This is a genomic window from Herbaspirillum sp., from assembly GCF_017744395.1.
Classification (GTDB): domain Bacteria; phylum Pseudomonadota; class Gammaproteobacteria; order Burkholderiales; family Burkholderiaceae_D; genus Herbaspirillum.
The window spans coordinates 173,015-264,520 of the sequence record NZ_JAGIBI010000004.1; the positions used below are offsets into that span (position 1 = coordinate 173,015).

79 protein-coding genes and 1 tRNA gene (1 of these 80 running past the window's edge) are annotated in these 91,506 nt (G+C 63.3%); 41 read left to right on the plus strand and 39 right to left on the minus strand.

The window, feature by feature from the left end; genetic code table 11:
• The 3 genes from tldD to J7548_RS13305 all read right to left on the minus strand — a co-directional run.
• Positions 1-1,190: the 5' portion of a metalloprotease TldD gene (tldD, locus tag J7548_RS13295; protein WP_290975086.1), read on the minus strand. 271 nt of this gene lie to the left of the window's left edge; the window shows 1,190 of its 1,461 coding nt (coding positions 1-1,190); it begins with the start codon at positions 1,188-1,190; its stop codon lies off the left edge, out of view.
• Between the two features lie 29 nt (positions 1,191-1,219).
• Entirely contained in the window at positions 1,220-2,026 is an 807-nt protein-coding gene (locus tag J7548_RS13300) for a carbon-nitrogen hydrolase family protein (RefSeq protein WP_290975168.1), read from the minus strand.
• 78 nt (positions 2,027-2,104) lie between these two features.
• On the minus strand, positions 2,105-6,352 hold the full coding sequence (locus tag J7548_RS13305; protein WP_290975087.1) for a YhdP family protein: 4,248 nt from the start codon (positions 6,350-6,352) through the stop codon (positions 2,105-2,107).
• 261 nt (positions 6,353-6,613) lie between these two features.
• Here J7548_RS13305 and glnE point away from each other — a divergent pair, with 261 nt between their 5' ends.
• Complete coding sequence (gene glnE / locus J7548_RS13310) at positions 6,614-9,328, plus strand: bifunctional [glutamate--ammonia ligase]-adenylyl-L-tyrosine phosphorylase/[glutamate--ammonia-ligase] adenylyltransferase (protein ID WP_290975088.1); 2,715 nt, start codon at positions 6,614-6,616, stop codon at positions 9,326-9,328.
• 86 nt (positions 9,329-9,414) lie between these two features.
• Here glnE and J7548_RS13315 read toward each other — a convergent pair whose 3' ends face one another.
• From J7548_RS13315 to tkt, 5 genes are all read right to left on the minus strand, one after another.
• The gene (locus J7548_RS13315) at positions 9,415-10,143 is read right to left on the minus strand and encodes a class I SAM-dependent methyltransferase (protein WP_290975089.1); all 729 of its coding nucleotides are present in this window, start codon (positions 10,141-10,143) and stop codon (positions 9,415-9,417) included.
• A gap of 141 nt (positions 10,144-10,284) precedes the next feature.
• Entirely contained in the window at positions 10,285-10,824 is a 540-nt protein-coding gene (locus J7548_RS13320; protein WP_290975090.1) for a hypothetical protein, read from the minus strand.
• Between the two features lie 225 nt (positions 10,825-11,049).
• Complete coding sequence (gene gap / locus J7548_RS13325) at positions 11,050-12,063, minus strand: type I glyceraldehyde-3-phosphate dehydrogenase (RefSeq protein ID WP_290975091.1); 1,014 nt, start codon at positions 12,061-12,063, stop codon at positions 11,050-11,052.
• A gap of 70 nt (positions 12,064-12,133) precedes the next feature.
• Complete coding sequence (locus tag J7548_RS13330; protein WP_290975092.1) at positions 12,134-12,682, minus strand: GNAT family N-acetyltransferase; 549 nt, start codon at positions 12,680-12,682, stop codon at positions 12,134-12,136.
• 21 nt (positions 12,683-12,703) lie between these two features.
• Positions 12,704-14,935 carry a transketolase gene (tkt, locus tag J7548_RS13335; protein ID WP_290975093.1) on the minus strand — a complete coding sequence of 744 codons (2,232 nt, stop codon included), beginning with the start codon at positions 14,933-14,935 and terminating at the stop codon, positions 12,704-12,706.
• Positions 14,936-14,937: 2 nt separating this feature from the next.
• Here tkt and J7548_RS13340 point away from each other — a divergent pair, with 2 nt between their 5' ends.
• The 17 genes from J7548_RS13340 (at position 14,938) to J7548_RS13420 (ending at position 32,327) form a co-directional block, all read left to right on the plus strand.
• Positions 14,938-15,663: a 16S rRNA (uracil(1498)-N(3))-methyltransferase gene (locus J7548_RS13340; RefSeq protein WP_290975094.1), complete on the plus strand. Its 726-nt coding sequence runs from the start codon at positions 14,938-14,940 to the stop codon at positions 15,661-15,663.
• A 133-nt stretch (positions 15,664-15,796) separates the two neighbouring features.
• Positions 15,797-16,774, plus strand: a complete 978-nt coding sequence (locus tag J7548_RS13345) for a bifunctional riboflavin kinase/FAD synthetase (RefSeq protein WP_290975095.1) — start codon at positions 15,797-15,799, stop codon at positions 16,772-16,774.
• Between the two features lie 122 nt (positions 16,775-16,896).
• Entirely contained in the window at positions 16,897-19,791 is a 2,895-nt protein-coding gene (gene ileS / locus J7548_RS13350) for an isoleucine--tRNA ligase (protein ID WP_290975096.1), read from the plus strand.
• 70 nt (positions 19,792-19,861) lie between these two features.
• Complete coding sequence (lspA, locus tag J7548_RS13355; protein WP_290975097.1) at positions 19,862-20,377, plus strand: signal peptidase II; 516 nt, start codon at positions 19,862-19,864, stop codon at positions 20,375-20,377.
• 55 nt (positions 20,378-20,432) lie between these two features.
• A complete protein-coding gene (coaBC, locus tag J7548_RS13360; protein ID WP_290975098.1) occupies positions 20,433-21,629 on the plus strand; it encodes a bifunctional phosphopantothenoylcysteine decarboxylase/phosphopantothenate--cysteine ligase CoaBC in 1,197 nt (398 codons plus the stop codon).
• Between the two features lie 428 nt (positions 21,630-22,057).
• Positions 22,058-22,642, plus strand: coding sequence for a prepilin peptidase (locus J7548_RS13365; protein ID WP_290975099.1), 585 nt, complete (start codon positions 22,058-22,060; stop codon positions 22,640-22,642).
• Positions 22,643-22,677: 35 nt separating this feature from the next.
• A complete protein-coding gene (gene cpaB, locus J7548_RS13370; RefSeq protein ID WP_290975100.1) occupies positions 22,678-23,538 on the plus strand; it encodes a Flp pilus assembly protein CpaB in 861 nt (286 codons plus the stop codon).
• A 162-nt stretch (positions 23,539-23,700) separates the two neighbouring features.
• Entirely contained in the window at positions 23,701-25,146 is a 1,446-nt protein-coding gene (locus J7548_RS13375) for a type II and III secretion system protein family protein (RefSeq protein WP_366005445.1), read from the plus strand.
• Positions 25,147-25,158: 12 nt separating this feature from the next.
• Positions 25,159-25,449: a hypothetical protein gene (locus J7548_RS13380; protein ID WP_290975101.1), complete on the plus strand. Its 291-nt coding sequence runs from the start codon at positions 25,159-25,161 to the stop codon at positions 25,447-25,449.
• A gap of 160 nt (positions 25,450-25,609) precedes the next feature.
• On the plus strand, positions 25,610-25,810 hold the full coding sequence (locus J7548_RS13385; protein WP_290975102.1) for a Flp family type IVb pilin: 201 nt from the start codon (positions 25,610-25,612) through the stop codon (positions 25,808-25,810).
• 76 nt (positions 25,811-25,886) lie between these two features.
• On the plus strand, positions 25,887-26,066 hold the full coding sequence (locus J7548_RS13390) for a Flp family type IVb pilin (protein WP_290975103.1): 180 nt from the start codon (positions 25,887-25,889) through the stop codon (positions 26,064-26,066).
• Between the two features lie 118 nt (positions 26,067-26,184).
• Positions 26,185-26,643 carry a TadE/TadG family type IV pilus assembly protein gene (locus J7548_RS13395; RefSeq protein WP_290975104.1) on the plus strand — a complete coding sequence of 153 codons (459 nt, stop codon included), beginning with the start codon at positions 26,185-26,187 and terminating at the stop codon, positions 26,641-26,643.
• 12 nt (positions 26,644-26,655) lie between these two features.
• A complete protein-coding gene (locus J7548_RS13400) occupies positions 26,656-27,792 on the plus strand; it encodes a pilus assembly protein TadG-related protein (protein WP_290975105.1) in 1,137 nt (378 codons plus the stop codon).
• A gap of 19 nt (positions 27,793-27,811) precedes the next feature.
• Positions 27,812-28,960, plus strand: a complete 1,149-nt coding sequence (locus J7548_RS13405) for an AAA family ATPase (RefSeq protein ID WP_290975106.1) — start codon at positions 27,812-27,814, stop codon at positions 28,958-28,960.
• Positions 28,961-29,014: 54 nt separating this feature from the next.
• Positions 29,015-30,361, plus strand: coding sequence for a CpaF family protein (locus J7548_RS13410; RefSeq protein WP_290975107.1), 1,347 nt, complete (start codon positions 29,015-29,017; stop codon positions 30,359-30,361).
• 19 nt (positions 30,362-30,380) lie between these two features.
• Positions 30,381-31,373 carry a type II secretion system F family protein gene (locus J7548_RS13415; protein ID WP_290975108.1) on the plus strand — a complete coding sequence of 331 codons (993 nt, stop codon included), beginning with the start codon at positions 30,381-30,383 and terminating at the stop codon, positions 31,371-31,373.
• Positions 31,374-31,415: 42 nt separating this feature from the next.
• On the plus strand, positions 31,416-32,327 hold the full coding sequence (locus tag J7548_RS13420; RefSeq protein ID WP_290975109.1) for a type II secretion system F family protein: 912 nt from the start codon (positions 31,416-31,418) through the stop codon (positions 32,325-32,327).
• A gap of 50 nt (positions 32,328-32,377) precedes the next feature.
• Here the strand turns inward: J7548_RS13420 and J7548_RS13425 are convergent, their stop codons facing one another.
• Positions 32,378-33,085, minus strand: a complete 708-nt coding sequence (locus J7548_RS13425) for a response regulator transcription factor (RefSeq protein WP_290975110.1) — start codon at positions 33,083-33,085, stop codon at positions 32,378-32,380.
• A gap of 35 nt (positions 33,086-33,120) precedes the next feature.
• Positions 33,121-34,776: a histidine kinase gene (locus J7548_RS13430; RefSeq protein ID WP_290975111.1), complete on the minus strand. Its 1,656-nt coding sequence runs from the start codon at positions 34,774-34,776 to the stop codon at positions 33,121-33,123.
• Positions 34,777-35,445: 669 nt separating this feature from the next.
• Between J7548_RS13430 and dut the strand changes: the two genes are divergently transcribed.
• The gene (gene dut, locus J7548_RS13435) at positions 35,446-35,907 is read left to right on the plus strand and encodes a dUTP diphosphatase (protein WP_290975112.1); all 462 of its coding nucleotides are present in this window, start codon (positions 35,446-35,448) and stop codon (positions 35,905-35,907) included.
• Between the two features lie 11 nt (positions 35,908-35,918).
• Positions 35,919-37,010 carry a M48 family metallopeptidase gene (locus tag J7548_RS13440; RefSeq protein ID WP_290975113.1) on the plus strand — a complete coding sequence of 364 codons (1,092 nt, stop codon included), beginning with the start codon at positions 35,919-35,921 and terminating at the stop codon, positions 37,008-37,010.
• 155 nt (positions 37,011-37,165) lie between these two features.
• On the opposite strand, the gene clpA is transcribed toward J7548_RS13440, so the two are convergent.
• Complete coding sequence (gene clpA, locus J7548_RS13445; RefSeq protein WP_290975114.1) at positions 37,166-39,469, minus strand: ATP-dependent Clp protease ATP-binding subunit ClpA; 2,304 nt, start codon at positions 39,467-39,469, stop codon at positions 37,166-37,168.
• Positions 39,466-39,780, minus strand: coding sequence for an ATP-dependent Clp protease adapter ClpS (clpS, locus tag J7548_RS13450; protein WP_013233417.1), 315 nt, complete (start codon positions 39,778-39,780; stop codon positions 39,466-39,468). Before clpS ends, clpA begins: the two co-directional genes overlap by 4 nt.
• A 342-nt stretch (positions 39,781-40,122) precedes the next feature.
• On the opposite strand from clpS, the gene J7548_RS13455 reads away from it, so the two are divergent.
• Positions 40,123-40,329 (plus strand): cold-shock protein, encoded by a 207-nt coding sequence (locus J7548_RS13455; RefSeq protein WP_290975115.1) that lies wholly within the window; start codon positions 40,123-40,125, stop codon positions 40,327-40,329.
• 138 nt (positions 40,330-40,467) lie between these two features.
• Here J7548_RS13455 and icd read toward each other — a convergent pair whose 3' ends face one another.
• The gene (gene icd, locus J7548_RS13460) at positions 40,468-41,724 is read right to left on the minus strand and encodes an NADP-dependent isocitrate dehydrogenase (RefSeq protein WP_290975116.1); all 1,257 of its coding nucleotides are present in this window, start codon (positions 41,722-41,724) and stop codon (positions 40,468-40,470) included.
• Positions 41,725-41,886: 162 nt separating this feature from the next.
• Between icd and J7548_RS13465 the strand changes: the two genes are divergently transcribed.
• From J7548_RS13465 to J7548_RS13475, 3 genes are all read left to right on the plus strand, one after another.
• Positions 41,887-42,447 (plus strand): pseudouridine synthase, encoded by a 561-nt coding sequence (locus J7548_RS13465; RefSeq protein WP_290975117.1) that lies wholly within the window; start codon positions 41,887-41,889, stop codon positions 42,445-42,447.
• Between the two features lie 179 nt (positions 42,448-42,626).
• On the plus strand, positions 42,627-42,806 hold the full coding sequence (locus J7548_RS13470) for a hypothetical protein (RefSeq protein WP_290975118.1): 180 nt from the start codon (positions 42,627-42,629) through the stop codon (positions 42,804-42,806).
• Between the two features lie 167 nt (positions 42,807-42,973).
• Positions 42,974-43,438 (plus strand): DUF192 domain-containing protein, encoded by a 465-nt coding sequence (locus tag J7548_RS13475; protein ID WP_290975119.1) that lies wholly within the window; start codon positions 42,974-42,976, stop codon positions 43,436-43,438.
• Between the two features lie 151 nt (positions 43,439-43,589).
• On the opposite strand, the gene rpsT is transcribed toward J7548_RS13475, so the two are convergent.
• Entirely contained in the window at positions 43,590-43,856 is a 267-nt protein-coding gene (rpsT, locus tag J7548_RS13480) for a 30S ribosomal protein S20 (RefSeq protein ID WP_050468109.1), read from the minus strand.
• 297 nt (positions 43,857-44,153) lie between these two features.
• Here rpsT and murJ point away from each other — a divergent pair, with 297 nt between their 5' ends.
• Positions 44,154-45,707, plus strand: coding sequence for a murein biosynthesis integral membrane protein MurJ (murJ, locus tag J7548_RS13485; RefSeq protein WP_290975120.1), 1,554 nt, complete (start codon positions 44,154-44,156; stop codon positions 45,705-45,707).
• A 123-nt stretch (positions 45,708-45,830) separates the two neighbouring features.
• A complete protein-coding gene (locus J7548_RS13490) occupies positions 45,831-46,679 on the plus strand; it encodes a tetratricopeptide repeat protein (protein WP_290975121.1) in 849 nt (282 codons plus the stop codon).
• An 80-nt stretch (positions 46,680-46,759) separates the two neighbouring features.
• Here the strand turns inward: J7548_RS13490 and J7548_RS13495 are convergent, their stop codons facing one another.
• Positions 46,760-48,682: an ATP-binding cassette domain-containing protein gene (locus J7548_RS13495; protein WP_290975122.1), complete on the minus strand. Its 1,923-nt coding sequence runs from the start codon at positions 48,680-48,682 to the stop codon at positions 46,760-46,762.
• Between the two features lie 240 nt (positions 48,683-48,922).
• Between J7548_RS13495 and J7548_RS13500 the strand changes: the two genes are divergently transcribed.
• On the plus strand, positions 48,923-51,349 hold the full coding sequence (locus J7548_RS13500) for a penicillin-binding protein 1A (RefSeq protein WP_290975123.1): 2,427 nt from the start codon (positions 48,923-48,925) through the stop codon (positions 51,347-51,349).
• A 54-nt stretch (positions 51,350-51,403) separates the two neighbouring features.
• Here J7548_RS13500 and J7548_RS13505 read toward each other — a convergent pair.
• Positions 51,404-51,479 (minus strand) — tRNA-Arg (locus J7548_RS13505).
• Positions 51,480-51,775: 296 nt separating this feature from the next.
• Between J7548_RS13505 and J7548_RS13510 the strand changes: the two genes are divergently transcribed.
• Together J7548_RS13510 and J7548_RS13515 are read left to right on the plus strand one after the other, a co-directional pair.
• Complete coding sequence (locus J7548_RS13510) at positions 51,776-52,414, plus strand: c-type cytochrome (protein WP_290975170.1); 639 nt, start codon at positions 51,776-51,778, stop codon at positions 52,412-52,414.
• Positions 52,411-53,706 carry a cytochrome c gene (locus tag J7548_RS13515; protein WP_290975124.1) on the plus strand — a complete coding sequence of 432 codons (1,296 nt, stop codon included), beginning with the start codon at positions 52,411-52,413 and terminating at the stop codon, positions 53,704-53,706. The genes J7548_RS13510 and J7548_RS13515 overlap by 4 nt, the downstream gene beginning before the upstream one ends.
• 69 nt (positions 53,707-53,775) lie before the next feature.
• Here the strand turns inward: J7548_RS13515 and J7548_RS13520 are convergent, their stop codons facing one another.
• From J7548_RS13520 to J7548_RS13540, 5 genes are all read right to left on the minus strand, one after another.
• On the minus strand, positions 53,776-54,474 hold the full coding sequence (locus J7548_RS13520) for a winged helix-turn-helix domain-containing protein (RefSeq protein WP_290975125.1): 699 nt from the start codon (positions 54,472-54,474) through the stop codon (positions 53,776-53,778).
• A 4-nt stretch (positions 54,475-54,478) separates the two neighbouring features.
• Positions 54,479-55,813: a phosphoglucosamine mutase gene (gene glmM / locus J7548_RS13525; protein WP_290975126.1), complete on the minus strand. Its 1,335-nt coding sequence runs from the start codon at positions 55,811-55,813 to the stop codon at positions 54,479-54,481.
• Positions 55,814-55,913: 100 nt separating this feature from the next.
• Positions 55,914-56,762 carry a dihydropteroate synthase gene (gene folP, locus J7548_RS13530; RefSeq protein WP_290975127.1) on the minus strand — a complete coding sequence of 283 codons (849 nt, stop codon included), beginning with the start codon at positions 56,760-56,762 and terminating at the stop codon, positions 55,914-55,916.
• A gap of 165 nt (positions 56,763-56,927) precedes the next feature.
• A complete protein-coding gene (gene ftsH / locus J7548_RS13535; protein ID WP_290975128.1) occupies positions 56,928-58,817 on the minus strand; it encodes an ATP-dependent zinc metalloprotease FtsH in 1,890 nt (629 codons plus the stop codon).
• Positions 58,818-59,165: 348 nt separating this feature from the next.
• Positions 59,166-59,810 (minus strand): RlmE family RNA methyltransferase, encoded by a 645-nt coding sequence (locus J7548_RS13540; RefSeq protein WP_290975129.1) that lies wholly within the window; start codon positions 59,808-59,810, stop codon positions 59,166-59,168.
• Between the two features lie 75 nt (positions 59,811-59,885).
• Between J7548_RS13540 and yhbY the strand changes: the two genes are divergently transcribed.
• Positions 59,886-60,344, plus strand: coding sequence for a ribosome assembly RNA-binding protein YhbY (yhbY, locus tag J7548_RS13545; protein WP_290975130.1), 459 nt, complete (start codon positions 59,886-59,888; stop codon positions 60,342-60,344).
• Positions 60,345-60,476: 132 nt separating this feature from the next.
• Here the strand turns inward: yhbY and greA are convergent, their stop codons facing one another.
• The 4 genes from greA to J7548_RS13565 form a co-directional block, all read right to left on the minus strand.
• A complete protein-coding gene (greA, locus tag J7548_RS13550) occupies positions 60,477-60,953 on the minus strand; it encodes a transcription elongation factor GreA (RefSeq protein ID WP_290975131.1) in 477 nt (158 codons plus the stop codon).
• A 398-nt stretch (positions 60,954-61,351) separates the two neighbouring features.
• Positions 61,352-64,585 (minus strand): carbamoyl-phosphate synthase large subunit, encoded by a 3,234-nt coding sequence (carB, locus tag J7548_RS13555; RefSeq protein WP_290975132.1) that lies wholly within the window; start codon positions 64,583-64,585, stop codon positions 61,352-61,354.
• A complete protein-coding gene (gene carA / locus J7548_RS13560; RefSeq protein ID WP_290975133.1) occupies positions 64,578-65,741 on the minus strand; it encodes a glutamine-hydrolyzing carbamoyl-phosphate synthase small subunit in 1,164 nt (387 codons plus the stop codon). Before carA ends, carB begins: the two co-directional genes overlap by 8 nt.
• Positions 65,742-66,039: 298 nt before the next feature.
• On the minus strand, positions 66,040-66,447 hold the full coding sequence (locus J7548_RS13565) for a heme-binding protein (RefSeq protein WP_290975134.1): 408 nt from the start codon (positions 66,445-66,447) through the stop codon (positions 66,040-66,042).
• 98 nt (positions 66,448-66,545) lie between these two features.
• Between J7548_RS13565 and J7548_RS13570 the strand changes: the two genes are divergently transcribed.
• Positions 66,546-66,674: a hypothetical protein gene (locus J7548_RS13570; RefSeq protein WP_290975135.1), complete on the plus strand. Its 129-nt coding sequence runs from the start codon at positions 66,546-66,548 to the stop codon at positions 66,672-66,674.
• A gap of 54 nt (positions 66,675-66,728) precedes the next feature.
• Positions 66,729-67,331: a C40 family peptidase gene (locus J7548_RS13575; protein WP_290975136.1), complete on the plus strand. Its 603-nt coding sequence runs from the start codon at positions 66,729-66,731 to the stop codon at positions 67,329-67,331.
• A gap of 83 nt (positions 67,332-67,414) precedes the next feature.
• On the opposite strand, the gene J7548_RS13580 is transcribed toward J7548_RS13575, so the two are convergent.
• Entirely contained in the window at positions 67,415-68,362 is a 948-nt protein-coding gene (locus J7548_RS13580) for a patatin-like phospholipase family protein (RefSeq protein ID WP_290975137.1), read from the minus strand.
• A 225-nt stretch (positions 68,363-68,587) separates the two neighbouring features.
• On the opposite strand from J7548_RS13580, the gene J7548_RS13585 reads away from it, so the two are divergent.
• A complete protein-coding gene (locus tag J7548_RS13585; protein WP_290975138.1) occupies positions 68,588-69,478 on the plus strand; it encodes a hypothetical protein in 891 nt (296 codons plus the stop codon).
• 17 nt (positions 69,479-69,495) lie between these two features.
• Positions 69,496-70,086, plus strand: a complete 591-nt coding sequence (locus J7548_RS13590; RefSeq protein WP_290975139.1) for a YigZ family protein — start codon at positions 69,496-69,498, stop codon at positions 70,084-70,086.
• Here J7548_RS13590 and J7548_RS13595 read toward each other — a convergent pair.
• Entirely contained in the window at positions 70,026-70,196 is a 171-nt protein-coding gene (locus J7548_RS13595) for a hypothetical protein (protein WP_290975140.1), read from the minus strand. The genes J7548_RS13590 and J7548_RS13595 overlap by 61 nt on opposite strands.
• A gap of 20 nt (positions 70,197-70,216) precedes the next feature.
• Positions 70,217-71,653, minus strand: a complete 1,437-nt coding sequence (locus J7548_RS13600; protein ID WP_290975141.1) for an MFS transporter — start codon at positions 71,651-71,653, stop codon at positions 70,217-70,219.
• 112 nt (positions 71,654-71,765) lie between these two features.
• Here J7548_RS13600 and J7548_RS13605 point away from each other — a divergent pair, with 112 nt between their 5' ends.
• Positions 71,766-72,449, plus strand: coding sequence for a metalloregulator ArsR/SmtB family transcription factor (locus J7548_RS13605; RefSeq protein ID WP_290975142.1), 684 nt, complete (start codon positions 71,766-71,768; stop codon positions 72,447-72,449).
• A 141-nt stretch (positions 72,450-72,590) separates the two neighbouring features.
• Here J7548_RS13605 and J7548_RS13610 read toward each other — a convergent pair whose 3' ends face one another.
• The 9 genes from J7548_RS13610 to J7548_RS13650 all read right to left on the minus strand — a co-directional run bounded on the left by J7548_RS13610 (position 72,591) and on the right by J7548_RS13650 (position 83,542).
• The gene (locus J7548_RS13610; RefSeq protein WP_290975143.1) at positions 72,591-73,220 is read right to left on the minus strand and encodes a YitT family protein; all 630 of its coding nucleotides are present in this window, start codon (positions 73,218-73,220) and stop codon (positions 72,591-72,593) included.
• Positions 73,213-74,403: an amino acid aminotransferase gene (locus J7548_RS13615; RefSeq protein ID WP_290975144.1), complete on the minus strand. Its 1,191-nt coding sequence runs from the start codon at positions 74,401-74,403 to the stop codon at positions 73,213-73,215. Before J7548_RS13615 ends, J7548_RS13610 begins: the two co-directional genes overlap by 8 nt.
• 79 nt (positions 74,404-74,482) lie before the next feature.
• Entirely contained in the window at positions 74,483-75,727 is a 1,245-nt protein-coding gene (locus J7548_RS13620) for an MFS transporter (RefSeq protein ID WP_290975145.1), read from the minus strand.
• Between the two features lie 147 nt (positions 75,728-75,874).
• Complete coding sequence (locus J7548_RS13625; RefSeq protein ID WP_290975146.1) at positions 75,875-76,582, minus strand: transcriptional regulator NanR; 708 nt, start codon at positions 76,580-76,582, stop codon at positions 75,875-75,877.
• Between the two features lie 100 nt (positions 76,583-76,682).
• A complete protein-coding gene (oiaK, locus tag J7548_RS13630; protein ID WP_290975147.1) occupies positions 76,683-78,068 on the minus strand; it encodes a 3-oxo-isoapionate kinase OiaK in 1,386 nt (461 codons plus the stop codon).
• The gene (locus J7548_RS13635; RefSeq protein WP_290975148.1) at positions 78,065-79,309 is read right to left on the minus strand and encodes a ribulose-bisphosphate carboxylase large subunit family protein; all 1,245 of its coding nucleotides are present in this window, start codon (positions 79,307-79,309) and stop codon (positions 78,065-78,067) included. The genes oiaK and J7548_RS13635 overlap by 4 nt, the downstream gene beginning before the upstream one ends.
• An 8-nt stretch (positions 79,310-79,317) precedes the next feature.
• Positions 79,318-80,148: a phosphogluconate dehydrogenase C-terminal domain-containing protein gene (locus J7548_RS13640; RefSeq protein WP_290975149.1), complete on the minus strand. Its 831-nt coding sequence runs from the start codon at positions 80,146-80,148 to the stop codon at positions 79,318-79,320.
• Between the two features lie 214 nt (positions 80,149-80,362).
• Positions 80,363-81,700, minus strand: a complete 1,338-nt coding sequence (locus tag J7548_RS13645; protein ID WP_290975150.1) for an MFS transporter — start codon at positions 81,698-81,700, stop codon at positions 80,363-80,365.
• An 810-nt stretch (positions 81,701-82,510) separates the two neighbouring features.
• Entirely contained in the window at positions 82,511-83,542 is a 1,032-nt protein-coding gene (locus tag J7548_RS13650) for a protein-glutamine glutaminase family protein (RefSeq protein ID WP_290975151.1), read from the minus strand.
• A 416-nt stretch (positions 83,543-83,958) separates the two neighbouring features.
• Here J7548_RS13650 and J7548_RS13655 point away from each other — a divergent pair, with 416 nt between their 5' ends.
• The 4 genes from J7548_RS13655 (at position 83,959) to J7548_RS13670 (ending at position 87,914) form a co-directional block, all read left to right on the plus strand.
• Positions 83,959-85,071, plus strand: a complete 1,113-nt coding sequence (locus J7548_RS13655; RefSeq protein ID WP_290975152.1) for a hypothetical protein — start codon at positions 83,959-83,961, stop codon at positions 85,069-85,071.
• Between the two features lie 99 nt (positions 85,072-85,170).
• Positions 85,171-86,211 carry an amidohydrolase family protein gene (locus tag J7548_RS13660; protein ID WP_290975153.1) on the plus strand — a complete coding sequence of 347 codons (1,041 nt, stop codon included), beginning with the start codon at positions 85,171-85,173 and terminating at the stop codon, positions 86,209-86,211.
• Between the two features lie 107 nt (positions 86,212-86,318).
• Entirely contained in the window at positions 86,319-86,786 is a 468-nt protein-coding gene (locus J7548_RS13665; protein WP_290975154.1) for a hypothetical protein, read from the plus strand.
• A gap of 75 nt (positions 86,787-86,861) precedes the next feature.
• Positions 86,862-87,914: a DUF3298 domain-containing protein gene (locus tag J7548_RS13670; RefSeq protein ID WP_290975155.1), complete on the plus strand. Its 1,053-nt coding sequence runs from the start codon at positions 86,862-86,864 to the stop codon at positions 87,912-87,914.
• Between the two features lie 115 nt (positions 87,915-88,029).
• Here the strand turns inward: J7548_RS13670 and J7548_RS13675 are convergent, their stop codons facing one another.
• Positions 88,030-88,995, minus strand: a complete 966-nt coding sequence (locus J7548_RS13675; protein WP_290975156.1) for a LysR family transcriptional regulator — start codon at positions 88,993-88,995, stop codon at positions 88,030-88,032.
• Positions 88,996-89,130: 135 nt separating this feature from the next.
• Here J7548_RS13675 and J7548_RS13680 point away from each other — a divergent pair, with 135 nt between their 5' ends.
• Positions 89,131-90,051 (plus strand): dihydrodipicolinate synthase family protein, encoded by a 921-nt coding sequence (locus tag J7548_RS13680; RefSeq protein ID WP_290975157.1) that lies wholly within the window; start codon positions 89,131-89,133, stop codon positions 90,049-90,051.
• A 125-nt stretch (positions 90,052-90,176) separates the two neighbouring features.
• Positions 90,177-90,764 (plus strand): flavin reductase family protein, encoded by a 588-nt coding sequence (locus J7548_RS13685; RefSeq protein ID WP_290975158.1) that lies wholly within the window; start codon positions 90,177-90,179, stop codon positions 90,762-90,764.
• 65 nt (positions 90,765-90,829) lie between these two features.
• On the opposite strand, the gene J7548_RS13690 is transcribed toward J7548_RS13685, so the two are convergent.
• Positions 90,830-91,506: aromatic amino acid lyase (locus J7548_RS13690; protein ID WP_290975159.1), on the minus strand; the 677-nt coding region annotated here is incomplete at its 5' end.

The window sequence follows — 91,506 nt, forward strand, 5'->3', positions numbered from 1 at the left end:
CCGAAATTGACCGCGTACAAGCCATTCTTGACCGACGCCAGGATCTCGGCCGGATCCTTGTCGCCGGCCAGCATGTAGGTATTGGTCATGCGCGGCATCGGCAGGTGCGCGAACGATTCGCGGCGCGCGTTGCCGGTCACCGGCATCTTCATCAGGCGCGCATTCATGGTGTCCTGGATGTAGCCCTTGAGGATGCCGTCCTCGATCAGCGTGGTGCACTGGGTCGGGTTGCCTTCATCGTCAATGTTGAGCGAACCGCGGCGGTCGGCCAGGGTGCCGTCGTCGACCACGGTCACGCCTTTGGCGGCCACGCGCTCGCCGATACGGCCGGAGAAGGCGCTCGATCCCTTGCGGTTGAAGTCGCCTTCCAGGCCGTGGCCGATCGCCTCGTGCAACAGCACGCCGGGCCAGCCGGGGCCGAGCACCACCGTCATCGGGCCGGCCGGGGCCGGACGCGACTCCAGGTTCACCAGGGCGGTGGCCACCGCCTCGGAAGCGTATTGTTCCAGCAGCGCATCGGTGAAATAGCCGTAGCTGTAACGGCCGCCGCCGCCGCTGCTACCCATCTCGCGGCGCCCGTTCTGCTCGGCGATGACAGTCACCGAGACCCGCACCAGCGGCCGGATGTCGGCCGCCAGCACGCCGTCGGCGCGCGCCACCAGCACCACGTCGTATTCGCCCGACAGGCTGGCCATGACCTGCACTACGCGCGGGTCCTTGGCGCGCGCGATGCGTTCGACGCGCTCCAGCAACTGCACCTTGGCGGTAGCGTCCAGCGACACCAGCGGATCGTGCGGCAGGTACAGCGCGCGGCCACCGCCGGGAACCATGTTGCCGGCCACCTTGACCTTGCCCGCCCCCTGGCGCGCGATGGTGCGCGTGGCGGCGGCGGCGTCCATCAGGGCGCGCTCGGAAATCTCGTCGGAATAGGAAAACGCGGTCTTGTCGCCGGACACGGCGCGCACGCCCACACCCTGGTCGATGGAAAAGCTGCCGGTCTTGACGATGCCCTCTTCCAGGCTCCAGCCTTCGCTCTTGGTGAACTGGAAATACAGGTCGGCGTAGTCCACCTTGTGCGTGAACATGCTGCCCAGAGCCTTCAACAGCTTGGACTCGTCCAGGCCGAAAGGCGTCAGGAGCACATCACGCGCCACTTGCAGGGCGCCCATATTCGGTTCAAATAATTTCATAATATTTTCTGGAAAGCGTAGAACTCATCTCAAAGCTTGCGGTGGCGCAACGCCGGCAGGCTTTCTCGCACATATTGTAGACGATGGGGGTCGATGTCGCCGATCACAAGGCCCTCGCCCTCGGGCAGGACGGAAATGATTTCCCCCCACGGATCGACCAGCATGCTGTGGCCCCAGGTGCGCCGTCCGTTGACATGGCGGCCGCCCTGCGCCGAAGCCAGCACGTAGCACTGGTTCTCGATGGCGCGGGCGCGCAGCAGGGTTTCCCAATGGGCGTTGCCGGTGGTGTAGGTGAAGGCGGCCGGCATCACGATCAGGGCGCACTCGCCCATCGCCCGGTACAGCTCGGGGAAGCGCAGGTCGTAGCACACCGACAAACCCACGCGGCCGAACGGCGCCTCGAAGGTCTTGACCTCGGTGCCGTACTCGATGGTGCGCGCCTCGTCGTAGTTCTCTTCGCCGCGCGAGAAATTGAAGAGGTGGATCTTGTCGTAGCGCGCCACGCGTTGCCCCTGCGGATCGTAGACCAGCGAGGTGTTGAGCACCTTGTCATCGGTCGCGGCCGCCATCGGCAGCGTGCCGCCGACCAGCCAGATGCCGTGCCGGCGCGCCAGCGCGGCCATGAATTCCTGGATGCGGCCGGCCTGGTCGGTTTCGGCATGGCCGAGCTTGTCGCGCTCGTGCATGCCCATGACCGGCCAGTATTCCGGCAGCAAGACCAGTTGCGCGCCCTGCTGCGCCGCCTGGCCGGCCAGGCGCGCGGCGCTCTCGAAGTTCTGCTCCACCTCCGGCGTGGACACCATCTGTATCGCCGCCACCTTGAATGCTTGCGCCATGTCGTTATGCCTCATGAAAAATGCCTGCATGGCATCCAGTATCGCGCAGAACCGGCTGTCGTGCCGGCCGCGGCCGGATCAGTGGCCCATATTGACCGCGGGCCCGCGCTCCTGCCCATCGCGGCGCGCAGGTTCCGGCGTGGAAGCCGGCGCGCCGTGGTCCTGCGGCTCCTTCACGCGCCCCGCGCCAGCCGGCGACACCTGTCCCTGCTTGACCACGATGGGATCGCTCCACGGGCCGGTGACCTTGTACTCGTAAGTCAGCGACTTCATCACCGGATTGCGCAGGAATAGCTGGGCCAGCAAGGTGCCTACGCCGACCACCGGATTGACCGCCAGCGCCACCACCGAGGCTGTGCCGAGGTTGATTTCGGGGATCACCACGACATGCAGGTCCTGCGTTTCGCTGGCGATGTCGGCCGAGCCGTTCATCAGCACCGAGGCGGTGACGCCGGTCATCTTCAGGTTGTCGGTGGTGGCGATGCCGCGGTTGACGGAGGCGGTGCCGACCACGTTGTCGAACGCGAAGCCTTCTGAGAACACGTCGCGGAAATCCAGCGTCAGGCGACGCGGCAGCGCCTGCAGGTTAAGCACGCCCAGCAGCTTGGCCGCGCCCGGGTCGACCTTGAGGAATTGCCCGGAATGCACATCCATGTGCAGTTGCCCGCCCAGGCTGGCGATATCGAGGGCGTAAGGCAAGCCCTTCCAGCTCAGGTCGCCGTCCAGCTTCCCCTTGCCGCCCCGGATCGTGCCCGGATAGCCGAAGCGCTCCAGCAGCTTGCCGGCATCGTTGATGTCCAGCGCGTAGGTGATGTTGGTGGTGTTGCTGGCGCCGAACGACATCCAGTTGCCGGCCGCGCGGAACTGCGCATCCTCATTGGCCAGCACCAGGCGGTTGATGCGCCATTCGCGGCCCACTTCGGTCACCATGTTGTTGGCGTCCAGCTCCAGGCTGCCCAGCTTCTTGCCCGCCAGTTCGAATTGCTCGGCGCGGATGTCCAGCGCCGGCATCTGCGCCGAGTCCGCGCCGCCGGATGCGCCGGCATCCGCCTGGGCGGCATCGGCGCCCTTGCCCCTGGGCACCACCAGCGAGGACAGGCGCGCGGTCACCTTGCCCGGCCCGCGGCTGCCGCCAGGCTCATCCCAGGTGATGTTTCCGGAAACCTGCTGCGACTCCAGCTTCATCTGCCAGGCATTCTTCTGGTGCGTGGCGTTGAGCGCCAGCTTGTTCAACTTCTTGCCCAGCAGCGTGAACTCGCCCACGCGCGCCGAAACCGCATCCGGTTCCAGGTACTGGGTCATCTCGGCGCTGCCCAGCTTGCTCTGCCCTGCCGCCCCCTTGCCTACCACCTCATCCTTGAAGGCCTGCCACGCATCCATGTCGAAACTGTCGGCGGCCAGCGCCAGCTTCACGCCCGACGCCGGCGATGGCAGCGGCTGGTTATAGGCGATGCCGCCGCTGACCACACGCCAGTCGTCGGAACGGGCCGCCACCTTTTCGCGCAGATAACGCGCAGCGATATTCTGGCCCAGCGCCACCCTGAGCTCCTCGCGCACGATCAGCGGATCGCTGGACGGCGCCGGCTGCAGTTCGAAGCGCAGCGGCAGGCTTTCCGGCGCGGACTTCCGCAACGGCGCCGGCAAGGCCGAACCCAATCCCGCCAGACTGGACTCGACGACCACCTCCGGCTGGTGCTGGCGCACCAGCACCGATGCGGTATAACGGGCGCCGCCGGACAAACGCGCCAGCAGGCGCTGCATCGACGCTTCCGGGTAGAGCTTGCGCAAGGCGTCGATATTGACCGCGCCATCCAGGCGCACCTGGGTGCTGCCGTCGCGCTGCGTGCCGCCGGTAATGGCCACGCTGTCGCCCATGAACTGGCCGCGCACGCCATTGAGGTTGAACCCGCGTTCATTGAACTCGACCTTGCCGACGGTGCGGTAGATCATCGGCAGCGTCGGCAGCAGGTCGACATCGTTGTTGGCGAAACTGAACACGCCCTGCGCCTTGGTATCGATCGCATGGTGCAGCGGCATCTGGAATTTCAGGTCCAGCCGGGCCTCGCCGGTGGCGCTGGCCTGCGCCATGAAGTCGCCGGTCCAGCGCGCCACCGGGCTTTCCTTGACATACTGCAGGAAAACCGGCATCGGGCCGCTGGCCATGCCGTCGATCTCCAGCACCGCATCGTGCGACTCCAGGTCGGCGACGCGCGCCGTCACCTGGCTCAGCTTCGCCCCCAGCGTCCTGGCGCTGTCGGCGTTGACCTCCAGTTGCGTGCGGTCGATGCTGAATTTGCCGCGCCCCTCTTCCAGCAAGGGCCACTCCGGCTCCTTGCCTTCCTTGTTCAGATGGCCGGGCGTGTAGTTGATCTTGAGGCCGTCGAAGTCGCCGCTGACCAGGAACTGCCCCTTGGGCCTGTCGCCCGGCTTGGCGGGACGGAACGGGAAATCGGCCAGCGCGCCCTTGAACGTCAGTTGCACATCGCGCGCGGTGCCGTCCATCAGCCCTTCGGTCAGCCAGTGCCGCAACGGCTCGCTGATGTGCTGCGGCAAGTAGCGCCGTATCGCCTTGATATCGAAACTGGCCAGTTCGCCGCGCAGGTCCACGCTGCCCAGGGAAGCGCCCTGCAGCGGCATCAGGTGCGTGCCGCGCAGGCGGCCGGCCACGCCGGGCTGGGCGAACTGCATATCGTCCAGCTCGAACAGCAGGGCCTGGTCTTTCTGGTATTGCCAGTGCGCCTTCAGGTCGAGGCTGTCGAACGGCATGCGCGGCTCGGCGAACATCTGTTCCGGCAAATGCAGCGCCACCTGCTTCGATGCCAGGCGCACCGTGCCGCCTTTTTCGGTCGCATCGATTTCCCCGGTCAGGTTCTCGACGCCGGGGATGCCGGCCCACTGTGCCGGCGCGGCTTGCGGCAGCACGCTCTTGCGCACTTCGACGTGGCGCGCCTGCGCCTTCAGCCACAGGCCGGTGAAACCGCCCTGGATGCGGTAAGAGGTCAGTTCGGGGTAGCTTCCCTGCCACTGCACGGTGAAATCGTTGAACTCGCCGCGCGGCGCCAGGTCGTCCAGCAGCTTGCGCTGCGACGGCGCCAGCGGCAGGCGCGCCGCCAGTTGCGACAGCGCCTCCAGGTTCAACCGGGTGGCCTTGACGCTGGTCTGCTCGGCTTTGAGCAGCGAGGCCGGCTCATAGCTTTCGGAAATCGATGTCGGGGGCAGCGTGAAGCCGTCCTGCATCTCGATGGAAAAATCGGACAGCGCCACCTTGTGGCCGTTGGCGCCGAAGGTAGGCACGCCGTCGTCGGCCGTACCGCCCAGGGTCTCGCTGGCAGCGATGCGGCCATTGACGCGCTTGAGGCTGAGCGGCTCCAGCTTCTTCGACAGGCGCGCGGTGAAATCGGACAAGGCCAGGTCGGCCGTGAAATTGGCCACCTTGGCGTGGTCCAGCGCCAGCCAGGCGCGTATCGAACCCCTGCCCTGGTCGATCTCGATCGGATAATCGAACCAGGCATGCCATATCGCCAGGTCGGTCTGGCGCAGGTCGGCATAGAGCGTACCTTTCCAGCGCGTGACATCGGAAATGCGGCGGGCGAAGGCAGGATGGCTGAAATCGGCGCGCACATCCAGCGGCGCCGCGTACGCAGCCGGCGGCGTGGCGCGCAAGGCCATGCGGTGGCGCAGCCAGCGGTTGTGCAGCACCAGGTTGACATCGTCCAGCGCCAGTTCCGGCGCGCCGCGCATGTCATCGTTCCAGCGCAGCTTGCTGGCGCGGATCACGATCTCGCGCTGCGACAGCAGCCAGTCCAGCGTGCTGCCGTTGCCGCCGGTCGGCGCCGCGATACCGGCCACGAACAGCTTGCCGGAGGCGTCGCGCCGGATCGACAGCTCGGCCCGCTCGATGGTCAGGCTCTCCAATTGCAGGCCGGCCGCCAGCACGCTGCTCCACGACAGGGTGGCCGATACCTGCGGCAAGGTCAGCGCGGGATGGCCGGCCTCGTCATACACGGTGACGTTGCCCAGCGCGAGTTGCGGGCGCAAGCCGTTCCACGATGCGTCGATGGCGTCGATCGACACCGCGCGGCCGACGGCCTTGGACGCCAGGCGCTCGATCTGCGGCTTGTAGTTGCCGATTTCGGGCAGCACGACATAGCGCAGCGACAGGAACAACGCGCAAAAGATGAAATACGCCGCCACAAGCAGCTTGAAGGTGAAGCCAAGGACGTGATGGGTCGCCTGGTTCAGGCGGGAATAGGTGCCCTGCACGATTCGCCAGCACAGCGCCCAACGGGCGGACTTCGATGCGGCGTTATGTTGTTCTTCGGACATCAGGCTAGGGCGACTCGATATGGAATAATTCGTGCGGATGACATGATCGCATGGAAAACACGGTGTTGCCATCCGGGCGGAACACCTAAGAGCGGCAAAAACGGCGATAAGTTTTAAAAACGGGCGATAAAATCGGTCTTTGGAAACAAAATCGTCAGTCCAGCGTCAGGCTTGCCTTATTTTCGGCGGATGCCGCCCGTCCTGGCACCGGTTTTACGTCCTGTTTTCCTTCTTTTACACCTGCCCAACCTTCGCGCCACTATGCCAGATCAGACTTCCCCGCTCGCCACTGCCCAGGATTCGCGTTACTTCACCCGCTGGACACAGGCCGATCCCGCACGCCCGGCCCTGGTTGCCGCAGCCGCCGCCCGGGCCATGGACCACGGCTTCTTCGTACGCAGCCTGCAAGCCGACCTGGACGCCGGCCTGGCGCTCAACGCCGCCATGCGCCGCCTGCGCAACCTGGTCGTGTGCACGCTGATCGAACGCGACCTTTCCGGCCGCGCCGACCTGGCCGAAGTGGTCGCCACCATGACCGCTTTCGCCGATTTCGCGGTGCAAACGCACCTGGAAGCCCTGATGCGCGAGCAGACCGCGCTGTACGGCGAACCCATCGGCGAGGAGTCGGGGCGCCTCCAGCAGATGATCGTGCTGGGCATGGGCAAGCTGGGCGGCGGCGAACTCAACGTCTCCTCCGACATCGACCTGATCTTCGTCTATCCGGAAGACGGCGACACCCGCGTGGAAGACGGCCAGAAACAACTGTCCAACCATGAATTCTTCGTACGCCTGGGCAAGAAGCTGATCGGCGCCCTGGCTGAAATCACCGGCGACGGCTTCACCTTCCGCGTCGACATGGCGCTGCGTCCCAACGGCAATTCCGGTCCGCTGGTGGCCAGCTTCAACATGGTCGAGGAATACCTGGTGCGCCAGGGCCGCGAATGGGAGCGCTACGCCTGGACCAAGGCGCGCGCGCTGACCGGCGATCCGCAGGATATCGCCGTGCTGGAAGCCATCAGCCGTCCCTTCATCTTCCGCCGCTACCTGGACTACGGCTCGATCGACGCGCTGCGCTCGATGCACGCGCAGATCCGCGCCGAGGTCAAGCGCCAGGAAGCGCTGCACCCGGACCGCAGCAACAATGTCAAGCTGGGACGCGGCGGCATCCGCGAGATCGAATTCGCCAGCCAGGTATTCCAACTGATCCGCGGCGGCCGCGATCCGGAACTGCGCGACCGTTCCACCCGCGCCACCCTGCGCACGCTGGCCGCCAAGAACCTGCTGGCGCCGCAAGTGGTGGAGCAGCTGCTGGCGGCCTACACCTTCCTGCGCAACCTGGAACACCGCCTGCAATACCTGGAAGACGCGCAAACCCATACCCTCCCGGTCAACGCCGACGACCTGCTGCTGGTGGCGCGCATGATGGGCTGCCCCGACACCGCCGGCCTGCTGCAGGAACTGGAGGCGCACCGCCGCATCGTGGCCGCGCAGTTCGATGCCATCTTCAACGACAAGCAGGCGGCGCCCGACAGCGAAAGCGACGCCCCCGGCATCAACGATGCCGACGGCCTGGAAGCGATCGCCGATGCGCTCAAGCTGGTGGGATTCCCCGAAGCCGACATCGAGGACGGCGCCAAGCGCCTGCACCTGACCTGGCAATCGCCGCGCATGCAAAGCCTGCCGGAACAGAGCCGCAACCGCCTCAATACGGTCATCAACGCCGCCCTGCCCCTGATCTCGGCCTTGCACTACGACCAGTTGCCGACGTTGGGGCGCCTGCTCGACTTCCTCGAAGCCATTGCTCGCCGCGCGGCCTACCTGGCACTGCTGACCGAATATCCCTATGCCCTCACGCGCCTGGTGCGCATGATCGGCGCCAGCGGCTGGGCCGCCACCTACCTGACCCAGCACCCGATCCTGCTGGACGAACTGCTGGACGACCGCAACCTGAAAGCCGGTTCGGACTGGACGGCCTTCGCCGAGAACTGCCAGCGCCAGCTCGACACCGCGCCGGGCGACACCGAGCGCCAGATGGACATCCTGCGCGAGCTGCACCACACCGAACTGTTTCGCCTGCTGGCGCAGGACCTGGAAGGCGACCTGTCGGTGGAAAAGCTGGCCGACGAACTCTCGGCGCTGGCCGATATCCTGGTGGCCGCCACCATCAAGGCGGTCTGGCAGACCATCACCCAGCGCCACCGCGAGGCACCGCAGTTCGCGGTGATTGCCTACGGCAAGCTGGGCGGCAAGGAGCTGGGTTATGTGTCGGACCTGGACGTGGTGTTCCTGTACGACGACGACGACCAGGAAGCGCCCGCGCTGTACGCCAAGCTGGCGCAGCGCTTCATCACCTGGATGACCAGCCACACTCCGGCCGGCACGCTGTTCGACGTCGACATCGCGCTGCGCCCGGACGGCGCCAGCGGCTTGCTGGTCTCCCCGCTGTCGTCCTTCGAGAAGTACCAGCTCAACTCGGCCTGGATCTGGGAACACCAGGCGCTCACGCGCGCCCGCTTCTGCGCCGGCGACGCCGCCATCGGCGAACGCTTCGAGGCGCTGCGCGAACGCGTGCTGCGCCAGCCGCGCGATTATGAAAAGCTGGAGGAGGAAGTGCTGTCGATGCGCCGCCGCATGCGCGAAGCCCACCCCAACCGCAGCAGCCAGTTCGACCTGAAGCACGACGAAGGCGGCATGATCGACATCGAGTTCATCGTCCAGTACCTGGTGCTGCGCCATGCACCGGAACATCCGCAATTGACCGGTGACATCGGCAATATCGCGCTACTGAAGCTGGCCGCGCAACTGGGCCTGATCGACACCGACCTGGCCGCCGAGGCCGCCAACGCCTATCGCCTGTTCCGCAAGCTGCAGCACCAGATCCGCCTGCAGGGGGCGGAACGCGCCCACATCGACGCCGAGCGCGTGGAACATGAGCGCGCTTGTGTGATCCGCTTGTGGGAGACGGTGTTCGGCTGAAACCAGGGCCACCCTCGAAAAAAACGGGATACGCCATATGGCGTATCCCGTTTTTTATTACCCAGTCGCCCAGCGACGCCCCAGCCTCACACCGAGGGCTTCACCGCGACCAGATTGATCAACGTCTCTTCACGCACGGCCGGAGGCTTGATACCGAACACGCGTTCCATGATGCCCAGGTCTTCGCGGCTCCACCACAGATAAGGATAGGACACCGACTCCGGCGCCACCTGGAAACCGGCACTGCGCACCAGCGCCAGATATTCCTCGGCGGTTTTCTGCACATCCATCGGATGGCGAAACAGCAGGCGGATGATCCAGGAGTGGATGTAGCGCTTGGTCGATTCTGCAAACAGCAGAATGCCACCCGGTTTCAACACGCGATAGAACTCGCGGATCGCCTCTTCCTGCTCGATCAGGTGATGGAAGGTCTGGTGGCAGAACAGCAGGTCCACGCTATTGTCTTCCAGCGTCATCTGCGAACTGGAACACTGGATGAATTCGGCCTTGATTCCCTCGCCGTCAACCTCGGCCTGCGCGGCCGCGATCATATCAGGATCGATGTCCATACCGATCAGGCGTTGTGGCGCGAAGCGCTGGTGCAACTTCTTCATCGAGCGGCCCCAGCCGCAACCGACGTCGGCCACTACAGGGTAGCTGGCGCGGCGCGCGGGAATCAAGCGCTCCAGGTCTTTCATCGCACGCTCGAGCACATGCAGAGTCCAGGTTGGCGTACGCAAGAACCAGATGCCGAAAGCGGTCTCGGGCACATGCTCCGGCATGGCCGGAGGCAATTGTGTCAACGGTGTATTCATATCTTTGTTTATTCTGGCGGGGAGTAGCACCGATGGCGCGCCACAATCCCGTTGCCGGCGGTTCCCCCAGCCGGTCGATGAAAAAATGCCCCGCATGCGGGGCATTGGCAGATGTTACCGGCTGGGAAGCCCTGCTGCAAGCTAGTACTTGGGCGTAGGCTTATCTTCGCGGCTGGCGCGACGGTCGCTGGCGCTATCCTTTGAGGAACTGTCTTTGGCGTCCTTGGAAGACGAGCTTTCGCGGTCGCGCGAACGGCTGCTGTCGCGATCGCGGTCGCGCGAGCGACTGCTGCGGTCGCTGGACGAATCCTTGGAGTCCTTGCCCTTGGCATCCTTGCCGTCCTTGTCATCCTTCTCATCCTTGGCCGGTTCGGCCGGCGGTGGCGGCGGCGCGACGGTCTGGATGCCCTTGGCGGCCATGTATTCGTGCATATCCTTCCAGCCGGCGAAGATACCCGCCTTCAAGGCATCCGGATTACGCTGGTAGCAGTCTTCCAGGGACTGGCCGGCCTGGCGGCAGCCAGCGCCCAGGGCAATGCCTTCGGCCTTGGCCTCTTCAGGCGTCTGCTTGGGCTTGGTGAACTTGCTGACGTAGTCGCATGCGGAAAGCGAGAAGGCGACACCGGCGATCAGGGCCAGCCTGGCCACCAGGCGGTGCGCTTGGAATGAGGTTGCTGACATCACGTCCCTCTTGTGGATTCGGGTTGGTATTGTTTGGCATGCAATGCCGCAAACGGACAAAAGGCCATCGCAAACCGAAGTTTGCAACAGCCTTTCGCTCTTTTGCAGGCTGATGACATATTTTCACCGGCGCAAGCAAGCTTGCATCCGAGGAAAAGAAGCCGAATCAGCCCCGAAATTGTCGATACCGGCTCCGGAAACGCCCGGAAACCGGCATCGGCGGCCTTACTTGGCGGTCGCCAGGGCCACGGTGGTGTCCAGCATGCGGTTGGAGAAGCCCCACTCGTTGTCGTACCAGGACGAAACCTTGACCAGGCGGCCGGAGACCTTGGTCAGGGTGGCGTCGAAGTTGGACGATGCCGGGTTGTGGTTGAAGTCGACCGACACCAGAGGATCGGTGTTGTAGGTCAGGATGCCCTTCAGCGGACCGGCTTCCGAAGCGGCCTTCAGGATGGCGTTGACTTCGTCCACGGTGGTGTCGCGCGCGGCCACGAAGGACAGGTCGACGATGGAGACGTTGATCGTCGGCACGCGGATGGCGTAGCCGTCCAGTTTGCCGTTCAGTTCCGGCAGCACCAGGCCGACCGCGGCGGCGGCGCCGGTCTTGGTCGGGATCATCGACTGTGTGGCCGAACGGGCGCGGCGCAGGTCTTCGTGGTAGACGTCGGTCAGCACCTGGTCGTTGGTGTAGGCGTGCACGGTGGTCATCAGGCCGTTCAGCAGGCCGATCTTGTCATGCAGCGGCTGGACCAGCGGCGCCAGGCAGTTGGTGGTGCACGATGCGTTGGAGATGACGGTATCCGTTGCCTTCAGCACGCCGTGGTTGACGCCGTAGACGACGGTCGCGTCCACGTCCTTGCCGCCCGGCGCGGAGATGATCACCTTCTTGGCGCCGCCCTTGATGTGGGCGCTGGCCTTTTCCTTGGTGGTGAAGAAGCCGGTGCATTCCAGCACCACGTCCACGCCCAGCTCGCCCCACGGCAGTTCGGCCGGGTTGCGCTGCGCCAGCACCTTGATGCGGTCGCCGTTGACGACGATCGAATCGCCATCCACAGCCACGGTGCCCGGGAACTTGCCGTGCGCGGTGTCGTACTGGGTCAGGTGGGCGTTGGTCTTCGGGTCGCCCAGGTCGTTGATGGCGACGATTTCGATGTCGTGCTTCTTGCCGCCTTCGTAGTGGGCACGCAGGATGTTGCGGCCGATGCGGCCATAACCGTTGATTGCGACGCGAATTGCCATGCTGTTCTCCTTAAGGTATTGAAAATATTGAAAATCGATACAAAACGGTCTTGCCGGCAACCCGGCATTGTTATTTCAGCTTGCGCCAGACGAAACCGACCTCGTCGATCTCGGTGCCGTCATCCCAGGTGAAGGTCTGCTCGAACAGCTGTTCTGCGCCCAAGGCCTTGAAGAATTCCCGCGCGCCTTCGTTCTTGGCCAGTACCCAGGCCATCAGGCCGGTGGCGCCGGCGCTGATCAGGGTGGCCGCGACGTTGGCCAGCAGCTTCTTGCCTAAACCGCGGCGCTGCTCGTCGGGCAACACGCAGATCGCCGAGAGTTCGGCGTCGCAGCCGAACTTGCTGTCGGCCAGCGTCATGCCCGAGGCGAAGCCGATGACCTCGCCGCCGGCTTCGGCCACGAAGGTGCAGGCCGCATCCGAGGACGCGCCCAACACCTGCTCCCACAGCTTGACGCTCTGTTCGGGCTTTAGACTGTCCAGGTAGCTGTCCGGCACCAGGCCGCGATAGCTGGCGCGCCAGCTATCGATGCGCACGCCGGCGATCGAAGCGGCATCCGAGGCGCGGGCGCGCCGGATCGTGACTTCTTCCGTGGCGCCGGTTGCTGCTGCTTGTGTCATTACTTCGTCCTTCAACGCGGATCAGGCCAGCAATTGCTTAGCCTTGCCCACCACGTTCTCGACGGTGAAGCCGAAGTGCTTGAACAGCACGCCGGCCGGCGCCGATTCGCCGAAGGTGTCGATACCGACCACGGCGCCTTCCAGGCCCACGTACTTGTGCCAGAAGGCGGTCACGCCGGCTTCGATGGCCAGGCGCGGCATGCCCTTGGGCAGCACGGAGGCCTTGTAGGCGGCGTCCTGGCGGTCGAACACGTCGGTCGACGGCATGGAGACCACGCGCACGGCGATGCCTTCGGCGGCCAGCGCGTCGGCGGCCTTGGTGGCCAGCTCGATTTCGGAACCGGTGGCGAGGATCGCCAGCTTGGCGTCGGCCGCATCGCGCAGCACATAGCCGCCGCGCGCGATGTCCTTGATCTGGGCCGCGGTGCGTTCCTGGAACGGCAGGTTCTGGCGCGAGAAGATCAGGGTGCTGGGGCCGTCATGGCGCTTGATCGCCTCGGCCCAGGCCACGGCGGACTCGGTGGTGTCGCACGGACGCCAGTTGTCCAGGTTGGGGATCAGGCGCAGGCTGGAGACATGCTCCACCGACTGGTGGGTGGGGCCGTCTTCGCCCAGGCCGATCGAATCGTGGGTGAACACGAACAGCGAGCGCACCTTCATCAGCGCGGCCATGCGCAGCGCATTGCGGCTGTAGTCGGAGAAGGTCAGGAAGGTGGCGCCGAACGGCAGGTAGCCGCCATGCAGGGCGATGCCGTTCATGATGGCGCTCATGCCGAACTCGCGCACGCCGTAGTTGATGTGGTTGCCGGCCTGGTCGGCGCGCACCGCCACCGATTCCTTCCAGTTGGTCAGGTTGGAGCCGGTCAGGTCGGCCGAGCCGCCCAGGAATTCCGGCAGCACTTGCGCATAGGCCTGGATGGCGTTCTGGCTGGCCTTGCGGGTGGCGATGTTTTCCTTCTTCTCGACGGTGGAGGCGATGTAGGCGGCCACGGTCTGGTCGAAGCCGGCCGGCAGTTCGCCCTTCAGGCGGCGCAGCAGTTCGGCGGCTTCGGCCGGGAACTTGGCCGAGTAGTCGGCGAAAGTCTTGTTCCACGCGCCTTCCAGCTGCGCGCCGTTGGCCTTGGCGTCCCATGCCGAGTAGACGTCGGCCGGGATTTCGAACGGGGCGTAGGTCCAGCCCAGCGCTTCGCGCACGGCGGCGATTTCCTTGTCGCCCAGCGCGGCGCCGTGCACCTTGTCGGTGCCGGCCAGGTTGGGCGAGCCCTTGCCGATCACGGTGCGGCAGCAGATCAGGGTCGGCTTGTCGGCCAGCTTGGCCTGGTGGATGGCGGCGTTGACCGCTTCCACGTTGTGGCCGTCGACGGCCGGGATCACGTTCCAGCCGTAGGCTTCGAAGCGCTTCGGGGTATCGTCCTTGAACCAGCCTTCGACGTGGCCGTCGATGGAGATGCCGTTGTCGTCGTACAGCACGATCAGCTTGGACAGGTTCAGCACGCCGGCCAGCGAGCAGGCCTCATGCGAGATGCCTTCCATCAGGCAGCCGTCGCCGACGAAGGCATAGGTGTAGTGGTCGACCACCGGCAGGCCGGGCTTGTTGAATTCGGCGGCCAGCAGCTTCTCGGCCAGCGCCATGCCCACCGCGTTGGTGATGCCCTGGCCCAGCGGGCCGGTGGTGGTTTCCACGCCCGGGGTGATGTGCACTTCGGGGTGGCCGGCGGTCTTGGAATGCAGTTGGCGGAAGTTCTTGATCTCTTCCATCGGCAGGTCGTAGCCGGTCAGGTGCAGCAGCGCGTAGTGCAGCATCGAACCGTGGCCGTTGGACAGCACGAAGCGGTCGCGGTTGGCCCATTGCGGGTTGGCCGGGTTGTGGCGGTAGTGCTTGGCCCACAGCGCCACGGCGATTTCCGCCATCCCCATCGGCATGCCCGGGTGTCCAGAATTTGCTTTTTGTACAGCGTCCATCGCCAGCGCGCGGATCGCGTTGGCCATCTTGTCGGTGGGGAGAGTGGAAATCATGTCGGTGTCAGAGAGTTGCTGGATGCGCCCGCAGGCGCCAAAAACCTGTTTCGGGGAGCCAACGCCCTGTTGCCGCCGGCTCCGGTGCTGCCATTCAAATGCAAACCCCGGAAATATCCGGGGTCGCGCGGGGCTGTATTTTACCAGAGAGCGCCCGCACCCATGCCACAAATGGGCCGGGAATGGGGGCGGAGGCGTTAAAATCGGGGATCGCTCCCTATTTACCGCCAACCCCATCCATGCCACGTTTCTTTTGTCCGCAAGCCCTCAGCATCGGCGCGTCCCTGGCGTTGCCCGACCACGTGGCCCATCACATCCAGGTGCTGCGGCTGCAGCCGGGCGACCATGTGACGCTGTTCAACGGCGAAGGCGGCGAATACACCGCCACCCTGACCGCCATCGAAAAGAAGCGCGCCCACGCCGAGGTCAAGACCTTCTCGCCGCGCGAAGCCGAACTGCCCTATGCGCTGACGCTGGCGCAGGCGCTGCCGGAAGGCAGCAAGATGGACTGGATCGTGGAAAAAGCCGTCGAACTGGGCGCCACCGCCCTCGTGCCGCTGGCCGCGCAACGCTGCGTGGTCAAGCTGTCGGGCGAGCGGGCCGAAAAAAAGCAAGCCCATTGGCAAGGCATCGTGCAGTCCGCGGTCGAACAATGCGGCCGCAACCGCCTGCCGCACCTGGCTGAGCTGGCCGAATTCCGCCGCTGGATCGGCCAGAGCGACCTGCACCGCCGCATCCTGCTGTCGCCGCGCGGCGAACAACCGCTGTCGGCCTGGGCGCGCCACCATCCGCCGCAGGCCGTGACCCTGGTGGTCGGCCCCGAAGGCGGCTTCAATGAGGAAGAGGAACAGCTCGCCTGCGCGCAAGGCGCCCTGATGCTGTCCATGGGGCCGCGCGTGCTGCGCACGGAAACGGCGGGCCTGGCGGCCCTGGCGGCCCTGAATGCCATTTGGGGAGAAATGTAAAAAGTTTCCCAAAAGGAAATTTTTGCCACATCCCCTGCCCGGCCGCAGCGATTCCGGCCATCAAGTCAGGGAAAATCGCCGAAAACATTTATAATGGAAAGCTTTTGCAACAAAGCCACTTTCCAGCTTTTCAATGAAGGTATTTCGCGGACTTCCCAATGCCGAATCGCGCGCGCCCTGCGCTTTGACGATCGGCAACTTCGACGGCGTGCACCTCGGCCACCAGGCCCTGCTGGCGCGCGTGCGCGAAGCCGCCGACCGGCTGGGGCTGGATGCCGCGGTGATGACCTTCGAGCCGCATCCGCGCGAATTCTTCGCGAAACTGGCCGGCAAACCCGAAAACGCCCCGGCGCGCATCGCCAACCTGCGCGACAAGCTGCAGTCGCTGGCCGATGCCGGCATCGACCGGGTGATCGTAGAACATTTCGGCAGCCACTTCGCCGGGCTTTCGCCGCAAGACTTCATCGAAAAGATCCTGGTGCAGGGCCTGCATGTGCGCTGGCTGATGGTCGGCGACGACTTCTGCTTCGGCGCGCGCCGCGCCGGCAACCTGCAGACCCTGATCGAGGCCGGCAAGAAATACGGCTTCGAAGTGCATTCCATGCCGACCGTGACCAACGCCGGCGTGCGCATTTCCTCTTCGGCCGTGCGCGCGGCGCTGGCCGCGGGCGATTTCGAACTGGCGCGCCGCCTGCTGGGGCACTCCTATGCCATCAGCGGCCATGTGGTGCACGGCAAGAAACTGGGCCGCACCATCGGCTTCCCGACGCTGAACATGCGCGTGGGCCACAAGCATCCGGCGCTGTCGGGTATCTTCGTGGTGCAGGTGCACGGCATCGGCAACGCCCCGCTGCCCGCGGTCGCCAGCCTGGGCGTGCGCCCGACGGTGGACGACAGCGGCCGCGTGCTGCTGGAAACCCACTTGCTCGATTTCGCGGGGGACTGCTACGGCAAGCTGCTGCGCGTGGACTTCCTGAAGAAACTGCGCGACGAAGAGAAATACGACGACCTGCCCACGCTGACCGCGGCGATCGCGCACGATGCCGAACAGGCGCGCGCGTATTTCCGGGAAAACACCGGCTTCGCCATTTCGGCGACCGACCGAATTTGACGCTGGCAGCCGGTCGGCCTGCGCGCCGGCCGCCGTCCAGCTCTCCGCTCAGTTTCCAGTTTTTGCGCCGCTTTCCTGGCGGCGCCACCTGAATCAACCAGCATCCACCAGAGAAATTTGTCATGTCCAACAACGAATCGCCGGCCAAGCCGGGCAAGCAGGAAAAAACAGGCAAGGCAGCCTCCAAGTACCCGGTCAACATGACCGAGACCGCGTTCCCTATGCGCGGCGACCTGGCCAAGCGCGAACCGCAATGGGTCAAGCAATGGCAGGAAAAGAAAATCTACGAGCGCATCCGCAAGGCTTCCGCCCACCGCCCCAAGTTCATCCTGCATGACGGCCCGCCGTACGCCAACGGCGACATCCACATCGGCCACGCCGTCAACAAGATCCTGAAGGACATGATCGTCAAGGCCCGCAACATGGCCGGCTTCGACGCGCAATACGTGCCGGGCTGGGACTGCCACGGCATGCCCATCGAAATCCAGATCGAGAAGAAATACGGCAAGAACCTGCCGGTGGCCGAAGTGCAAGCCAAGGCGCGCGCCTACGCCGGCGAGCAGATCGAACGCCAGAAGGCCGACTTCATCCGCCTGGGCGTGCTGGGCGAATGGGACAACCCGTACAAGACCATGAACTTCTCCAACGAAGCCGACGAGCTGCGCGCGCTCGGTACCATCCTGGAGAAGGGTTATGTGTACCGCGGCCTGAAGCCGGTGAACTGGTGCTTCGATTGCGGCTCGGCGCTGGCCGAGGCGGAAGTGGAATACCAGGACAAGCGCGACCCGGCCATCGACGTCGGCTTCCCGTTCGCCGAACCGGACAAGATCGCCGCCGCCTTCGGCCTGCCCAAGCTGCCGACCGACCGGGGCTACATCGTCATCTGGACCACCACGCCCTGGACCATCCCGTCCAACCAGGCGCTGAACGTGCATCCCGAGTTCGACTACGCGCTGGTGCAGACCACCCGCAACGGCGAGCCGCTGCTGCTGATCCTGGCCAAGGACCTGGTCGAATCCTGCCTGCAGCGCTTCGGCCTGGAAGGCAGCGTGATCGCCACCACCGTCGGCGAGAAGCTCTCTCTGATCAACTTCCGCCATCCGCTGGCCGCCGCCGACAAGGGCTACGACCGCCTGTCGCCGGTCTACCTGGGTGACTACGTGACCGCCGACAGCGGCACCGGCATCGTGCACTCGGCGCCGGCCTACGGTATCGAAGACTTCATCTCGTGCAAGGCGCACGGCATGAAGGATGACGCCATCCTGAACCCGGTCATGGGCGACGGCCGCTACGCATCGTGGCTGCCGCTGTTCGCCGGCCTGACCATCTGGGAAGCCTCCAAGCCGATCTGCGCCAAGCTGGAAGAAACCGGCTCGCTGTTCAAGCTGGTCATGTTCGACCACAGCTACATGCATTGCTGGCGCCACAAGACCCCGATCGTCTATCGCGCCACTTCGCAGTGGTTCGCCAGCATGGACAACACGCCCAAGGACGGCGGCAAGAGCCTGCGCGAAACCGCGCTGCAAGGCATCGAAGACACCGCCTTCTTCCCCGCCTGGGGCAAGGCGCGCCTGCACGGCATGATCGCCAACCGTCCCGACTGGACGCTGTCGCGCCAGCGCCAGTGGGGCGTGCCGATGGCCTTCTTCGTGCACAAGGAAACCGGCGAACTGCATCCGCGCACGCCGGAACTGGTCGAGCAGGTCGCGCAGCGCATCGAGAAGGACGGCATCGAAGCCTGGCAGGCGCTGGACCCGAAGGAACTGCTGGGCGCCGACGCCGAGCACTACGTGAAGAACAAGGACACGCTGGACGTGTGGTTCGACTCCGGCACCACGCACCAGACCGTGCTGCGCGGCTCGCACAAGCAGCAGTCGCAGTTCCCGGCCGACCTCTACCTGGAAGGCTCGGACCAGCACCGCGGCTGGTTCCACTCGTCGCTGCTGACATCCTCGATGCTCAACGGCCGCGCGCCTTACAAGGCGCTGCTGACGCACGGTTTCGTGGTCGACGGCGAAGGCAAGAAGATGTCCAAGTCCAAGGGCAACGTGGTGGCGCCGCAGAAGGTGTCGGACTCGCTGGGCGCGGAAATCCTGCGCCTGTGGGTGGCCTCGACCGACTACTCGGGCGAGCTGTCGATCTCCGATGAAATCCTGAAGCGCGTGGTCGAGTCCTATCGCCGCATCCGCAACACGCTGCGCTTCCTGCTGGCCAACACCTCCGACTTCGATCCCGCCAAGCATGCCGTGCCGGTGGCCGAGATGCTGGAAATCGACCGCTACGCGATCGCCAACATGGCGCGCCTGCAGGCCGAGGTGCTGGAACACTTCGAGTCCTACGAATTCCACCCGGTGGTGGCCAAGCTGCAAGGCTATTGCTCGGAAGACCTGGGCGGCTTCTACCTCGACATCCTGAAGGACCGCCTCTACACCAGCGGCGTCGAATCGGCCGCGCGCCGTTCCGCGCAGACCGCGATCTGGCACATCACCCAGGCGCTGCTGCGCCTGATGGCGCCGGTCCTCTCGTTCACCGCGGAAGAAGCCTGGGGCTTCTTCGCCGGCAAGGAAGCGTTCGAGCAAAGCGGCGAAACCATCTTCTCGCAGACCTACTATGCCCTGCCCGAGGTGGCCGATGCCGGCGCGCTGCTGGACAAGTTCGCGGTGCTGCACGAAGTGCGCGCGACGGTCACCAAGCAACTGGAAGAAGTGCGCATCGCCGGCGGCATCGGTTCCTCGCTGCAGGCCGAAGTCGAGGTCAAGGCGGCCGGCGACAAGGCGGCCGTGCTGGAAAGCCTGGGCGACGACCTGAAGTTCGTGCTGATCACTTCCGACGCCCGCGTGACCAAGGTCGCCACGGCGGAAGAGGAAGCCGTGGTCGTCACGCCGTCGGCCAACCAGAAGTGCGAGCGTTGCTGGCACTACCGCGCCGATGTCGGCGCGCATGCCGAGCATCCGGGCCTGTGCGGCCGCTGCTTCGCCAACCTGTTCGGCCAGGGCGAGCAGCGCCGCTTCGCCTGATCCCCGGGAACGCCGCTACGCCGCCCTGCGCGTATCGTGCGCGGGGCGGCCAACTCAAACAAGCATACTCATGGCCACCAAAAAGCGTTCTGCCTCTTCCGCTCCCTCCGCTTCGACCCAGGGCCTGCTGCCCTGGATCGGCATCGCCACCATCGTGCTGCTGCTGGACCAGCTCAGCAAGATCACCATCCTGAAACTGTTCCACTACGGCGAGTCGCTGCCGGTCACCGGTTTCTTCAACCTGGTGCTGGTCTACAACAAAGGCGCGGCCTTCAGCTTCCTGGCCGCCAGCGGCGGCTGGCAGCGTTACCTGTTCACCGCCATCGGCATTGCCGCCGCGGTGTTCATCATCCACCTGCTGCGCAAGCATCCCGGCCAGCGCATGTTCTGCTGGGCGCTGGCGCTGATCCTGGGCGGCGCCATCGGCAACGTGATCGACCGCGTCGCCTACGGCCACGTGATCGACTTCCTCGACGTCTACGCCGGCAACTGGCACTGGCCGGCCTTCAACCTGGCCGATAGTGCGATTTGCGTAGGTGCGGTATTGTTCGTGGTGGACGAACTGCGCCGGGTTTCCCGCAAGTAAAACGGCCGCCGTCCGCCTCGGAACAGCTCCTCACTTTGTGGGCAAGGGACAAGATATGAATCTCGCTGGCAAGAAAATCGTACTCGGCCTGACCGGCGGCGTGGCCTGCTACAAGGCCGCCATGCTGGCGCGCGAACTGGGCCGCGCCGGCGCCTCGGTGCAGGTGGTGATGACGGCCGCGGCCACGCAATTCATCACCGCGGTCACCATGCAGGCGCTGACCGGCAACACGGTCTACACCGACCAGTGGGATGCGCGCATCGCCAACAACATGCCGCACATCGACCTCACGCGCGATGCCGACGCCATCGTGATCGTGCCCTGCTCCACCGATTTCATGTCCAAGCTGGCGCACGGCGCCTGCGACGACCTGCTCTCCACGCTGTGCATCGCCCGTCCGGCGCGCGTGCCGCTGATGGTGGCGCCGGCCATGAACGTGGAGATGTGGCAGAACCCGGCCACCCAGCGCAACGTGCGCCAGCTGCGCGAAGACGGCATCCTGCTGCTGGGCCCCGACGCCGGCGCGCAAGCCTGCGGCGAAATGGGCGAAGGCCGCATGCTGGAGCCGGCGCAACTGATGGAAGACATCATCGCCGCGTTCCAGCCCAAGCTGCTGGCCGGCCGCCGCGTGCTGCTCACCGCCGGCCCGACGTTCGAGCCGATCGACCCGGTGCGCGGCATCACCAATCTCTCTTCCGGCAAGATGGGTTACGCGCTGGCGCGCGCCGCGCGCGAAGCCGGCGCCGAGGTCACGCTGGTGTCCGGCCCGACCGCGCTGGATGCGCCGCACGGGGTGCGGCGCATCGATGTGCAGACCGCGCAGCAGATGCGCGACGCCGTAATGGCCAATGTCGCCGGCCAGGACATCTTCGTCGCAGTGGCGGCGGTGGCCGACTGGCGTGTGGCCAATGCCAGCACGCAAAAGCTGAAGAAGGACGCCGACGGCGCCGCGCCGCAATTGCAGTTCGCGCAGAATCCCGACATCCTGGCCGAAGTCGCCGCCCTGCCCCGGCGCCCCTATTGCGTGGGCTTCGCCGCCGAATCGGAAAACCTGGAACAATACGGCGCGGCCAAGCGGGTGAAGAAGAACATCCCGCTGCTGGTGGGCAACCTCGGCCCCCAGACCTTCGGCCGCGACGACAATGCCCTGATGCTGTTCGACGAACAAGGCCACACCAGCCTGCCGCCGGCCGGCAAGCTGGCGCTGGCGCGCCAGCTCGTGCGCGAGATCGCGCGCCGCATGGCGGCCTGAACTCCTCTCTCCCCCTCTCCCCGGCCATCTGCGGCCGGGATTTTCCACTGCCTCCGGCTAGTGAATATCTCCTGCATGCCGCCTTCCAAATCGGGGACTTGATCCTGCCGAAATAGGGACGACCGGCTCATGTGCAGCCGCTGCCCGCTTCCTATACTGCACTCAACCTGAACAGCTACAGCGCCGCTGCAGACGTCGCGGTGGGGCGGCATCTACCTGGAGAGGCGTATGCGGCCTATCGAAAAATCATCGCGGGCATGCCGGCAATTGCATCGTGACGAACAAGGCCATTCCTGGCTCGAATTCGCGCTGGTAGTGCTGCTGATGTGCGTGGTGCTGCTCCTGTTGGTGATGGCGATGACGCCAACGAGGTGAGACGACTACGGCATGGCCGCATGGAAGCGGCATTGAAAGATGAGGACGAAATCATGCAAGAACTCCATTCCCTGCTGCAGCTGCTGATCATGCTCGCTACCGACGTGCGCATCGACGTGCTGTTCGCCTTGCTGCTGGCAGCGGCGGTGACGGATTACCGGAGTTATCGCATTCCCAATGGGCTGACCCTGTATGGCGCCCTGTTCGCCCTCGCCTATCACACCGCCACCGCCGCCGCTCCCTGGAGCGCGCTGGGATGGTCGGCCGCCGGCCTGGGCGTCGGGTTCTTCATGCTGCTGCCTTTCTATGCGATCGGCGTGATGGGGGCCGGCGACGTCAAGCTGATGGCCATGGCCGGCGCGTTCATCGGCCTCCCCGGCATCTTGTACGCATCGGTAGCCACATTCATTACCGGCGGCCTGCTTGCCCTGGCAGTCATCCTCTGCCGCCGGGTATTCACCAGGACGCTGGGCAACATCCGGATGATGTTCCAGGCGGTGGCGCTCTCCGCGCTGGGCGGCATCCGGCCTGACCTGCGGATCGAAACCCGCAAGTCGGTAGGCAAGCTTCCCTACGGCATCAGCATCGGGCTCGGCACGGCGGGATACGTCGTCGCGCACCAGCTCGGATATGTGTGATTGCCTTTGATCCCTTCAACCGATCAGGAATGACCATGAAAAACATCAAAGCTCTCGGACTGTTGCTGCTGGCGACGATGATAGGTCTTGGCGCGGCGGTGTACGCGGCAGGATGGGTGGCGCAGCAAGGCAACATCGCATCCAACAAGGTGGTAGTGGCTGCAATGGACATCGAGATCGGCAGCAAGATACTGCCGCAGATGCTCACCACGGTCGACTGGCCGAGCAGTTCCTTGCCCGGCGGCACCTTCAAGGATCCCAAGGAACTGCAGGACCGCGTGGTCAATGTCGGCCTGCTGCGCGGCGAGGCGGTGCTGGAGCGCAAGCTGGCGCCGGCCGGCACGCAGGGCGGGTTGTCCGCCGTCATCTCTCCCGGAAAACGCGCCATGACCGTCCGCGTCAATGACGTGGTGGGCGTGGCCGGGTTCGCCTTGCCGGGCAACTATGTGGACGTGATGGTCAATGCGCAGCAAGACAAGGGCCAGGACCGGATCCGTGGCGACGATAACCGCCAGATCAGCAAGACCGTGCTGGAACATGTGCTGGTCCTGGCCGTGGCGCAGGAAGTGGGACGCGACGACACCAAACCCAAGGTGGTCAACGCGGTCACGCTGGAACTGTCGCCGGAAGACTCTGAAAAACTCGACCTCGCCCGCAATGTCGGCACCCTGTCGCTGGTCTTGCGCAACCAGACCGATCGCCAGCCGGTGATGACCACCGGCATTACCAAGGACCAGTTGCTGGGCGAAGCGCCGGCCAAGGAAGCCAAGGAGCCCAAGGAAACGCCTGTGCCGCAAGTCGCCCAGGCCAAGCCGCGCGCCGTGCGCCACGCCCCCCAGCCCAAGGATTGCGTTGAGGTCGTGCAGAACGGCACGCGGGTCCTCAACTGCTTCTAACCAGCATCACGAAATCAAGATGAGGGAGGGATTCAAGTGAACAGCGACTACACCAAGCTAACGCTTCTTGCGGCGTTAGCGCTCACCAGCGGAACGTTCGCAAGCAGGCCGGCCGCGGCGGCGGTCACCTCCGCCAGCCTCAAGCCTTGCACCTCGGTAACCATGGACCCCGTGACCTATGTCACCCTCGGGAAATCCAGCGTGATCAGGCTCGAAGCGCCTGCTGCCCGGATGATCGTCGGCGGGCAACCGAGCAGCCGCGCGGGACGCCCCGCCGCCACCGACAAGGCGGCGCCGGCCGCCGGCGCCGCAGCCCCCGGCGGCGCGCCCGCAGCGGCCGCTGCCGTCGCGCAAGCCAGGAACGACAACGACGGCGTGGCCGATGTCGACATTACCCTGCTCAGCCCGCGCGAACTGTTCTTCCTCGGCCGCAAGGCCGGCTCCATGAACGTGGTGCTGCAAGGCGCCGACGGCCGCTGCACGGTCAAGGACATCGTCGTATCGATCGATCCCGATGCCTTGCAGTCGCGCATCCGCGACTTGATCCCGGAAGAGCGGAACGTACAGGTCAAAGGCGTGGAAAGCACACTGGTCCTGATCGGCACCGTCAACGATGCCGGCAACCTGGCCGAGATCATGGGACTGGCCAATTCTTACGGCGAAGGCCGCCGGGTGGTCAACCTGATGCGCGTAAAGTCGCCCCAGCAAGTCATGCTGGAAGTGAAGATCGCGGAAGTCAGCAAGACGCTGCTCGACCGCCTCGGCGCAAACCTGGGCATCAACCGGACCATCAACGGCACCTCCTATTCGCTCATCAGCAGTTTCCTGAGCGGCGGCAACGGCTTGCTGCAGGCATTGAACGCCGGCCGCACCCGGGTCGGCGTCGACGGCCAGAAGGATGACGGCCTGGTGCGCGTGCTGGCCGAGCCCAACATCATGGCCATCAGCGGCCAGCAGGCCAGCTTCCTGTCCGGCGGCAAGATATTCATCCCGGTGGCGCAAGGCAACGGCGTGGGCAGTACCACCATCACGCTGGAAGAGAAGGAATTCGGCATCGGCGTCAAGTTCCTCCCGACCGTGCTCAACGGCAGCCTGATCAACCTGAAGATGGTGTCGGAAGTGTCGGACCTGTCTCAGACCGGATCGCCCTTCACCACGGTCGGCGGCGTCACCGCCGTGCTGCCGTCGTTCACGGTGCGCCGGGCCGATACCACCGTGCAGCTCAACGACGGCCAGAGTTTCGCGATCGCCGGGCTGATCAAGAACAACGTGACCGGCACCGTCAAGCGCTTCCCGGGCCTGGGAGAAATCCCGGTGCTGGGCGCCCTGTTCGGCAGCACCGAGTTCCAGAACGACCGCACCGAGCTACTGTTCGTGATCACGCCGCACCTGGTCAAGCCGCTCGCGGAAGCGCCCACGCTGCCGACCGACAACCACATCCTGCCCAGCCGCGGCGCCGTGTACTTCAACGGCAAGCTGGAAGGTTCGCCGGCTCCCGCGGCCCAACCGCCCGCAACGCCGGCCCCCGGACCTGCGGCGCAGCCGATGCCGGATGTGATGTCTTCCCCCATACCTGCCCCGCAGGCTCCCGATTCCGAAGCGAAATGAAGAGGCACCGCCATGAACAAGATCGTCCCTTCCCTGTTCATCTTGCTGCTGGCCGGCTGCGCGACGTCGACGCCGGACTACGACGCCCGCTTTGGCGACGCCGTGCGCCAGGCCAAGGCCAAGATGATCATCAATCCGAATGCCGGCGCCAACCCTGACCAGGCGGCCGGCCTGGACGGCCAGGCGGCCGCCGAAGCAATGGGCCGCTACCACGATTCGTTCAAGACGCCGCCGCCGGCCACCAATGTGATCAACATCGGCGGCGGGCTGGGCGCCAACAACGCCGGCGCCACCGGCAAATAGAAAATAGAAAATGGCCCGCATGCGGCGGGGGCGGATGCCGGGCCGACAGAACGCAAATGGGAGCAAGGCAATTTAGTGCTTCGAGATTTGCAGTTGTAGAGCACCACCCCGGCAGTAGCAGGATCGTCAACCGCTGTTTGACCATTTGAAAGGTATGAAAATGAACACCCTACTCCACACCATCCGTTCCTTTGGCAAGGAAGAAGAAGGCGCCCAGGTCATCGAATATGCGCTGATCATCGCAGTCGTATCGATCGCCCTGGTGGTTGCGCTCAATGCGCTCACCGCGGCCGGCGGTGGCTTCTCGCAGTTCATCACGCGCGTGACCAACTGCCTCAAGACCGGCGGCACCTGCTCGTGAGCCAAGACCAGCCAGACGGGCCGGAGAGCAACCGGCCCGCCTTGGAAGGCTCCCGGATTTTTCCAAGGAGATAGCCATGCTGCAACGGATGCTTCGCGAAGAGGACGGCGCCCAGGTCATCGAGTACGCCCTGATCATTGCCGTCGTCTCGATCGCCCTGGTGATCGCGCTGTCGGCACTGTCCACCGGCACGTCGTTTTCGGATTTCGTCACCCGCGTCACCAATTGCCTGACGACCGGCGGAAGCTGTTCGTAAAACCCGGGGCGGCGCCCATGGGGGCGCGCCGCTTCCGGTGCAAGGCAGGCTGCGCCGCACTACCCGCCCCCGGCAACAAACTGTGGCAGGAAAACAGGTGCCTGCCGAGGGAGGCGTTATGCAACTTATGCAACGCAAGAACGAACGAGGATCCCAGGCGGTGGAGTTCGCGCTGGTGCTGCCTTTCCTCCTGATCGTCATTTTCCTGGTCATCGACTTCGCCTTCCTGCTCTATGACAAGGCGGTGATCACCAACGCCAGCCGCGAAGCGGCCCGCGCGGGCACGGTGCTCAGCGCCACCCCATGGTCGACCACATCGGTGGCGGCGGTCGCCTGCACCTATGTGACCGGTGCGCTCATTTCGATGAAAAGCGGCACCAAGACGGCCTCGTGCAACGGCACCGCCGATCCGGTCATTACCGTCTCCAATCCCAACGGCAACGTGCCGCCGGCATTCGGCGACCCGGTCACGGTCCAGATCAGCTACACGTATTCCGGTTTCCTCAATACCGCTACCGGCTGGATCAGCGTCGCGCCCTGGAGCCTCACGGCCGCCAGCACGATGAACCACGAATGAAGGAGAAGCGCCATGTTGCACACATCATCGCACCGGCAGGAAGGGGCCATGATCATCACGGTCGCGTTCTGGTTCATCGCATTGATCGCGTTCGCCGCGCTGGCCTTTGATGTCGGCCACCTGCTGGTGGTGCGCAACGAACTGCAGAACGCGGCGGACGCCGCCGCGCTGGCCGGCGCCAATTGCCTGGACAAGACCCCGGCGGCATCCGGCAGCGACTGCACCAGCGCCAATTCCACCACCCTGCACTGGGCGGTCGCCGCCGCCAAGGCCAGCAGCTCCATCGGCATGAACAGTTCCGACAGCGTCGCGCTGGCCAACGGCACCGTGCAGACGGGCTACTGGAACATCAACGGCGGCAGCAGCCTGCAGCCGACCACCCTGTCGCCGCTGGGGCCATGCACGATCGTTGGCGGCGTCATGACCACGGCTTGCGACAAGCCGGCGGTCATGGTCACGCTGAACAAGGCCGCCGGCAGCAACGGCGGCCCGGTGGGCACGCTGATCGCGGCCATGTTCAGCGGCGTGGGCATCTCGCTCACCGCCAACGCGGTGGCGGTGATTTCATCGCCGGGGCAAGTCAGTGCCGGGGCGCTGATCCCCTATGCCGTGAACAAGTGCTTGTACGACCTGTATTGGGATTCGACCACCAACCTGCCCAAGACCGCGACCGCCACCACGCTCAACGGCGTGCCGCAGGTCATCGGCCAGCCATGGGAACTGCGCATCGGTTCGTCCTACCATTATCCGAACTGCGATTCCGGCCAATGGACCTCGTTCCAGCAAAACGTCAACAGCGACTCCGCGATAAAGGGCCTGATCGTCAACGGCAATTCCGCGCCGTTGGCCATCGGCGACAACACCTGGATCCAGACAGGCACCAAGGCTTCGTCGTTCAACGATTTGTCCGCGCAATACCCGACCCCGCCCGGCGCCGACGTGACGGTGCCGGTCGTGGACCAGCCGGCCGGCTGGGTCACCAACACCCAGGCGCCGATCGTCGCCTTCGGCGCCTTCCATATCGACGATATCCAGGGCGGCAGCGGCAAGTACGTACAGGGGCATTTCATCCCCATCACCACCAGCGGCGGCTCCAGCGGCGGCGGGCCGAACTTCGGCTCCTATACGCCGCCACGGCTGGCGCACTAAGTGCCGACGGGAGAACCCGATGAAGATCGCTGTGATTTCACCGCATGCAGGCAGGCTCACCGAAATGGGCGCCGTGCTGCGCGCGCAGGCCCACCAGGTCAGCCTGGCCGAAGGCGACAAGCACCATATGCGCCTCGTGGCGGAACAGGAGCGGCCGGACCTGATGCTGGTCGACGGCAGCATCTGCGACATGCACGACCTGTCCATGGTGGAAAAGGTGACCGCCAGCTTTCCTCAGATGGCCGTGATCCTGCTGTGCGCCACGCAGAACCAGGACTTCCTGATCGGCGCCATGCGCGCCGGCGTGCGGGAAGTATTGCCCTCGCCGGCGCCGCTCGAGGCCCTGAACGCGGCGGTGGGCCGCGTCGCGGCCAAGCAGCCCGGCGGCGGCCACAAGGCCGCCGGCAAGATCCTAGCGTTCATGTCGTGCAAAGGCGGTAGCGGCGCGACCTTCCTCGCCACCAACCTCGGTTACCAATTGGCGCGGACCAGTTCGGTGCTGCTCATCGACCTCAACCTGCAGTTCGGCGACGCCTTGTCGTTCGTCCATGAAGAACGCCCATCCTCGACGCTGGCGGACGTGGTGCGGGAAATCAAGCGCCTCGACGCGCTGTTCCTGGCCGGCAGCGCGGTGCAGATCGCACCCAACTACAGCATCCTGGCCGCACCGGAAGATCCGGCACAGGCGCTCACCATCAAACCCGAGCACCTGGAGGCGATCCTCGCCCTGGCGGTTTCCCGGTACGACTTCATTTTGCTGGATGTGGGACGCAGCCTGGATGTGCTGAGCATCAAGGCGCTCGACCGGGCGCACAAGATATTCCCGGTGATCCAGGCCAGCTTGCCGGACCTGCGCCACGCCAGGAAGCTGCTGGCCCTGTTCAAATCGCTGGACTACCCGCAGGACAAGGTCGAGCTGGTGGTCAACCGCTTTTCCGGCAACGGCGAGATCGGCCTGGACGAAATCCGGCGGACGCTGTCCGTCGATACGATCCATACCATTCCGAATTCCTTCAAGGAGGTCAACGACTCCATCAACCACGGCGACCTGCTGGCAGAGATGCAGCGGTCCAATGCGATCGTCCGCAACCTGGCGTCGTTCGCGCTGTCGCTGGGTTCCAGGGAAGAAGAGAGCCGCGGATTTTTCGAGCGCTTGTTCAAACGCTGATGCGCGCGGCATTTATCCAAGGCGAGGCAGCCAATCCAACCGGAGCAGATCAACATGTCCTTTCGAGAAAAACTCAGCGCCGCCGATGACGGCGCCGCCCTCCAGGGGAGGGCACAGGCGGCCAGCGACGGCTACAAGGCGCTCAAGGGGCGCATCCACCTGAAGCTGCTCGACAGGTTCGACCTGGCGGTGCTGGAGAACCTCTCTCCCGACGTGCTGCGCAGCGAGATTTCCGCCATGGTGGAGCGGCTGCTGCAGGACGAACGCGCCGCCATCAACGATATAGAGCGCCGCTCCCTGATCCGCGACATCCAGCACGAAATGCTGGGTTTCGGCCCGCTGGAACTGCTCATGGCCGATCCGGCGGTATCGGACATCCTGGTCAATTCCTACGACCAGATCTATGTCGAACGCCGCGGCATGCTGGAACTGACCAATGTCACCTTCACCGATGAGAAGCACCTGATGCGCATCATCGACAAGATCGTCTCGCTGGTCGGGCGCCGCATCGACGAGTCGAGCCCGATGGTGGACGCCCGCCTGCCCGACGGCTCGCGCGTGAACGCCATCATTCCGCCCATCGCGCTGGACGGCCCGATGGTCTCGATCCGCCGTTTCGCGCGCACGCCGCTGAAGATGGAAAACCTGGTCCAGGAATACAAGAGCCTCACGCCGGAAATGGCCGAGATGCTGGAAATGCTGTGCAAGGCCAAGGTCAACATGCTGGTGTCGGGCGGCACCGGTTCGGGCAAGACCACGCTGCTCAACATCCTGTCCGGCTACATTCCGGTGTCCGAGCGGGTGGTGACGATCGAGGACGCCGCCGAACTGCAGATGCAGCAGCCGCACGTGGTGCGGCTGGAGACCCGGCCGATGAATATCGAGGGCAAGGGCGAGATCACGCAGCGGGCGCTGGTGCGCAACGCCCTGCGCATGCGCCCCGACCGCATCGTGATCGGCGAAGTCCGCGGCGCGGAAGCGGCCGACATGCTGCAGGCGATGAATACCGGCCATGAGGGCTCGCTGACCACCATCCACGCCAATACCCCGCGCGATGCCCTGTCGCGCCTGGAGAACATGATCAGCATGGCCGACCTGAACCTGCCGCACAAGGCATCGCGCCAGCAGATCGCCTCGGCCATCACGGTCGTGGTGCAGGCGGTGCGCCTGACCGACGGGCGGCGCAAGGTGGTCAGCATCCAGGAAATCACCGGCATGGAGGGCGACATCATCTGCATGCAGGAGATCTTCTCCTTCAAGCAGACCGGCGTGACCGACGCCGGCGCCGTGCAGGGCTACTTCCACGCCACGGGCGTGCGGCCCAAGTTCGGCGACCGGCTGCGCGCCTTCGGCATGACGCTGCCCGACAGCATGTTCGATCCCGCCAGGCACTACCAGTAAAGAGTAAAGGAGGCGCATCATGTGGAACGCCATAGGAAGCAACGGCTTCATGATCCTGGCGGTGCTGGTGTTCGTCGCGGTGCTGCTGCTGCTGGAAGGCGGCTACATGCTGTGGCGCACCTACAAGGGACCGGAAGCCAGGAAAATCGAACGCCGCCTGCAGGCGCTGTCGGCATCGTTTGACGATACCGGCCAGGCGCACCTGCTCAAGGCCCGCATGCTCAGTGAACTGCCGTTGCTGGAACGGCTCATGCAAAGCATTCCGCGCGTGCATCACCTGGACCGTTTCATCTACCAGTCCAACCTTGACTGGACGGTATCGATGGTCCTGCTGGGAGGCATCGTCCTGGCCGGGCTGGGCTATGTGGCCACGACGATGGTGGCGCGGCAAGACGCCTGGCTGGGCCTGCTGGCGGCGCTGTGCTGCGCCGCGCTGCCGCTGCTGTACGTGCAGAAGCGCCGCGCGCGCCGCATGAGCCAGATAGGCCGGCAGCTTCCGGACGCGCTGGACCTGCTCACGCGCGCGCTGCGCGCCGGCCACGCCTTCTCCTCCGGGCTGAAAATGATCGGCGACGAGATGCCGGAGCCGATTTCCGGTGAGTTCAGGATCATCCACGACGAGATCAATTTCGGCATATCGCTGCAGCAGGCGCTGACCAACCTGAGCGAGCGCCTCCCTATCACCGACGTGCGCTATTTCGTGGTCGCGGTGCTGATCCAGCGCGATTCCGGCGGCAACCTGACCGAGATCCTGGGCAAGCTCAGCACGCTCATCCGCGAGCGCATGAAACTGGCCGTCAAGGTGCGCGTGCTGTCCTCGGAAGGACGCTTGTCGGCGTGGATCCTGGCCTGCATGCCATTCGCCTTGGGCGGGATCATCTTCGTGGTGAATCCGGAATTCATGTCGCCGTTGTGGACAGACCGCCTGGGCGTGCAATTCATGAAGTACACATTGGCAATGATGGTCGTGGGCATCTTCGTGCTGCGCAAGCTGATCAGGATCCGCGTCTGAATCCGGCCCGGCCATGTATCCAAAGACGTGAAGGAGCATCAAATGTTACTGCTACCGATCCTCGTTTTTTTCGCCGTGACGCTGGGGCTGGCGGCCTTGTTCCTGTGGCTGGCGCCAAGCCGCACGACGCAGCGCCTGCGGGCGATGTCGGGCGGCCAGGACCAGGCGACATGGTCCTCCACCATGGTCAGCCTGGTCGGGCCGTTCGCCAGGTTGTCGTCTCCCTCCGGCAACTGGGAGACTTCCGCGCTGCGGCTCAAGTTCATCCGCGCGGGCATCCGCAGCGACGACGCCCGGATCATCTATTTCGGCCTCAAGACCTTGCTGCCGGTCGTTTTCCTGGCGCTGGCCTACCTGGCCCTACAAGCGGCGGGCTACCGGCAGGGCATGGGTTTCCTGCTGTACCTGCTGGTCACCGCCGCGGTGGGATGCGTGCTGCCCAACGTGCTGCTGCATTGGATGATGCGGCGGCGGGTCAGGGAAATGTTCGAGAACTTCCCCGATGCGGCCGACCTGCTGCTGATCTGCATCGAAGCCGGCCTCGGGCTGGATGCATCGCTGCTGCGCGTGGCCGAGGAGATTCGCCTGAAAAGCAGCGCGCTGGCCGACGAATTGCACCTGACCAACCTGGAAATCCGCGCCGGCGGCACCCGCGAATCCGCCCTGCACAACCTGGCCCTGCGCACCGGCGTGGAGGAAATCGTCACCTTCGCCACGATGCTCAACCAGGCCGACAAGTTCGGCACCAGCATCGGCGATTCGCTGCGCGTGTTCTCCGAGGACTTGCGCAACAAGCGCCAGGCGCGGGCCGAAGAGAAAGCCGTGAAAGTGCCTACCAAGATGCTGTTCCCGCTGGTGGTCTTCATCTTCCCGGCCATCGTGATGGTGATCATGGGGCCGGCGGTGATCCGCCTGGTGCGCACCATCCTGCCCATGCTCAATGGCGGCGGATGAGAAGCCGCGCCGTCCGGGACGGCGCGGCAGGCGATTCCTGCAAAAAGCGCTCAGCGCTGCCGCAGCGGCCGCTCCGTCTCCCCGGCGGTCGCGCAGCATAGCTGGTGCTTGATCGCATACACATACAGTTCCAGCCGGTTGCTCACGCTGAGCTTGTGGTAGATCGAAGTCAGGTGGTTGCTCAAGGTATGTTCCGAGATGAACAGGGCTTGCGCCAGCGTCTTGTTGGATGCCCCGCTGCTGTTGACGATGGCCGAGATGACCTTCTGTTCCCTGGCGGTCAGGGTGGATTGCCTCTCCGCCTCCGGATTGCTCCTGGCCACGTTGCGGGGATCCAGCAGCTCGCCGAATACGCGCCCCAGCGTATCGTGGTCCAGCCACAGCTCGCCAAGGTGGATCTTCTCGATGGCCTTGATCACCTGTTCCGCCGAGGCCGTCTTGCACAGTACCCCGCGCACCCCGCGCTTGACCGCCTGGTCCAGCAAGGCCTGGTCGCGCGATCCCGAAAGCACCAGGATGCGCGCCGGACTGGCGGCCAGCAGCGCCGGCAGGATATCGACGGCCGAAGCGCCGTCCAGGTCCAGGTCGAGCACAATGATATCCGGACTGAGCGCGGCCGCCGCCGCCAGCGTCCCTTCGATATTCCTTGCCGTACCTGCCAGTTCCATGCGCGGCCGCTGGCTTTCGATCAGGCGGCTCAACCCCCATAGCATCGTCTCGTGGTCATCGACCAGCATGACGCGAATTGTCGTATGCATTTTCTTTTTCCCTGCCCTCCAATTGGAGGCTTTGCCTATATTGGAATTTCTATCAACACGACGGTACTGCCGTCGCTTCCCTCGCTGACGCGTGTCAGGCCTCCCAAGGCCGCGGCGCGCTCAGTCAGCGAAGACGGTGAAAAATCGGTGAAACCAGCCCCTCCCCCTTCATTGACGATCTCGATTTCGATATGGTCCCCGGCGCGGCGCAGGGTCACTCCGCCATGCCGTGCCCGGCTATGTTTGCAAATGTTGTACAAGCCCTCCCGCACCAGTTGCACCACCTCTGCGTTGAAGCGGTCGTTCATGCCCGGCAGGTCGTCCATCTCGAGGGCGATATCGATGCCGTAGAACGCGTGTATCTGGCTGATCTGCTGCTGCAGCGCCGTGCGCAGCATGGGTTCGGAGGGCACCGCCGTGCGCACGATGCGGGCGTAATGGCGCAGGTCGTCGATGACGCAGGTGGTCATGTCCACCAGCTTGCTGATATCGGAAAACAGGGCATTGTCCGGCGCCGCCTTGTTGCGCAAGGCGTTGAGGCCGAGCTTGAGGCCGATGTAGGGTTGCAGCGTGGTGTCGTGGATATCCAGCGAAATCTTCTTCCGCTCCTGCTGCGCGGCATCCGACGCCATGCGCGTGAGCAGGTCGATGTTGTCGATCACGGGAAAGGCCTGTTCGTTGACCTGCAATAGAAACAGCGCATCATGCTTGCCCAGGTGCCGCTGGCCGGCGACGACGAACAGCCGGCCCTCGCGATTGCGCAGCGTAAACGGCGCACTGATCAGCGACTCGGCCTCCAGCAGTTCGGTCAGGTCCGGCCCTTCCTGGCTGTCCGGCCGCACCCATTTCTCCTGGCCGCTATCGTAGGCCGCCGTGGCCGCCTTCCACGGCCAGCGCGGATGCGGCAGGCGTTCGCATGCCAGCACATGGCTGGCATGCGGGGCCAACAATGGTGCGATGGCCTGGGCGTCGACCGTCTCGCTGCTGAAATCGCAGGAGCCGTACCGGCGCGAGAGCGTCAGCAGTTCGTAGCCATCTTCGGTATGGTCGGGAAGGACGCAGATGCAGCGCCGGGCGTGGAAGAATTCCGCGGTTTGCAGCAGCGTGGTGCGCAATGTCTGTTCGGCCCCGAAACGGGGATTGGACAGTTTGCTGACGTTGCGCAACAGGATCAGGCGCCGTTTCAATTCGAGCTGGGATTCCCCCCAGCGCGCGCTCAGGTAACCGAAGACGAGAAGGAAGGTCAGGCGCAGCAGCATCCGGGAAAGGTCGGTACGCAGCTCGTACGGCACATGGCATAACGCGAACAGGACGGCCGAGGCGATGGTGATGCGCGCGCCTTCTTCGAAGCCCCAGCGGAAAGAGGTGGTCAGGATGGCCGGAAAGAACAGGAAGAAATAGCTGCCGATGCCGCCGGAGAACAGCACGATCAGCGCGTACCAGCAGATGTCCAGCCAGGGCACCAGCCTGCTGTCGGTCACCGGATGCCGCGCCAGGGTCGCGGCATAGACTACGCCGCTATGGGCGACATAGCCCGCCAGCACCAGCCAGGTCGCCTGCTGCGCGCGATCGCCGCCGGGCGGATCGATCAGTACCGCCAGCAGCACCGAAATCGCCAGCAGCAGGCGCATGCGCGCAATCAGCGTGGCATCCGCCAGATCCATTTCCCAGCGTACCGCTCGTGGCTGCATGTTCGGTCGTATCGTTGCCATGCTGCATGGCCCCTGCGATCGGGAAAGCCAATGGCTGCGCGACAGACGCGGCCAACCTCGATGCCCTTCCCGTTTTACGGCAGTCGGCCGGGAGCCAATCCCCGAACCCCGGACACCGGCGATCCCCGCTTTCGTGCATTGCCGTAGTGCGCGTTAGCTTGACGATGGTCCGCCTGGCTGATTTCATTGTATGTGAGGTAGTGACAAAAGATAAACATTTACGGATTTTTTTTACGAACCGCCCGCAAATTTGTTGTATTTAAATTCCGCCGCCAGCGTGCTTTTCCAGCCGGAAAACAAGCCATTTCCAGGGCGCATTTAAATTCCGCCGGACCCGCACCAAATGCGAGCATGGATTGATCGCCGCACAAGCCCGGAGTCCCTTCGCGCATGACAATTACGCGCACGCCGGCCATGGCGCGGCGAAGACGCTTCCCGCTTTCGGTAACATGATGAAACTCCGCTTGACCCTGGGACGGTGCGGGCCCATCCTGCCGGTTTGGATCGTTCGAACAAGGATCGCCGGCAAGAAAAATCCACTCGCAAACGGAAATTGCTAGAATTGCCCGTCCGGGTGATGTCCGCCATAAGTTGCCGCGCACACATTGCCGTTATTGTCGTTTTACATCCCCCCACCACGATAGAAATATGCATCGTCGAATTGAAGCCCGTATCGTCAGCCCCCTTCTTGGCGAACAAATTCCTGTTCCCTCTTATGCCACCGATGGTTCCGCCGCGCTGGACTTGCGCGCATGCATCGAAGCCCCGGTCACAATCCGCGCCGGCGGCCGGGAGTTGATCAAGACCGGCCTGGCCATCAACATGATGGACCCGGCCCTGGTGGCGATCGTGGCCTCGCGTTCCGGCCTGTCCCTGAAGCATGGCCTGCATGTGGCCCAGGGCATCGGGGTGATCGATGCCGACTACCACGGCGAGATCGCGGTCATCCTGGCCAATTCCGGCAGCGAGGACTACGTGGTGCAGCCCGGCGACCGTATCGCGCAACTGATGTTCCAGCCGGTTGTGCAGGTCGCCCTGAGTTTCGTGGAAAAGTTCTCGACGGAGACGGAGCGCGGGGAAGGCGGTTTCGGCAGCACGGGCAAACACTGATGGAGAACCGCATGTTCGCACCCTGCCTGCCCGCGTGGCAGAAGATAAGGAATTTCGCGGCACTGGCGCCGCTGGCCGTCTTGGCCGCCTGCGCCACACAGGAAACCGGAACGCCGGCTGCGCCCGGCGGCAACGTCCCCGCATCGGTCTCGACGCAAGCGCCAAAGCCGGCGGAAACCCGCCAGCAAAAGGAACTGCGCGAGCTGATCGCGCAACAGGACCGGCTGTACCGCGTAGCGGCGCCGCTGCTGACCAGCAACGCGCAACTGTGCCGCGGCAATGCGCGCAATCTGCTCGGCTTCACCGCCAAGAACAAGTATTCCTTCCCGATCGAATATGCCGACACGGCGCGCAGCCTGGGCTATGACGACCGCCTGCAGGTCACCGGCGTGCTGCCCGGCAGCGGCGCCGAACAGGCCGGCATCCAGCGCGGCGACCTGCTGGTGGCGCTGGCCGGCAAGCCGATGCCGCAAGGCACCGACGCCGAACGCCAGGCCGCCGTGCTGCTCTCCCCGCTGGTGGTGAAGAAGGCGCCGATCAGCCTGGGCGTGCAGCGCAACGGCCAGCAACGCGCCATCAATGTGCCGCTGACGTTCGCCTGCGCCTTCAGCATCGAGCTGGGCAATGCCGACAACGTCAACACCTATGCCGACGGCCGCCGCGTGCTGATTACCCGCGGTATGCTCAAATTCACCCAGAACGACGATGAACTGGCCTACCTGATCGCCAAGGACATGGCCCACAACATCCTCGGCCATGCGATCCGCCAGCGCATGGTGTCGACCATCGCCGAAGTGATCGACAACCTGCTGCTGCCGCATCCGGACCCGACCACCACGGCCGGCACCGCCGGCATCCGCGTCTATCCGCAGGACCTCGATGCGGCGGCCGATACGCTCTCGCTCTACCTGCTGGCGCGCGCCGGCTACAACATCGACAATGTGCCGGCCTTCTGGAAGCGCCTGTCGGACCAGTATCCGGCCAGCGTGACCAACGGCTACACGGCCTTGCACCCATCGACGGCCTACCGCCTCTCGATGATCGACAAGGTGACCCAGATCGTGAAGGCCAAGCAGGAAGCGGGCAAGCCGCTGATGCCCTGAGAACCGGTTCACAGGTAGCTTAGAACGTTAGAACGGCGCGGGAGAATATCTCCCGCGCCGTTCTTTTTTCCATGCCCGGCATGAAGGCCGGGCAAGCGCAAATGAAAAAGCCGGAACATCGTTCCGGCTTTTTCGTTGCTGCGCGTGAGTGAAGCCTATTCGACTTCCAGCTTTTCCTGCGGTTCTTCGGGCGGCGCCGAGTCGTCTCCTTCCGGGAACTCCAGCTTGACCTGGTCCTTGTCGTCCATCTCCACGGTCACGCGGCCGCCGTTGACCAGCTTGCCGAACAGCAGTTCGTCGGCCAGCGCCTTGCGGATCATGTCCTGGATCAGGCGCGACATCGGGCGCGCGCCCATCAGCGGATCGAAGCCCTTCTTGCCCAGGAACTTGCGCAAGCTCTCGGAGAAGACGGCTTCCACCTTCTTCTCGTGCAGCTGCTCTTCCAGCTGCATCAGGAACTTGTCGACCACGCGCAGGATGATTTCCTCGTCCAGCGGGCGGAAGCTGATGATCGCATCCAGGCGGTTGCGGAACTCGGGGGTGAACATGCGCTTGATGTCCGCCATCTCGTCGCCGGCTTCCTTCTTCTCGGTGAAGCCGATGGTGCGCCGCTGCAAGCTCTCGGCGCCCGCATTGGTGGTCATGATGATGATCACGTTGCGGAAGTCGGTCTTGCGGCCGTTGTTGTCGGTCAGCGTGCCATGGTCCATCACCTGCAGCAGGATGTTGAAGATGTCCGGATGCGCCTTTTCGATTTCGTCCAGCAGCAGCACCGCATGCGGCTTCTTGTTGATGGCTTCGGTCAGCAGGCCGCCCTGGTCGAAACCGACATAGCCCGGCGGCGCGCCGATCAGGCGGCTGACCGCATGGCGCTCCATGTATTCGGACATGTCGAAACGCACCAGCTCGATGCCCAGGATGAAGGCCAGCTGCTTCGCCACTTCGGTCTTGCCCACGCCGGTCGGGCCGGAGAACAGGAAGGAGCCGATCGGCTTGTCGGTCTTGCCCAGGCCGGCGCGCGCCATCTTGATGGCCGACGACAAGGCCTCGATGGCAGGATCCTGGCCGAACACGACGTTCTTCAGGTCGCGCTCGATGGTCTGCAGCTTGACGCGGTCGTCCTGGTTGACCGATTGCGGCGGGATGCGCGCGATCTTGGAAATGATTTCCTCGATCTCGGGCTTGCCGATGGTCTTCTTCTGCTTCGACTTCGGCAGGATGCGCTGGGCCGCGCCGGCTTCGTCGATGACGTCGATCGCCTTGTCGGGCAGGTGGCGGTCATTGATGAAGCGGGCCGCCAGTTCGGCCGCCGAGGTCAGCGCCGAGGCGGAATACTTCACGCCGTGGTGCTCTTCGAACTTAGACTTCAGGCCACGCAGGATCTGCACGGTCTGCTCGACGGTCGGCTCGTTGACGTCGATCTTCTGGAAGCGGCGCGACAACGCGTGGTCCTTTTCGAACACGCCGCGGAACTCGGTGTAGGTGGTCGCGCCGATGCACTTCAGCTGGCCGCTGGAGAGCGCCGGCTTCAGCAGGTTGGACGCGTCCAGCGTGCCGCCCGAGGCGGAACCGGCGCCGATGATGGTGTGGATCTCGTCGATGAACAGGATGCCGTTGGGGCTGTCCTTCAATTGCTTGAGCACGGCCTTGAGGCGCTGTTCGAAATCGCCGCGGTACTTGGTGCCGGCCAGCAGCGCGCCCATGTCGAGCGAATACACGACGGCGTTCTTCAGGATTTCCGGCACGTCGCCCTGAGTCACGCGCCAGGCCAGGCCTTCGGCGATGGCGGTCTTGCCCACGCCGGCTTCGCCGACCAGCAGCGGATTGTTCTTGCGGCGGCGGCACAGGGTCTGGATCACGCGCTCGACCTCGGACTCGCGGCCGATCAGCGGGTCGATCTTGCCCTCGGCGGCGGCCTTGTTCAGGTTCTGGGTGAACTGGTCCAGCGGGCTTTCCTTCTGCTGGCCTTCGGCCTGCACGTCCTCGGCGCCTTCGGGCGCCTTCTGCGGATCGGCCTGCTGGTCCTTGCGCACGCCGTGCGAGATGAAGTTGACCACGTCCAGGCGGGTCACGCCCTGCTGGTGCAGGTAGTAAACAGCGTGCGAATCCTTCTCGCCGAAGATGGCCACCAGCACGTTGGCGCCGGTCACTTCCTTCTTGCCGTTGGAAGCCGACTGCACGTGCATGATGGCGCGCTGGATGACGCGCTGGAAGCCCAGCGTGGGCTGGGTGTCCACCTCGTTGGTGCCGGGCACGGTCGGGGTATTGTCGGTAATGAAATTGGTCAGCGTTTTGCGCAAATCGTCGATATTCACCGAGCAGGCGCGCAGCACTTCGGCCGCGGACGGGTTGTCCAGCAGCGCGAGCAGCAGGTGCTCCACGGTAATGAATTCATGACGCGATTGTCTGGCTTCGACAAAGGCCATATGCAAACTGACTTCAAGTTCCTGCGCAATCATGCTTCCTCCATCACGCATTGCAGGGGATGTCCTGCCTTTCGAGCGTGGGTTAAAACGAGTTCCACTTTAGTGGATGCGATATCTTTGGGATACACACCACACATTCCCTTCCCATCGCGGTGAACCTTGAGCATGATCTGCGTCGCAGTTTCACGGTCCTTGTTGAAGTACTGCTGGATGACGGCGACGACGAATTCCATCGGCGTATAGTCATCGTTCAACAACAGAACTTGGTACATCGGGGGCGGCTTAAGTTTCGATTCCTGCCGTTCCAGGACTGTACCGCCATCATTTTCGTGCTTGGTTGCCATGCGTTTATTCGACCATCAAAAGCTGTGCAACGCACAATGATTACACGTAAGATCCAGATGGATAGATATTACGCGTTTTCCCGATGCTGCGCAGATGACGGTGATTTATCCTAAATCAAGGGCTGCCGTCGCCATCGGCAAAACAGGGGGCCAAATTTTAAGTTGAAAACTGCTTGACTTTTGGATTTCCAGCGAGAACAATGGAATTTCATTGATCGGTAGTTACTGCTTTTCAATGCTCGAGAGATGTAAAGGGGGCACGGTTTAAGGGGGGCTGCGTGACGCGCGATGCTTCTTGCTTTGACGGCTCGTGTGATAGTTTAAATTTGAAAGAATGCTTTTATGGCAACAGGTACTGTCAAGTGGTTCAACGATTCCAAAGGCTTTGGCTTCATCACTCCGGATGACGGCGGCGAGGATTTGTTCGCTCACTTCTCGGCAATCCAGATGAACGGCTTCAAGACCCTGAAAGAAGGTCAGAAAGTCCAGTTTGACGTCACGCAAGGCCCCAAGGGCAAGCAAGCTTCGAACATCCAGCAAGCCGCTTAATCCCGGCCTGCTTCTGAAAAGCTCCGCAAATTGCGGAGCTTTTTTCATTTCCGCTCGCGTTGCTTCGGCAATCCCCCGCCCCCAACGAAAAAGCCGGGCATTGCCCGGCTTTCGTACGCCTCGCAGGGGCCAGCCCTGTTACATGTTCTCGATCATCACTTCGCCAAAGCCCGAGCAGGACACCTGGGTCGCGCCTTCGAGCAGGCGCGCGAAATCGTAAGTCACGCGCTTGGACGACACCGACTTCTGCATCGCCTCGATGATCAGGTCCGCCGCTTCGGTCCAGCCCATGTGGCGCAACATCATTTCCGCCGACAGGATCACCGACCCCGGATTGACGTAGTCCTTGCCGGCATACTTGGGCGCCGTGCCGTGGGTAGCCTCGAACATCGCCACCGAATCGGACATGTTGGCACCCGGCGCGATGCCGATGCCGCCGACCTGGGCCGCAACGGCGTCGGAAATGTAGTCGCCGTTCAGGTTCAGTGTCGCAATCACGCTGTATTCGGTCGGACGCATCAGCACCTGCAGGAAGAACGCATCGGTGATCGCGTCCTTGATCACGATGTAGCGACCGGTCCTGGGGTTCTTCAGGCGCATCGACGGGCCGTCGTCGATCAGTTCCGCGTCGAATTCCCGCGCTGCCAGCGCATAGCCCCAATCGCGGAAAGCGCCTTCGGTGAACTTCATGATGTTGCCCTTGTGGACCAGGGTCACCGAGGGCTTGTCGTGGTCGATGGCGTACTGGATCGCCTTACGCACCAGGCGCTCGGTGCCTTCACGCGAGACCGGCTTGATGCCCAGCGCCGAGGTCTCGGGGAAACGCAGCTTCTTGACGCCCATTTCCGTCATCAGGAAATCGATCACCTTCTTGACCTCGGCCGAGCCGCTCTGCCATTCGATGCCGGCATAGATGTCTTCTGAGTTTTCGCGGAACACGACCATGTCGGTCTTCTCCGGCTCACGCAGCGGCGACGGCACACCCTTGAAGTAACGCACCGGGCGCAGGCAGACGTACAAGTCCAGATGCTGGCGCAGCGTGACGTTGAGCGAGCGGATGCCGCCGCCGACCGGCGTGGTCAGCGGCCCCTTGATCGAGACCAGGTAATCCTTGACCGCTTCCAGCGTCTCATCCGGCATCCAGACATCAGGGCCGTAGACCTTGGTCGCCTTTTCGCCGGCGTAGATTTCCATCCAGTGGATCTTGCGCTCGCCGCCATACGCCTTTTCCACTGCGGCATTGACCACCTTGAGCATCACCGGCGTCACATCCACGCCGATGCCGTCGCCTTCGATATAGGGAATGATCGGGTTGTTCGGGACGTTCAGGGTGAAATCGGCATTGGCGGTGATCTTCCGGCCCTCGGCAGGCACTTGGATATGTTGGTACGACATCGTGGTCTCCGGCGTTGAAGCAGAACAAGCGGGGGATTTTAAGAGATTTCGCGAAAGCAGGTCGGTGAATGCTCAGACGCTATGTCCTCTATAAGACATAAGATATGCCCTCGATTATGCATCAGGATTTTACGGAATCCCATGATTTTGCGACACTAGCGCATGCCTCTTATCTTATTCAACAAGCCCTTCCAGGTCATGAGCCAGTTCTCCGCCCATCCGGAGCGCGAAACGCTGGCCGACTATCTCCAGATCCCGAACGTCTACCCCGCCGGCCGCCTCGATGCCGACAGCGAAGGTTTGCTGCTGCTCACTGACGACGGCAAGCTCCAGCACGAAATCAGCAACCCGCGCCGCAAGCAGCCCAAGACCTACCTGGCGCAAGTCGAAGGCAGCGCCTCCCGGGAGATGCTGCAGCGCCTGCGCGATCCGCTCGACCTGGGCGACTTCGTGACGCAGAAAAGCGAAGCCCGGCTGATCCAGGAACCGGGCTGGCTATGGCCGCGCAATCCACCGATCCGCGAGCGCAAGAACCAGCCGACCAGCTGGATCGCGCTCACCATCAGCGAAGGCAAGAACCGCCAGGTGCGGCGCATGACGGCCGCGGTCGGCCTGCCGACGTTGCGCCTGGTGCGCATCGCCATCGGCCCGTTTTCGCTGGCGACCCATCCGCTGTTGCCGGGAGAGTGGCGGGAAGTGGATCCGCTGGAACTGGAGCGTTGAGCTGCGATACGCGACAGAAATTAACAAAACGACATCAATAATTCCCTGTATTTCCAGCAATCATCAAAAAAAGATCAAAAAGGTTGTCAACCTCTGTTGTTTGCTGCCGTTATTGTCAGTGATTCGCACGAATCATCGTTTGCCTTACATCCCTAACATGTTGAATTGAAGGACGGAAAATGAAAAAATTGATCGCCGCTCTGATCGCTGGTCTGTTCGCAACTGCTGCTTTCGCACAAGCTCCGGCCGCTCCGGAAGCCCCGAAGGCTGAAGCTGCTGCTCCGAAGGCAAAGAAGGCCAAGAAGGCAAAGAAAGCCAAGAAGGCAAAGAAGGCTGCCGCCGCTGCTGAAGCTAAGTAATTAGCGTCCTGCGTCGCGCAATTCAAAAGGCAGGCTAGTCCTGCCTTTTTTCATGCCCGCACGATTGCTCCGGCATTTCCCGCTTGCGCCAGGGCGCAACGATGGCAAGCCGCTATAATCCGGCAGATTCAAACTTCCTTCTGATCGACCGAATTCCCATACCGACCATGCGCCAACCCAATCGCCTCCGCCTGCGCGGCGGCATCGCCGCCGCTCTGCTGGCGACGCTCTGCCTTGCCGACGCCAGCGCCCAGACCCCGCAAGTCCGCCGCTTCCCGACCACCCAGCTCAACATCGGCATCCACCTGATCAAGGCCGAAGTCGCCCAGACCGAGGCCGAGCGCGAGCAAGGGCTGATGTTCCGCGAAAAAATGGGGGATAACGAAGGCATGCTGTTCCTGTTCGGCGCGCCGGCAGGCGTTTGCATGTGGATGAAAAACACGCTGATCCCGCTGTCGGTCGCCTTCATGGATGAAAAAGGCGAGATCATCAACATCGAGGAAATGAAGGCGCAGACCCTGGATTCGCATTGCGCCAAGCGCGGCGCCGTCTATGCGCTGGAAATGAACAAGGGCTGGTTCAAGCAGAAGAACATCAAGCCAGGCACCAGAATCGAAGGCTTGCCCAAATAAACAGGAGAAAGCCGGGGGCAACACCCCGGCTTGCAGTGCCGCCGCACGCGCGATACAAATGCAAAAACCCGCCTGAAAAGACGGGTTTTTGTTTTACTGCAACCGAACCGCTTACCGGACGAGCCGGCCGGTTCAGCCAAAGACCGGCGAATTAAGCAGCCAGGGCCTTCAGGGCAGCAGCCAGGCGGCTCTTGTGGCGAGCAGCCTTGTTCTTGTGGATGATCTTCTTGTCGGCGATGCTGTCGATGGTCGACACCGAAGCCTGGAACACGCTGGTTGCAGCGGCCTTGTCGCCACCGGCGATTGCCTTGCGAACAGCCTTGATTGCGGTGCGCAGGGTCGAACGCTGGCTCGAGTTGTGAGCGTTTTGCTTAACTGCCTGACGTGCACGCTTGCGTGCCTGTGCGGTATTTGCCATGAAATTATCCTAAATCGAGTATCGTGTATGCGCCGCAAACCCGAGGACTCGCGAAGCCAAATTCTGTAAAGCGTTGGATTATAACCATTTTCCCCGGTTTGAGCAAATCCCCTGTCCGAACGGCAAAGAATCCGCCCCGCTCCGTTGCATTCAGGCCAAAATCGCCGCGCAAATATTGCAAGAAAGAAATTTCATCCAGGCATAGAACCCGCCCGCCCCCACGGCACTCTACCGCCACCGTCCATTCTTCAGCTTACCCGGCCGGAACGCTTCTCCGCGCCGCTATAATGCCGCACCATGAACTTGCATAAAACGCTCGCGACCATCTCCGGCATGACGATGCTCTCCCGCATCACCGGACTGGCCAGGGAAATCCTGTTTGCCCGCGCTTTCGGCGCCTCCGCCTATACCGACGCGTTCAACATCGCCTTCCGCATCCCCAACCTGCTGCGCCGCCTGTTCGCCGAAGGCGCCTTCTCGCAGGCCTTCGTCCCCATCCTCGCCGAGTACAAGAACCAGCGCGGCGAGGAACAGACCAAGCACCTGGTCGACCACGTCGCCACCGTGCTGATGTGGGTGATGCTGGCGACCTGCGTGGCCGGCATCGTGGCCAGCCCCTTCGTGGTCTACTTCATCGCCACCGGCCTGCAATACAACCCGGACGCGTTCGACGCCTCGGTGGCGATGACCCGCATCATGTTCCCCTACATCGGCTTCATGGCCTTCGTGGCGCTGGCCGGCGGCATCCTCAATACCTGGAAGGAATTCAAGATCCCGGCCTTCACCTCGGTGCTGCTGAACCTGGCCTTCATCGTCGCCTCGCTGTTCGTGGCGCCGTTCATGCAGCAGCCGATCTACGCCATGGCCTTCGCCGTGCTGGTGGGCGGCATCCTGCAGGTGGCGATCCAGGTGCCGGCGCTGGTGAAGATCGGCATGCTGCCGCGCCTGTACTGGAACCCGATGATCGGCCTCTCCGACGCCGGCGTGAAGCGCGTGCTCAAGAAAATGGGCCCCGCCGTGTTCGCCGTCTCGGCCGCCCAGATCAGCCTGATGATCAACACCAACATCGCCTCGCGCCTGGAGCACGGCAGCGTGTCCTGGCTTTCCTACGCCGACCGCCTGATGGAATTCCCGACCGCGCTGCTGGGCGTGGCGCTGGGGACCATCCTGCTGCCCAGCCTGTCCAACGCCCACGCCGCCGACGACATGGATGAATACTCGGCCCTGCTCGACTGGGGCCTGCGCCTGACCTTCATGCTGGCCATGCCGGCGGCGGTGGGGCTGGCCACCTTGTCGGAACCGCTGACGGCCACGCTGTTCCACTATGGAAAATTCGACAACCTGTCGGTGACCATGACCGGCCACGCGCTGGTCGCCTACGGCGTCGGCCTGATCGGCCTGATCACGGTCAAGATCCTGGCTCCCGGTTTTTATGCCAAACAAGACATCCGCACCCCGGTCATGATCGCCGTCGGCGTGCTGATCGCCACCCAGTTGATGAACAGCATTTTCGTGCCGATGTTCGCGCATGCCGGCCTGGCCCTGTCGATCGGCCTGGGCGCCTGCCTGAACGCGGCCTTCCTGTTTCTGGGATTGCGCCGCCGCAAGATCTATACGCCGCGTCCCGGCTGGGGAATCTTCCTGGCGCGGCTGGCCGGCGCGCTGCTGGTGCTGGCGGGCGTGTCGTTGTGGATCGCCGGACAATTCGACTGGATCGCCCTGCGCGCGCATCCGCTGGCGCGCATCGGCGCGCTGCTGCTGGTGATGGCGGTGTGCGGGCTGGCCTACTTCGGCCCGATGTTCGCGATGGGGTTCAGGCTGCGCGAATTCAAGCGCATCGCCCGGCGTTGAGAAGGAAGAGGATAAACCTCAGCGGCCTTGCATGCCAATATGGCTTGCCCGAAACAACAAGTATTTTTCATGCCGCGCTGTCGGGCGTGACGCCAGCCAAAATATTTTGATAGGATGGATGTCATGACGCTCACCTCCCTCGAATATTTCGCTTCGCTGGTGCGCCAGGATGATTCGATCCCGCTGTTCGAATCCGCCTTGACGCTGGGTCAGGACTTTTATCCCGAAATGGACTTCGCCGAGCAGGAAGTCGAGCTCGACATGCTGGCCCAGAAACTGCGGCAGCGGCTGCCGTCGGATGCCTCGCAGATCCAGAAGCTGCGCATGCTCAACCATTTCTTCTTCCAGGAAATGGCCTTCGCCGGCAACGTCAACAACTATTACGACCCCGACAACAGCTATATCCACCGCGTCATCGCGACCCGGCGCGGCATTCCGATCTCGCTGGCAGTGGTGTACATCGAGCTGGCGCAGCAGGTCGGCCTGGACATGAAGGGCGTCTCGTTCCCCGGCCATTTCCTGATGAAGCTGTCGGTGCAGTCGGGCGAGATCGTGCTGGACCCGATGAACGGCTCCAGCCTGTCGCGCGAGGAACTGGAAGAGCGCCTGGAACCCTACCTGGAACGCCAGCAGGAACACGACTTCGGCGACGAACTGCCGCTGGGCGCCTACCTGCGCGCCGCCCATCCGCGCGAAATCCTGGCGCGCATGCTGCGCAACCTCAAGGCCATCTTCATGGAAAGCCAGCGCTGGCAACAGGTGCTGGATGTACAGGAGCGGCTGGTGGTGCTGCTACCCGAGGAAATCACCGAGAAGCGCGACCGCGGACTGGCGCGCGCCAACCTGGGTCAGCCCCAGGCCGCGCTGGAAGACCTGGAAGCCTACCTGGCGCTGCGCCCGCATGCCGAGGATGCGCAAAACCTGCGCGAGATGCTGCCCGACCTGCGCGACGCGCTGCGTAAGCCCAACTGAGAAAATGAAAAAGCCGCCGTTCCTGCCTCAGCAGGAACGACGGCCCAGTTCCCTCCGCTACCGTACCGCCGCATTACTTGCTACTTGCGCGCGTCGATCTCTTCCCAACGCTCCAGGCTGGTCAGCAATTCCTCGTCGATCTCGGCGAAGCGCTCGTTCAGTTTCACCACCTCGTCCGCATTGCCCTTGTAAAGCTCGGGATCGGCCAGCTTTTCCGAAATGGACTTCTGCTCCGCTTCCAGCTCGGCGATGCGCTTGGGCAGTTCCTCCAGTTCGCGCTGTTCCTTGTAGCTCAGCTTCTTCTTCGGCTGCGCAGGCACTGCAGGCGCCGGCGCGGCCATGGTCGACTCGGCCTTGACCTCGTTCTTCTCCGCCTTCGCGGCCGGCTTGGCCGATGCAGCAGGGGCAGTGGCGCGCACGCGCTCCCAGTCGGTATAGCCGCCGACATATTCGCGCCAGACGCCATTGCCTTCGGCGGCGATCACCTGGGTCACCACGTTGTCGAGGAACATGCGGTCGTGGCTGACCAGGAACACGGTGCCTTCGTAGTCTTCCAGCAGTTCTTCCAGCAGCTCCAGCGTGTCGATGTCCAGGTCGTTGGTCGGTTCGTCCAGCACCAGCACGTTGGCCGGCTTGGCGAACAGGCGCGCCAGCAGCAGGCGATTGCGTTCGCCCCCGGACAGCGTGCGCACCGGCGAACGCGCGCGCTCGGGCGCGAACAGGAAATCGCTGAGATAGGTCATCACGTGCTTGCGCTGGCCGTTGATCTCGACCCAGTCGCTGCCGGGCGCGATGGTATCGGCCAGGCTGGTTTCCTCATTGAGCTGGGCACGCATCTGGTCGAAGTACGCCACCTGCATCTTGGTGCCCTGCTTGACGGTGCCGCTGTCGGGCGCCTCCTCGCCCAAGATCAGTTTCAACAGCGTGGTCTTGCCGGCGCCGTTCTGGCCGATCAGGCCGACCTTGTCGCCGCGCATCAGGATGGACGAGAAATCGCGCACGATGGTCTTGGGGCCGTAGCTCTTGCTGACGTTTTCCAGCTCCGCCACGATCTTGCCCGAACGTTCGCCGGTACCGACTTCCAGCTTGACCTGGCCCTGCCGGTCGCGGCGCTCGCTGCGCTGCACGCGCAGCGCTTCCAGGCGACGCACGCGGCCTTCGTCACGGGTGCGGCGCGCCTGCACGCCCTTGCGGATCCAGACTTCTTCCTGCGCCAGGAATTTATCGAACTTTGCGTTCTCCACTTCCTCGTTGGCCAGCAGTTCGGCCTTGCGCGCCTGGTAGGTGCTGAAGTTGCCGGGGAAGGACAGGATCTTGCCGCGGTCCAGTTCGATGATGCGGGTCGAGACGTTGTCGAGGAAGGAGCGGTCGTGGGTGATGAACAGGATGCTGCCCTTGAAGTCGCGCAGCAGCCCTTCCAGCCACAGGATGGAGCCGAAGTCGAGGTGGTTGGTCGGCTCGTCCAGCAGCAGCACGTCGGGATTGCCGACCAGCCCGCAGGCCAACGCCACGCGCTTTTTCATGCCGCCGGAAAGCTCGCCGATCCTGGCGTCGCGGTTCAGGTTCAGCTTGTCCAGCGTGGTCTCGACCTTGTTGCCGATGGACCAGGCGTCGGCCGCATCCAGCACGGTCTGGATCTGGTGCATGCGCTCCAGCAGGGCATCATCGTTGTCGCCGCCGAACTGGCCGGTGATCGCCTCATACTCGGCCAGCAGCGCGGGCAATTCGCCCAGGCCGGAGGCGACGGCGTCGAACACCGTCATCTCGGACGGGAAATGCGGCTCCTGGTCGACATAGGCGATCTTCAGGCCCTGCTGCATCACCAGGAGGCCGTCGTCCAGTTTGGAGCGGCCGGCGATGATCTTCAGCAGCGACGACTTGCCGGTGCCGTTGCGGCCGATCAGGCCGATGCGTTCGCCGGTCTCCAGCGAGAATTCTGCATGGTCGAGGAGCGCCACGTGACCGAAGGCCAGTTGCGCATCGCTAAGGGAAATGACTGCCATAGGAAAATATGCCGCGGCTCGCTGCGCCGCGCCGGAATGTGCGTAAAGAGCGGCATTGTACCGACTGCGGCGGGGAAATGCGGCTCCGCATCGCCGGTTTGTCGAAATGCTTGCCAGGAAGCAAATACAAATCGCCTTCCCGATACATTTTTTACATCCTGTTAAGCATTACCGGCCCCGCTGTACCGGGCCGGCAGGCCTGATGCGGTAAGATAGCGCATTCAGATTCCCGCTTACCCCATGCCTCTTTCCAACGCCCCGGCCCCGCTGCGCCGTCAACGCGGCTTCCTCAATCCCAACATCGCCAAATTCATCGGATTGTCCATCCTCGGACTGGGCATCGCCGGCGCGCTGCTGGTGGTCTACGCGCTGATCTTCATCAATCCGCGCCTGCCTTCGCTGGACCTGATCACCGACTACCGGCCCAAGGTGCCGTTGCGCATCTATTCCGAAGACAAGGTATTGCTGGGCGAGTTCGGCGAGGAAAAGCGCAGCCTGGTCAAGCTGGACGACATCCCGGCCGACATGAAGAACGCCGTGCTGGCCATCGAGGACTACCGCTTCTACCAGCATGGCGGCATCGACTACATCGGCATCGTGCGCGCGCTGGCCGCCGACGTGCTGCGCGGCCACGCCTCCCAGGGCGCCAGCACCATCACCATGCAGGTGGCGCGCAACGTGTTCCTGACCAAGGAAAAGACCATCACGCGCAAGCTCTATGAAGTCCTGCTGGCCAACAAGATCGAATCCGCGCTGACCAAGGACCAGATCCTCGAGGTCTACATGAACCAGATCTACCTGGGCCAGCGCGCCTTCGGCTTCGCCGCCGCCGCGCGCACCTATTTCGGCAAGGACCTCAAGGACATCACGCTGGCCGAAGCCGCGATGCTGGCCGGCCTGCCCAAGGCGCCCTCGGCCTACAACCCCATCGTCAATCCCAAGCGCGCGCATATCCGCCAGCAATACATCCTGCAGCGCATGCTGGACGTGGGCTTCATCACCCAGGCGCAATACGACGCGGCCGCCAAGGAAGAACTGAAGGTGCGCGCGCCGGGCAGCCAGTACAACGTCCATGCCGAATACGTCAACGAGATGGTGCGCCAGATGGTGTATGCGCAATACAAGGAAGACACCTACACCCAGGGCTTCAACGTCTACACCACCATCAATGCCGCCGACCAGCAGGCCGCCTACCTGGCCGTGCGCAAGGGCGTCATGGACTACGACCGCCGCCACGGCTACCGCGGCCCGGAAGAGACGGTGGAATTGCCCGCCAACGCGGATGACCGCGCCGCCGCCATCGACGATGTGATGGACGACCATCCCGACAACGACGACATCCTGGCCGCCGTGGTGGTGGCCGCCAATCCCAAGCAGGTCGACGCCGTGCTGCGCTCGGGCGACAAGATCAGCATCAAGGGCGAAGCCCTGCGCTTCGTCGCCAACGCGCTGTCCGACAAGGCCAAGAAGGAAGTCCGCATCCAGCCGGGTTCGCTGATCCGCGTGATGCAGGATGCCAAGCAGGGCTGGCAGATCGTGCAGCTGCCGCAAGTGGAGGCGGCACTGGTATCGGTGGTGCCGCAGGACGGCTCGATCCGCGCGCTGGTGGGCGGCTTCGACTTCACCCAGAACAACTTCAACCACGTCACCCAGGCCTGGCGCCAGCCGGGTTCCACGTTCAAGCCCTTCATCTATTCGGCGGCGCTGGAAAAGGGCCTGGCCCCGGCCTCCATCATCAACGACGCGCCGGTTTCCTACCCGGCCGGTCCCGGCCAGCCGAACTGGGAACCCCGTGACGACGACCCGCCGGCCGGCCCGATCAGCATGCGCACCGCGCTGCAGAAGTCGGTCAACCTGGTGGCCATCCGCACGCTCGACTACATCGGCGTGCCCTACGCCAAGGACTTCATCACCGCCACCTACGGCTTCGATCCCGACAAGGTGCCGCCCTACCTGCCGCTGGCGCTGGGCGCCGGCCAGACCAATCCGCTGCAGCTGGCGTCCGCCTACTCGGTGTTCGCCAACGGCGGCTACCGGATCCAGCCCTACCTGATCGCGCAGATCACCGACGCCCGCGGCAAGGTCCTGTCCAAGGCCGAACCGCTGGTCGTCGGCGACGGCGCGCCGCGGGTGGTGGCCGAACGCAACAGCTACATGATGACCAGCCTGCTCAAGTCGGTGGCCCAGCGCGGCACCGGCGCGCGCAGCAACAGCCTCGGCCGCACCGACCTGGCCGGCAAGACCGGCACCACCAACGACGCCGTCGATGGCTGGTTCGCCGGTTACCAGCGTTCGCTGGCGACCGTGGTCTGGATGGGGTACGACCAGCCCAAGAGCCTGGGCGGCATGGAATTCGGCGCACAGCTTGCCCTGCCGATCTGGGTCGACTACATGGGCAAAGCCCTGAAGGGCGTGCCGCAATTCGACCAGCCGGTGCCGGAGGGCATCCGCTTCATCGACGGCGAACCGTATTACGACAACTTCACGCCCGGCAACGGCCTGGTCACCAACGTCGGCGTGACGGTGGTCGATGCGATTTCCAACTTCTTCGGCTGGACGCCGGGCCAGGCGCCGGCCTCCGGCTCGCAGCCCGCTCCCAACGCGCCGGGGACGCAGCAACAGGCGCCTGCGAACAAGTTCGACGACAAGCTCTACCAGGGGCACTGAAGCGGAACGCAAAAGAAAAAAGCGCAGAAGACATCTTCTGCGCTTTTTTTATGCTGGCGCCCCCGACACGGATCGAACGTGTGACCTATCCCTTAGGAGGGGATCGCTCTATCCACTGAGCTACGGGGGCAACAAGGCGGCTATTGTAGCCGCTGCGCCCCTTGCTTGCAAAGACAGGGCCGCAGGCTGCGCCATGTTGCCGGCCGGCGTCCTCCACTACAATAGCGAAACCGCTGCCAGGACAGCGCCATAAAAAACAGAAAAGCCGCCATCGGCACAGGGAGACTGAAGTTGGCATCCATACCGTATCCGCTGCATCCAGCCCGGCGCCACAGCAGCAAGTTCGGGCGATGCCTGGCGTTGCTGGCATCCTGCCTCTTCATCCATGCGGCGCAAGCGCAAACCCCGCCGGCCGCAGCCGGCGCCATGCCAGCCATGCCGGAACGGGTCGCCGCCTGCATCGCCTGCCACGGCAAGGAAGGCCGCGCCACCCCTGACGGCTACTATCCGCGCATCGCCGGCAAACCCGAAGCCTACCTGTTCAACCAGTTGCAGAACTTCCGCGACGGCCGGCGCCAGTACCCGATGATGAACTACCTGCTAGGCAATCTTTCGGACGATTACCTGCACAAGATCGCCGCCTTCTTCGCCAACGAACACCCGCCCTATCCGCCGCCGGCCGCATCCGATGCTTCGCCGGCCGTCCTGCAACGCGGCCGACAGCTCGTCACGCAGGGCATCAAGGAACGCCAGATCCCGGCCTGCGCCGCCTGCCACGGCACGGCGCTGACCGGCGTACAGCCGGCCATCCCCGGCCTGCTCGGCCTGCCGCGCGACTACCTCAACGCCCAACTGGGCGCATGGACCAATGGCGTGCGCAAGGCGCGAACACCGGATTGCATGGCGACGATCGTCCATAAGCTCACGCCCGAAGACATCAATGCCGCCAGCAATTGGCTTGCGGCCCAGCCTGTGCCGCAAGATGCCGCGCCGGCCGCGGCGCCGCCCGCCCCATTGCCGCTGGCTTGCGGCAGCATGCAACAGGCAGGAGTGCCGGGCCAATGAAAAAAACACTGATCGCCATCGCCACTACCCTCTTGGCCCTCGTTATCGCCGTGCCCGCCGCAGTCGTGGCGTGGCAGTGGCTGCGCCACGAAGATCTCGGCGCCGCTACGCCCGTGACCGACCGCGCGCAGCAAATCAAGCGCGGCGAGTACCTGGCGCGCGCCGGCAACTGCATCGGCTGCCACACCCCGCGCGGCGGCGATTCCTATGCCGGTGGTCGCGCCATTGCCACCAAGTTCGGCACGCTCTATTCCTCCAACATCACGCCGGACAAGAAGACCGGCATCGGCGCCTGGAATGCGGACGATTTCTGGCGCGCGCTGCATCACGGGCGCTCCAGGGACGGCCGCTTCCTCTACCCGGCCTTCCCCTTCCCCAGCTACACCAAGGTCAGCCGCGACGATGCCGATGCGCTGTTCGCGTTCCTGCAGACGCTACCTGCCAAAGAGCGTCCCAACCAGGAACATGCGCTGCGCTTCCCCTACAACCAGCGCCTGCTGCTGGCCGGCTGGCGCGCCTTGTATTTCGAGCCGGGCGAATACCGAGCCGACGCCAAACAATCCGCCCAATGGAACCGCGGCGCCTACCTGGTGCAAGGTCTTGGGCATTGCAGCGCCTGCCACACCGCGCGCAACACCCTCGGCGCCACCACTTCGGGAGCCGAACTGGCGGGCGGCATGATCGCCATGCTGGACTGGTACGCGCCGCCGCTCAACGGCGACCGGGAAAACGGCCTGGGCAATTGGGAAACCGCCCATCTCGCGGCCTTGCTCAAGACCGGCGTCTCGCCGCGCGGCGCGGCCTTCGGGCCGATGGCCGAAGTCGTGGGACGCAGCCTGCAATACCTGGACGACGCCGACATTGCGGCGATGGCCATCTACCTGAAATCGCTGCCGCCGGACACGGCGGCGCCCCCTTCGGTGGCGCCGCAACCGGAACCGGCCGAAGCGGCGCGCCTGATGAAGCTGGGCAAACAGCTCTACGGCGACTTGTGCATCGACTGCCACGGCGACAAGGGTCAGGGCGCCGCTCCCGGTTATCCGCCGCTCGGCGGCAACCAGGCGGTCATCGCCGCATCGCCCGTCAATGCAATCCGCATCGTGCTCAACGGCGGCTACCCGCCGTCGACGGCCGGCAACCCTTATCCGTTCGGCATGCCGCCTTTCGGCCCCAGGCTGAGCGACCAGGAAGCGGCGGCGCTGGTTTCCTATATCCGCAACGATTGGGGCAACCATGCCGGCTTCGTCTCGCCGTCGGAGGTGAACCGCTACCGCAGCGTGCCGCTGGATTAAGCGTCCCGGCCATAAAAAAAGCGATCCGATGGATCGCTTTTTTGTTTTCGCTGCCTGCCTACGCGCGCATCAGTCGGGTGCTTCCGCACTCAGCTTGTACCCCACCCCGCGCACCGTCTGCACATAGTGCGCGAGCTCGCCCAGCGACTTGCGCAGGCGCATGATGTGGACATCCACGGTACGCTCTTCGATGAAGGTATGGTCGCCCCACACTTTGTCCAGCAGTTGCGAGCGCGAGAAGATGCGGTCCGGATGCGCCACCAGGTAGCGCAGCAGCTTGAATTCGGCCTGGTCCAGCGCCACCGCCTGCTCGGCCGCCGTTACCTGGCGGCGTTCGACGTCGATGCTGATCCGACCGTATTTCAGCACCTGGCTGCCGATTTCCGGCGTCTTGCGGCGCAGCAGCGCCTGTACGCGCGCCACCAGCTCCTTGGGCGAGAACGGCTTGGTCACGTAGTCGTCGGCGCCTTCGTTGAGGCCCTTGACCTTGTCCTCCTCCATTCCCTTGGCGGTCAGCATGATCACCGGCAGTGCCGCCGTGCGCGGCTCGCGCCGCAATTCGCCGAGCAAGACCAGGCCCGAGCTGTCGGGCAGCATCCAGTCCAGCAGCACCGCGTGCGGCAGCGACTCGGCGATCAGCTTGCGGGCTTGCGAGACATCGGTGGCAACGGTGGTGGCGAAGCCCGCGCCTTGCATCGTAAAACGCAGCAATTCGGCGATGCTGGGCTCATCTTCGACCAGCAGGATATGTGGCGACTCTTTCGACATGGTCCTACAGCACCTTGTCGGCGATGCGCTGGGCCATGCTGCGCGCCAGTTCGGCGTCTTCGGCCTCGACCATCACCCGGATCAGCGGTTCGGTGCCCGATGGGCGCAGCAGCACGCGGCCGCGCTCGCCCAAAGCCTCTTCCACCGCGGCTTTCTCGGCCTGCAGCACCGCGTTCGATTTCCAGTCGTAGCCGGCCGGGATCCTGACGTTGATCAGCGATTGCGGGAACAGCTTCAGATCCGACGTCATCTGCGCCAGCGACTGGCCGCTGCGCTTCAATGCCGACAGCACCTGCAGGGCGGAGACGATGCCGTCGCCGGTGGTATGCCGGTCCAGGCACAGCAAGTGGCCGGAGCCCTCGCCGCCCAGCAGCCAGCCTTTTTCCTGCAGCACTTCCAGCACGTAGCGGTCGCCCACCTTGGCGCGCTCGAACGGGATGCCCATCTTCTTGAAGGCCACCTGCAGCGCCATGTTGGTCATCAATGTGCCCACCGCGCCCGCGACCGGGCCGGTGGCGAGGCGGTCCTTGACCATCAGGTACAACAGCTCGTCGCCGTTGTAGACGCGGCCCGCCGCATCGACCATCAGCAGGCGGTCGGCGTCGCCATCGAGCGCGATGCCGAGGTCGGCGCGGTTGGCGCGCACCGAATCCGACAAGGCCTGGGGCGCCGTGGCGCCGCATTCCTCGTTGATGTTCAGGCCGTTGGGCTTGTTGCCGATGGTGATGACCTCCGCGCCCAGCTCATGGAACACGTGCGGGGCGATATTGTAGGCGGCGCCATGCGCGCAATCGACCACGATGGTCATGCCGTGCAGGTCCAGCGCGGTGGGGAAGGTGCTCTTGCAGAATTCGATGTAGCGGCCCTGGGCATCGTCGAGGCGGCGCGCCTTGCCCAGCTTTTCCGAGGGGACGCATTCCATCGGCTGTTCCAGCGCCGCTTCGATGTCGGCCTCGACCGCATCCGGCAGCTTGTTGCCCGAAGCCGAGAAGAACTTGATGCCGTTGTCGTGGAAGGGATTATGCGAAGCCGAAATCACCACGCCGGCCGACAGACGCAAGGCGCGCGTGAGGTAAGCCACGGCCGGCGTCGGCACCGGGCCGGCCAGCATCACGTCCACGCCGGCGGCGGCGAAACCGGCCTCCAGCGCGGCTTCCAGCATGTAGCCGGAGATCCGTGTGTCCTTACCGATCAGCACGGTCGGACGCGCAACCCCGTCGCGCGCCTTGGCCAGCACCTTGCCTGCGGCATAGCCCAGGCGCATGACAAAATCCGGTGTGATGGGGGCGACGCCCACGCGGCCGCGAACGCCGTCGGTGCCGAAATATTTTGCTGCCATAAACTCGTTTCCTTTTATTTAGATTGACTGCCGCTCTTCGGCGGCATCCAGAGCCCTCACATGGCGCCCTGCCCTTCCATTCTATTTTTTATTTGCCGGATCAACGGTCTTCCCGTCCGGCCTGCCACATGTTGAGCGCATCGACGGTTTCCGCCACGTCGTGTACGCGGATGATCATCGCCCCCTGCTGGGCCGCGGCCAGCGCCGCCCCGATACTGCCCGCCATCCGCTGTTCCAGCGGCTTGCCGGTCACCGCGCCGACCATGGATTTGCGCGACATACCGGCCAGCAAAGGCAGGTCGAGCGCGCCGATCATGTGCCGGGTATTCCTGAGCAAAGCCAGATTATGCGCCAGTGTCTTGCCAAAGCCAAAACCCGGGTCGATACAGATGCGCTCGCGCACCACGCCGGCGGCCGTCAGCGACGCCACCTGGCGGCGCAGGAAATCCTCCACTTCCGACACCACATCGTCGTAATGCGGCTCACGCTGCATGGTCTGCGGCTCGCCCTGCATGTGCATCACGCACAGGCCGGCCTCGCTGTCCCTGACCGCCTCGATGGCCCCCTCGGCGCGAAAGCCGTTGATGTCGTTGATCATGTCGACCTCGGCCAGCAGCGCCTCGCGCATGACGGCCGGCTTGTAGGTATCGATGGAGAGCGGCTTGCCGCAGTCGCGCAGCGCGTAGATCACCGGCATCACGCGCTCCAGCTCCTGTTCCAGCGACAGCGGGGCGATGCCGGGGCGGGTCGACTCGCCGCCGATGTCGATGATGTCGACGCCGTCGGCGATCATCTGCTCGGCATGGGAGAGCGCGAATTCAAGGGAGTTGTGGCGTCCGCCGTCGGAAAAGGAATCCGGCGTGACATTGAGGATGCCCATCACCAGGGGGCGGCGGCCTTGCTGCATCGGCAGGCGGAACCTGCCGCATTTCAGGAATGCTGATGTCATCGTGCGTATCGTGCGTATCGTACTTATCGTGCTGATCGTGCCTGCTTGCTTCGTCATTGCGGTACTGCACCGCATTGCTTTTTATCCATCCCACCAACGGAAAAAGGGTGAGGATCGCTCCTCACCCTTTGACCGGTTCGTCTTGCCAAACCGTTGCGCAAGCGCTCAAGCCGGCGCCGTGGCGTTCGGCGTGATGTCGCCCGGACGGTTGGTGTCCGACGGCGACTTCTTGGCCGGCACGCCGTTGCGCGGCGGGCGCGGCTCGTCGCCGTTCATGATGTCGTTGACCTGGTCGGCGTCCAGCGTTTCCCATTCGAGCAGCGCCTTGGCCATCACGTCGACCTTCTCGCTGTTCTCTTCCAGCAGCTTGCGCGCCAGGGCGTATTGGGTATCCAGGATGATGCGGATTTCGGCATCGACCTTTTGCTGGGTAGCTTCCGAGACGGTCTTCGACGCCATGCGGCCGAAGTAGGCGTCCTGCTCGGAATCCTCGTAGACCATGGTGCCCAGGGTCTCGGACATGCCGTAGCGGGTCACCATCGCGCGGGCCAGTTTGGTGGCGCGCTCGAAGTCGTTGGAAGCGCCGGTGGACATCTGGTGCATGAAGATCTCTTCGGCGATGCGGCCGCCGAACAGGATCGAGATCTCTTCCAGCATCTTGTCCTTGTACATGTTCACACGGTCATGCTCGGGCAACTGCCAGGTCAGGCCCAGCGCATAGCCGCGCGGCATGATGGTGACCTTGTGCACCGGGTCGGCCTTGGGCAACAGCTTGGCGACCACCGCGTGGCCGGACTCGTGGTAGGCGGTATTGCGGCGTTCTTCTTCGCGCATCACGGCCGACTTGCGTTCCGGGCCCATGACGATCTTGTCCTTGGCGTCTTCGAAGTCCTGCATTTCCACCAGGCGCTTGTTGCGGCGCGCGGCGAACAGCGCGGCTTCGTTGACCAGGTTGGCCAGGTCGGCGCCGGAGAAGCCCGGGGTGCCGCGGGCCAGGATGTCGGCCTTGACGTCCGGCGCGATGGGCACCTTGCGCATGTGCACGTACAGGATCTGTTCGCGGCCGCGGATGTCGGGCAGGCCGACCATCACCTGGCGGTCGAAACGGCCCGGACGCAGCAGCGCCTTGTCCAGCACATCGGCGCGGTTGGTGGCGGCGATCACGATGACGCCGGAGTTGGCCTCGAAGCCGTCCATCTCGACCAGCATCTGGTTCAGGGTCTGTTCGCGCTCGTCGTTGCCGCCGCCCATGCCGGCGCCGCGATGGCGGCCGACGGCGTCGATTTCATCGATGAAGATGATGCAGGGCGCGTGCTTCTTGGCGTTTTCGAACATGTCGCGCACGCGGGAAGCACCCACGCCGACGAACATTTCGACGAAGTCGGAACCGGAGATGGTGAAGAACGGCACCTTGGCTTCGCCGGCGATGGCGCGCGCCAGCAGCGTCTTACCGGTACCCGGGGGGCCGACCATCAGCACGCCGTGCGGAATGCGGCCGCCCAGTTTCTGGAATTTGGTGGGGTCGCGCAGGAACTCGACCAGCTCCTGCACTTCTTCCTTGGCTTCGTCGCAACCGGCGACGTCGGCGAAGGTGACGGAGTTGCTGTTCTCATCGAGCATGCGCGCCTTCGATTTGCCGAAGGAGAACGCGCCGCCCTTGCCGCCGCCCTGCATCTGCCGCATGAAGAAGATCCACACGCCGATCAGCAGCAGCATCGGGAACCAGGAAATGAAGACTTGCGACAGGAAGGACTGCTCTTCCGGCTGCTTGACGTCGAACTTCACGCCATTGTTGAGCAGGTCGCCGACCAGGCCGCGGTCCAGGTAGGTGGCGGCGGTCTTGACCTTGGTGCCGTCCTGGGTGGTGGCAACGATGGTGCGGTCCTCGATGGTCGCGTCCTTGATATGGCCGGCCTTCACCTCGCTGATGAAGTCGGAATACGCGATTCCCTTCGCGTTCGACGCCATGCTGCGGCTGTCGAACTGCTTGAACACCATAAACAGGACGAGCGCGATGACCACCCAGATGGCGGCCTTGGAAAACATGTTGTTCACTGGAACTCCTCCGACGCCGATGCGCCACGTTGCCTTTGTATGCTCCGATTTTACCCGGATTCAACCACCCTTACTAGGAAAGCGCCCGTCCCGTCGTGCCTGCCCGCAACGCCGCGATGGCTTACCGCCAGCGCCGGCATTGCCAAACCGACATCGGGATCGCGAATCGGGGGGAACACGCGATGAAAGCACGCCGCATCCGTCTCGCCCGGACAACCGCCACCTCAGGCATAGAATGCTTCCTATGAAGCGATATGAGGCTGATGCAGAGCAAAACAAGACGCAAAAACAGGTCAAAACAAGAGAATTTGCATCTAAAACCAGCCCGATTCCACTTTAGCCGATATTTCAGCGCGGGTTCTTCAGGATTTTCCCTAGCAGGAAAATTTCGGAAGACTTGTCGCGGCTGGCCTTGGGTTTCTTCGAAGTGACCGTCTTGAACTCGGCGCGGAACTTGTGCACCAGCTCGTTATAGCCGGTACCGTTGAAACACTTGACCAGCAAGGCGCCGGTGGGTTTCATGTGCATCTGGGCGAATTCGATTGCCAGATCGATAAGATACTCGACCCGCGCCGCATCGGCGATCGCCACGCCGGACAGGTTGGGCGCCATGTCGGACAGCACCAGGTCGGCCTTGCGGCCGTCCAGCAAGGCTTCCAGCTGGTGCAGCGACTCTTCCTCACGGAAGTCGCCTTGGATGAAATGCACGTCGGCCACCGGTTCCATCGGCAGGATATCCAGGCCGATGATGGTGCCGTGGATGCCGCCGCCCTCGGCGCCGGCCAGCTTGTTGCGCACATACTGGCACCAGCTGCCGGGGGTGCAGCCCAGGTCGACGATGACCTGGCCCGGCTTGATCAGGCGCTCCTCTTCATCGATCTCTTTGAGCTTGTAGGCCGCACGCGCACGGTAGCCCTCCTTCTGCGCGAGCTTCACGTAAGGGTCGTTGATATGGTCGTGCAGCCAGTTTTTGTTTAATTTGTTCTTTGCCATTCGCGTAGAATACTGGTTTTATCTCTTTCAGGGACAGCTTCGCGCCGCCCGGCGCGGTCCCGACATCGCATTCCCATGTTGAAACTTACTCCCGCCGAGCGCAGCGAACTGCGCGCCCAAGCCCATGCCCTGAACCCGGTCGTAATGGTCGGCGAAAGCGGCCTGACCGATGCCGTGCTCAAGGAAATCGACAAGAGCCTCAACGCCCACGGCCTGATCAAGGTGCGCGTGTTCGGCGACGACCGCGAAGAGCGCATCGCCATCTACGACAGCATCTGCGAACAGCTCAAGGCGGCGCAGGTGCAGCATATCGGCAAGCTGCTGGTGATCTACCGCCCCGCCAAGGAGGAAGCGAAGAAAGCCGCGGCCGGCGCCAAGGGCGGCCTGCGCGAGGTCACCATCGTCAAATCGCACGCCACCAAGCGCCCGTCGGTCAACAAGGTCATGCTCAAGGGCAACGAACGCGTCACCGCCGGCGGCCTGGTCAAGAAGGCCAAACCGCGCCAGCGCAGCACCAAGAAGTCGCTGGGCTGACGCACCCGCCTTCAAAAAACAGAATGCCCGCTGATGCGGGCATTTTTCATTTCCAATTCCGTCGCGCCGCCCCACGGCGGCGCTTGCGTCAAGCCCCAGCCGCCGCGGCGGGGCGTACGCCGTCCGCGCGGATCAGACGTAGCGCACGTCGAGGATTTCGTATTCCTTCAGGCCCGACGGGGCTTCCACCGCCACCACGTCGCCGGCGCTCTTGCCGATCAGGGCGCGCGCGATGGGCGAAGTCACGGAAACCTTGGCTTCCTTGATGTCAGCTTCGTCCAGGCCCACGATCTGGTAGGTCACCTTCTCGCCGCTGTCCAGGTTTTCCAGGTCGACGGTGGAGGCGAACACCACGCGGCCTTCGGCATTGAGCTCGGCGGGATCGACGATCTGGGCCGAACCCAGCTTGCCTTCCAGGTCGGCGATGCGGCCTTCGATGAACGCCTGGCGCTCCTTGGCCGACTCATATTCGGCATTTTCCGACAGGTCGCCCTGCGCGCGCGCTTCGGCGATCGCATTGATCACTTCCGGACGGTCTTTGGATTTCAAACGCTGCAGTTCTTCTTTCAGGAGTTCTGCGCCACGCTTGGTAATGGGAACTGTGCTCATAAGTCTCTTGCTCAAGGTTAGGGAATTGCGGAAAACGCCGACGGCGCCCACCAGGCGGACTGCAAACGTCAAAAGAACGCTCCGTCGCCGGCGAGGCAACTGGTCGATGTCTTTCCACGGGAACAATCTTTACTGGTGAACGGAACGCCGCTGCCGATGTTCCGTCAGCTCGTCTCCAACACGTACTTGCGTCCGACTCAGAGCCGCTAACAAAATCCCGCCAGCCGCGCTGCGGCGGTGGGATTTTGTTAGCGGCCCCTGGACGGCGCTGCCCTGCAACATTGAACATGTTGTGGCCGCAGGGAAGTCGTCCTAAAAGTCAGAGAGGGCATCGATTGCTCAGATGCCCTCTGCGCTTACCGGCGCCAATTCAGCCGGCAAGATGACGTGTTGTAAGCTTAGTGTATAGCTTTATGCAGGCCTTGTAAATCGTACACGTCCAATGCGTCCAAATGGCGCATCCCCTCCACCGCCGCCTCGGCGCCGGCAATCGTGGTGAAAGTGGTCACGCGCGCCGCCAGGGCCGAAGTACGGATCGCTCCGGAATCGGCAATCGCATTGCGCTTTTCCTCAACGGTATTGATCACCAGGGCGATCTCGTTGTTCTTCACCATGTCGACGATGTGCGGACGGCCCTCGACCACCTTGTTGACGGTCGCCACAGGGATGCCGGCGGCGCTGATGGCGGCCGCGGTGCCCTTGGTCGCCACCACCGAGAAGCCCAGCGCGACCAGGTCGCGGGCCACCTGCACGGCGCGCGGCTTGTCGCTGTTCTTCACCGAGAGGAACACCTTGCCGGACTTCGGCAGCTTCACGCCGGCGCCCATCTGCGACTTCACGAAGGCTTCGCCGAAGGTCTTGCCCACGCCCATGACTTCGCCGGTCGACTTCATTTCAGGGCCGAGGATGGTGTCCACGCCCGGGAACTTGACGAACGGGAACACGGCTTCCTTGACGCTGAAGTAAGGCGGCACCACTTCGTTCTTGATGCCCTGGCTTTCCAGCGACTGGCCGACCATGCAGCGCGCCGCGATCTTGGCCAGTTGCAGGCCGGTGGCCTTGGACACGAACGGCACGGTACGCGAAGCGCGCGGGTTCACTTCCAGCACGAACACGGTGTCGACCGTCTTGCCGTCGACTTCGCTCTGCTGGATCGCGAACTGCACGTTCATCAGGCCGACCACGTTCAGGCCCTTGGCCATCAGCGCGGTCTGGCGCTTCAATTCTTCGATGGTGTCCTTCGACAGCGAGTACGGCGGCAGCGAGCAGGCCGAGTCGCCCGAGTGCACGCCGGCCTGTTCGATGTGTTCCATCACGCCGCCGATGAAGGTGCGCTGGCCGTCGGACAGGCAGTCCACATCGACTTCGATGGCGTCGTTCAGGAAGCGGTCCAGCAGCACCGGCGAATCGTGCGATACCTTGACGGCCTCACGCATGTAGCGCTCCAGGTCGCGCTGCTCGTGCACGATTTCCATCGCGCGGCCACCCAGCACGTAGGACGGGCGAACCACCAGCGGATAACCGATTTCCTGCGCCAGTTGCAGCGCGTCGGCTTCGGTGCGAGCGGTGCGGTTGGGCGGTTGGCGCAGGCCCAGGTCCTGCAGCAGCTTCTGGAAACGCTCGCGGTCTTCGGCGGCGTCGATCATGTCCGGCGAGGTGCCGACGATGGGCACGCCGTTGGCTTCCAGGTCCAGCGCCAGCTTCAGCGGGGTCTGGCCGCCGTACTGGACGATCACGCCGACCGGCTTTTCCTTGTCGACGATTTCCAGCACGTCCTCCAGCGTCACCGGCTCGAAGTACAGGCGGTCGGAAGTGTCGTAGTCGGTCGACACGGTTTCCGGGTTGCAGTTGACCATGATGGTTTCGTAGCCGTCATCGCGCATCGCCAGCGCCGCGTGCACGCAGCAGTAGTCGAACTCGATGCCCTGGCCGATGCGGTTCGGACCGCCGCCCAGCACCATGATCTTCTTCTTGTCGGTCGGATTCGACTCGCACTCTTCGTCGTAGGTCGAATACATGTAGGCGGTGTCGGTCGAGAACTCGCCGGCGCAGGTGTCGACGCGCTTGAACACCGGGCGCACGCCCAGCTTCCGGCGCTGTTCGCGCACGGCGGTGTCGGTGGTCTTGAGCAGCTTGGCCAGGCGGCGGTCCGAGAAGCCCTTCTGCTTCAGCTGGAACAGGGTAGCCTTGTCCAGCGACTCCAGGGAGACGTCCTTTTCCAGCCACAGTTCGATGTCGACGATCTCCTTGATCTGCGACAGGAACCACGGGTCGATATGGGTCAGGCCGTGCACTTCTTCCAGCGAGAAGCCTTGCGCGAAGGCGTCGCCCACGTACCAGATGCGGTCCGGGCCGGGCTCGCCCAGCTCTTCCTCGATGGTCTCGCGGTCGGTGGTCTTCTCGTTCATGCCGTCCACGCCGACTTCCAGGCCGCGCAGGGCTTTCTGGAACGACTCCTGGAAGGTGCGGCCGATGGCCATCACTTCTCCCACCGACTTCATCTGGGTGGTCAGGTGCTTGTCGGCCTGCGGGAATTTTTCAAACGTGAAGCGCGGGATCTTGGTCACGACGTAGTCGATCGACGGCTCGAACGACGCCGGGGTCGCGCCGCCGGTGATTTCGTTGCGCAGCTCGTCGAGCGTAAAGCCGACCGCCAGCTTGGCGGCGATCTTGGCGATCGGGAAACCGGTCGCCTTGGAGGCCAGCGCCGATGAACGCGACACGCGCGGGTTCATCTCGATGACGATCATGCGGCCGTCCTTCGGGTTCACCGAGAACTGCACGTTGGAGCCGCCGGTGTCCACGCCGATTTCACGCAGCACCGCCAGCGAGGCGTTACGCATGATCTGGTATTCCTTGTCGGTCAGCGTCTGCGCCGGGGCGACGGTGATCGAGTCGCCGGTGTGCACGCCCATCGGGTCGAGGTTTTCGATCGAGCACACGATGATGCAGTTGTCCGCCTTGTCGCGCACCACTTCCATCTCGTATTCCTTCCAGCCGATCAGCGATTCTTCGATCAGCAACTCGGAAGTAGGCGAGGCTTCCAGGCCACGCTTGCAGATGGTTTCGAATTCCTCGGCGTTGTAGGCGATGCCGCCGCCGGTGCCGCCCATGGTGAAGGACGGACGGATGATGACCGGGAAGCCGATGGTCTTTTGCACCGCCCACGATTCTTCCATCGTGTGCGACACGCCCGAACGCGCCGAACCCAGGCCGATCTTGGTCATGGCCTGCTTGAACTTGGAACGGTCTTCGGCCTTGTCGATGGCTTCCGGCGTGGCGCCGATCAGCTCGACCTTGTACTTGTCCAGCACGCCGTTGCGGTGCAGGTCCAGCGCGCAGTTCAGCGCGGTCTGGCCGCCCATGGTCGGCAGGATGGCGTCCGGCTTTTCCTTGGCGATGATGCGTTCCACCGCTTGCCAGGTGATCGGCTCGATGTAGGTGGCGTCGGCCATTTCCGGGTCGGTCATGATGGTCGCCGGGTTGCTGTTGACCAGGATGACCTTGAAACCCTCTTCGCGCAGGGCCTTGCAGGCCTGGGCGCCGGAGTAGTCGAATTCGCAGGCCTGGCCGATGATGATCGGGCCGGCGCCAATGATCAGGATGCTTTTAATGTCGGTACGCTTAGGCATTTTGTTTCTTCTCCATCATCGCCACGAACTTGTCGAACAGGGGGGCGATGTCATGCGGTCCAGGGGATGCTTCGGGGTGGCCCTGGAAGCAGAAAGCAGGCTTGTCGGTGCGCTCGAAACCTTGCAGCGAGCCGTCGAACAGCGAGATGTGGGTGACGCGGCAGTTGGCCGGCAGGGTCGCCTGGTCCACGGCGAAACCGTGGTTTTGCGAGGTGATCATCACCTGCTTGCTGTCCAGGTCCTGCACCGGGTGGTTGGCGCCGTGGTGGCCGAACTTCATCTTCAGCGTCTTGGCGCCGGAAGCCAGCGCCATGATCTGGTGGCCCAGGCAGATGCCGAAGGTCGGGATGCCGCGCTCGATCAGCTCCTTGGAAGCGGCGATCGCGTAATCACAGGGTTCCGGGTCGCCGGGGCCGTTGGACAGGAAGATGCCGTCCGGATTCAGCGCCAGGGCTTCCGCCGCGCTCGATTGCGCCGGCAGCACGGTGACCTTGCAGCCGCGCTCGGCCAGCATGCGCAGGATGTTGTACTTCACGCCATAGTCGAAGGCGACCACGTGGAACTTCGGGGTGATCTGCTGGCCGTAGCCGCGGCCCAGTTGCCACTCGGTCTCGGTCCAGTTGTAGGCTTTCTTGGTCGATACTACCTTGGCCAGGTCCATGCCGGCCAGGCCGGGGAAGGCGCGCGCCAGTTCCAGCGCTTTCGCGGTGGCTGCTTCAATGTTGGCTTCACCTGCCACGATGGCGCCGTTCTGGGCGCCCTTCTCGCGCAGGATGCGGGTCAGCTTGCGGGTATCGATGCCGGCGATGGAGACGATGTTGCTCTCCTTCAGGTAATCGGACAGCGACTGCTGGCTGCGGAAATTCGACAGCAAGCGCGGCAGGTCCTTGATGATCAGGCCGGCGGCGTGGATTTGCGAGGCTTCGACGTCTTCACGGTTGACGCCCGTGTTGCCGATATGCGGATAAGTGAGGGTGACGATCTGGCGGCTGTAGCTGGGATCGGTCAGGATTTCCTGGTAACCGGTCATCGCGGTATTGAACACGACTTCGCCGGTGGTGTTGCCTGCGGCGCCGATGGAAAATCCTTGGAAGACAGACCCGTCTGCGAGCGCGAGAATGGCCGGAATCGCGGGACCGGAAAGAAGAGGCAGCAAGGGTAACTCCTGAGATTGTTACCGCCGATGCTGGATGACCGGAAGACCTTTCGCACCAAACCGACCGGCGCAAACGCCCCGACTCATTCGGTTCGGGTACGTATATTGGCCTGCTGGAACGAGGTGGAGGATAGGGTATGCGCTACGGCGGAATTTAAATTGGCTAAACCGTCCAATTATAGCGCAAAAGGCACCCTTCGGCAAATCACCGATCGCCGAAAATGACCGCCAGTTGCATGCAGATGGCTGCAACCAGGGGGATTCGCCGGCCGCATGCAAGCGGCCGGCGATGCAAGGATTACAGACCCAGGGCGGCGATGCCGGCCTTGGCGATCTGCACGTCTTCCGACGACTTCACGCCGGACACGCCGACGGCGCCGACGTAGTGGCCGTCGACCACGACCGGCACGCCGCCTTCGAGCAGCGCATCCAGTTCCGGCGCCGACAGGAAGGAGAAGCGGCCGTTGTTGATCATGTCTTCATAGATCTTGGTTTCGCGGCGGCCCAGCGCGGCGGTGCGCGCCTTGCCCGGGGCGATGTGGGCCGAGATCGGAGCCGCGCCGTCCAGGCGCTGCAGCCACAGCAGATGGCCGCCGTCGTCGACGACGGAGATGGTGACGGCCCAGTTGTTAGCCTTCGCTTCGGCTTCCGCGCCGGCGGCGATCTTTTTGACGTCGTCCAGCGTCAGGAATGGTTTGTTTTGCATGTTGGCTCCGATATGCTGAAAAAAATTGAACGGTGATTGTACGGTGATAACGCTGTTTTGGCACCAGACCGCTGCAAACTCTTCCATGAGCGTTTTTCATGCAAGCCGCCAAAGGCGCGGCCCGCCGGATATTGCCCTGCGAATTACCGGCAGAACACAGCAAAAAGCACGGTCATGCCATGGAAAACGATGCAATTATTGCAAATTGGCATGAAATTAGCTTTTGACATGCCACCGGAATTCACTTAAAGTCCCGCAATCCTACTTTAAAGAGGATCCTGATGACTTCACGCCGATCTGCCCGATTCCGACGCCAAGCCGTACGAGCGTGCACGCTCGCGGCCGGACTCTGGATCAGCGCATCGGCCTTCTCCGCCGACCTGTCCCTGGCGGCCCAGGATCTTCCCCCTCCGCAAGCCCAAACCCCGCAAGCCCAGCAGCAGATCAGCAAGACCAATCTTGCGATCGTCCGCCTGCAAGACATCACCAACCGCGCATCCGAACTGGCCACCCAGGCCCTGGCCATGCTAGGCATCAATTACCGCTACGGCGGCAATTCGCCCGATACCGGCCTGGATTGCAGCGGCCTGGTGCGCTACGTATTCAAGGAAGCATGGGGCACCGACCTGCCGCGCACTTCGGCTGAAATCAGCCGCGTCGGCGAAAAGATCGGCAAGGACAACCTGCAACCCGGCGACCTGGTGTTCTACAACACCCTGCGCCGCGGTTTCTCGCACGTCGGCATCTATCTCGGCGATGGCAAGTTCATCCACTCGCCCTCCGCCGGCGGCCAGGTGCGTATCGAAAGCATGGACGAGTCGTACTGGAAGAAGCGTTTCAACGGCGCGCGCCGCATCGCCGCCGACGAAAACGATGCCAAATAAGTACTTAAGTACTTCGCTGCAATGCATATAAAACAAAGCCGCCCTCGGGCGGCTTTGTTTTTTCCACGCAAGCCCGGCCTGCCTCAGTTACCCGACAGCAATTTCAGCTTGCGCTTGATCTCCGGCATGGCCGCCATCGCCGCCTGCTCGCCGGCCAGGATCGCCACATTGCGGCTGGCGAAATCGCTGCCCTTCATGGCGCCCAGGATGGGCTTCACCACGACGTCGGCGTTCTTCAATTCATACTGGTTGATGGTCTGGCCCATGATGGCGAAGGTCTGCAGCAGCACGTCCACCGAACTGGCCGAAGCCTGTTCCTCAGGCTGCGCCGAAATGTTGACCGCGATCACGAAGTCAGCCCCCATCTGCCGCGCGAAACGCACCGGCACCGGCGCCACCAGGCCGCCATCCACATAATAGTGATCGCCGATCTTCACCGACTGGAACACGCCCGGCACCGCCGACGACGCCCGCACCGCGATACCGGCATTGCCGCGCTGGAACAGGATCGGCTGGCCGCTCTTCAGGTCGGTCGCCACTGCGCCGAAGGGAATCTTGAATTTCTCGATGGGCAGGTTGTTCAACGCGCGGTTGACGTAGTTCTGCACGCCCTCCCCCTTGAGCACGCCGGAAACCTTGGAGAAAAACGGCACCGCCCAGTCGGAGATGGCGGCCTCGTCCATCTGCAGCGCCAGCTTCTGCAAGGCGAAACCGTTATTGCCGGCCGCATACAAGGCCCCCACCAGGCTGCCGGCGCTGGTGCCGGCGACGACATCGGCATCGATACCCTGCGATTCCAGCGCCTTGATCACGCCGATATGGGCGAAGCCCCGCGCGGCGCCGCCGCCCAGGGCCAGGCCGATACGGATTTTCTTCGGCGCCGTGGCGGTCGGCGGCGCCGGCGTGGCCGCTGCCGGCTCGGCCGGTTTGGTATCGGTGGAGCCGGGCAACAAGGAAGTCGTGCCGCAGGCGGCCAGCAACAGGGAAGAAGTCAGGGCGGCGATGGCCGTCAGGTGCGAAGTGATGCGCATGAAGAGAAAAATGGCTTGAAGGAAACAGGAAGCACGCTATACACGCCACTGTAAGAGACAGCGGCGAGTATCCTGCCGTTCAGTCAAGACGGATATCCCGCCTGCTGAACGGCATTGGCGGCAGCGAGCGCCATTTTACTTGAACCGTCCTCCCCTGCCCGCTGGTGTAGAATGCGCCGCCCGTCTCCGAGAACCCGAATCGGGACACGATATAGAACGAAGTCCATGAATATCGTCATCAACGAAGAACTGCAGAAGTACATCGATCCGCTCACCCCCAACGAATACGCCGCGCTGGAGCGCAGCATCCTGGCCGAAGGCTGCCGCGATGCGCTGGTGTTGTGGGGAGAGGTGCTGGTCGACGGCCACAACCGCTACGAGATCTGCCGCAAGTACGAACTCGAATTCAAGACCGTGCAGAACGACAGCTTCAAGTCGCTCGACGACGTGCTGCTGTGGATGATCGACAACCAGTTGGGTCGCCGCAGCGTCTCCGATTTCCAGCGCGGCATGCTGGCGCTGCGCAAGCGAGACATCATCGCCGCCCGCACCAAGGCCGCGCCCAAGCCGGCCAAGAACGAGGAAGCAGCCGAAGCGCCCGAGGAAAATGCAAGCGAAGCGGCAGCCGATGGCGACGCAGGCGATCCTCCCTGGCACGCCGACGACACTACCGGCCCCATCAAGACCCGCGAAGACATCGCCCGCGCCGCCGGCATCAGCAGCGCCACCGTCGGCCAGATCGACCGCATCCGCAAGACCGCCGCGCCGGAACTGGTGCAGGCGGTGCGCAGCGGCGCCATCTCGATCAACGCCGCCGCCGCGGTCGCCTCGCTGCCCAGCGAAGACCAGGTCAGCGCGGTAGCCGGCGGCAAGAAGGAACTGCGCGAAGCCGCCAAGAAAGTGCGCGAGCAGAAAGCCGCCACCCGCACCCCACGCGCGCCCAAGGCCGGCGACGGCGAAGGCAGCTCGGTCGCGGTCACGGAAGGCATGGAAAACGAAGTCACCGCCGCCCTGCGCCGCGAAGTCGCCGCGCTGCAGGCGCGCGTGGCGCAACTGACGCAGGAGAACCAGGGCCTGCAAGCCGAACTCGCGCTGCTCAAAGGCAGCGCCGCCTGACCCCGCCTCCGTCCGCCATGGCCACCTTCACCATCGCCGCCCGCGTCGAGATCGAACTGGATATCCGCAAGAGCCGCTTTATCGGCATCGTCATGCCGGTGGCCGACCGCGAAGCGGCATTGCGCGAAGTCGAACGCATGCGCGAAGAACACCGCGGCGCCACCCACGTGTGCTGGGCGCTGATGGCCGGCGGCCAGTCCGGCATGTCGGACGACGGCGAGCCCTCCGGCACCGCCGGCCGGCCGATGCTGGAAGTTCTGCGCCACCACGACCTCGACGGCGTGCTGGCCATGGTGGTGCGCTACTACGGCGGCATCAAGCTGGGCGCCGGCGGCCTGGTGCGGGCCTATACCGACGCCATCGCCAGCGCGCTCAAGAACGCCGAGCGCACCGAACGCGTGGCGCAGGCGGAAATCGAAATCGGCGTCGTCTACTCTGCCGAACCGCAACTGCGACACTGGCTGGCCCAACACAAGTACCAACTGCTGGACAGCCGCCACGACACCCTGGCCCATCTGCGGCTGCGCCTGCCGGCCGCCGAACTCGATCAGGCCGAAGCAGCGATTCGCCGCGTCGCCTCGAACGCCTCGATCAAACGCATCATCTGATCCATCCGTTCGCGGTCGCCCGGCAACGGCCGGCGCGACCACAGCATGTCGAACTCGGCCAGCAACAGGTGGTAGCCGATTTCATCCAGTTCGATAGAGCTCGCCCGCATCGCCCTTCCCCTTCACATCTTCAATGCGCACGCGTCAGGCGCCGCGCCAATGGCACCGCCAGCGCCGGCGCCACGGCAAATATCGAGAACAAGGCCGTGGCCGCATCCTGCGCGCCCGGCACGCCGCCCGGAACGGTAAGGCCGGCTTCGTTGGCGGTCAGGCCAACCAGCGCCGCGCCGATGGCCATCGCATACAACTGCACGGTGGTGACAGCCGATGAAGTCAGGTTCTCCTCGCCCGGCCTGGCCGCATGCAAGGCGCGCGCGATAAGGTGCGGCCAACCCAGCCCGATCCCCATGCCGGCCGCAACCAGCGCCAGCACGATACCGACATCGGCAAGCACACCCGACGCCATCATTCTGGCCGGCAACAAGATCGCCAGCACCATCAGTCCCAGCGCCATCAGCACCGGGCCGATACGCACCATGCGATCGGCCGCCCGGCCGCTGCGTCCAGAACTGAGCAGTGAACCGAGACTCCAGCCACCCGCCATTGCGGCCGTCATGTAACCGGCCGCCAACGGCGCATAACCATGCAGTACCTGCAGAAAATACGGCACAAAAATTTCGGTGCAACTGCCGATCACCAGCAGCGACACGCAGGCAAATACCTTGCCCATTTCAGTGGACAGCGCATAGCCGGCACGCGGCAGCAAGCTGATGCGATGGCGCAGGTCGATGCGCGCCACCAGCAAACCCAGCGCGACGCCGCCGGCGATACAAGTCGCCGACTGCCATCCGGCATCGGCTTGCGCAGCCAACGCCACCAGCAGCACCGACATCGCCAGCAGCAGGATGCGTCCCAGCGGCATGGCGCCCGCCTGGGTGTTATCCATCCTGACCGCGCGCGGCCCCAGTTGCACCGTCACGAGAATGGCCTGCAACAGCAGCAGCGGCATCAATGCCCAGAACGCCAGGCGCCAATGGCCGCTGGCGGCAAACAACCCGCCGACCGCCGGTCCCAGCAAGGTGGAAATGCCCCACATGCCCGAGACCAATGCAATCGCACGCGACCACAGGCGCTGCTCGAACACCAGCGGAATCAACGCATAGCCCAGCGCCGCCAGCAAACCGCCGCCGATGCCCTGCACCGCACGCCCGGCCAGCATCCACGGCATGCTGCCGGCCGCCGCGCACACAAGCGCGCCGGCGCCGAACACGGCCAGCCCCAGCAAATAGGTACGGCGCGCCCCCAGGATGGAGAGCAGTTTGCTGGTCAGGGTGGAACCGATGATGGAGGTGACCACGAACAGCGTCACGTTCCAGGCGTAGTAATCGAGGCCGCCGATATCGCGCACCACCGACGGCAGGATGGTGGTGACGATATGCACATTGATCGCATGCAGCGCCACGCCGCCGGTCAGCGCCACCGCGCGCGGCGCGTTGCGGGCATTGAGCAGCTCGCCCCAGGAAGCGGCGCGGCCGGCGGCTTCGGCGGGAATGCTATTGGTCGTCATCGGGTTTCCTTCCTCTCTGGCTGCGGCCTGTGGCCGGTTCGACAATTCCGCGCAACGCAGCTAATATGCAAGCAATTGTTTGGATATTTAAACCGGATATTAGAACGTCCCCATGAATTTAACAAGCAAAAACTTGGAAAACGAATCGCCCGCCGAAAGCGGCCAGGCCGGCCCCTCCACGCCCGAACGCATCCTGTTCCGCCTCAAGACGCGCGGCCCGGCCTCCACCGCCGAACTGGGGAGGGAACTCGGCATGACCGCCGAAGCCGCGCGCCAGCAGGTCCAGAAGCTGGTGGCCGAAGGCCTGATCGCTGGCCACCAGGAAAGCGCCGCACCGCGCGCCGGCCGCCCGCGCCAGAACTGGGAGCTGACCGCCGCCGGCCATTCCCGCTTTCCCGATTCGCATGCGCAACTCACGGTGCAACTGATCGGCTCGATCCGCCAGCTGTTCGGCGAACAAGGATTGGACAAACTGATCGGACAGCGCGAACAGGAAATGCGCGCCGACTACCAACGCCACTGCGCCGGCATCGCCACGTTGCCGGCGAAGCTGGAAAAGCTGGCCGAGATCCGCAACGCCGAAGGCTACATGGCGCGCGTCGAGAAACAGGGGAAAGACTGGCTGCTGGTGGAAGACCACTGCCCCATCTGCGCCGCCGCGCAAAGCTGCCAGGGGTTTTGCCGTTCCGAGCTGCAGTTGTTCCAGGAAGTGGTGGGAGAGCAGGCCAGCGTCACGCGCGAGGAACACCTGCCGGCGGGCGGGCGCCGCTGCGTCTACCGCATCGTGCGCAAGTGAAATGGACTGCGACCTATTCCCGTCGCCCTGACGAAGGTCAGGGCCCAGCGTCGTTCAGCGGCCATCAAGACGCAACGAAAGACACTGGATCCCGGCATTCGCCGGGACGACGATAAAAAAGAGCGCCGCGGCGCTCTTTTTTCACATGCCCATATACCTGCCGGGCCGGTGGTTCAACGCGATCACCAGGTTGGCCGCCACCGCGCCCATGATCGACGCCAGCAGTACCGTCGGCGTAACCACGAACAACGAAGCCAGCACGATCAGCACGTCCACGCCCATCTGCAGCTTGCCTGCGCGCAGGCCGTAGCGGTCCTGCAGGAACAGCGTCACCACATTGATGCCGCCCAGGCTGGCGCCATGACGAAACAGCATCACGAAACCGGTGCCCATCAGCAGGCCGCCGAGGATGGCGCTGTAGAACAGGTTGAGCTTCCCATACGCGATGAACTGCGGATGCATCAGCGAAAAACCCGACACCAACGCCACCGCGCAAAACGTCTTGCCCATGAAGCGCAAGCCCATGCGGCGGAAGGCGAAATAATAGAACGGGATGTTGATGGTGAAAAACACCACGCCGAACGGCAGCCCGGTCAGGTACTGGATCAGGAAAGCCAGCCCGGCGGTGCTGCCGGTGAGCAGGCCCACGTGGCTGTACATGTTCACCCCGAGCGAGACGAACAACGTGCCGATCACCAGCGCCAGCGCATCCTCATATCCCTTGTGGCGCACATCGGCCGGCGCCGCCGGCTTGGCGAGCGCCTCAGCCACGCAGCACCCCGGACATCGCTTCGGCCACGCGCGCCACGTTGCCGTCGTTCAGGCCGGCCACGCAGATGCGGCCGCTGGAGACGGCATACACGCCGAACTCGTCGCGCAGGCGATCGACCTGGGCGGCGTTCAACCCGGTGTAGCCGAACATGCCGTTCTGGCGCAGCAGGAAATCGAAGTCGCGGTCCGGCACGGCCGCCTTCAGCTGCGCGCTCAGCTTGATGCGCATGTCGCGCACGCGCACCCGCATCTGCTCCACCTCGGCCTGCCATTGCGCGCGCAATGCGACGTCCGACAGCACCCGCGCCACCATCAGCGCGCCATGCATCGGCGGGCTGGAATAGTTGCGGCGCACGGTCAGTTTCAACTGGCCCAGCACATTGGCGGCCTGGCCCGGCTGCGGGCAGAACACCGACAGCGCGCCCACGCGTTCGCCGTACAGCGAGAAGATCTTGGAGAACGAATTGCTGAGGAAGAAGGCGATGCCGCGCCGCACGCATTCGCGCACCGCCCAGACGTCCTCGTCCAGGCTCTCGGCAAAGCCCTGGTAGGCCAGGTCGAAGAACGGCAGCAAGCCGCGCTGCTCCACCGTATCGATGATCTGCACCCATTGCTCGCGCAGCGGGTCGACGCCGGTGGGGTTGTGGCAGCACGGGTGCAGCAGCACCACCGCGCCCTTGGGCAGCGACGCCAGCTTGGCCAGCATGGCGTCGAAGGCCAGGCCCTTGGTCTGCGCATCGTAGTAGGGATAACGCTCGGTCTTGAAGCCGGCGCCTTCGAAGATGCCGATGTGGTTATCCCAGGTCGGGTCGGGAATCCAGATCGTCGGCTGCGGGAAGAAGCGCGCGATCAGGTCGGCGCCCACCTTCAGCGCGCCGGAGCCGCCCAGGGTCTGCACCACGGCCAGGTGCTCCGGCGCCGGCAGGTCGGCGCCGAACAGCAATTGCGCCACCGCCTGGCGATAGCCGGCGTGGCCTTCCATCGGCAGGTAGGTATAGGGCGCGGCGACCGCGGCCAGCGCCTGGTCGACACTGCGCACCGAAGGCAGCACCGGGATGGCGCCCTGGCCGTCGGCGTAGATGCCGATGCCGAGATTGACCTTGCCGGGGCGCTCGTCGCGCAGGAACTGCTCCATCAGGCTCAGGATGGGATCGCCGGCATACGGGGGAAGATGGGAAAACATGACTGCCTCTCGAAAACAAAACAGGAAAGCTGGAAATCGGCATTGGTACGCCGGCAACCCATTATGTTAACGCGGCGGATCAAGCCTGCACAGCGCCATCTGCTGCCGGCCGCCGCTCCACGCTGCGGTCGTCGATCGGAAAATGCAGCGCCGCAGCCAGCACACCGGCGGCAAAGGTCGCGCCCCACAGCAATGAATACGATCCGGTCAGGTCCAGCGCCAGTCCGCCCAGCCATACGCCCAGGAACGAACCGAGCTGGTGGCTCAGGAAGCACACGCCGAACAGCGTGCCCATATGACGCGTGCCGAAGATGCGCGCCACCAGCCCGGTCGTCAGCGGCACCGTGCCCAGCCAGGCCAGCCCCATGACGGCGGCGAACGCGGCCACCGAGAACGGCGTCTTGGGCAGCACGAAAAACAGCCCGATGGCGGCGCTGCGCACCAGGTACAGCCAGCCCAGCACATGCTGCTGCCGGAACCGCCCGCCCAGCCAGCCGCAGGCCCAGCTGCCGGCCATGTTGAACAGGCCGATCAGCGCCAGCGCCGTGGCCGCCAACCCCATCGGCATGTGGCACAGCTCCAGGTAGCCCGGCAGATGCGTGGCGATGAACGCCAGCTGGAAGCCGCAAGCGAAAAAACCGATGGTCAGCAGCCGGTAGCCGCGATGCCGGCATGCCTGCGACAACACTTCCCGCAGCGAGAAATGCAAGCCGGGATCGGCGGCCACGGTCGCGCGCGAGGGCCGCCCCAGCGCCAGGCCGAGCGGCGCCACCGCCAGCAGCATCAGCGCCAATACCAGCAAGGCCACGGTGATGCCCGACATCGAACGCATCTCCTGCACCAGCGGCACCATCAGTACCTGCCCCAGCGAGCCGCCGGCGCTGGCCAGGCCCATCGCCATGCTGCGCCGCTCCGGGGCCACGCTCCGTCCGACAGCCGTGAGCACGACGCCGAAGCTGGTGCAACTGATGCCGATCCCGATCAATCCCCCCATGCCCAGCACCAGCACGATGCCGTTCGGGGCCAGCGCCGTCAACGCCAGCCCGGCGGCATAAGCGGCGGCGCCGAACGCCACCACCGGCGCCGGGCCGTAACGGTCGGTCGCCGCCCCCGCCAGCGGCTGGGAGAAGCCCCACACTAGGTTATGCAAGGCGATGGCGAAAGCGATCAGCGTGACCGGCAAGCCGTAGTCGTAGGAAAGCGGGCTGATGAACAGGCCGAAGGTCTGGCGCGCACCCAGCGCCATGCTCATCACCGCGGCGCCGGCGGCGACAATGGGCAGGATCCGGTTGCGCGAAGCGGCGATGTGAGGGACGGATGGCATGTGATCTGGCGCGGTGCGCATGTGTCTTGGAATGCACATTGGAACGCCATGGCGGTGCCGGCTCAACCGAGATTTGCGCGCGCTGCCATGCGCGCCATGCATGCGAAAAAAGGAAAACCCCGGACGGACTCCCCGCGGTTACTGCGGTTACTGCTGCCCCAGCGCCCGGTACAGCTCGTTGGCGCGCGTGAGGTGGGCGCGCATGGCTTCGGCGGCGGCATCGCCGTCATGCGCGGCGATGGCGTCGACGATGCGCTGGTGTTCGGCCAGCGTCAGCTCTTCCGCGCCAGGCGCGCGCACCAGCGTGGTGTAGAACTCGCTGGCCCAGCGGAACATCGATTCGACGATGGAGGGGAAGATGGGATTGCCGCTGATGTCGGCGATCTCGCGGTGGAAAGCCATGTCGCGCTCGATGAACTCTTCCAGGTTGACCATCGAGGCGCGGTGCTCCTCGATCGCCCGGCGCAGGCGCGCAACCTGCTCCTCGGTGGCGCGCTCGGCAGCCATGCGGGCGGTGCTGGTTTCCAGGAATACGCGCGCTTCCTTCATGTGCTTCAGCATGTCGGGCTTGGTGCGCAGCAGGTGCTGGGCGCCGGCGGCGATCTGGGCGATCAGGCGCTCGGCGGTCGGGTCGATCACGCGCGCCCGCTCGCCATGGGCGATCTCGACGAAGCCGGAGCGTTCCATCGCCTGCAGCGCCTCGCGCACGGCGGGACGGCCCACGCCGTACTGTTCCATCAGTTCGCGCTCGGACGGCAATTGCGAACCCGGCGGAAACTCGCCCGCATGGATGCGATCCATCAGGCGTTCCAGCACTTCCTGGTATAACTTGCGTCGCTGTATCGGTTCCGGCATGGGCTAGGCGTCTCTGGCTAGGTTTTAGGTATCGGTGGCGCGCACTCTACCACAATCCCAGGCCCAGCCTGACTTTGCGCCGCCCTGCTTCCGTCCTTCCTCAAGCCGCGCAGCGCCCTTCCAGCACATCGCCGAAGAAGCGTTCGGCGCCGATCTGCCCGCCCTTCAAGACCAGTTCCAGTCCGTCGCGGCGCGCATTGTCCGACCATGCGCGGCACAACGGCGCGCCCGGCGCCAGGCCGGCGCACACCGACAGCGCGGCGATGTCGAGCGCGCCGGCCACTTCGCCGGAACTGTCGCCGCCGGCGATGGCGATGCGCTGCAAATCATTGGCATCCAGGATGCGCCGCATCGTCTCGGCCAGCGCCACGCCAACGGCGCGGGCGGCATCGGCGCGGGCCATGCCGGCGGCGCGGGCGATGGCGTCGAAGCCGGTCACCGACGGGTCGTCCGGCCCTTCGGCGGAAAACACCAGCGGACTGCGGCCGGAAGCAATCGCCGCGCCGGCACGGGCGACCAGGCGCGCCAGTTCCGCCTCGCGGGTCGCCGCATCCAATACCGCCGGCAAATCCATGCGCTCGACAGCGAAGCCGTGCGCGCGCGCCCAAGCGATCTGGCCGGCCGTCACCGGCGAACAGCTGCCGCTGACGGCGGCGATCACCGGCACCGGGCCGGCCTGCGGCAACGAAGGCTGGGCCGGAATCCAGCCGTGCGCGCGCCAATAGGCCGCCAGCGCGTATTGCAATCCGGAAGAAGACGCGCTGAACACGCCCGCGCCCTTCTCTTCCCACACCAGCCGCCCGGCTTCGCGCAGGGTCTCCTCATCCAGCACGTCCACCAGTACCACCGGCTTGTCCTTGCCGCGCAAGGAAGGCAGGCGTACGTGCGCAACCGATGCGCCGTCGCGCAACTGCACCATGTCCACCAGTTCGATGCGGCGTCCGGTTTGCCGGCCGAGATGGCGGCGCAGGTCGGCCTCGTCCATCGGCGTGACCGGATGGCGCGACATGGTCGGATGGCGGTCCAGCCGGTGGCCGATGCCGTCGACCGCGGCGAACAGGTTGCCGAACATCTGGTAGCGCTTCAGGCGCGGCGCGCCCACCACCATCGGCGACCAGTCGCCCGGCATGGCGCGCACGCCGAGGTCGATGGCGCGGCCGATCGACCCGGTCGCGGGCGAAGAATCGAAGGTGGAGCACACCTTGTACTGCAACAGTGGTGGCCGCAGTGCGGCCAGCGTGTCGAAGGCCGGCGGCAGGTGTTCTTCCATCCATTGCGGCGAACGTCCGCGCGAGGAACCTGCGATGCCGATACAGCGCGCATCGGGGAAACGCCCCAGCATGGACTGGTCCGGTGTGCGCAAAAACAGCACGGTGGACAGGCCGGCCGCCGTCATCACTTCCATGGCGTCGGTGGAACCGGTGAAATCGTCGCCGTAGTAGGCCAGCAGCAAACCCGGCGGCAATGCGTTGCCCGGTGTCGTCATTTCCAGAATCCCAGCGCGCCCTGCAGCGCCTTGTTGCCCTTGGCGTGCTGCTCCAGCGGCATGCCTTCCATCGCCGCCACCCAGGCTTCGCGCAAGGCTTCGACGCCGGCCGACACGCCTTGCGGATGGCCGAAGATGCCGCCGCCGGCGGTGTGGATCAGGTCGGCGCAGCCGATCGCAGCATAGGTGTCGGCCGCCTGCAGGCCGGTCTGGCCGGAGCTGAACACCGGCATGGTCGAAGTCATCTGCGCGCCTTCGATCACCGGCGCCAGCACCGAGCGCGCGGCGACGATGACGCTGTCGTCCGGCTCGCTGAACTTGTTGCGCAAGCCGTTCACATGCATGTGGTCGGCCCCCGCCAGGCGCCACAGTTGCTGCCAGGGCGCGTAGTCCCAGCCCAGTTGCGGGCTGCGCGTGAGGTAGCCCCAGCCGGCGCGGTGCGCGTGGATGGGCATTTGCGTATGGCGGCGCAACTCCTGCAGGCCGACCAGGCCGATGGAGTTCAGCACCGCCATCGCGCAGGTGCCGCCTTCGGCCAGGATCAGGTCGTGGCGGCGGCGCATCTGGTCGAGGTCGCCGGTCAGATTGAAGGCCATCATCACCTTCTTGCCGGTGCGCTCGGCGTGCTCGTTGATGACGCGCATGACGGCGCGCACCCGCTCGTCGAACGGGCAACGGCCGCCGTCGGCCTGCAGCTCGTCATCCTTGATGAAGTCGATGCCGCCGGCCACCAGCTCGCGCACCTGCTGCACCGTCTCCTCCACCGACAGGCCGATGCTGGGCTTGATGATGGTGCCGATCAGCGGGCCGTGTTCGATGCCTGTCAGCCTGCGCGTGCCTTCGATGCCGAAGGCCGGCCCCGGATAGGCGTCGGCGAAAGCCTTGGGCAGCCTCAGCCCGGTCAGGCGCAGGCCCGATACCTGGCGCAGCTCGAACAGGTTGCCGGCGATGGTGGACATCAAATTGGGCAGCGAGGCGCCGGTGTTTTCCAGCGGCCACGACAGCTCCAGTTCGCATTGCGTGTAGCGCTCCGAACGCATGCCGCCCGGCAGGCTGGGTTCCTTGCTGTGGCCGAGGATGTTGAGCCGTTCCACGCGGGCGCCGGAGCGCTCCTTGAGTTCCGGCGTTTCGGTGGCCAGGGCGACGAAGGTGCCGCTCGATTGCTCGCCGGCGATGACCTCGGCGGCGCGCGCGGGGTCGTCGCCGGTTTCCAGCCAGTAGCTGGCGTAGATGCGTTCCATGTGCGCTCTCAGGTAATGCGGCGGATGCTCTCCGCGATTTCGTCATGCTCGAACACCTTGAGCCAGTCGTCGCGCAGCAGGCGCGGCAAGCCGTTCTGGATCGCCTTGTTGCAGGCGTCCGAGAAGGCGCCGGGGATTTCCTTGAAGATCACCGCGCCCAGGATGTTCATGTGGCCCAGCAGGAAGTCGCGCGCGGCTTCTTCCGGCACGCCGCGGCGCACGGTCTCGTCCATCGCCTGCTTCATCGCGTACAGCAGCGTGGCGCACACGGTTTCCGACAGGCCCGGCTCCAGGATCGCCATCTGTTCCACCGTCAGGCGGTAGCTGCGCAGGATCGGCTGGTAGATCACCTTGGCCACGTCCTCGCCCAGGTCGAAGGCCGATTCCGGGCCTTGCATCAGCGCGCTGGTGATGGACTGCTTGGCCGCGCCGCCGCCGAAGAAATCGCGGCGGCCTTCGGGCGTGCTCTCGTCGTTGAAGATCGGCGGATGGCAGGGATGCGCCACGAAGTACACCAGGTCCGGACGGTCCGGCAGGTGGCCGGCGAACGGCGCGGCCGCATCCAGCGTCATCACCATCACGCCGGCGCGCAGCTTGGGCGATATCTCGGCGGCGATCTTGCCGATCAGGGTATCGGGCACCGCCAGGATGACGACGTCGACATTGTCCAGCGCGGCATCCACGCTGACGCAGTCGATTCCGGCCTCTTCCTTCAGGCGCTTCTGGCCGGCTTCGCTGACCTCCACGTGGGCGACCCGGTAGTCCGACTTCTTCAGGTTCTTGGCCAGGCGCACGCCCATCTTGCCGCCGGCGCCGAACAGCGCGATTTTTTCTTTCATGATGACTCTCCGTTCAAAACTGCATCTCTGCACAAATGGTTCAACGACAATGGTGAACCTGTTCAATGTCTCGGCGCGAGTGGATCAAATGCCATTTCAGGATGGGCTGCAAGGCGCAAAACGTAGCCGGGCCGGTGGCCCGGCGAGGCTTTGCAACGCCGCAGACGGCCTGAAAGGGCGTTTGAGCCGCCGCGTTGAGACATTGAACAGGTTCTTATTCCGCGATGGCCCGGCCTTGCAGTCCGGGAAGCTCTTCCCGCACACCGGCGCCGATGGCGAAGATCACCAGCGCCGACAGCAGCATCAGGCCGCCCACCACGAACATCGGCGCCTGGTAGGAACCGGTGGCGTCCTTGATTGCACCGGTGATGAACGGCGCCATGAAGCCGGCTGCATTGCCCACCGTATTGATCAGCGCGATGCCGGCCGCGGCGGCCGCGCCCGACAGGAAGCGCGCCGGGATCGACCAGAAGGTCGGCAGCGCCGAGAAGATGGCGCAGGCGGTCACCGTGATGGCGACGATGGTGGCGGCCGGGGTCTGCATATACAGCGCGGCCGGGATGCTGATGGCGCCCAGCAGCGCCGGCACGCCGACGTGCCAGCTGCGCACGCCGCGACGAGTGGCGTCGCGGCTCCACAGGAACAGCGCGACAGCGGCCGGCAGGTAGGGAATGGCGGTGATCAGGCCCTTCTGGAACACGTTGAATTTGGCGCCGAACTGGGCTTCGAAGCCGCCGATGATGGTGGGCAGGAAGAAGGCCAGCGCATACAGCCCGTAGATCAGCCCGAAGTAGACCAGCGACAGCATCCACACGCGGCCGTTCTTGAGCGCGCCGGAGGCATGCGGAACGTGGGTGGCCCGCTTGCCGCTTTGCTCGGCCTGCAGCGCCGCAGTGAGCCATTTGCGCTCGGCTTCGTTGAGCCACTTGGCCTCGGATGGCTTGTCGGCCAGGTAGAACCAGGCGATCACCCCGACCACGATGGCCGGCAGCGCGACGCCGGCGAACATCACGCGCCAGCCTTCCAGGCCGAACAGGCCGTGCGCCTCGATCAGCAGCGCCGCCACCGGCGCGCCGATGACGATGGTCAGCGGCTGCGCCAGGTAGAACAGCGCCAGGATATGGCTGCGGTGCTTGGCCGGCACCCACAGGCTCAGGTACAGGATGGCGCCGGGAAAGAAGCCGGCCTCGGCCACGCCCAGCAAGAAGCGCAGCACGTACAGCCCTTCCACGCTGCTGACCCAGGTGAACAGCAGCGCGACGATGCCCCAGGTGACCATGATGCGCGCCAGCCAGCGGCGCGCGCCGTATTTGTGCAAGGCCAGGTTGCTGGGGATTTCCAGCAGCACGTAGCCGATGAAGAACACGCCGGCGGCGAAGCCGAACTGGGCGGCAGTCAGCGCCAAGTCCTTGGTCATGCCGTTGGGACCGGCGAACGAGATCGCGGTGCGATCCAGGAAGTTGATGAAGAACATCAGGCCGACGAAAGGCACGAGCCTCATCGCGACCTTGCGGATGGCCGATTGCTCGACCGCGCTGGTGGTGGTTTGCATATTGTCTCCTGGCTGGTTGCGAGGCCGTTGCCGTTCGGCGGCGGGCCCGCTTGTCATGTTGTGCGCCAGGATCAGCGGGGGGCTGCGAACGCCTGCGCTCGCCTGGCTGCCGTCTCTTGCCGGTTCTATCTTGTTATTGCCGTTACTGCCGCGCTATGCGCTGTTGTTGCCGGTTGCGCACCTTTTCCTGACAAAAGGCGTTTTTTCGCAACTGGTATCATCACTATACCAGTTTAATTTTTCAGTGATTGGTTAATTTTTTGCATGCGAAAGATGAGCGCGAACGACGATGCCGGCAGGCAATGGTGGCCACAATGAATAAAGTTGGTCGGGAATTGATCCCGCTGTACCCCTTAAAACGTTAAAAGCCACCTCTAAAGGTGGCTTTCTTTTGCAATACTAATTACGTCGGATATCGACCAGTTTCGGACATCTTAGAGTGGTTCTTAGGCATTACAGTTGTCCAAGTCGTCTGGACTAGGAGTGTCCACGTCACCGGACCAGGAGTCCACAATTACTGAAATATGCAGAAATTCGCCAGCGTATCGATTCGCTCCCCGGCGACAAAACGGGAAAGTAAAAAGCGAAAAAGAAAGCGGCCATCCTTTTCCAGATGGCCGCTTTCTTTTTCGTGAGCAAAGCGTAATCTCGGCATGAGCCCCCCAAAAGGAGATCCGGGCCAATAGCGCCATGGTACAGGCCGCGGCCAAGGTGTTGAAGAAACGGGTTACGCCGCCCGCCTTCACGAAAGCGGCATGCCAGACCTTGCTCTCAGATTATGCAGCTATCTACAGCCTGCTCACAGAAGCATCAGCGCCTCTTCATCATCGCCCGCATCACGTACAGTCTTCTGAGATCCTGTTGATTTACCGCCTCCATGTCGTCGAGGTCGCTTTCCCGGTAATCGCTCAGCTTGGTGTTCTTGTCCGAGGGATCGAGGGCAAAGCGATTGGTGAAATACTCGTGCGTTATCTGCGACTTCGTCTTGGCCAACAGCTTGGCCTTCCATGCGGCATAGGGAACGGGTTCGGTGAACAAGGACGGGTCCAGCACGGTGAGCACCTGCGTCTTGCCTTTTTTCACCATGACCGCCGGTGCGATGTGATACGACAGCCCCGCTTCGCTGCGGCCGTCGGCGGCGGCAACGTCGGGTTTCGGATCGAGGTAAATCTTGCCTTCAACAAACGCCTTGGCCGATACCACACCCAAGTTATCGGCCAGCACCAGAGTCATCATCTCTGCCCGTGCCCAAATATCGTTATACAAATAGTCGTAAGGAATATCCGTACGTTCGACCAGCACTTGGAAAGCTTTGGCTGCGAAGGCCTCACTGAGGACCCCGACTTCAACCTGCTGATTGTTTTCCTTCGACTGCAGCACCGCGCCGCCGACAGGATCGGCCAGACTGTCCTGGTCAAGCCGGTAATCGCCCTGGTATTTGCCGCCACGGGCCTGCAAGCTGAAGTTCTGTTTGTTCTTTTCCTTATCGAAACCCATGGTGATGATGCCGGTGCCCAGTTTAACCAAGACGAAACGGATCCCCTTTGCACTGAATGCCTTCCCGCTGGCGTCGGGAGCGTACTCCCCCGGCCCACTCATCACCCCCAGCAATCCGGAAGTCACCGACACCGTCATTTTGCATTCGATACCCAACTCGGCCGACCAAGTACCATTGATCTCTGCCGCCGCATTGTCATCGCCCTCCATTTTTTTGGCAGTGAAGGAACCGGCATAGCTACCTGCCAGATCGAAGCAAGCCGACTTGGCCAGCACCGGTGCGCAAGCCGAGGCCAGCGATGCCGCCAGCACGGCGTTGCGAAGGAAAAGACGATTGAAAATCATGCGGAGGATCTCTTTTATTGGTTTGATGGCCAGAGTGAGAAGTAAACGCGGAAAACCGACGCAGGCACACGCCAAGCGCCGAGTATGCCAAACAGACCTGCGACTGATCAAACACGATCAACGTTACCGCAACGCTAATTAGATTGGCGTATGGACGACTATCGTTGATGGACAAGGATTCTCGCCAAGAAACATTGGTGCTTACTCTCACTTTCGAGAAGCAAGAAAATCGCAAAAAATCCCATTCAGGATAACAAAAAAAAGGCGCCAGCCCATCCTCCATTTGGAGGAGGCGCTTAGGAAGAAACAACGCTAGGCTCTCCCCTATTCAGTCATCTTGACGGAAATTTACGCTTCAATAACACTGCTCGGGCAGTCGCGTGAAACAACAAATACAAATTCACCGGGGAAAGCCGATGCTCAAAACAATTCGAATCGTAATTGGACCGTTTTTATCTCTCTTGGCCATTGCGATTTGTACATCTTCTTGGGCAATGGAGCCTCTGTGCAAAGCGATGATGAGCAAACGTTCATATGACGAAGCCGTCAGCCTGATTGCCCAAGAAAGCGATATCAATATTGCATGCAACCCGGACTCCAAGATCAAAGCGGCAGTGCCATTGGATATGGCCATTGAGAGCGCTGCGGTCAATCCCAAGGCGCCGGAACTTGCCGCATTATTACTGGAGAAGGGAGCGATGGTGGGAGGCTACCGCAAAGATGTCTTCTTCTTCCGTGATCCGAAGCGCCAACAAGAGTTCGAGAGCAAACCGATTGGTACCCTCTTTGCAATTACCCCCGAAGAGACACGGTTTACGATGTACATGTGGAAGACTTATATCGAGGAGAAAGCCGAGGCCCACAGACAAGAATTTCTCGAACGGGCACGTCAACAAGATGCGGCAACATTTGCGATGTTCGGAAAAGTCTTATTGGGCATGGCAAGCACCGCTGTGACCTATCAGGCACTCAAAAACGGAGCTTCAAACGCTCTCCCTCAGGCACTTGACCAGGTATCGAAAAAAAGTGGTGCGTATACCGCGCCGCTGCCAATTTCCAATACCCCCCCTGGCACCGCGAGCATGAGTGATACCCTGCACCGTAATCAAGAATCGGGAACAAAACAGGCACAAGCGCAAAACACAGTACCTAAATCGGCATTATCAACAGCTAACAAAGCATCAAGCAGTTCGCCAGCCCCTAAGACGGTAAACCAGCAACCAGAGAAAAAATTAGAGACTAAGAATCTTGCTGCGAATTCTTGCAACACCAATGTCGGTGAGGTTGTAAAGACAACGAAAGAAGAATACGTAATCTCGATGAATGCCTGCAAGAAGGCGGACTCGACATTGTCAACCCGCACATGGGGAACAGATGCGGGAAGCACTCATGGAACCCCCGAAGGGTCATGCAAAATGGCACGTCAAAACGGTTATGCAAGAACCGCTTGCTACTGCTTTGAAACGAGAAATCCAGGCGAAAGTTCTGCTGTAGATGAAGGCGATTGGGTGTGCTGGATCGCAGGATAAGATTTTTAGCTACGTTCCTCGATACGAGCATTAGCTATTCCCCATGTTAATCATGGGTAAGTTGTTTAATAGATTTCAACCCGTTTATAAGCTCCACTCATGAAACGTTTATTGTTAATTCCGTTGTACCTCGCGCTACTACCACATGTCTGGGCAGAATCCCCTACGTTTATCGATGTCCATGCACATTTTCAAAGTGGAGTGAATCTTTCCCAAGGAGAAAAAACTGCCTTGCAATGGATGGATCAGTTCGGCATCAGTCGGTCGTTGTTAATGTCGCCGCCATCAGTAGGGGACAATAAAAATCGTTATGACATTGAAGACCTGCTGTTCCTGACCCGCGATTATCCGACACGTTTTTCAGTTCTGGGCGGCTCCAGCCTAAACGTTATGCTGCACTCGATATCGGCTGATCGAGTGGATGATTCTGATCGTGCCCGTTTCCGTGCCCGGGCTTTGCAGATTGCCGACCTCGGCGCAGTTGGCTATGGCGAGATTGCAGCGCTGCACGTATCGGTCCCTCTAATGGGGCAGCAGCATCGCTATGAAAACATTCCTGCCGACCATCCATTACTGTTATTGCTGGCCGATATAGCTGCTGAGCGCGGCCTGCCGATCGATCTGCATTGTGACCTGGTTCCCGAGGAAATGCCTTTGCCGCCGGTATTGCGCGCCAACAAATCAAATCCGGACGTCTTATCGGAGAACCTGAATTCGCTTCAGCGATTACTGGCGCACAATCCTCGTGCACAGATCGTGTGGTCGCATGTTGGCTTCGAACCGCTGTTGACACGGAATCCTCAACTTGTTCGTACCATGCTAAAGCAGTTTCCAAATCTCTCAATGAGCTTCCGCTTGAATCGCGGCCACATAAAACCGGCTGCCGCCTTAAATCCCGAGAGAGAGGTAAAGCCTGTCTGGTTGGCGCTACTTGGTGAGTTTCCAGATCGCTTTATGCTCGGCAGCGATGCGTTCTACGACACAGATGGCACGATCAAGCGTGGATCGAGCAAAGAAGGCTTGGAAAATTTTCAACACTTGCTGCAGGCCTTGCCAGAACCAGTACGCACAGCCGTAGCCAGTGGCAATGCCGAGCGGATTTATCACTTGACCGAGCGTAGCCCCCAACCAACGCGATAAAGAAAAACCACTCAATTCCGATGAGCTATTGCGCTGCGAAAGTTTCATTGATGCCTAGTTTTACACGCTAAGATGTCTGCAATCGGCCAGAAGCAGTCACCATCCACATGAAAATGAATTCAAAAGTGTCCGAAGAAATCAATGGAATAGTGCAAGAACTCGGCTTCATGATTGGTGTGCTCGACAAAGTGCCAGACGCATCCAACATGGCCAGCCATTTTCGGGATCTTCTTTTCATCGAGCTTCATCAGAACAACCGTGCCCGCAAGACCCATTTGAATGCCCTGAAAAGGGAAATGCTTGTAGTTGCTCGCGAGACAATGAGCCCCAAAAGCTGGAAGACGTTCAAGGCCATCCTTGCACTCGATGAGTTGTTTGGAGAGGCCTATCTGCAGAAGGTCAGAGCTGACGGGACGCTTCGAGGCGAAGAAGAATATCGCAAAGTGCTCATTGAAGTGGATCTCCTCATAGCAAGCCAGGGGAGTAAAGGGCTTACACCAGAGCTGGAGCATCTGGTGGCTGACGTCAATGCCGTCGTCGAGGGATCGCCTTTTCACCAGTCGACGAAGGACTAGCGACCGCTATCGGCCAAGAACAGTCATCTCTCAGAGAAAATACACGGGCCAACCAGAATAGTAATGGAGTACCCCATGAGGAAAAAATATGGAACCATCGAAATGGTTTCTCTCGCCCTAATTTTCTGGGTCTTGACAGCGACAGCTGCAAGCGTACATGCGCAATCCGGCCCTAGTTTCGACTGTTCAAAAGCTTCCAGTTATATAGAAAAACAGATTTGCCAAAGCGCGAAGCTGTCCGAATTCGATCTGAAACTAGATACTAGCTATAGAGCCGCTGTAGAAATGCTTTCACCTACAGCTAAGAGAGCTCTGCAGAATAGTCAGCGTTCATGGCTGACATTTGTCAGAACGGTATGCAATCGGACGTCTCACCCGCCAGCAACTACGAACGACACTGAGAGCTGTCTCGCGGAAAAGTTGCAAGAACGCGAACGACAGCTCCGAGTTACAACGGTGAAGAACGGTGCAGTTACTATCTATCCCTTCGGGATGTTCATTGCCCATCAGAACTCTACAGATGATCAATCCGGTCATGACTCGGGGTACAGCACCACACAAGTTTCATATCCGCAGATGGACGGTCCCGATTCGTCGTTTAAATCGAAATTTAATGCCGCGCACGCAATGTTCGCGTCAAAGATCGCGAAGAGCAACCCTGAAGAAACTGACACTGACTATTTTGCGGACTATGGAATCCTGACCGCAAATGCCAACCTTCTCTCCGTCGAAGTTAGTGGAGGATTCTATGCGCACGGCACTCCGCATGGTCAATATTATTCCTTGGTATTTAACTGGCTCCCTAAAGAAGGCAGAGAGCTACATCCAACTGATATTTTTTCCCCTTCCAAACCTTGGCGGCGTTTCTTGCAGTCGTTTTGCTATAAGAGTCTCATAGAGGAAATGGGCGAGGTATGGGGTGGTCCTGACTTAAGTAGCTTCATCAAAAATCTTGGCCCGACAATAGTAGATCCTAAGCGCTGGAGATTCGATCAGAAGGGATTGAAAATTCATTTCCTGACTTATGAAGTCGCAGCGTATGCCGCTGGGGAGCCCGAGGTAGTGGTGCCTTGGGAGAAATTGCGAGATTATCTTGCACCTGATGCGACAAAGATATTTAGTCACTGACGTCCGCAACCGGCCATAAACAGACATCTAGAGCCGACCAACTTTATTCCCTGTAGTCAACGGCATGTTACACCTCCGGCAAGGATGAAAAGACAGCAGGAAAAGGAAAAGCGTATCAAGCCCCAGCCGACTTGCGCCCACCGCCAGCCTCCAGCAGCAACTGCACGAATGAACGCGCCGCCGGCGACAGCTCGCCCCCCTTGCGGGTAACGATGCCGATGGTCTGCGATACCGACTTCAGCGCCACCGGCAGGATGCGCAGCACGCCGCTGTCGACGAACATGCCGGCTACGCTGGTGGGCAGGATGGCGACCGTGTCGCTGGCCTGGCGCAGCACCGCCACTGTGACGAAAGTGGAAGCGGTGGCGATGGCGCCGGCCGGCATGGCCAGCCCGGCCAGGTCGAATTCGCGCTCCAGCACCGCGCGCAACGGCATGTGGCTGGGATAGGTGACCCAGCGGTAGCCCTGCAGGTCGGCCAGGCTGACCGACTTGCTGCGCAGGCGCGGATGCTCGCTCGACACCACGACTGACAAAGGTTCGTCCGACAATGGCTGGTAGTGGTACTTGCCGGGGTTGTCGGAGACGCTGGAGCGCCCCAGCAGCAGGTCGATATGGCCGTCGTCCAGCAAACCCAGCATGTGCACGCTGGTGTCTTCGATGATGTCGATGGACAACTCGGGATGCGTCTTGTGCAGCGCGTTGACGGCCGGCACCACCAGTTCCGGCACCGCCCCCATCACCGCGCCGATGGCCAGGCGGCCGCCACGGCCGGAGCGGATCTGCGCCATCTCGTCGCACAGCGCGCCGAGGTCGGTGGCCATCAGCCGCGCATAGCGGATCACGCAATGGCCGAACTGGTTGGGGATCAGCCCGGAACGGGTGCGCTCGAACAGTTGCGCCTCCAGCACCGCCTCCAGTTCGGCCAGCGATTTGCTGGCGGCCGACTGCGTCATGGCCAGCGCGTTGGAAGCCTTGTGCAGGGACTTGTGGTCGTCCAGCGCGATCAGCAACTGGAGCTGCTTCATGCGCAGGCGCGACAGGAGGCTATTGAGGTTCTGCTGGCTGGGGGCGCGTTTCATGGCATCGACGGTGAAATAAGCGGGGTAAAAACAGATGAGTCGCAAAAGCGATCACATGATGGAAAGTCTTCACTATACAGCCCCTGCCGCCGGACGTATATTCGTCGCCATCCCATACACACAAGTGGAGACACCATGAGCACCCCCATCTACCGCGGCGTATTCCCCGTCGCCCCGACCATCTTCGACCAGAACGGCAAGCTCGACCTGGAAGGCCAGAAGCGCGCCATCGACTTCATGATCGACGCCGGTTCCAACGGCATCTGTATCCTGGCCAACTTCTCGGAGCAGTTCGTGCTGTCCGACGAGGAACGCATCCAGGTGCAGAACACCGTGCTGGAACATGTGGCCGGCCGCGTGCCCGTGATCGTCACCACCACCCACTACGGCAGCCAGATCTGCGCCGAGCGCAGCCGCGCCGCGCAGGACGCCGGCGCCGCCATGGTGATGGTGATGCCGCCGTACCACGGCGCCACCTTCCGCGTCCCTGAAAAGCAGATCTACGAATTCTACGATCGCGTCTCGTCCGCCATCGACATCCCCATCATGATCCAGGATGCGCCGGTGGCCGGCACGCCGCTGTCGGCGCCGTTCCTGGCCCGAATGGCCAAAGAAATCGAGAACGTCTCCTACTTCAAGATCGAGACCGCCGGCGCCGCCTCCAAGCTGCGCGACCTGATCGAGCTGGGCGGCGACGCCATCGTCGGCCCGTGGGACGGCGAGGAAGCCATCACCCTGATCCCCGACATGGACGCCGGCGCCACCGGCGCCATGACCGGCGGCGGCTACCCTGACGGCATCCGCAAGATCGTCGACGCCTACTTCGCCGGCGATACCGAGAAGGCCGCCGAGCTGTACATGAACTGGCTGCCGCTGATCAACTACGAAAACCGCCAGGGCGGCCTGGCCTCGTGCAAGGCGCTGATGCTCGAAGGCGGCGTGATCAAGTCCGACATGTTGCGCCATCCGCAACCGCCGATGCACCCGAAGGTGCGCGAAGGCCTGCTGCGCGTGGCACGCCGCCTCAATCCGCTGGTGCTGACCTGGGGCAAGTAAGCCCCGGACTCATCCGCACGCGGAAAGAAAAACGGGAGCCGATGGCTCCCGTTTTTTCATGGCCGCTCGTCCCATGCCGAACTGTGTCATCCTGCTGCTTTCCGTTTTCCTTGCCGGAGTCCATCTTGAGCCACTTCCGCCCCGTCGAACTGCATCACGCCAGCCGCCTGGTCAACCACGGCCCCACCGTGCTGGTAAGCGCCGCCCACGGCGGCCGCCGCAACATCATGGCGGCGGCCTGGTCGATGCCGGTGGAATTCACGCCGCCGCGCATCGCGGTGGTGATCGACAAGAGCACCTTCACGCGCGAACTGATCATCGCCTCCGGCGGCTTCGGCATCATCGTGCCGGGCGCTGCATTGATGGACCTGACCTATGCCGTGGGCAGCGAGAGCGGGCGCGACATCGACAAGTTCACCCGCTACGGCATCGAGGCCGGCGCCGGCCCGGTGCTGGGCATGCCGACGCTGGAACAAGGCTGCGCCGCCTGGCTGGAATGCCGCTGGATCAAGGAAGCGCACACCGAGAACGCCTACGACACCTTCTTTGGCGAAGTCGTCTCGGCTGCCGCCGATACACGCATCTTCGACAACGGCCATTGGAATTTCACCGAAGAGAATGCCGACTTGCATACGCTGCATCACCTGGGCGCGGGCAAGTTCGTGGTGGCTGGTAATCAGGTGCAGGCACAGGGACTCACGGACAAAGCCTGATCTGGCAGCACAATGAAAACGCCCGGACAAGTCCGGGCGTTTGGCTTGGGCCGTTGCCGAAAGAATCAGACAAACTGCCCGATCTTCGCCACCACCGCATCACGCACCGATCCGCTGACCACAAAGCCGTGCGCAGCCTGGATGTCGTTGTGGAACCAGCGGTCACCCTCCAGGCAAGCCGGAATCTGCCGGCGGATCTCGTCATACGCCGCCTGCGTCCCCTGCCCCAGCTTGAAGCCCTTCAATAAGTCTTCCGTCATCGTCAGCGCCTGCGCCGCCAGCAGCATTTCCACCCCGACGATGTATTGCGTGTTCTGCACCACCGTCATCGCCTTGCGCGCGCACCAGGTCGAGTTGGAAATGTGGTCTTCGCTGTTGCCCTTCGATGGGATGCTGTCCACGCTGCCCGGCATCGACAGGGTACGGTTTTCCATCACCAGCGAACTCAGCGAGCACTGCACCACCGGATAGCCGGTGTTGACGCCGCGAATGCCGCTCATCAGGTTGCGCGGCAAACCCCACGACAGCGTCGGGTCGATCAGGCGCGCCACGCGGCGTTCGCAGATGCTGCCCAGGTCGGTGATGGCCATGGCCAGCAAGTCCATCGCCTGCGCCAGGTACTGGCCGTGGAAGTTGCCGCCGGAGATGATCTCGAAGCCTTCTCCCTCTTCCTTGCTGAAAATCAGCGGATTGTCGGTGGCCGAGTTGGTTTCCTTCTCGATGATGGTGTCGATGTAGTCCA

Coding starts and splice junctions, on each gene's coding strand:
- J7548_RS13655 (WP_290975152.1), top strand. CDS start 83,959: ATGCTCAAAACAATTCGAATCGTAATTGGACCGTTTTTATCTCTCTTG.
- J7548_RS13540 (WP_290975129.1), bottom strand. CDS start 59,810: ATGGCAAAGAACAAATTAAACAAAAACTGGCTGCACGACCATATCAAC.
- J7548_RS13570 (WP_290975135.1), top strand. CDS start 66,546: ATGCAAGCCGCCAAAGGCGCGGCCCGCCGGATATTGCCCTGCGAATTA.
- J7548_RS13585 (WP_290975138.1), top strand. CDS start 68,588: ATGAATATCGTCATCAACGAAGAACTGCAGAAGTACATCGATCCGCTC.
- J7548_RS13565 (WP_290975134.1), bottom strand. CDS start 66,447: ATGCAAAACAAACCATTCCTGACGCTGGACGACGTCAAAAAGATCGCC.
- J7548_RS13635 (WP_290975148.1), bottom strand. CDS start 79,309: ATGGAACGCATCTACGCCAGCTACTGGCTGGAAACCGGCGACGACCCC.
- folP (WP_290975127.1), bottom strand. CDS start 56,762: ATGACATCAGCATTCCTGAAATGCGGCAGGTTCCGCCTGCCGATGCAG.
- yhbY (WP_290975130.1), top strand. CDS start 59,886: ATGTTGAAACTTACTCCCGCCGAGCGCAGCGAACTGCGCGCCCAAGCC.
- J7548_RS13675 (WP_290975156.1), bottom strand. CDS start 88,995: ATGAAACGCGCCCCCAGCCAGCAGAACCTCAATAGCCTCCTGTCGCGC.
- J7548_RS13680 (WP_290975157.1), top strand. CDS start 89,131: ATGAGCACCCCCATCTACCGCGGCGTATTCCCCGTCGCCCCGACCATC.
- J7548_RS13510 (WP_290975170.1), top strand. CDS start 51,776: ATGCCAGCCATGCCGGAACGGGTCGCCGCCTGCATCGCCTGCCACGGC.
- J7548_RS13590 (WP_290975139.1), top strand. CDS start 69,496: ATGGCCACCTTCACCATCGCCGCCCGCGTCGAGATCGAACTGGATATC.
- J7548_RS13600 (WP_290975141.1), bottom strand. CDS start 71,653: ATGACGACCAATAGCATTCCCGCCGAAGCCGCCGGCCGCGCCGCTTCC.
- J7548_RS13345 (WP_290975095.1), top strand. CDS start 15,797: ATGAAGGTATTTCGCGGACTTCCCAATGCCGAATCGCGCGCGCCCTGC.
- J7548_RS13650 (WP_290975151.1), bottom strand. CDS start 83,542: ATGATTTTCAATCGTCTTTTCCTTCGCAACGCCGTGCTGGCGGCATCG.
- J7548_RS13640 (WP_290975149.1), bottom strand. CDS start 80,148: ATGAAAGAAAAAATCGCGCTGTTCGGCGCCGGCGGCAAGATGGGCGTG.
- J7548_RS13470 (WP_290975118.1), top strand. CDS start 42,627: ATGAAAAAATTGATCGCCGCTCTGATCGCTGGTCTGTTCGCAACTGCT.
- J7548_RS13645 (WP_290975150.1), bottom strand. CDS start 81,700: ATGCAAACCACCACCAGCGCGGTCGAGCAATCGGCCATCCGCAAGGTC.
- carB (WP_290975132.1), bottom strand. CDS start 64,585: ATGCCTAAGCGTACCGACATTAAAAGCATCCTGATCATTGGCGCCGGC.
- J7548_RS13385 (WP_290975102.1), top strand. CDS start 25,610: ATGAACACCCTACTCCACACCATCCGTTCCTTTGGCAAGGAAGAAGAA.
- J7548_RS13615 (WP_290975144.1), bottom strand. CDS start 74,403: ATGTTTTCCCATCTTCCCCCGTATGCCGGCGATCCCATCCTGAGCCTG.
- J7548_RS13375 (WP_366005445.1), top strand. CDS start 23,701: ATGGACCCCGTGACCTATGTCACCCTCGGGAAATCCAGCGTGATCAGG.
- J7548_RS13515 (WP_290975124.1), top strand. CDS start 52,411: ATGAAAAAAACACTGATCGCCATCGCCACTACCCTCTTGGCCCTCGTT.
- J7548_RS13340 (WP_290975094.1), top strand. CDS start 14,938: ATGCCACGTTTCTTTTGTCCGCAAGCCCTCAGCATCGGCGCGTCCCTG.
- J7548_RS13595 (WP_290975140.1), bottom strand. CDS start 70,196: ATGCGGGCGAGCTCTATCGAACTGGATGAAATCGGCTACCACCTGTTG.
- J7548_RS13305 (WP_290975087.1), bottom strand. CDS start 6,352: ATGTCCGAAGAACAACATAACGCCGCATCGAAGTCCGCCCGTTGGGCG.
- clpA (WP_290975114.1), bottom strand. CDS start 39,469: ATGATTGCGCAGGAACTTGAAGTCAGTTTGCATATGGCCTTTGTCGAA.
- J7548_RS13415 (WP_290975108.1), top strand. CDS start 30,381: ATGTGGAACGCCATAGGAAGCAACGGCTTCATGATCCTGGCGGTGCTG.
- J7548_RS13660 (WP_290975153.1), top strand. CDS start 85,171: ATGAAACGTTTATTGTTAATTCCGTTGTACCTCGCGCTACTACCACAT.
- J7548_RS13320 (WP_290975090.1), bottom strand. CDS start 10,824: ATGTCAGCAACCTCATTCCAAGCGCACCGCCTGGTGGCCAGGCTGGCC.
- J7548_RS13315 (WP_290975089.1), bottom strand. CDS start 10,143: ATGAATACACCGTTGACACAATTGCCTCCGGCCATGCCGGAGCATGTG.
- J7548_RS13420 (WP_290975109.1), top strand. CDS start 31,416: ATGTTACTGCTACCGATCCTCGTTTTTTTCGCCGTGACGCTGGGGCTG.
- greA (WP_290975131.1), bottom strand. CDS start 60,953: ATGAGCACAGTTCCCATTACCAAGCGTGGCGCAGAACTCCTGAAAGAA.
- J7548_RS13455 (WP_290975115.1), top strand. CDS start 40,123: ATGGCAACAGGTACTGTCAAGTGGTTCAACGATTCCAAAGGCTTTGGC.
- coaBC (WP_290975098.1), top strand. CDS start 20,433: ATGAATCTCGCTGGCAAGAAAATCGTACTCGGCCTGACCGGCGGCGTG.
- J7548_RS13390 (WP_290975103.1), top strand. CDS start 25,887: ATGCTGCAACGGATGCTTCGCGAAGAGGACGGCGCCCAGGTCATCGAG.
- J7548_RS13495 (WP_290975122.1), bottom strand. CDS start 48,682: ATGGCAGTCATTTCCCTTAGCGATGCGCAACTGGCCTTCGGTCACGTG.
- dut (WP_290975112.1), top strand. CDS start 35,446: ATGCATCGTCGAATTGAAGCCCGTATCGTCAGCCCCCTTCTTGGCGAA.
- J7548_RS13620 (WP_290975145.1), bottom strand. CDS start 75,727: ATGCCATCCGTCCCTCACATCGCCGCTTCGCGCAACCGGATCCTGCCC.
- J7548_RS13475 (WP_290975119.1), top strand. CDS start 42,974: ATGCGCCAACCCAATCGCCTCCGCCTGCGCGGCGGCATCGCCGCCGCT.
- J7548_RS13490 (WP_290975121.1), top strand. CDS start 45,831: ATGACGCTCACCTCCCTCGAATATTTCGCTTCGCTGGTGCGCCAGGAT.
- murJ (WP_290975120.1), top strand. CDS start 44,154: ATGAACTTGCATAAAACGCTCGCGACCATCTCCGGCATGACGATGCTC.
- cpaB (WP_290975100.1), top strand. CDS start 22,678: ATGAAAAACATCAAAGCTCTCGGACTGTTGCTGCTGGCGACGATGATA.
- J7548_RS13575 (WP_290975136.1), top strand. CDS start 66,729: ATGACTTCACGCCGATCTGCCCGATTCCGACGCCAAGCCGTACGAGCG.
- J7548_RS13425 (WP_290975110.1), bottom strand. CDS start 33,085: ATGCATACGACAATTCGCGTCATGCTGGTCGATGACCACGAGACGATG.
- J7548_RS13465 (WP_290975117.1), top strand. CDS start 41,887: ATGCCTCTTATCTTATTCAACAAGCCCTTCCAGGTCATGAGCCAGTTC.
- J7548_RS13580 (WP_290975137.1), bottom strand. CDS start 68,362: ATGCGCATCACTTCGCACCTGACGGCCATCGCCGCCCTGACTTCTTCC.
- J7548_RS13625 (WP_290975146.1), bottom strand. CDS start 76,582: ATGCCGGAACCGATACAGCGACGCAAGTTATACCAGGAAGTGCTGGAA.
- glmM (WP_290975126.1), bottom strand. CDS start 55,813: ATGGCAGCAAAATATTTCGGCACCGACGGCGTTCGCGGCCGCGTGGGC.
- J7548_RS13500 (WP_290975123.1), top strand. CDS start 48,923: ATGCCTCTTTCCAACGCCCCGGCCCCGCTGCGCCGTCAACGCGGCTTC.
- J7548_RS13670 (WP_290975155.1), top strand. CDS start 86,862: ATGAGGAAAAAATATGGAACCATCGAAATGGTTTCTCTCGCCCTAATT.
- glnE (WP_290975088.1), top strand. CDS start 6,614: ATGCCAGATCAGACTTCCCCGCTCGCCACTGCCCAGGATTCGCGTTAC.
- J7548_RS13520 (WP_290975125.1), bottom strand. CDS start 54,474: ATGTCGAAAGAGTCGCCACATATCCTGCTGGTCGAAGATGAGCCCAGC.
- oiaK (WP_290975147.1), bottom strand. CDS start 78,068: ATGACGACACCGGGCAACGCATTGCCGCCGGGTTTGCTGCTGGCCTAC.
- J7548_RS13605 (WP_290975142.1), top strand. CDS start 71,766: ATGAATTTAACAAGCAAAAACTTGGAAAACGAATCGCCCGCCGAAAGC.
- J7548_RS13440 (WP_290975113.1), top strand. CDS start 35,919: ATGTTCGCACCCTGCCTGCCCGCGTGGCAGAAGATAAGGAATTTCGCG.
- rpsT (WP_050468109.1), bottom strand. CDS start 43,856: ATGGCAAATACCGCACAGGCACGCAAGCGTGCACGTCAGGCAGTTAAG.
- lspA (WP_290975097.1), top strand. CDS start 19,862: ATGGCCACCAAAAAGCGTTCTGCCTCTTCCGCTCCCTCCGCTTCGACC.
- J7548_RS13380 (WP_290975101.1), top strand. CDS start 25,159: ATGAACAAGATCGTCCCTTCCCTGTTCATCTTGCTGCTGGCCGGCTGC.
- J7548_RS13400 (WP_290975105.1), top strand. CDS start 26,656: ATGTTGCACACATCATCGCACCGGCAGGAAGGGGCCATGATCATCACG.
- J7548_RS13300 (WP_290975168.1), bottom strand. CDS start 2,026: ATGGCGCAAGCATTCAAGGTGGCGGCGATACAGATGGTGTCCACGCCG.
- tkt (WP_290975093.1), bottom strand. CDS start 14,935: ATGGGGTTGGCGGTAAATAGGGAGCGATCCCCGATTTTAACGCCTCCG.
- J7548_RS13665 (WP_290975154.1), top strand. CDS start 86,319: ATGAAAATGAATTCAAAAGTGTCCGAAGAAATCAATGGAATAGTGCAA.
- clpS (WP_013233417.1), bottom strand. CDS start 39,780: ATGGCAACCAAGCACGAAAATGATGGCGGTACAGTCCTGGAACGGCAG.
- ileS (WP_290975096.1), top strand. CDS start 16,897: ATGTCCAACAACGAATCGCCGGCCAAGCCGGGCAAGCAGGAAAAAACA.
- J7548_RS13430 (WP_290975111.1), bottom strand. CDS start 34,776: ATGCAGCCACGAGCGGTACGCTGGGAAATGGATCTGGCGGATGCCACG.
- J7548_RS13365 (WP_290975099.1), top strand. CDS start 22,058: ATGCAAGAACTCCATTCCCTGCTGCAGCTGCTGATCATGCTCGCTACC.
- icd (WP_290975116.1), bottom strand. CDS start 41,724: ATGTCGTACCAACATATCCAAGTGCCTGCCGAGGGCCGGAAGATCACC.
- gap (WP_290975091.1), bottom strand. CDS start 12,063: ATGGCAATTCGCGTCGCAATCAACGGTTATGGCCGCATCGGCCGCAAC.
- J7548_RS13410 (WP_290975107.1), top strand. CDS start 29,015: ATGTCCTTTCGAGAAAAACTCAGCGCCGCCGATGACGGCGCCGCCCTC.
- J7548_RS13395 (WP_290975104.1), top strand. CDS start 26,185: ATGCAACTTATGCAACGCAAGAACGAACGAGGATCCCAGGCGGTGGAG.
- J7548_RS13405 (WP_290975106.1), top strand. CDS start 27,812: ATGAAGATCGCTGTGATTTCACCGCATGCAGGCAGGCTCACCGAAATG.
- J7548_RS13330 (WP_290975092.1), bottom strand. CDS start 12,682: ATGACACAAGCAGCAGCAACCGGCGCCACGGAAGAAGTCACGATCCGG.